General features: G+C 62.0%; 108 protein-coding genes and 3 tRNA genes (2 of these 111 only partly in view). 65 read left to right on the forward strand and 46 right to left on the reverse strand.

Annotated elements, in window-relative coordinates:
• Positions 1–1681, reverse strand: the 5' end (the start) of a protein-coding gene (locus AC5SSZ_RS02805; protein ID WP_495436795.1) for a hypothetical protein. Its footprint begins 3854 nt before the window's first position; only the first 1681 of its 5535 coding nucleotides appear in the window; its start codon is at positions 1679–1681; the stop codon falls past the left edge of the window.
• A 311-nt stretch (positions 1682–1992) separates the two neighbouring features.
• Here AC5SSZ_RS02805 and AC5SSZ_RS02810 point away from each other — a divergent pair, with 311 nt between their 5' ends.
• Positions 1993–2343 (forward strand): META domain-containing protein, encoded by a 351-nt coding sequence (locus AC5SSZ_RS02810; RefSeq protein ID WP_274835793.1) that lies wholly within the window; start codon positions 1993–1995, stop codon positions 2341–2343.
• Positions 2344–2378: 35 nt separating this feature from the next.
• Here the strand turns inward: AC5SSZ_RS02810 and AC5SSZ_RS02815 are convergent, their stop codons facing one another.
• The 7 genes from AC5SSZ_RS02815 to AC5SSZ_RS02845 form a co-directional block, all read right to left on the reverse strand.
• Positions 2379–3311 (reverse strand): AEC family transporter, encoded by a 933-nt coding sequence (locus AC5SSZ_RS02815; protein ID WP_274828195.1) that lies wholly within the window; start codon positions 3309–3311, stop codon positions 2379–2381.
• A gap of 41 nt (positions 3312–3352) precedes the next feature.
• Positions 3353–4150 carry an MBL fold metallo-hydrolase gene (locus AC5SSZ_RS02820; protein WP_065271017.1) on the reverse strand — a complete coding sequence of 266 codons (798 nt, stop codon included), beginning with the start codon at positions 4148–4150 and terminating at the stop codon, positions 3353–3355.
• Positions 4150–4962, reverse strand: coding sequence for a TatD family hydrolase (locus tag AC5SSZ_RS02825; RefSeq protein WP_495436798.1), 813 nt, complete (start codon positions 4960–4962; stop codon positions 4150–4152). Before AC5SSZ_RS02825 ends, AC5SSZ_RS02820 begins: the two co-directional genes overlap by 1 nt.
• Before the next feature lie 67 nt (positions 4963–5029).
• Positions 5030–6148: a DNA polymerase III subunit delta' gene (locus AC5SSZ_RS02830; RefSeq protein ID WP_065271015.1), complete on the reverse strand. Its 1119-nt coding sequence runs from the start codon at positions 6146–6148 to the stop codon at positions 5030–5032.
• On the reverse strand, positions 6145–6798 hold the full coding sequence (tmk, locus tag AC5SSZ_RS02835) for a dTMP kinase (protein WP_274828198.1): 654 nt from the start codon (positions 6796–6798) through the stop codon (positions 6145–6147). The genes AC5SSZ_RS02830 and tmk overlap by 4 nt, the downstream gene beginning before the upstream one ends.
• Positions 6795–7925 (reverse strand): D-alanyl-D-alanine carboxypeptidase family protein, encoded by a 1131-nt coding sequence (locus AC5SSZ_RS02840; protein WP_065273536.1) that lies wholly within the window; start codon positions 7923–7925, stop codon positions 6795–6797. Before AC5SSZ_RS02840 ends, tmk begins: the two co-directional genes overlap by 4 nt.
• Before the next feature lie 111 nt (positions 7926–8036).
• Entirely contained in the window at positions 8037–8954 is a 918-nt protein-coding gene (locus AC5SSZ_RS02845; RefSeq protein ID WP_369001345.1) for an SPOR domain-containing protein, read from the reverse strand.
• A gap of 248 nt (positions 8955–9202) precedes the next feature.
• Here AC5SSZ_RS02845 and AC5SSZ_RS02850 point away from each other — a divergent pair.
• From AC5SSZ_RS02850 to AC5SSZ_RS02860, 3 genes are all read left to right on the forward strand, one after another.
• Positions 9203–9292: transfer RNA gene (locus tag AC5SSZ_RS02850), tRNA-Ser, on the forward strand.
• Between the two features lie 143 nt (positions 9293–9435).
• A complete protein-coding gene (locus tag AC5SSZ_RS02855) occupies positions 9436–9933 on the forward strand; it encodes a GNAT family N-acetyltransferase (protein WP_274835832.1) in 498 nt (165 codons plus the stop codon).
• Positions 9934–10062: 129 nt separating this feature from the next.
• Positions 10063–10851, forward strand: a complete 789-nt coding sequence (locus AC5SSZ_RS02860; protein WP_065270973.1) for a lysozyme family protein — start codon at positions 10063–10065, stop codon at positions 10849–10851.
• Between the two features lie 29 nt (positions 10852–10880).
• Here the strand turns inward: AC5SSZ_RS02860 and AC5SSZ_RS02865 are convergent, their stop codons facing one another.
• From AC5SSZ_RS02865 to AC5SSZ_RS02885, 5 genes are all read right to left on the reverse strand, one after another.
• Positions 10881–11810 carry a hypothetical protein gene (locus AC5SSZ_RS02865; protein WP_495436802.1) on the reverse strand — a complete coding sequence of 310 codons (930 nt, stop codon included), beginning with the start codon at positions 11808–11810 and terminating at the stop codon, positions 10881–10883.
• Positions 11811–11826: 16 nt separating this feature from the next.
• Positions 11827–13140: a TRAP transporter large permease gene (locus AC5SSZ_RS02870; protein ID WP_065270971.1), complete on the reverse strand. Its 1314-nt coding sequence runs from the start codon at positions 13138–13140 to the stop codon at positions 11827–11829.
• Entirely contained in the window at positions 13137–13850 is a 714-nt protein-coding gene (locus tag AC5SSZ_RS02875) for a TRAP transporter small permease (protein WP_495436804.1), read from the reverse strand. The genes AC5SSZ_RS02870 and AC5SSZ_RS02875 overlap by 4 nt, the downstream gene beginning before the upstream one ends.
• A gap of 81 nt (positions 13851–13931) precedes the next feature.
• Positions 13932–14912, reverse strand: a complete 981-nt coding sequence (locus AC5SSZ_RS02880) for a TRAP transporter substrate-binding protein (protein WP_274835835.1) — start codon at positions 14910–14912, stop codon at positions 13932–13934.
• 54 nt (positions 14913–14966) lie between these two features.
• Positions 14967–16208 carry an NAD(P)/FAD-dependent oxidoreductase gene (locus AC5SSZ_RS02885; protein ID WP_495436806.1) on the reverse strand — a complete coding sequence of 414 codons (1242 nt, stop codon included), beginning with the start codon at positions 16206–16208 and terminating at the stop codon, positions 14967–14969.
• Positions 16209–16352: 144 nt separating this feature from the next.
• On the opposite strand from AC5SSZ_RS02885, the gene AC5SSZ_RS02890 reads away from it, so the two are divergent.
• Together AC5SSZ_RS02890 and AC5SSZ_RS02895 are read left to right on the forward strand one after the other, a co-directional pair.
• Positions 16353–17258, forward strand: coding sequence for a LysR family transcriptional regulator (locus AC5SSZ_RS02890; protein WP_495436808.1), 906 nt, complete (start codon positions 16353–16355; stop codon positions 17256–17258).
• A gap of 148 nt (positions 17259–17406) precedes the next feature.
• Positions 17407–18144, forward strand: coding sequence for an aspartate/glutamate racemase family protein (locus tag AC5SSZ_RS02895; protein WP_065270966.1), 738 nt, complete (start codon positions 17407–17409; stop codon positions 18142–18144).
• A 15-nt stretch (positions 18145–18159) separates the two neighbouring features.
• Here AC5SSZ_RS02895 and AC5SSZ_RS02900 read toward each other — a convergent pair whose 3' ends face one another.
• From AC5SSZ_RS02900 to AC5SSZ_RS02910, 3 genes are read right to left on the reverse strand one after another with little or no spacing between them, the layout of a single operon-like run.
• Positions 18160–19206 (reverse strand): ABC transporter substrate-binding protein, encoded by a 1047-nt coding sequence (locus AC5SSZ_RS02900; RefSeq protein WP_495436810.1) that lies wholly within the window; start codon positions 19204–19206, stop codon positions 18160–18162.
• The gene (locus AC5SSZ_RS02905) at positions 19176–20579 is read right to left on the reverse strand and encodes a sensor histidine kinase (RefSeq protein WP_495436812.1); all 1404 of its coding nucleotides are present in this window, start codon (positions 20577–20579) and stop codon (positions 19176–19178) included. Before AC5SSZ_RS02905 ends, AC5SSZ_RS02900 begins: the two co-directional genes overlap by 31 nt.
• A complete protein-coding gene (locus AC5SSZ_RS02910) occupies positions 20576–21241 on the reverse strand; it encodes a response regulator transcription factor (RefSeq protein WP_495436814.1) in 666 nt (221 codons plus the stop codon). Before AC5SSZ_RS02910 ends, AC5SSZ_RS02905 begins: the two co-directional genes overlap by 4 nt.
• Positions 21242–21348: 107 nt before the next feature.
• Between AC5SSZ_RS02910 and AC5SSZ_RS02915 the strand changes: the two genes are divergently transcribed.
• From AC5SSZ_RS02915 to arsB, 8 genes are all read left to right on the forward strand, one after another.
• Positions 21349–22329, forward strand: a complete 981-nt coding sequence (locus AC5SSZ_RS02915) for a Bug family tripartite tricarboxylate transporter substrate binding protein (protein ID WP_495436816.1) — start codon at positions 21349–21351, stop codon at positions 22327–22329.
• A gap of 95 nt (positions 22330–22424) precedes the next feature.
• A complete protein-coding gene (locus tag AC5SSZ_RS02920) occupies positions 22425–22919 on the forward strand; it encodes a tripartite tricarboxylate transporter TctB family protein (RefSeq protein WP_065270962.1) in 495 nt (164 codons plus the stop codon).
• A 1-nt stretch (position 22920) separates the two neighbouring features.
• Positions 22921–24438, forward strand: coding sequence for a tripartite tricarboxylate transporter permease (locus tag AC5SSZ_RS02925; protein WP_495436818.1), 1518 nt, complete (start codon positions 22921–22923; stop codon positions 24436–24438).
• A gap of 161 nt (positions 24439–24599) precedes the next feature.
• Positions 24600–25514, forward strand: a complete 915-nt coding sequence (locus tag AC5SSZ_RS02930) for an MBL fold metallo-hydrolase (protein WP_495436820.1) — start codon at positions 24600–24602, stop codon at positions 25512–25514.
• Between the two features lie 140 nt (positions 25515–25654).
• Positions 25655–26500, forward strand: a complete 846-nt coding sequence (locus AC5SSZ_RS02935) for an arsenate reductase/protein-tyrosine-phosphatase family protein (protein ID WP_495436822.1) — start codon at positions 25655–25657, stop codon at positions 26498–26500.
• A complete protein-coding gene (locus AC5SSZ_RS02940; protein WP_495436824.1) occupies positions 26497–27495 on the forward strand; it encodes an ArsJ-associated glyceraldehyde-3-phosphate dehydrogenase in 999 nt (332 codons plus the stop codon). Before AC5SSZ_RS02935 ends, AC5SSZ_RS02940 begins: the two co-directional genes overlap by 4 nt.
• Entirely contained in the window at positions 27492–28757 is a 1266-nt protein-coding gene (gene arsJ / locus AC5SSZ_RS02945) for an organoarsenical effux MFS transporter ArsJ (RefSeq protein ID WP_495436826.1), read from the forward strand. Before AC5SSZ_RS02940 ends, arsJ begins: the two co-directional genes overlap by 4 nt.
• Positions 28754–29770 carry an ACR3 family arsenite efflux transporter gene (arsB, locus tag AC5SSZ_RS02950; protein WP_495436828.1) on the forward strand — a complete coding sequence of 339 codons (1017 nt, stop codon included), beginning with the start codon at positions 28754–28756 and terminating at the stop codon, positions 29768–29770. Before arsJ ends, arsB begins: the two co-directional genes overlap by 4 nt.
• 18 nt (positions 29771–29788) lie before the next feature.
• Here arsB and AC5SSZ_RS02955 read toward each other — a convergent pair whose 3' ends face one another.
• The 10 genes from AC5SSZ_RS02955 to AC5SSZ_RS03000 form a co-directional block, all read right to left on the reverse strand.
• On the reverse strand, positions 29789–30646 hold the full coding sequence (locus AC5SSZ_RS02955; RefSeq protein WP_495436830.1) for a TauD/TfdA family dioxygenase: 858 nt from the start codon (positions 30644–30646) through the stop codon (positions 29789–29791).
• 31 nt (positions 30647–30677) lie between these two features.
• Entirely contained in the window at positions 30678–31469 is a 792-nt protein-coding gene (locus AC5SSZ_RS02960) for an SDR family NAD(P)-dependent oxidoreductase (RefSeq protein WP_495436831.1), read from the reverse strand.
• Positions 31466–32908: an AMP-binding protein gene (locus tag AC5SSZ_RS02965; protein ID WP_495436833.1), complete on the reverse strand. Its 1443-nt coding sequence runs from the start codon at positions 32906–32908 to the stop codon at positions 31466–31468. Before AC5SSZ_RS02965 ends, AC5SSZ_RS02960 begins: the two co-directional genes overlap by 4 nt.
• Positions 32908–33507, reverse strand: a complete 600-nt coding sequence (locus tag AC5SSZ_RS02970) for a thermostable hemolysin (protein ID WP_274828218.1) — start codon at positions 33505–33507, stop codon at positions 32908–32910. Before AC5SSZ_RS02970 ends, AC5SSZ_RS02965 begins: the two co-directional genes overlap by 1 nt.
• Before the next feature lie 111 nt (positions 33508–33618).
• The gene (locus tag AC5SSZ_RS02975) at positions 33619–34983 is read right to left on the reverse strand and encodes a sensor histidine kinase (protein ID WP_495436835.1); all 1365 of its coding nucleotides are present in this window, start codon (positions 34981–34983) and stop codon (positions 33619–33621) included.
• Entirely contained in the window at positions 34980–35657 is a 678-nt protein-coding gene (locus AC5SSZ_RS02980; protein ID WP_274832381.1) for a response regulator transcription factor, read from the reverse strand. Before AC5SSZ_RS02980 ends, AC5SSZ_RS02975 begins: the two co-directional genes overlap by 4 nt.
• A gap of 11 nt (positions 35658–35668) precedes the next feature.
• Positions 35669–36268 carry a DUF6134 family protein gene (locus AC5SSZ_RS02985; protein WP_368946924.1) on the reverse strand — a complete coding sequence of 200 codons (600 nt, stop codon included), beginning with the start codon at positions 36266–36268 and terminating at the stop codon, positions 35669–35671.
• A gap of 165 nt (positions 36269–36433) precedes the next feature.
• A complete protein-coding gene (locus AC5SSZ_RS02990; protein ID WP_065270949.1) occupies positions 36434–38164 on the reverse strand; it encodes an OFA family MFS transporter in 1731 nt (576 codons plus the stop codon).
• Between the two features lie 346 nt (positions 38165–38510).
• Complete coding sequence (locus AC5SSZ_RS02995) at positions 38511–39884, reverse strand: sigma-54-dependent transcriptional regulator (protein WP_495436838.1); 1374 nt, start codon at positions 39882–39884, stop codon at positions 38511–38513.
• A 140-nt stretch (positions 39885–40024) separates the two neighbouring features.
• Positions 40025–40945, reverse strand: a complete 921-nt coding sequence (locus AC5SSZ_RS03000) for a LysR family transcriptional regulator (protein WP_495436840.1) — start codon at positions 40943–40945, stop codon at positions 40025–40027.
• A gap of 149 nt (positions 40946–41094) precedes the next feature.
• Between AC5SSZ_RS03000 and AC5SSZ_RS03005 the strand changes: the two genes are divergently transcribed.
• From AC5SSZ_RS03005 to AC5SSZ_RS03090, 18 genes are all read left to right on the forward strand, one after another.
• The gene (locus AC5SSZ_RS03005) at positions 41095–42066 is read left to right on the forward strand and encodes a membrane dipeptidase (RefSeq protein ID WP_495436842.1); all 972 of its coding nucleotides are present in this window, start codon (positions 41095–41097) and stop codon (positions 42064–42066) included.
• Between the two features lie 120 nt (positions 42067–42186).
• The gene (locus AC5SSZ_RS03010; RefSeq protein ID WP_495438314.1) at positions 42187–43836 is read left to right on the forward strand and encodes a hypothetical protein; all 1650 of its coding nucleotides are present in this window, start codon (positions 42187–42189) and stop codon (positions 43834–43836) included.
• Positions 43833–44483 (forward strand): DUF3726 domain-containing protein, encoded by a 651-nt coding sequence (locus AC5SSZ_RS03015; protein ID WP_495436844.1) that lies wholly within the window; start codon positions 43833–43835, stop codon positions 44481–44483. Before AC5SSZ_RS03010 ends, AC5SSZ_RS03015 begins: the two co-directional genes overlap by 4 nt.
• Positions 44484–44535: 52 nt before the next feature.
• Positions 44536–45555: an Ldh family oxidoreductase gene (locus AC5SSZ_RS03020; protein ID WP_495436846.1), complete on the forward strand. Its 1020-nt coding sequence runs from the start codon at positions 44536–44538 to the stop codon at positions 45553–45555.
• Between the two features lie 378 nt (positions 45556–45933).
• A complete protein-coding gene (locus AC5SSZ_RS03025; RefSeq protein WP_065270943.1) occupies positions 45934–46521 on the forward strand; it encodes a heme NO-binding domain-containing protein in 588 nt (195 codons plus the stop codon).
• A complete protein-coding gene (locus AC5SSZ_RS03030) occupies positions 46518–47528 on the forward strand; it encodes a diguanylate cyclase domain-containing protein (RefSeq protein WP_495436849.1) in 1011 nt (336 codons plus the stop codon). Before AC5SSZ_RS03025 ends, AC5SSZ_RS03030 begins: the two co-directional genes overlap by 4 nt.
• Before the next feature lie 274 nt (positions 47529–47802).
• The gene (locus AC5SSZ_RS03035; RefSeq protein ID WP_495436851.1) at positions 47803–49869 is read left to right on the forward strand and encodes a molybdopterin-dependent oxidoreductase; all 2067 of its coding nucleotides are present in this window, start codon (positions 47803–47805) and stop codon (positions 49867–49869) included.
• Positions 49870–49910: 41 nt separating this feature from the next.
• Complete coding sequence (gene pdxR / locus AC5SSZ_RS03040) at positions 49911–51335, forward strand: MocR-like pyridoxine biosynthesis transcription factor PdxR (protein ID WP_495436853.1); 1425 nt, start codon at positions 49911–49913, stop codon at positions 51333–51335.
• A 191-nt stretch (positions 51336–51526) separates the two neighbouring features.
• On the forward strand, positions 51527–52291 hold the full coding sequence (locus tag AC5SSZ_RS03045) for an SDR family NAD(P)-dependent oxidoreductase (protein WP_495436855.1): 765 nt from the start codon (positions 51527–51529) through the stop codon (positions 52289–52291).
• Between the two features lie 12 nt (positions 52292–52303).
• Positions 52304–53071 carry a crotonase/enoyl-CoA hydratase family protein gene (locus AC5SSZ_RS03050; protein ID WP_274832390.1) on the forward strand — a complete coding sequence of 256 codons (768 nt, stop codon included), beginning with the start codon at positions 52304–52306 and terminating at the stop codon, positions 53069–53071.
• A 4-nt stretch (positions 53072–53075) separates the two neighbouring features.
• Positions 53076–53558 (forward strand): MarR family winged helix-turn-helix transcriptional regulator, encoded by a 483-nt coding sequence (locus tag AC5SSZ_RS03055; protein ID WP_065270938.1) that lies wholly within the window; start codon positions 53076–53078, stop codon positions 53556–53558.
• A 3-nt stretch (positions 53559–53561) separates the two neighbouring features.
• Positions 53562–55376, forward strand: a complete 1815-nt coding sequence (locus tag AC5SSZ_RS03060; RefSeq protein ID WP_495436858.1) for a feruloyl-CoA synthase — start codon at positions 53562–53564, stop codon at positions 55374–55376.
• A gap of 13 nt (positions 55377–55389) precedes the next feature.
• The gene (locus AC5SSZ_RS03065) at positions 55390–56262 is read left to right on the forward strand and encodes an amidohydrolase family protein (RefSeq protein ID WP_065270936.1); all 873 of its coding nucleotides are present in this window, start codon (positions 55390–55392) and stop codon (positions 56260–56262) included.
• 1 nt (position 56263) lies between these two features.
• Entirely contained in the window at positions 56264–56728 is a 465-nt protein-coding gene (locus tag AC5SSZ_RS03070; RefSeq protein WP_065270935.1) for a DUF3237 domain-containing protein, read from the forward strand.
• 3 nt (positions 56729–56731) lie between these two features.
• A complete protein-coding gene (locus AC5SSZ_RS03075) occupies positions 56732–58333 on the forward strand; it encodes an acyl-CoA dehydrogenase family protein (protein ID WP_495436861.1) in 1602 nt (533 codons plus the stop codon).
• Between the two features lie 163 nt (positions 58334–58496).
• On the forward strand, positions 58497–59444 hold the full coding sequence (locus AC5SSZ_RS03080; RefSeq protein ID WP_065270933.1) for a Bug family tripartite tricarboxylate transporter substrate binding protein: 948 nt from the start codon (positions 58497–58499) through the stop codon (positions 59442–59444).
• A 61-nt stretch (positions 59445–59505) separates the two neighbouring features.
• Entirely contained in the window at positions 59506–59931 is a 426-nt protein-coding gene (locus tag AC5SSZ_RS03085; RefSeq protein ID WP_274867332.1) for a tripartite tricarboxylate transporter TctB family protein, read from the forward strand.
• 12 nt (positions 59932–59943) lie between these two features.
• The gene (locus AC5SSZ_RS03090) at positions 59944–61443 is read left to right on the forward strand and encodes a tripartite tricarboxylate transporter permease (RefSeq protein WP_065270931.1); all 1500 of its coding nucleotides are present in this window, start codon (positions 59944–59946) and stop codon (positions 61441–61443) included.
• A gap of 247 nt (positions 61444–61690) precedes the next feature.
• Here AC5SSZ_RS03090 and AC5SSZ_RS03095 read toward each other — a convergent pair.
• A tRNA-Glu gene (locus tag AC5SSZ_RS03095) sits at positions 61691–61765 on the reverse strand.
• A 903-nt stretch (positions 61766–62668) separates the two neighbouring features.
• Here AC5SSZ_RS03095 and AC5SSZ_RS03100 point away from each other — a divergent pair.
• Entirely contained in the window at positions 62669–65539 is a 2871-nt protein-coding gene (locus tag AC5SSZ_RS03100; protein WP_495436864.1) for a calcium-binding protein, read from the forward strand.
• A 251-nt stretch (positions 65540–65790) separates the two neighbouring features.
• Here AC5SSZ_RS03100 and AC5SSZ_RS03105 read toward each other — a convergent pair.
• The 5 genes from AC5SSZ_RS03105 to AC5SSZ_RS03125 form a co-directional block, all read right to left on the reverse strand.
• Positions 65791–65865 (reverse strand) — tRNA-Glu (locus AC5SSZ_RS03105).
• Positions 65866–65963: 98 nt separating this feature from the next.
• Complete coding sequence (gene recJ / locus AC5SSZ_RS03110) at positions 65964–67709, reverse strand: single-stranded-DNA-specific exonuclease RecJ (RefSeq protein WP_495436866.1); 1746 nt, start codon at positions 67707–67709, stop codon at positions 65964–65966.
• 106 nt (positions 67710–67815) lie between these two features.
• The gene (glpX, locus tag AC5SSZ_RS03115) at positions 67816–68799 is read right to left on the reverse strand and encodes a class II fructose-bisphosphatase (RefSeq protein WP_495436868.1); all 984 of its coding nucleotides are present in this window, start codon (positions 68797–68799) and stop codon (positions 67816–67818) included.
• A gap of 155 nt (positions 68800–68954) precedes the next feature.
• Positions 68955–70241 carry a homoserine dehydrogenase gene (locus AC5SSZ_RS03120; RefSeq protein ID WP_065270927.1) on the reverse strand — a complete coding sequence of 429 codons (1287 nt, stop codon included), beginning with the start codon at positions 70239–70241 and terminating at the stop codon, positions 68955–68957.
• Between the two features lie 135 nt (positions 70242–70376).
• Complete coding sequence (locus AC5SSZ_RS03125) at positions 70377–70643, reverse strand: hypothetical protein (protein WP_495436870.1); 267 nt, start codon at positions 70641–70643, stop codon at positions 70377–70379.
• Between the two features lie 130 nt (positions 70644–70773).
• Here AC5SSZ_RS03125 and AC5SSZ_RS03130 point away from each other — a divergent pair, with 130 nt between their 5' ends.
• Positions 70774–71361: a TetR/AcrR family transcriptional regulator gene (locus AC5SSZ_RS03130; RefSeq protein ID WP_495436872.1), complete on the forward strand. Its 588-nt coding sequence runs from the start codon at positions 70774–70776 to the stop codon at positions 71359–71361.
• Positions 71362–71414: 53 nt separating this feature from the next.
• On the opposite strand, the gene AC5SSZ_RS03135 is transcribed toward AC5SSZ_RS03130, so the two are convergent.
• Positions 71415–72326 (reverse strand): pirin family protein, encoded by a 912-nt coding sequence (locus AC5SSZ_RS03135; RefSeq protein WP_065270924.1) that lies wholly within the window; start codon positions 72324–72326, stop codon positions 71415–71417.
• Positions 72327–72520: 194 nt separating this feature from the next.
• Between AC5SSZ_RS03135 and AC5SSZ_RS03140 the strand changes: the two genes are divergently transcribed.
• The gene (locus AC5SSZ_RS03140; RefSeq protein WP_065270923.1) at positions 72521–73012 is read left to right on the forward strand and encodes a hypothetical protein; all 492 of its coding nucleotides are present in this window, start codon (positions 72521–72523) and stop codon (positions 73010–73012) included.
• Between the two features lie 69 nt (positions 73013–73081).
• Here AC5SSZ_RS03140 and AC5SSZ_RS03145 read toward each other — a convergent pair whose 3' ends face one another.
• The 3 genes from AC5SSZ_RS03145 to AC5SSZ_RS03155 are packed head-to-tail and all read right to left on the reverse strand — an operon-like array spanning position 73082 to position 75870.
• Positions 73082–73678, reverse strand: coding sequence for a TadE/TadG family type IV pilus assembly protein (locus tag AC5SSZ_RS03145; RefSeq protein WP_274832402.1), 597 nt, complete (start codon positions 73676–73678; stop codon positions 73082–73084).
• Between the two features lie 3 nt (positions 73679–73681).
• Positions 73682–74206, reverse strand: a complete 525-nt coding sequence (locus AC5SSZ_RS03150) for a TadE/TadG family type IV pilus assembly protein (protein WP_237028419.1) — start codon at positions 74204–74206, stop codon at positions 73682–73684.
• 8 nt (positions 74207–74214) lie between these two features.
• Positions 74215–75870, reverse strand: coding sequence for a TadE/TadG family type IV pilus assembly protein (locus AC5SSZ_RS03155; RefSeq protein ID WP_495436875.1), 1656 nt, complete (start codon positions 75868–75870; stop codon positions 74215–74217).
• A gap of 339 nt (positions 75871–76209) precedes the next feature.
• On the opposite strand from AC5SSZ_RS03155, the gene AC5SSZ_RS03160 reads away from it, so the two are divergent.
• The 16 genes from AC5SSZ_RS03160 to ribD all read left to right on the forward strand — a co-directional run bounded on the left by AC5SSZ_RS03160 (position 76210) and on the right by ribD (position 92719).
• A protein-coding gene (locus tag AC5SSZ_RS03160) for an IS5 family transposase (protein WP_495436877.1) occupies positions 76210–76967 on the forward strand; the annotation gives its coding sequence in 2 pieces (ribosomal slippage) (positions 76210–76528 and positions 76528–76967; 759 coding nt in all).
• Positions 76968–77046: 79 nt separating this feature from the next.
• Positions 77047–78477, forward strand: a complete 1431-nt coding sequence (locus tag AC5SSZ_RS03165) for a Glu/Leu/Phe/Val family dehydrogenase (RefSeq protein WP_065270919.1) — start codon at positions 77047–77049, stop codon at positions 78475–78477.
• A 317-nt stretch (positions 78478–78794) separates the two neighbouring features.
• Positions 78795–80048 (forward strand): sarcosine oxidase subunit beta family protein, encoded by a 1254-nt coding sequence (locus AC5SSZ_RS03170; RefSeq protein ID WP_065270918.1) that lies wholly within the window; start codon positions 78795–78797, stop codon positions 80046–80048.
• 72 nt (positions 80049–80120) lie between these two features.
• Positions 80121–80390, forward strand: a complete 270-nt coding sequence (locus AC5SSZ_RS03175; protein WP_495436880.1) for a sarcosine oxidase subunit delta — start codon at positions 80121–80123, stop codon at positions 80388–80390.
• A gap of 2 nt (positions 80391–80392) precedes the next feature.
• On the forward strand, positions 80393–83338 hold the full coding sequence (locus AC5SSZ_RS03180) for a sarcosine oxidase subunit alpha family protein (RefSeq protein WP_495438315.1): 2946 nt from the start codon (positions 80393–80395) through the stop codon (positions 83336–83338).
• Positions 83331–83876: a sarcosine oxidase subunit gamma gene (locus AC5SSZ_RS03185; protein ID WP_495436882.1), complete on the forward strand. Its 546-nt coding sequence runs from the start codon at positions 83331–83333 to the stop codon at positions 83874–83876. The genes AC5SSZ_RS03180 and AC5SSZ_RS03185 overlap by 8 nt, the downstream gene beginning before the upstream one ends.
• 37 nt (positions 83877–83913) lie before the next feature.
• Positions 83914–84276, forward strand: coding sequence for a hypothetical protein (locus tag AC5SSZ_RS03190; RefSeq protein ID WP_370570835.1), 363 nt, complete (start codon positions 83914–83916; stop codon positions 84274–84276).
• A gap of 1 nt (position 84277) precedes the next feature.
• Positions 84278–86275, forward strand: coding sequence for a DNA primase (gene dnaG / locus AC5SSZ_RS03195; RefSeq protein WP_274836025.1), 1998 nt, complete (start codon positions 84278–84280; stop codon positions 86273–86275).
• A 132-nt stretch (positions 86276–86407) separates the two neighbouring features.
• Positions 86408–88402, forward strand: a complete 1995-nt coding sequence (rpoD, locus tag AC5SSZ_RS03200; protein ID WP_065270913.1) for an RNA polymerase sigma factor RpoD — start codon at positions 86408–86410, stop codon at positions 88400–88402.
• Between the two features lie 192 nt (positions 88403–88594).
• Positions 88595–88888: a hypothetical protein gene (locus tag AC5SSZ_RS03205; protein ID WP_065273528.1), complete on the forward strand. Its 294-nt coding sequence runs from the start codon at positions 88595–88597 to the stop codon at positions 88886–88888.
• Positions 88889–89047: 159 nt separating this feature from the next.
• Positions 89048–89455: a hypothetical protein gene (locus AC5SSZ_RS03210; protein WP_495436885.1), complete on the forward strand. Its 408-nt coding sequence runs from the start codon at positions 89048–89050 to the stop codon at positions 89453–89455.
• Positions 89456–89595: 140 nt separating this feature from the next.
• A complete protein-coding gene (locus tag AC5SSZ_RS03215; protein WP_274867319.1) occupies positions 89596–90015 on the forward strand; it encodes a hypothetical protein in 420 nt (139 codons plus the stop codon).
• Positions 90016–90103: 88 nt separating this feature from the next.
• Positions 90104–90541 (forward strand): hypothetical protein, encoded by a 438-nt coding sequence (locus tag AC5SSZ_RS03220; protein ID WP_274832411.1) that lies wholly within the window; start codon positions 90104–90106, stop codon positions 90539–90541.
• Positions 90542–90594: 53 nt separating this feature from the next.
• Positions 90595–91011, forward strand: coding sequence for a secondary thiamine-phosphate synthase enzyme YjbQ (locus AC5SSZ_RS03225; RefSeq protein WP_495436888.1), 417 nt, complete (start codon positions 90595–90597; stop codon positions 91009–91011).
• Positions 91012–91133: 122 nt separating this feature from the next.
• Positions 91134–91598 carry a transcriptional regulator NrdR gene (gene nrdR / locus AC5SSZ_RS03230; protein WP_065270909.1) on the forward strand — a complete coding sequence of 155 codons (465 nt, stop codon included), beginning with the start codon at positions 91134–91136 and terminating at the stop codon, positions 91596–91598.
• A 44-nt stretch (positions 91599–91642) separates the two neighbouring features.
• Positions 91643–92719, forward strand: a complete 1077-nt coding sequence (ribD, locus tag AC5SSZ_RS03235; protein WP_495438316.1) for a bifunctional diaminohydroxyphosphoribosylaminopyrimidine deaminase/5-amino-6-(5-phosphoribosylamino)uracil reductase RibD — start codon at positions 91643–91645, stop codon at positions 92717–92719.
• A 10-nt stretch (positions 92720–92729) separates the two neighbouring features.
• On the opposite strand, the gene AC5SSZ_RS03240 is transcribed toward ribD, so the two are convergent.
• The 3 genes from AC5SSZ_RS03240 to AC5SSZ_RS03250 all read right to left on the reverse strand — a co-directional run bounded on the left by AC5SSZ_RS03240 (position 92730) and on the right by AC5SSZ_RS03250 (position 97278).
• Complete coding sequence (locus tag AC5SSZ_RS03240; protein WP_495436890.1) at positions 92730–94745, reverse strand: capsule polysaccharide biogenesis protein; 2016 nt, start codon at positions 94743–94745, stop codon at positions 92730–92732.
• A 7-nt stretch (positions 94746–94752) separates the two neighbouring features.
• Entirely contained in the window at positions 94753–95886 is a 1134-nt protein-coding gene (locus AC5SSZ_RS03245; RefSeq protein WP_495436892.1) for a polysaccharide biosynthesis/export family protein, read from the reverse strand.
• 96 nt (positions 95887–95982) lie between these two features.
• Positions 95983–97278 carry a capsule polysaccharide biogenesis protein gene (locus tag AC5SSZ_RS03250; protein WP_495436894.1) on the reverse strand — a complete coding sequence of 432 codons (1296 nt, stop codon included), beginning with the start codon at positions 97276–97278 and terminating at the stop codon, positions 95983–95985.
• Positions 97279–97499: 221 nt separating this feature from the next.
• Here AC5SSZ_RS03250 and AC5SSZ_RS03255 point away from each other — a divergent pair, with 221 nt between their 5' ends.
• Together AC5SSZ_RS03255 and AC5SSZ_RS03260 are read left to right on the forward strand one after the other, a co-directional pair.
• The gene (locus tag AC5SSZ_RS03255) at positions 97500–98087 is read left to right on the forward strand and encodes a riboflavin synthase (protein WP_495436896.1); all 588 of its coding nucleotides are present in this window, start codon (positions 97500–97502) and stop codon (positions 98085–98087) included.
• Positions 98087–98686 (forward strand): hypothetical protein, encoded by a 600-nt coding sequence (locus tag AC5SSZ_RS03260; RefSeq protein WP_495436898.1) that lies wholly within the window; start codon positions 98087–98089, stop codon positions 98684–98686. Before AC5SSZ_RS03255 ends, AC5SSZ_RS03260 begins: the two co-directional genes overlap by 1 nt.
• A gap of 103 nt (positions 98687–98789) precedes the next feature.
• Here the strand turns inward: AC5SSZ_RS03260 and AC5SSZ_RS03265 are convergent, their stop codons facing one another.
• Positions 98790–99842 (reverse strand): proline racemase family protein, encoded by a 1053-nt coding sequence (locus AC5SSZ_RS03265; RefSeq protein ID WP_495436900.1) that lies wholly within the window; start codon positions 99840–99842, stop codon positions 98790–98792.
• 200 nt (positions 99843–100042) lie between these two features.
• Here AC5SSZ_RS03265 and ribB point away from each other — a divergent pair, with 200 nt between their 5' ends.
• The 5 genes from ribB to AC5SSZ_RS03290 all read left to right on the forward strand — a co-directional run bounded on the left by ribB (position 100043) and on the right by AC5SSZ_RS03290 (position 103132).
• On the forward strand, positions 100043–101170 hold the full coding sequence (gene ribB / locus AC5SSZ_RS03270) for a 3,4-dihydroxy-2-butanone-4-phosphate synthase (RefSeq protein WP_065270902.1): 1128 nt from the start codon (positions 100043–100045) through the stop codon (positions 101168–101170).
• A 1-nt stretch (position 101171) separates the two neighbouring features.
• Complete coding sequence (locus AC5SSZ_RS03275; protein WP_274832418.1) at positions 101172–101723, forward strand: 6,7-dimethyl-8-ribityllumazine synthase; 552 nt, start codon at positions 101172–101174, stop codon at positions 101721–101723.
• Positions 101720–102202, forward strand: coding sequence for a transcription antitermination factor NusB (gene nusB / locus AC5SSZ_RS03280; protein ID WP_065270900.1), 483 nt, complete (start codon positions 101720–101722; stop codon positions 102200–102202). Before AC5SSZ_RS03275 ends, nusB begins: the two co-directional genes overlap by 4 nt.
• A 200-nt stretch (positions 102203–102402) precedes the next feature.
• A complete protein-coding gene (locus tag AC5SSZ_RS03285; RefSeq protein WP_274828262.1) occupies positions 102403–102735 on the forward strand; it encodes a hypothetical protein in 333 nt (110 codons plus the stop codon).
• Between the two features lie 211 nt (positions 102736–102946).
• On the forward strand, positions 102947–103132 hold the full coding sequence (locus AC5SSZ_RS03290) for a CTP synthetase (RefSeq protein ID WP_495436903.1): 186 nt from the start codon (positions 102947–102949) through the stop codon (positions 103130–103132).
• Positions 103133–103145: 13 nt separating this feature from the next.
• On the opposite strand, the gene AC5SSZ_RS03295 is transcribed toward AC5SSZ_RS03290, so the two are convergent.
• Positions 103146–103283 (reverse strand): entericidin A/B family lipoprotein, encoded by a 138-nt coding sequence (locus tag AC5SSZ_RS03295; RefSeq protein WP_116560370.1) that lies wholly within the window; start codon positions 103281–103283, stop codon positions 103146–103148.
• A 191-nt stretch (positions 103284–103474) separates the two neighbouring features.
• Between AC5SSZ_RS03295 and AC5SSZ_RS03300 the strand changes: the two genes are divergently transcribed.
• From AC5SSZ_RS03300 to AC5SSZ_RS03320, 5 genes are all read left to right on the forward strand, one after another.
• Complete coding sequence (locus tag AC5SSZ_RS03300; RefSeq protein ID WP_065270897.1) at positions 103475–103789, forward strand: TraR/DksA family transcriptional regulator; 315 nt, start codon at positions 103475–103477, stop codon at positions 103787–103789.
• Between the two features lie 104 nt (positions 103790–103893).
• On the forward strand, positions 103894–104403 hold the full coding sequence (locus tag AC5SSZ_RS03305) for a PhnA domain-containing protein (RefSeq protein WP_495436906.1): 510 nt from the start codon (positions 103894–103896) through the stop codon (positions 104401–104403).
• A 104-nt stretch (positions 104404–104507) separates the two neighbouring features.
• Positions 104508–105161 (forward strand): protein-L-isoaspartate O-methyltransferase family protein, encoded by a 654-nt coding sequence (locus tag AC5SSZ_RS03310; RefSeq protein WP_274832422.1) that lies wholly within the window; start codon positions 104508–104510, stop codon positions 105159–105161.
• Positions 105162–105256: 95 nt separating this feature from the next.
• Positions 105257–106675, forward strand: coding sequence for a TolC family outer membrane protein (locus AC5SSZ_RS03315; RefSeq protein ID WP_065270894.1), 1419 nt, complete (start codon positions 105257–105259; stop codon positions 106673–106675).
• Between the two features lie 102 nt (positions 106676–106777).
• Entirely contained in the window at positions 106778–107857 is a 1080-nt protein-coding gene (locus tag AC5SSZ_RS03320) for a hypothetical protein (RefSeq protein ID WP_495436908.1), read from the forward strand.
• Between the two features lie 194 nt (positions 107858–108051).
• Here AC5SSZ_RS03320 and AC5SSZ_RS03325 read toward each other — a convergent pair whose 3' ends face one another.
• Entirely contained in the window at positions 108052–109515 is a 1464-nt protein-coding gene (locus AC5SSZ_RS03325) for a cobyric acid synthase (RefSeq protein ID WP_495436910.1), read from the reverse strand.
• A 235-nt stretch (positions 109516–109750) separates the two neighbouring features.
• Entirely contained in the window at positions 109751–110068 is a 318-nt protein-coding gene (locus AC5SSZ_RS03330; RefSeq protein WP_065270891.1) for a DUF6280 family protein, read from the reverse strand.
• A 218-nt stretch (positions 110069–110286) separates the two neighbouring features.
• On the opposite strand from AC5SSZ_RS03330, the gene efp reads away from it, so the two are divergent.
• A complete protein-coding gene (gene efp, locus AC5SSZ_RS03335; RefSeq protein ID WP_065270890.1) occupies positions 110287–110850 on the forward strand; it encodes an elongation factor P in 564 nt (187 codons plus the stop codon).
• A gap of 76 nt (positions 110851–110926) precedes the next feature.
• Here the strand turns inward: efp and AC5SSZ_RS03340 are convergent, their stop codons facing one another.
• Together AC5SSZ_RS03340 and ygfZ are read right to left on the reverse strand one after the other, a co-directional pair.
• Positions 110927–111460: an invasion associated locus B family protein gene (locus AC5SSZ_RS03340; RefSeq protein WP_495436913.1), complete on the reverse strand. Its 534-nt coding sequence runs from the start codon at positions 111458–111460 to the stop codon at positions 110927–110929.
• Positions 111461–111560: 100 nt separating this feature from the next.
• A complete protein-coding gene (gene ygfZ, locus AC5SSZ_RS03345; protein WP_495436915.1) occupies positions 111561–112301 on the reverse strand; it encodes a CAF17-like 4Fe-4S cluster assembly/insertion protein YgfZ in 741 nt (246 codons plus the stop codon).
• Between the two features lie 99 nt (positions 112302–112400).
• On the opposite strand from ygfZ, the gene AC5SSZ_RS03350 reads away from it, so the two are divergent.
• A complete protein-coding gene (locus tag AC5SSZ_RS03350) occupies positions 112401–113081 on the forward strand; it encodes a TIGR04283 family arsenosugar biosynthesis glycosyltransferase (RefSeq protein ID WP_495436917.1) in 681 nt (226 codons plus the stop codon).
• 12 nt (positions 113082–113093) lie between these two features.
• Here AC5SSZ_RS03350 and AC5SSZ_RS03355 read toward each other — a convergent pair whose 3' ends face one another.
• On the reverse strand, positions 113094–113120 hold the end of the coding sequence (locus AC5SSZ_RS03355) for an ABC transporter ATP-binding protein (RefSeq protein ID WP_495436919.1). It continues 1830 nt past the right edge of the window; only the last 27 of its 1857 coding nucleotides appear in the window; the start codon falls outside the window, past its right edge — the gene reads right to left on this strand; it ends in the stop codon at positions 113094–113096.

Genomic DNA, 113120 nt, shown 5'->3' on the forward strand with positions numbered 1-113120 from the left:
TCTTCGCGGCCTTGTCCTGCTGCGCCGCATCGTAAAGGCGTTCCATCTCGCGGGCGGCATCGTCGATCGCGGGATCGCCGACCGTTACCCCACGCGCAGCGTCGGCCAGCTCCTTGCGGTCGGGGTCCAGCGCCATGAAATGGGCAAAGTCATCGGCGAGCACCTCGGCCTTGGTGATCTCGGCCTCAGCAGCCGTGAGCGCCTCAGTCGCGGTTTTCAGATCGTGAGCCTTTGCCTTTGCGATGGCGTCCGTGCGGGTGTCGTTGATCGTGGCGATTTCGGGTGCGATTTCCGGGGCCCCGGCCTTTGGATGGCTGGTCAGGGGGACCATCCGCAGGTCAAAGATTGCCAGCGCCTTGCCAAAACCGGTCTTGGCTTCGGTGTCGGTGGCAACTGCCTTTTTCAGCCCGGCAAGGGCCTTTTCGCCAGCCTCCAGCTTGGCCGTGCTGCTGCTTTCGGGCTTGGCCTTGGCTTCGTTCGCCAGCGCCTCGACTTTCTCCAGGGCGGTCTTCCATTTGTCCGGGGTCTGGCTGACCGCCTCGGGCACGATGGTGTTATAGGTCTTCACCGGGCCGTCGCGCAGCTCTTTCAACCCGGCTTCGATACGGGCAATCTGGTCGGACAGGTCGGTATCATCCGTATCGCCAGCGGCTTCGCCTGAGGGCGGAGCGGATTGTTCGGGCGCTTTTTCCGGTGCGTCCGGGCGGGGGATCGTTGTCGTGTCGCCGCCTTCCGCCGCCTCGGCCCCTCCGCTTGGCGGGGCCGGTTCTTCCTGAGGTGCCTCGGCCGCGGCCTGACGGGCCTTGGAAATGGCCTGTGCCAGCGGACCGACCGCCTTAAGCGCGCCTTCGAAATCAGGCGGCGTGGCTTCCACCCTCGCGGTGATCTGAGCCCAGACCGCCTGAATTTTCTCGGATTGGGTTGTCTTGAAGGAGAGAACCTCGTCGATCAGCGGCTTCAGCTTGGCTTCTGCCTGCTGCCACTTTGCCTCAAGCAGGGTTTGCCGCTTGGCCCGCGCAGCGGCGTCCTGGGCCGCGGTCTTCATCTCCGCTGACAGCTTGGCCACATGCTCTAGCGCCGTGGCAAAGGCGCCGGTGTCCGCCTTGGCCTGCAACGCCTTCCAAAGCGTCTCGACCCGGGAAAGATCAATCCCGGCGATCTGACGCAGCTTTACGAGGTTGGCTTCGACCTTTTTCGCGGCTGCAGCCCATTTCTCCTCTGCCGGATCTGGCGTGCCCGAGGGCGCCGCGGGGCCGTCCGGTTCTGCCGTATCCGTCGCCGTCTCGCCGCTTGCGGCCTCTTTCGCAGCCGGGCCTTCTTCGTCCTCATCTTTCTCCGCTTCGACGACCTTTCCGTCTGGGTCCTGAATGATGATGCTGTATTTCAGCCCGACGACCATGAACATTTTCTTGGTCTTGCGGGCCATGCCCGGCGGGATCTTTCCTTCGACAATGAGGGTCAGTTCCTTGCCGTCCAGTTTCAGCCGTCCAAAGGTGAATTGCGGCGTCTCTCCATCGGATTTCGCCTGCTTGCCAAGCACCTTGGCGGCTTTGGTCTTGTGGGTGAGAAAGACCGAGTCTTCGATTTTCTTGCCAAAACACAAACCAAAGGCCAGCTCGCGTTTGCGGGCGATTGCCATCTGTTGTTTGATTTCTTTCGCGGCAGATCCATCAAGAGGCATTGGGCAGCTCCTGGACTGAAAAACTGTTTAAAAATAGCATACTACACACTTGCCTCTTTCAGGGTCGCACGCGGTTAACGTTTCGGCAAGAATTTTTTTCTTGTGAAACCGTACAGACTGCGCAGACTCTGGGGGCATATGCACCAAGGTGAGATTATGCCGATTTTCCCGATAACCGGCTCTGCCACATGAGGATTTCAGGTCCCTTTCTGGCCGTGATCCTGGCAGTCAGTGCCGGGGTTTGCGGTTGGAGTTTGGCGGGATTTTCTTATGCCTCGGAGCACGCCAATGCACCCAGTGGAGGGGTCCCCATGGTTTCACCCACGGCAGAGAGTTTCGATGGCGCCTGGATCGTGCAGCGGGTAAAGGACATCGATATTGCGGGCTTTGACGAAATGCGGTTCGATTTTGCCGAGGGCACGCTCTACGGCTCCAGCCCCTGCCGCAGCTTCACCACCACCTACGGGCCGGACCTGCAGAACCTCATGTTCACGCCGTTTGATATTGGCGGCGGGCTCTGTGATGAACAGACGATGATCGCAGAGCGCGAGTTCCTGCAGCAGCTGGGTCTGGTCAACCGGATGGAACTGGCCGAGGACGGGCAACTGGTCATGTACAACTTTGATGAGCCGCTGCTCTGGGCGGTGCGACTGCCCGGCTGAACCTGCGCGAGGCCCAGGCGGGCAGGGGAGGTGCCTCAGGTGAGGACCACGAGCCAGAACCACACCGTCAGTACAGAGGCCCCGGTTGCAATCAATACCGAGGAAGCGGCGACGCGCCGGGCGCGGCCATACATATTGGCAAAGATATAGGCGTTAAAGCCCGGCGCCATCGCAGCATTGAGAACACCGGAGCGGAACAGATCCTGTTTCAGGCCAAGAGTGCTGCCAAGGGACCAGACGATGGCCGGGTGCACCATCAGGGCGGTCACGCAGACAAATGCGATAGTGCGCAGATCGCCCTCGGGGCGGTATTGCACCAGTACGCCGCCAAGGGCGAACAGCGCCGCCGGGAGCGCGGCGCGGATCAGAAGCTGCAGGGCATCGTCAATTGCACCGGGGATGGTGAGGCCGATCAGGTTGGCGGCAAATCCCAGTGCAATCCCGAGGATCAGCACGTTGCGGAACATCGCAGTCAGCACCGAGCGTGCCATCTTCATGCTGCCGCTGCCGCGGTTCTTGACGATCTCCATCACGGTGATGCCGATGCCATAGCAAAAGGGCGAATGGAACGCGATGATCGCATAGTTGCCGGTCAGATTGTCGGGGCCAAAGGCGCGTTCGGTGATCGGCAGGCCCAGCAAGACCGAATTGGAGAACAGGCAGCAGAAGCCGATGGCCACGCAGTCTTCCCAGTCGCGTTTAAAGATCAGCCGCGCACCGAAGAGGCCGATCAGAAAACAGATCCCCGCCCCGGTGTAAAAGCTGACGAGCAATGTCGGGTCAAAACTGCTGGAGAGATCCAGATTGGCAATCGCCCGGAACAACAAGCAGGGGATGGCAAAGCTCTGGGTGAATTTCATCAGCCCTTCGATATGGCTGTGCGTGAAATACCCCTTCATCGTTGCGGCATAGCCCGCAGCGACCACCAGGAAAACGGGCAGAATGACGTCGATCAGGCTTTGCAGCATATAGTCGTAGTCCTAATGGGCGCTCGCCCGGTTGGGCGGCCCTAGATCGGACTGCGGATCACCATGCCATCATAGGCGGCAGAGATATGATCGGGGGTTTCTGCCTCGACCGTGGCATAATCCATATCGATATGCATGTTGGTCAGCACCGCGCGCCGGGGCTGCATCCGCTCGATCCACTCCAGCGCCTGCGTCATGTTGAAATGCGTGGGATGTGGGGTGCGGCGCAGGGCGTCCAGAACCCAGCAATCCATATCCTGCAGCTCGGGCAGGGCACTGTCGGGGATGTCGACCACGTCGGGAAGATAGACCAGCCCGCCCATCCGGAACCCCAGCGCGTCGATCGACCCATGCCCGACCTCGAAGGGGCGGAAGGGGATTTCTCCGCCAGGGCCATCGATAACAAAGGGGCCATTGATGCTTTGCAGATCCAGGATCGGCGGATAGGGCGATCCTTCGGGTTGCACAAAGGCATAGCCAAAGCGCGACAGCAGGGCATTTTGGGTATCGCCATCGGCGTAGACCGGGATCCGCTTGCGCATGTTGAAGACGATCATGCGCAGATCGTCGATACCATGCACGTGGTCCGCATGGGAATGAGTATAGACCACCGCGTCCAGCCGTCCGACCTCTGCATCCAGCAGCTGACTGCGCATATCCGGCGAAGTATCGATCAGCACCGTGGTGGTGCCATCCGGGCCGTCGCGCTCAACCAGCATGGAGCAGCGCCGCCGTCTGTTGCGTGGGTTCTCAGGGTCGCAATCACCCCAGTGGCCGCCAAGGCGCGGCACCCCGCCCGACGAGCCGCTGCCGAGGATGGTAAAGCGCAGTTCAGCCATCAGGCGGCCGCCTGATATTGCGCTGCTTTCCAGAACAGCCGGTCGAAATTCTCCTGCGTCTGGGCCGCGAAGTCAGCGTAGTCCATGCCAAAGGCCTCGGCGCCGACTTTGGCGGTCAGGGCAGAATAGGCCGGTTCATTGCGTTTGCCCCGGTGCGGCGGCGGTGCCAGATAGGGTGCGTCGGTTTCCACCAGAATGCGGTCGATGGGCGCGGCGGCAAAGATGTCGCGCAGCTCCTGGCTTTTGGGGAAGGCGGCAATCCCGGACATTGACAGGTAAAACCCGAGATCCAGCGCCGCCCGGCCAAGTTCCGCCGAGGAGGAGAAACAATGCATCACGCAGGAATAGCTGCCGTTTTTCATTTCTTCGGACAGGATGCGGGCCATGTCGTCATCCGCGGCGCGGGCGTGGATGATCAGCGGCAGGCCGGTTTCACGGGCGGCGGCAATGTGATTGCGCAGCGAGACCTGCTGAATCTCGGCGCTGTCCGCGGTGTAGTGATAGTCCAGCCCGGTTTCGCCAATGCCGACGAATTTGGGGTGTTTGGCCAGCGCCACCAGTTCATCCACGCTGACCAGCGGCTCATCAGCCGCGCTCATCGGGTGGGTGCCTGCGGCGTAAAACACCGGCGCGTGGGTTTCGGCGATGGCGCGCACCGAGGGTTCATTCTTCATCTTGGTGCAGATGGTGACCATCCGGGTGACCCCGGCTTCGGTGGCACGGGCGATCACCTGATCCAGCTCGCCAGCGAAATCCGGAAAATCCAGATGGCAGTGGCTGTCGGTGATCTGGGGAAGGGGTGTGCTGCTCATGCCTGTCTTTCGTCGTCTTGTGCGCCGCAGCCCCGGACCTGCCCAGACCAGCCCGGACGAGTCGGGATCAGCGCGACGCGGTTTCCTGCATCTTGAAAACCGTATCTAGGACTAGCGCGGCGGGGTCAAGGTTCACGGCCTGACCGTGGCGGGCGCGTGCCGTTGCTTCGGCAGAAAGGTCGGCCCATGCCCGGCCTTTGTGCGGATCAGGGGCGAGGCGCTGCAACATGGCGGTTTCACCGGGTGCGGCCTCTGGCTGGGGCGGCTGTCCGGTGGCGCCGGTACGGGCCAGCCGGGCCATGGCGACCTCGGTCAGGGTCAGCAGTAGCTCAAATTTTTCCGCGCCGCCACGCTGGGCCGCGGTTTCGGCCAGCGCCATGGCGCGCTGACGGTCCAGACGGGGCAGAGAATCGAGGATCTGTACAAGTTCGGCGTATGTCTTCAGCCCACCAAGGTTCAGAAGACGCAGCGCCGCGCCGACCGATCCGGCCGCCAGCGCCGCAAGATGATCGGCGTTCTCTGGCAGTTCGGCCCCGGATTGACTGAGGGCGGCCTGCATATCTTCTGCCGACAGGGGGCCAAGGCGCAGCGTGCGGCAGCGCGAGCGGATCGTCGGCAACAGGCGCGAGGGCTGATGCGAAATGAGGAACATGGTGGTCCGCGCGGGCGGCTCTTCCAGCATTTTCAAGAGGGCGTTGGCGGCGCTGGGGTTCATGTCGTCGGCGGCATCCACGATCACCACCCGGCGCCCGCCATCAGTGGCAGACAGGCCGAAAAACCGGTTCAGTGCACGGATATCATCTACAACGATCTGATCGCGCAGCTTGCCCTTGTCGTTATAGCTGCGGGTGATCGCGGCCAACCCCGGTTCGGCCAGGGCGTGGATCCGGTGCGATACCGGGTGATCCGGGGCGATGTCGAGCGTGGTCGCTGGCGGCGGCGCGCCGAACAGCCCATCCTCAGCAGGGGGTGTTGCGAGAAGAAAGCGCGCGATGCGCCAGGCCAACGTCGCCTTGCCAATGCCCTGCGGCCCGGTCAACAGCCAGCCGTGATGCAACCGGTCCGAGTTGAAGGCGGTAAGAAAATCCTGCTCTGCCTTGTTCTGGCCGAATATCTGCGGGGTTTCCCGCGGGTGTGGCGCGCCTGCGGCCTGATCTGCCCGCGGCAGCTCGTCCTGCGCGCTCATACCGGGTGTCCTTCGGGGGACAGGGCCGCCAGCGCCTGCGACAGAACGTCCTGCGCGACCGTATCGAGAGCACGGTCGCCGTCCAGAACGCGGAACCGGTCGGGGAATTCCTGCGCCAGTGCCAGAAACCCGGCGCGCATCTTTTCCTGCAAGGACAGGCCGAAATCCTCGAACCGTTCTTCAGTGCCCTGACGCCCCTTGGCGCGCGAAAGGCCGGTGGCCGGGTCCATGTCAATCAGGATGGTCAGATCCGGTTCACGGCCGATCATCAGGTCATGCAGCTGGTCCACCGTGGCGCGCAGATCGCCGCGCGACAGGCCCTGATACATGCGGGTGCTGTCGGCAAACCGATCGCAGATCACCACCTTGCCAGCGGCAAGCGCCGGTTCGATGGTGCGCTCCAGATGATCCCGGCGCGCGGCTGTGAATAACAGGATTTCGGTCTCCGCCGACCATTTGTCGGGATCGCCCTCCAGCACAAGCCGCCGGATCTCTTCGGCCCCGGGGGAGCCGCCGGGCTCGCGAGTTAGCACCACCTCGCGCCCTGCCGCCTGAAGCGTCTCGGCCAGCAGTCGACACTGGGTGGATTTGCCGGAACCGTCGATGCCTTCGAAGGTGATGAACAATCCGCGTTCGGGACCGGGTGTCACAGCGCGTCCTCGGGGCCGTTCAGAAAGCGTTTGATCAGAACCTGCGCGGCGGTCTTGACCCGCACCGGAAAGCCACCTGCGGGCACGTCATTCGCCGCCACCAGCGGCAAGCGCACCTCGGGCAACTCATCGGGTTGGAAGACCAGCTCGGCCAGTTTGTCGCCCTTGCGGACCGGCGCGTCGATGGGGCCGGTGTAGACCACCTCGGCGTTGATCTCACTGCCGGTCAGGGCGGGTACCAGGATTTCCAGATCTTCGGCTGGCACCAGGCCTACCGATCGTGCAGCGCCGCGCCATACTTCGGCTTCGGCGACAGGGGTGTCAGCTTTGGCGATGGTTTTCTTGGTAAATTGGCGAAACGACCAGTTAACGAGGGCCTCTGCCTCCTCTGCACGCGCCTTGGTGCTGGCCAGCCCCGTGATCACGAAGATCACCCGCCGGTCGCCCTGTTTGGCCGATCCAACAAGGCCATAGCCCGCCTCACTCGTGTGGCCGGTTTTCAGACCGTCGGCGCCAATGCCCAACGTCAGCAGCGGATTGCGGTTGCGAGTGTTCGACGGCGCGCGTCCATCAAATTCAAAGGTCTTTTCCGAAAACAGCGGGTAATACTGCGGGAAATCTTCGATCAGATGCTGAGCGAGAATACCCAGATCCTGCATCGACATGCGATGCCCGGCGGCGGGCCAACCGTTGGAATTGGCAAAGGTGGCATTGGCCATGCCCAGTTCGCGCGCGCGCTTGGTCATGTAACGGGCGAAACCGGCCTCGGTTCCGTCCGGGCTCAGTGCCTCGGCGATCACTGCGCAGGCGTCGTTGCCCGACAGCACGATGATGCCGCGCAGAAGATCCTCGACCCGGACACGGTCGGTTGTGTCCAGGAACATGGTGGAGCCGCCATAGCTCATCGCGTGTTCGCTGACCGGCAGCTGTTCATCCAGCGTCAGCCGCCCATCACGCAGGGCTTCAAAGGCCACATAAAGCGTCATCAGCTTGGACATGGAGGCCGGGGGCAAAGGCACCTCGGCATTCTTCGAAAGCAGAACCGTATCGGTGCTTTGATCTAGCACGAAGGCGGCGCGGGCCTTTGTATCAAAGGCCGAGGCCGGAACAGAGGCAATGCTCAGCATAAACCCGGCGCAGGCGGTCAGTTTCAGTGCGGATTTGACAAGATCGATCACCGGTGTGTCATCCTTGTTGGTCTGTGTGCAGGCGACGCGGGGCTGGGAGCGTCATGCAGGTCAATTGGTCACCGCGTAGGCATCCGAGAAGCCAGCCTGTTTGACGCTTTTCAGCAGCTGGCTGCGCTCGCTCTTGGTCTGTGCCGGTCCGACGACAACGCGCCAGAAGGGTTTGCCGTTGGAAGATTGCTCATAAACGATCGGGATCATGCCTGCATTGCGCATCTGACCTGCGGTGCGATTGGCGTTTGCCTCGACGCTGAAAATGCCGATCTGGATGTAAGGTTTTTCAAGCGGCGAAACGCGTGTTTTTGGCGTCGCGGGCGTGGGCTGTGGTTTTGCAGGTGCAGCCGCCGTGCTCGCGTCTGGAGCCGACGCATCAATGGCAGCAGCAGCCCCGGCGATCGGGTCCAGCGGTGCCTCTGCTACCGCATCGGGCGTCAGTGCCTCGCTCTGTGCCGTGGTATCTGCGGCATCCTCCGCCGGTTCTGCAGCGACCTCTTCCGGTGCTGTCTCGCGGCGCAGGGCGGTGACGTTCAGTTCGACCGGCGCGCCTGCCAGCATGCCCAGAGCCGCTGCCGCATCCGAGGAGGCCTGAATGCGCGGTCCGGGAATTTCACGCTCGCGGCGGAACAGGGCGCCGATTACGAATTTTCCATTGGCGCTGTTGCGGATGATGACCCGTTCCGGATCCTGCGCATCGGGGTGGGCCACCCAGACACCACCAAGGGAGGGACGCCCGTCCCAAAGCCCGGCCTCGGTCACCTGAAACACATCCGGCGATTCCACGTCGCGCTCCACCAGTTTGGTGCTGCTGGCGGATGTCGGCGCTGTGTCGGTCGCAGAGGCTTTGGGCTGCAGGAACGGCAGCCCGGCGCCGTCTTCACAGGCGGTCAGCATCAGCAGACATAAAGCAGACGCGCAGATCCGCGCGCCGGTTTTTCCGATTGGCGTGGCCCGAGTTCTGGCCTGTGTCATGGTTCTTCCCTTGCCTGTGCTCAAAGCGGCGATGCGCTGCTTGCCGGGTTCCCGGTCATCGTTTGATTTTGCAAATGATAGCCTGCGTCTTCTTGCATGAAAACCCTGTCCCCAAGCGGGCGGCACAAAAGCATGGCAATTGGCATTATTTCGCGTGCGTTTACATCGGGCGCAGCTCCTTGTTCGAAAAAGATGGCACGATTTTCCCTTGCACGATGTGCTGGCGCGGCCTAAACCGCCAGCTGACCGGGGAGGTGGCAGAGTGGTCGAATGCGGCGGTCTTGAAAACCGTTGAACGTGAGAGCGTTCCCAGGGTTCGAATCCCTGTCTCCCCGCCACCGATCGCATGTTGCGATCACCTCCGGTTCTTCCTTCGCAATATGCGCTGATCTTGTCCGTTGCTATGGCTGCTCCAAGGATGCGATGCTGCGGGCGCAGGGTCTGCGGCGACAACAGGTTGGAACAGCTCAGAGGAGACAAGATGGCCGAGCTTATCCGTCAGGCCGACCTTGAGGATGCCGAGGCGATTGCAAGGATCGCCAATGACATGATCCGGGATACGCTGATCACCTTTACCAACGACGAAAAGACCCCAGCTGCCCTGCGGGACGTCATCGGGGAACGCGGTCTGCGTTATCTGGTGGCCGAAATCGACGGGCAGGTGGTTGGATTTGCGACCTATGGCGCGTTTCGCGGCGGGCCGGGCTATCGGCACACGGCGGAACATTCGATACAGCTCGCTCCGGCTGCGCAGGGGCGTGGGCTGGGGCGGCGGCTGATGGCGCGGCTTGAGGATGTCGCCCGCGCCGACGGCATCCATGTGCTGGTGGCCGGTGTCAGTGGCGCCAATCCCGGCGGCATCGCTTTTCATGCTTCGCTTGGCTTTGCCGAGGTCGGCCGCATGCCGCAGGTCGGGCGCAAATGGGGGCAATGGCTGGATCTGGTGCTGATGCAGAAGGTCCTGTCAGAGGCGGACTAACCCGGGGCGGTGGCCTTTGCACGTCCGTTTTAGGGGCGGTTCGCGTATTTTCTCGAATGCAATTAAAGGAAATATCAATTCTGTCCGGTCAGGATGAGGGCTGCTTGTCGCTCGAAACAGAAGGTTTCCATGGCCCATCGCAACTCTGCCCTGGCGTTTACAGCCCTGTCGTTCTCTTTCCTGGCCACCGGTTTGGGGGCGAGCGAACAGTTCTCAATCGTCAGTGAACAGTTCTTTCAGAAGGGCGGGGGAGACAGGCGCCCGGTTCTGGCCATCCCTGCCAAGGCAGAGATCATTCCGCGCACGACCACAGAGGCACGGGCACAGCCCGATCTGGAGGCTGAGATGGAGGCGGTGCAGGCCAATCTGGCCAGCCTTTTCCGGGGCCGCAGCGGCACCAGCATGTTCCGGGATGTAACGCGCCGCAGCATTGTCGGTGGCGATGCGGCGCGCAGGCTGATGCAATTGATTGCCAGCGCCGAGGCAGGCAAGGCGCAATATGATGCGGTGCAATACGCGGCAACGATCCGTCCTTCGAAACTGCCGACGCATATGACCATCGGCGAAATTTACAAATGGATCGACGACACCCCTGGTCAGCAGCATGCCATCGGCCGCTATCAGTTCATTCCGGCCACCCTGAAACGGCTGGTGAAACATGTGGGGGCCAACCGCTCTGACCGGTTCTCTCCACAGCTTCAAGACCGGCTGGCGCAACAGCTTCTCGAAGAGGCCGGCTTCAGCGCGACCGTCGCAGGGGATATGAGCCGCCATGACTTTATGAACAATCTGGCCAAGATCTGGGCCGGACTGCCGACCTCCAGCGGGAAGTCCTACTATCACGGTCTGGCGGGCAATAAGGCAGTGCTGAGCTGGGCCAAGTTCGACAAGGAAATGGCGCAGCTATTCCCGGGCTGACAGCGGGCCATGTGTTACCCGGCCTTTTTTCAGGGTCGAGAGCGCGCATAGACGCGGTGCATCACGACAGCAGTCAGATACATCGGCACCTGATAACAGCCGAGAAAGATCAGCAGCGGATCGGTGGTGCTTGCGGGTAGAGCGATCAGAAACAGTGCAAAATTGCGGTTGCCCGCGACCACGGCATAGGGTGCGGCAACCGCTTCGTGGCCCCGGCGGCGCAGCACGGCATAGGTCAGCAGCTGCATGCCGAAATTGGCAGTCAGAGCGAAGGCCATCCATTTGGCGACCAAGAGGGGATCCTGTCGCAGCGCAGGCCCCAGCGCCGCCATCAATCCGACCACGATCACCGCAAGCGCCAGGGTCGTCATCCCGTCCAGCGCCTGCACCTGCTCCTGACGCAGATCGGGGCGGACGAGGTGGCGCAGGGCAAAAGCGGTAATGACCGTGAGAGCGATAGTGCCGATGAGCCGCAGTGTGGCCCAGAGGACAGCTTCCAGCCCGCCAAGATCGGGCACCAGCAGAAAGACCGGGATCACCGTCAGCGGCATCAGCGCCGTGCCCAGCACCAGAACGCGAAAGGCAGGCTCTGGCGCGTGCCCCAGCAGAAGGGTGATATTGGGGGCGCCGGTGACTGACGGGGCGCTCAGCATCAGAACCAGCGCAATTGCCGCGGGCGTTCCGGCGAGACCGGCGAGCCATAGGAGCAGCAGCGCCGCCAGAGGTAGCATCAGTTGCAGAACCAGAACCGCCCGCAGCGAGGACAGCCCTTCGGAAAGTCCGCCAAGGGCGGCGCGGGCACCGATGCGGAATGCGGTCAGGAACAACAGTCCCGCCACCATCTGCGGCAGCCAAGGGCGCAGGAGCCGAGCCAGATCCGGCAGGAAAAGCCCTGCCACAAGGCCCAGAACCAAAGCGGCCCGGCCGTGCCGGGCCACAAAGGCAAGCGCATTCAGCATGCCCTCAGCCCGCCCCTTAGCCGGACGGCGTGCTGCGGATGTTTTCCGGCAGCCAGGTGGCCAGCTCGGGCCAGGCGACAAGGATCACCACCATCACCAGCATCAGGCCGACCATGGGAATGGCAGTCTTCGAGATGTAGGAGATCTCGTGCCGGGTCATGCCTTGCAACACGAAAAGGTTGAAGCCGATGGGCGGTGTCACCTGCGCCATTTCCACCACTACGACGATGAAGATGCCGAACCAGATCACGTCGATCCCGGCCTGACGGATCATCGGCTCGACAATGGCCATGGTCAGCACGACTGAGGAAATACCATCAAGGAACATCCCCAGCACCACGTAGAACAGTGTCAATGCAATGATCAGCACCAGGGGCGACAGGTTCATCTGGTCGATCCAGCCAGCCAGTGCCCGCGGCAGTCCGGTGAACCCCATGGCCAGCGACAGGAAGGAGGCGCCCATCAGGATCAGTGCGATCATTGCCGAGGTGCGTGTCGCGCCCATCAGCGAGGCCGAGAAGGTGTTCCAGGTCAGCGAGCCCTGCGCCAATGCCAGCGTCATCGAACCAAGGACACCGACTGCGGCGGCTTCGGTCGCGGTGGCATAGCCCAGGTACATCGAGCCGATGACAACGGCGACCAGCAGCAGCACCGGGATCAGGAACCGGCTTTCGGCTAGCATCTGCCCAAGAGTCATTTTCGGCTCTTCCTGTGGGCGTTCGCCTTTGTAGAAAAAATGCCAACCGACGATATAGGCCATGAACAAACCGGCCAGCACCAGCCCCGGAAAGATCCCTGCCATGAACAGCTTGGTGATCGATTCATTGATCGACACGCCATAGACGATCAGCGTCAGCGAAGGCGGGATCATCAGGCCCAGCGTTGCCGCGCCCGCCAGCGTGCCGATGATCATGAACTCAGGGTACCCTCGCTTGCGCAGCTCGGGGATCGACATCTTGCCAACGGTGGTCAGCGTCGCGGCGGAGGAGCCCGAGACAGCCGCAAAGATGGTGCAGCCGGCGATATTGGTGTGCAGCAAGCCACCCGGCAGCCAGCGCATCCAGGGCGCCAGGCCGCGGAACATATCCTCGGACAGGCGGGTGCGATAAAGGATCTCGCCCATCCAGATGAACAGCGGCAGCGCCGTCAGCGTCCAGCTGGAGGCGCCGGTCCAGATCGTGGTGATCATCGCGTCGCCTGCGGGGCGGGTGGTGAACAACTCCATTCCCACCCAGGCGACGCCCATCAGCGCAAGGCCGATCCAGACCGAGCTGCCAAGCAGGGCAAACAGCACAAAGAGAAAGATGATTGTGGTGTAGATCTCGCTCATTCCACGGCCTCCGAGGTGATGCTGGACCGGCGGGTGATCAGCAGGCGACACAGGTAGTCCCACAAGGCGAGCGCCAGCAGGACGGTGCCGATGGACATGGGCAACTGCGGCAGCCACACCGGGGTATAAACCCATTCGGACCCGGTCTTGGCCCAAAGCTCCCCCCATTTGCTGGGGGCGGTCGCGAACATGGCGAAAAAGGACAAGAGCCATTCCGGCACGAAATCCTGCCCTTGCGTGCGGTCATTCAGCATCTTGGAAAAGATGTTGGTCTTGATCGCGTAGCGGGCGAAGTATGTCGCGGTGATGGCGGCGATCCACATCGCCACCGCATCGAGAACCAGACCGATCCGGGGGCTGATATTGAGGAAGATCGACACCCGGATATGGGCGCCGCGCGTCAATGCGTGGGCCAGCGCCAAAAAAGAGGTCGCGGCCATGGCATAGCCGGCGTATTCGGTGGAGCCGGGAAAGGTCAGGTTGCTCCAACGGGCGACCATCTGCGCCACGATCAGCAGCAGGATCAGCAGCATGAACCCCGCCGCCAGAACGCCGGAGCCGAGATACAGCTTATCTGTCACGCGTTGCACGGGACGCAAGATGCGCCCGGTGGGGCCGGGGGCCAGCAGGCAGGCCAGCGCCACAAGGGTTGGAATTACAAACAGCCACAGCCACAGCGGCAGGCCCAGAAACGGTTGCCAGTCGCGCAAGTCGACACCCCCAGAAAGTCAGAAAAGATTAGGCTCCGCCCGCACCAGGCAGGGCGGAGCCGTTGCGCCCGGGTGGGCGGATCAGTTGCCGTTATAGGCGTCGAGAATGGCCTTGCCGTCATCGCCGACCGAGGCCAGCCATTCTTCGGTCATCTTGGCGCCGATTGCCTTTAGCTCGCCCAGGAACTCGGGGCTGGCGTCGGTGACGGTCATGCCATTTTCGCTCAGCTGGTCGAAATACCAGTTGGCCAGTTCCTCGGACTTGGCGGCGCAGGCGGCACCGGTCTCATCGGCGGCCTTCTGAACGGCGGCTTGCATATCATCGCTAAGGCCTTCCCAGGCTTGCTTGTTGACGATGACATAGTTGCGCGGCAGCCAGGCGTTGACCTTGTAGTAATGGCTCAGATGCTCCCAGACCTTGCGGTCATAGCCGGTGGAGCCGGAGGAGATGAAGGCCTCGGCAACGCCGGTGGCCAGCGCCTGCGACAGTTCTGCCGCTTCGATCTGCACCGGGATCATGCCCAGCTCCTCGGCAAAGGTGGCGGTGGCGGTGTTATAGGAACGGAACTTCACGCCCTGAGTATCGGCCGAAGAGCCGACTTCCTTGTTAAAGTAGAAGCCCTGACCGGGCCAGGGGCAGGTGTAAAGCGCCACGAGGTTGAGATCGGACAGCTGGGCGTTCACCTTGTCCTTGGCGGCGGCCCACAGCTTTTCGTTGTCCGCGTATGTGGTGGCGACAAAGGGCAGGTTGTCCCAGCCCAGAAGCGGTGCCTCGTTGGCGTGGGCAGACATGAAGCGTTCGCCGATGGGGGCCTGCCCGGTCTGCACGGCGCGCTTGATCTCGCCGCCTTTGAACAGCGAGCCGCCCGGATGCACGGTGATGTCGATCTCACCGCCGGTATAGTCGCGGACCTTGTCGGCAAATACGACGCCCATTTCCGAATGGAAGTTGGTGGCGGCATAGGCCATGGGCATGTCCCATTTTTCCGCCGTGGCTGCCGCAGCCGACAGGGCCAGGGCAGAGACGGAATATGCAACGGTCTTTGTGAAATTAGCGATCATTGTGATCTCCCTGTTTTGGTTGGTCTTTTTTATGGTTCTTATGATTTTGGCGCCTCAGGCGAACCGGTCCGGTTCATAGGGGCGCAGGTCGATATTGCTGGGCTGGCCTGCGATCATATCGGCGACCATGCGGCCGGTCTTGGCGCCGCCGGTTAGACCCACGTGGTGATGGCCAAAGGCGGCATAGACGCCGGTGCTGCCGACCTCGCCGATCAGCGGCAGGCTGTCCGGGGGCGCGGGGCGATAGCCTAGCCATTCTTCCTCGCTCTCCGCGACCATCTGCGGAAAGCACTGCTTGACCTTGCGGCGTAGGAGCGCCAGCGGTGCCTTGGATTTTTCTTCGCTGAGGCCGCCGAACTCCACCACACCCGCGCAGCGTAGCCCCTGATCCATCGCGGTCGCAACGAATTTCCCCGAGGCCAGCATCATCGGATTGTTGGGGGTCTGGCTGGGCCCCTTGAAGACGATGTGATAGCCGCGCTCCGCCTCCAGCGGCACGTTGAGTCCCAGTTTCTGCATCAGTGGCTTGGACCAGACGCCGGTGGCCAGCACCGCCTCGCGGCATTCAAAGCGACCCTTGTCGGTGTCCACGGCGCTGATGCGCCCACCGGACAGGTCAAAATCCTTAACCTCGGCCTGTACGAAGCGTCCGCCCATCTCTTGCAGCAACTTCACCAGATCCTGAACATATTTGCCGGGGTTGAGGATAAAGCCGTGATTTTTCATCACCGCGAGCAACTTCATCTCGGGCGCAAGGATCGGTTCCCGTTCCTGTACTTCGGCGCCTTCGATCAACTCGGGCACGAACCCGGCCTCACGGCGCAGATCCCAGACGTATTTATCCGCGTCAAAGGCCGCGCGGTTTTCATAGGCAAAGCAATAGTCGCTTTCCTGCACCCATTTGGCCGCGGGGGTGCCACGGGTCAGGGCCTGATGCTGTTCGACGCTGTCGCCGATGACATGGGTCAGCCCCTTGGCGATGCGGCGGGTGTCGCCATCGTTGGCATGCGACAGGTATTTCACCAGCCAGGGCACCAGTTTCGGTGCGTAGGACCAGCGCATGAACAGCGGGAAATTGGGGTCCATCAGGTATTTCGGCCCCTTAGGCAGCAGCCCGGGCGTGGTGACTGGAACGATGGCGCAGCTGGCCAGAATGCAGCCGTTGCCATAGGACGCGCCCATGCCGGGTTCTCCCTTGTCGATGAGCGTTACCTCATGGCCCGCGCGGCGCAGCCAGATGGCGGTGGCGGCGCCGACAATGCCCGCGCCGATCACGATGGTCTGCGGCGCGCTCATGCGGGGGACCGTTCTGCGAAACTGTAGGTGGTCATGATTTCTGTCATCGTCTCTGCTGGTTTTGGCCAACCATGCATAGGGAATTGTATCATTTCAAATACTATTATCTGGCAGGGGTATCAGGAAAAATGATATGCCTGTGATATGAACCTCAGATTTCGTCAGATGCAGGCTTTTCATGCCGTCATGGAAACCGGGACGGTCACCGGGGCGGCGGCGACCCTTGGGATTTCGCAGCCGGGCATTTCCAATCTTTTGAGCCAGCTGGAGCGACAAACCGGGATCAAGCTGTTCGAACGGGTCAAGGGACGGCTGACGGCCACACCCGAGGCAACATTGCTGTTCCGGGAAATCGACACCGTGGTGCGGGGTTTCGACCATGTGACGCAGGCGGTGATCGATTTGCAGAACAAGCAGGTCGGACAACTGCAGGTCGCCTCGCAGCATTCGATGTCCTTTGGTTTCATGCCGCGGCTGATCGCCGAATTTGCCCGTGACCGGCCGGATCTGTCGATTTCCTTCCAGTCGCAATATTCGTCCAAGATACAGGAATGGGTGCTGTCGGGCCTGTTCGAGATCGGCATCTGCGAAATGCCGCTTCTGTATGATGCGCTGGATGTGCATCCGGTCACCGTGGAATGTCGCATCGCCATGCCGGAGGCCAGCCCGCTGGCCCGGCACGAGGTAATCACGCCCGAATTGCTGGAGGGCGAACCGTTTATCGTGATGGGGCCGGATCACATGACCCACCGCCGCACACGTGAAGCGTTTCTGCAGGCGGGGGTGCCGCTGCGGGCGCGGGTCCATGCGCATCTGTTCAAGAACCTGCTGAGTTTCGTCAAAGAAGGCATGGGCGTTGCCATCATTGATCCCTTTGTGCTGGATTTCGACCGGGACGGCGGCTTTGTCTCGCGCCAGTTTAAGCCCGCAATCCTGATGGAAATGGCCGTCATCACCTCAAGCGCACGACCGCTTTCCGCGATCGGTCAGGAATTTCTGGACCGGCTGAAAACCGCCCTGGTGCCCTATACCCGGGCCGTGTCAGATTGACCCCGCGCGGTCATACCTGCATCGAAGAGGCCACAAGGGGGCATTTCAACGACGCTTATCTATTGACTTGAGGGCCTGCTATCGCGTGAATTTATGATAATTTTACGATTTATGGCTGTTTGAGAACGCAAAGCGGGAGGGCACGGATATGGAGCGCGGTGGCAAGACGGTTTACGGAGCGACTGTTGGGATCCTGATGCTGGAAACGCAGTTTCCCCGGGTGCATGGCGATGTGGGAAATGCGCTGACCTGGGATTTTCCGGTGCAGTATCGTGTTGTCGAAGGCGCCAGTCCCGACCGGGTGGTGCGCAATGACCCATCTGACCTGGCCGAGCGCTTTATCGAGGCGGGGCATGACCTAATCCGCTCGGGCTGCGATGGTATTACCACCACTTGCGGTTTCCTGTCGCTGATACAGGAGGAGGTGAAATCGGCGCTTGGCGTGCCGGTGGCTACATCCTCATTGATGCAGGTGCCGATGGTGCAAAGCCTGCTGCCCGCCGGGAAACGCTGTGGCGTTCTGACGATCTCCGAAGAGGCACTGGGCCCGGAACATCTGGCCGCTGCGGGGGCGCCGCCGGACACGCCGGTGGTGGGAACCGATGGCGGGCGCTGCATGACCCGCGATTTTCTGGGGGACAAGCCGACAATCGACTTCGCGGCCTGTCGTCTCGACATGATCGATGCGGGTCTTGGCATGATGCAAAGCTATCCGGACGTTGGCGCCATCGTGCTGGAATGCACCAATATGGTTCCCTATGCGCGGGACCTGCGCAAGGTCACCGGGGTACCGGTTTATTCCATTTACAGTTTCATCAACTGGTTCCAGGCCGGGTTGCTGCCGCGGCATTTCCCGCTAGAGGTGGATGATCCGCGCTGGATGTGACGCGGCGCGCGCAGGCTATTTCTGACTGACGGCGCTGTGCCATTCGTTCAGGAACCGCGCCCGCTTCAGTCGATCCAGGAACACCAGCAGCCCCGGCCCCAGCTGGATCGGCCGAAGGGGAGCGCTGTGATCGCTGGCTTCGACCGGGTAGCGGTGAAACGGGTAGCCGGGATCGGGATCAGAACCCCAGGCTGCCTGCAACAAATGATCGACAAAGGCTCCGGCCAGATCCGGCTGCTGGGCATTTTCCAGGATCACGGCGGTGCGCAGCATCATGTTGGTGTAATCCTGCGGATCGATGATCACGATACTGTCTGTCAGGTCCGTGCGCGCCAGCGCGTAGCTGCCCAGCACATTATAGGCGATGGCGAGATCTCCGCGCGCGACATCGCGGATCATCTGCCCCGAACAGCAGTAAAGCCGCACCTCTAGCCCGCCAAAGATCTCCATCAGGCGCCAGTAAGAATCCGAGGTCCGCGCATCCTGGGTGGCAAACAGATAACCAAGGCCGCTGGTGGCGATGTCATAGGTGCCGAGACGGCCCCGGAAGCGATCGGGGTTCTGTCGAAGAAGGCGGATCAGATCCTGTCGGGTCCGGGGCAGCTCCAGCCCGTTAAAGGCGGCGCGCGACAACAGCAGGGACGCAGGCTCCTGCGAAAAGGCAAAGACATGATCACGCCAGTTCGCCCAGTCCGGCATGACGTCGGTCGCGGCAGACCTGTGGTGCCGGGTGTAGCCATCGTTGGCCAGTTTGGTCTGCAGGTCCATGGCAGAAGAGACGGCGATATCAAACCGCGCCTGCGGGCCCGAACCCGTGGTCACCACCTCCATCAAAACAGCGCTGCTGACGGTGGTGTATTCGATGGCGGTGCCCGGCCTGTCCGCAAGAAAACTCTCGACCAGCGGCGCCAGAACATCCATGTCCGTGGTGGACAATACCCGCAGCGCCGGGGCGTCCTCGGGGCCAAAACGGCGGAATTCCTCTACTTCAAAACTGGATGCGGGCAAGGCCAGCCCCAGGGCCGACACCATCAGCGCAAGGGAAAAGACAAGGAAACGCATGCTCCGGCTCCTGTATCTGAAGGGGCGATGATCAGCTTACCACCATGGGCTTCGGCAACTTCGCGGGCAATGGTCAGCCCGAGGCCGGAGCCGATTGTCCCAGCGGCATTGCTGCCGCGCACAAACCGTTCGGTCAGGGCGGCTGTGTCTGTGTCTTCGGGAAATCCACCTGCCTGATCTTGGACCGAGACGATGGCGTCCAGCGGTCCCTGCCGCACCGTGACCTCAACATTGGTTTCCGAAGGGGCGTATTTGATGGCGTTATCCAGAATATTGCGCACGGCGTTCTGGATCAGAATGGCATCGCCCCGGAGCGGCGCAACCCCGTCGCAGGCAAACTGCAGGTCGATATCCTTCAGATCCGCCACGGGCCGCAGCCGATCGACCAGGTCATGGGTCAGCGTATCAAGGGCCACCTCCTTGCGTTCCAGACTGTCGGTGCGGAAGGTCACCATGGCATGATCCAAAAGCTGCCCCGCCGCGCGGGAGCTTTCGTCGATGGCGCGGATCATCTCACGCAAGGAGGCCCGGTTTTCTGCCTTGTCCACTCGGCGCAGGGTGATTTCGGCCTGTGCCCGGACCGTGGCCAGCGGCGTGCGGACCCGGTGTGCGGCCTCGGCGATGAAGTCTTCGGATCGCGCGAGGGAGACCCTCAGGCGTTCAATGAACCGGTTCAGTGATTGCACCAGTGGCAACATTTCGCTGGGCACCGCATGGCGGACCGGGCGCAGATCCTTTGGGCCGCGGCGCGAGACAACGGCACTGAGCGCGTGCAGCGGCTGGATGCTGGATTGTGCGGCCCAGACACCAAGCAGGGCGGAAATCAGGAAAAAACCGCCGCCCATCAACATGGCCCAGCGGGTCAGCCGCCCCAGCTCGGCCGCCTGTCCTTCGCGGGTCTGAGCTACGGTGATGACCACATCGACCGGTCCGTTGTTCAGGGACAGGCGCCGGACCAGCGCCACCATGCGCAGGCTGCTGCCGCGGTAGCTTTCGGTATCAAAGGCGGGATCTCCCGGGGCAGGGCGCTGGGCGGTCTGCGGCAGGTCTTCGTATCCGGTCAGCAGCTGGCCATCCTGACGTACGCTGTAAAACACCCTGTCGTCGCTGACATTGCCCAGCATCGACAGCGCTGCATAGGGAATGTCGAGGGTGACCGCGTCGGACTGTACCCGCACCGAATCCATGATCGAGGTGGCCGAGGCGAGCAGGATACTGTCATGGGTGCGCTGGGAGACGTCGCGGGTGAAGATCAGCACAGTGAAGAACAGGATTGCAGCCAGAAAGGCCGCGCTCATCACCACCTGCAGGATCAAGCGGCGGCGCAAAGAACCGCTGGTGCGAACAGGTGCGGGGGGCGGCTGCAGGGTCATGCCAGCGACATCCGGTAACCCAGCCCACGGACGGTCACGATGGCGGCGCCGGATCCGGTAAGGCGCTTGCGCAGCCGGGCGACATAGACCTCGATGGCATTCTCCGAGACATCCTCGTCATAGGAAAACAGCCGGTCCACCAGTTTTGCCTTGGAGTGGATCCGGTCCGGGGCGCTCAGAAAGATCTCAAGCAGCCGCAGTTCCTTGTTGCGCAGTGGTACGGGGGCTCCGGCCACCACAAGCGTGCCTGCAAGCGGATCAAAAACCAGATTCGCGAATCGTTTCTGGTTGGAACTGTTGCCGCCCTGACGGCGCAGAACCGCGCGGCAGCGGGCTTCCAGCTCGGAAAAGTCGAAGGGTTTGGTGATGTAGTCATCGGCGCCAAGGTCCAGAACGCCGACCCGGTCCGAGACCTCTGATCGCGCGGTCAGCACGATCACGGGGGTGGTTCCCTCGCGCGCGCGATGGGCGGTCAGGAAATCCCGCCCATCTCCGTCGGGCAGGGTAATGTCCAATAAAATCAGATCGTAATCCGTAGTCGCGGAAAATGCCTCGGCGTCCTGGGTGCCGGGGGCGTGATCAACCACGTGACCATCCATCCGCAGCCGGTCGCAGACGGCGGTGGCCAGGCTCATGTTGTCCTCAACCAGCAGAAATCGCATCGGGTCGTCTTCCTTGGGGCGCGCGTGACAGGTCGGTGTCAGCTTTGCGTGTTCTTCATTCAGTCATGAGCGGCTTGGCCGCCACTTGTCAAATGGGAGGACAACACATGACATTTACCCTGACCCGACGGGCCCTGATGGCTGCGGCGACCGCGACCCTTGCCCTTGGCGCACCCGCGATGGCCGAAGACATGGCCGTCGACAGCATCCATTTCCTGATTCCCGGCGGCGCCGGCGGTGGCTGGGACGGCACCGCGCGCGGCACCGGCGAGGCGCTGACCAAGGCAGGTCTTGTGGGCACGGCATCGTTCGAGAACATGTCGGGTGGTGGCGGCGGCAAGGCCATCGGCTATCTGATCGAGAACGCCGACAGCAACCACGGCACCTTGATGGTGAACTCTACCCCCATCGTGATCCGTTCGCTGACCGGGGTCTTCCCGCATAACTTCCGCGACTTGACCATGGTTGCAGGCACCATCGGCGACTACGCAGCCATCGTGGTGGGCAAGGACAGCCCGATCAATTCCATGGCCGACCTGATCGCCGCCTACAAGGCAGACCCGCGCGGCACTGCCATCGGCGGCGGCTCGGTTCCGGGCGGAATGGATCATCTGGTCGCGGCCATGGTGATGAAGGCAGCGGGCGAGAACCCGACTGAGGTCAAATACATCCCCTATGACGCGGGCGGTATGGCCATGGCGGCGCTGCTGTCGGGCGAGATCAAGGCGCTTTCCACCGGGTTCTCCGAGGCCATCGATCTGGCCAACGCGGGCGAGGTGAAGATCATCGGTGTTACCGCAGATGACCGCGTACCGGCCTATGTCGATGCCATGACCATGAAGGAGCAGGGCATCGACGCGAGCTTTGTCAACTGGCGCGGTTTCTTCGGCGCCCCCGGCCTGCCGGAAGAGCGCAAAGCAGCCTATCAAGCAGCCATCGCGAAGATGTACGACACGCCCGAATGGGAAGAGGTGCGGGCTCGCAATGGCTGGGTCAACATCCACAACAGCGGCGAAGACTTTGAAAAGTTCCTCGAAGGTCAGGAAGAGGTCATCAAATCGCTGATGCAGGAACTCGGGTTCCTCTGATCCCGTGTCGCCCAACCGGCGTCGCCTCCGGGGCATCGAAAGATCTGCCCGGGAGGTGACGCCTTCCTTTATCCAAGATTTCCCCGGAGAAGAGCATGGCGCTTGACCGATGGATCGCGCTGGTCATCCTGCTGATCAGCCTCACCTATGGCTATGCGGCCTATTTCACCATGGACGCAGGCCTTCCCCCCTTCATGAAATTCAATGCCATCTGGCCCAGCACCTTTCCCAAGGTCCTGTCGGTGCTGGCGGCCATCTGCGCCCTGATCATTGTGTTGAGCCCGCAAAAGGGCGACAGCGGCCCCAAGGTTGGCGACATCGATCACCGACGGCTTGGCGATTATAAACTGGGGCAGGCGCTGGCGCTTCTGGCTCTGATGGTGGCCTATGCGCTCTTGCTGCGGCCCGCCGGGTTCCTGATCTCCACGGTGGGCTTCCTGACCCTTGGCGCGGTGATCCTGGGTGAGCGCAAGCTGCACGTCCTGCTGCCCATCGCGGCGCTTGCGGCGGGCGGCGTCTGGTATCTGGTGCAAGAGGTTCTGGGGATCTTCCTCAGCCCCTGGCCGATCTTCTTTGGCGTGGGAGGCTGATATGTTCGAAGGTATCATGATTGGCCTTTCCAGCGCCTTTTCCCTGACGAACCTGATGATGGTGATCGGCGGCTGTCTGATCGGCACATTCATCGGCATGCTGCCGGGGCTTGGTCCCATGAGCATCATCTCGATCATGATCCCGGTGGCGATCACCATCGGCGACCCTTCTGCGGCGCTGATCCTTCTGGCCGGGGTCTATTATGGCGCGATCTTTGGCGGCTCGACCTCGTCGATCCTGATCAATGCGCCGGGGGTTGCTTCGACCGTGGCGACTTCGTTTGACGGCTATCCGTTGGCGCGGCAGGGCAAGGCCGGCAAGGCGCTGACGGTGGCGGCGATCTCGTCCTTCTGCGGGGGCAGCATCGGCGCGGTGCTGTTGATGATCTTTGCGCCCGCGCTGGCAACCGTGGCGCTGCTGTTCCATTCCGCAGAGTATTTTGCGCTGATGGTGGTGGGGCTGTCGGCCATCGCGGCCTTTGCCGGAACCGGGCAGGTGGTGAAGGCGCTGCTGATGACGTTGTTGGGGCTGATCATGGCCACCGTGGGCGAGGGCGCGTTGTTCAACATGCCGCGTTTCACCATGGGGATCATGGATCTGCAGTCCGGCTTTGGCTTTATCACGCTTGCCATGGCGATGTTCGCCCTGCCGGAGGCGCTGTATCTGGTGCTGGATCCCAGCCGGTCCAAGACGGAGGGCGGCAGCAGCGAGATCAAGGAGCTGCGCATCACGCGGGACGAGGCGCGCGCGATTGCCCCGGTGATCGGTCGCCAATCGATCCAAGGGTTTTTGATCGGGGTATTGCCTGGGGCTGGGGCCACGATTGCGTCCTTCCTGGGCTATGCGGTGGAGCGCAACATTGCGCCCAAGGAGGAGCAGGAGCAATTCGGCAAAGGCTCGGTCAAAGGGCTGGCCGCGCCGGAAAGCGCCAATAACGCGGCCTGCACCGGATCCTTCGTGCCGCTGCTGACGCTGGGCATTCCCGGATCGGGCACTACGGCGATCCTCTTGGGCGCGCTGATTGCCCTTAACGTCTCTCCGGGGCCGCGGCTGATGATCGACGAGCCGCAGATCTTCTGGGCGGTGATCATCTCTATGTATGTGGGCAATCTGGTGCTGCTGGTGCTGAACCTGCCGCTGATCCCTTACATCGCCAAGGTTCTGGCAGTGCCGCGCAACTATCTGATCCCCTTCATCCTGTTCTTCACCCTGATGGGGGCCTACATCGGGCAGAACAATGCGACCGAATTGCTGATCCTTGTCGGGCTTGGCATCTGTGCCACTGTGCTGAGGTTCGCCGACTATCCGCTGGCGCCGTTGCTGATCGGCTTCATCCTTGGCTCGATGCTGGAAGACAACTTTGCCCGCGCGATGCAGCTCTATGATGGAATGGGGTTCCTGCTGGACCGGCCGATGACGCTGGCGCTGCTGGTGCTGGCGGGGCTTTTGGTGCTGTTGCCCAGCTTTCGCGCGCGCCGCGCGCGGCTGCGGCAGGCCGGTGTGTCTGACGGCGACTGAAGACTGGAGCTGAATTGGCACTAAACACTGGCCCGGGCGGATATCCCGGGCCAGTCTTGGTATCTGCGTCGGACTGTCTGCGTCGGATGGTCCTCTGTCTGACCGCTGCCCGCTCTGGCAGGGTCTTTCGGGAACGCGCGCAGATGCCGGGAGGGCTGCACATGAAATTACTTACCTCGACCCTTGTCCTAACGACGGCCTTGCCGCTGGCCGCCTTCGCGGATGTGCTGGAGGTGCAGAAGGTCACCGATGATGTCTGGGCGTTGGTCGGCCCGAAAAGCCAGCGCAACCCCGAGAACCTTGGCAACAATGCCACCTTTGGCGTGGTGGTGACCTCCGAAGGCGTGGTGCTGATGGATCCCGGTGGATCGTGGAAAGGCGCCGAGATGATTGACGCCACCATCGAACAGATCACCGACCAGCCGGTGACCTATGTGATCGACACCGGCGGGCAGGATCACCGCTGGCTGGGCAATGGTTACTGGCAGGCGCAGGGCGCAACCGTGATCGCATCCGAGGCTGCCGTGGCGGATCACAAGGACCGCCAATCCATGCAGATGACGATGCTCTCGCAGCTTTTGGGGGATGAACTGGCAGGCACCGAGCCGCGCTATGCCGATGTGACCTTTGACGCCGGTTATGATCTCACTGTCGGCGGTCTGACTTTCCAGATCACCCATCACGGGCAGGCCCATACGCCCGGCGACAGTTTTGTCTGGCTGGAAGATCGGGACGTGATGTTCACCGGCGATATCGTCTATGTGGAGCGGATCCTTGGCGTGGGGCCGCAGTCAAACGCTAAAAGCTGGATCGAGACCTTTGAGGCCATGGCGGCCCTTGCCCCGACCCATGTGGTCCCAGGCCACGGCCACGCCACCACGTTGGAACAGGCCCGCGCCGATACCTATGATTACCTCGTGAACCTGCGCTCCCAGATCGGTGCCCTGATCGAAGAGGGCGGCGACATCATGGACGCGCCCGGGATTGATCAGTCTGCTTTTGCCGGGCTTGAGCAATTCGACAGCCTGGCCGGGCGCAATGCGCAGACGGTCTATGAGGAGATGGAGTGGGAATAACCCCGCTTGCCGTTCTGTAACCTGTAGCCGCCTCCATCCCGGGGGCGGTTTTGTTTCGGCCTGTGTTGTCAGGCCTGTGTCATCAAGTCGTTACAAAATCTTCACTGGAACGCGCCCTATATTTCCAATATTCATGAAATATGGAAAAAGAAATTCCCTCCCGCCTGACCACGCTTGGCCATCCACAGCGACTGGCCATTTTCCGGCTGCTGATGCGGCGCTATCCGGACCGGATGCCCGCAGGTGAAATCGCCGGGGCGCTGGATCTGAAGGCCAGCACCCTTTCCACCTATCTGTCTGCGCTGATGCAGGCGGGGTTGGTGACGCAGGAACGGTCCGGGACCTCGCTGCTCTACACCGTCGATATGTCAGCGGTGCAACAGACCTTTGACTATCTGATGCTCGATTGTTGCCGTGGGCGTCCGGACCTTTGCCTGCCCGCCGCCACTTCCCCCCAAACAGGACACCCCGCCATGACCGCGCGCAAATACAACGTGCTATTCATTTGCACCGGAAATTCCGCCCGCTCGATCTTTGCCGAAAGCATCCTGCGCGATCGCGCGTCGGATCGCTTCAACGTCTACTCCGCCGGAACCCGCCCCCAGTCAGATCTGAATCCCTTCGCGGTGGAGGTACTGCAATCCAAGGGGCATGACACCGCGCATCTGCGGGCCAAGAACACGGCTGAGTTTACAGGTCCCGGTGCGCCGCAGATGGATTTCGTTTTTACCGTCTGCAATCAGGCCGCCAACGAGGAATGCCCGGCCTGGGACGGTCAGCCTATCAGTGGCCACTGGGGCATGCCGGACCCGGTCAAGGCCGAAGGCACCGATGCCGAAAAAAGCCTCGCCTTTCATCAGGCCTATGGCGCGCTGAAACGCCGGATCGAGGCCTTTACGGCGCTGCCCATCGAAACACTGGACCGCATCGCCCTGCAACACGCGGTGGATGATATCGCCAGCCAAGCACAGGAAGACACCCAATGACCACATATGCTGTGAACGGCCTTGGCCGGATCGGAAAACTTGCCCTGAAACCGCTGCTGGAGCAGGGCGCGCAAATCGCCTGGATTAACGACGCGGTGGGTGATCCGGAAATGCACGCACATCTTCTGGAGTTCGACACGGTGCATGGGCGCTGGGATGCGGAGTTTTCCCATGATGCAGACAGCGTGACGATCAATGACATGCGTCTTCCCTTCATCGGCACCTCCGATCTGTGCAAACTGCCGCTCGACGGCGTGGATGTGGTCATCGACTGCACCGGTGTGTTCAAGACAGAGGCCAAGCTTGCCCCCTATTTCGACGCGGGCGTGAAAAAGGTCGTGGTCTCCGCCCCGGTCAAGGATGGCGATACGGCCAATATCGTCTATGGCGTCAATGAGGGCACCTATGATCCGGCGCGCCACAGCATCGTGACGGCTGCCAGTTGCACCACCAATTGCCTGGCGCCTGTGGTCAAGGTGATCCACGAAAATCTGGGTATCCGGCACGGCTCCATCACCACCATCCACGATGTCACCAATACCCAGACGATCGTCGACCGCCCCGCCAAGGATCTGCGCCGGGCGCGCTCGGCACTGAATTCGCTGATCCCGACAACCACCGGCAGCGCCACAGCGATTACCCTGATCTACCCGGAGCTGACCGGGCGCCTGAATGGCCATGCGGTGCGGGTGCCGCTGCTGAATGCCTCGCTCACCGACTGCGTTTTCGAGGTGGAGCGCGAAACCACGGCGGAGGAAGTCAACGCCCTGTTCAAAGCTGCCGCCGAAGGGGAGCTGGAGGGCATCCTTGGCTATGAGACCCGCCCGCTGGTCTCGACCGATTACACCAATGATCAGCGCTCTTCGATCGTGGATGCGCCCTCGACCATGGTGATCAATGGCACCCAGGTGAAGGTCTATGCCTGGTATGACAATGAAATGGGCTACGCTTGGCGGCTTGTCGATGTGGCCCTGTTGGTCGGAGCCTCACTGTGAACCATCGCCCTGAGGGTCTGTCGGCCTATATCGCGGTGACGGCGGCCTATTGGGCCTTCATGCTCACCGATGGGGCGCTGCGGATGCTGGTCCTCTTGCATTTTCACACGCTGGGGTTTTCCCCTGTGCAGCTGGCCTATCTCTTTGTCCTTTATGAGATCGCCGGGATGGTGACGAACCTTTCGGCGGGCTGGATCGCGGCGCGGTTCGGGCTGGCGGCGACGCTTTATGCCGGGCTGGCGTTGCAGATCGCGGCGCTGGGCGCGCTGACGCAGCTTGATCCGGACTGGGCCATTGGTGCCTCGGTTGTCTTCGTGATGTGTGTGCAGGGGATTTCGGGCGTGGCCAAGGATCTGGCCAAGATGTCGTCGAAATCGGCCGTGAAGCTCTTGGCGCCCTCGGCAAACGGCGGATTGTTCCGTTGGGTGGCGGTGCTGACCGGATCGAAGAACGCGGTAAAGGGTCTGGGCTTTTTGCTGGGCGCGGCGCTGCTGGCGACGCTTGGGTTCAGCTGGTCCATCATTGCCATGGCCATGGTTCTGGCGCTGGTCTTTGCCGCCATCGTGATGCTGATGCCACCGGGACTACCGACCGGGCGCAAGGGCGCGAAGTTTTCCGAGGTGTTTTCGAAATCCGCCAATGTGAACTGGCTGTCGGCGGCGCGGGTGTTTCTGTTCGGCGCGCGCGATGTCTGGTTCGTGGTGGGCATCCCGATCTATTTTTACGCGGTGCTGTCGGATGGATCCGAGGCGGGCAACCGCGCGGCCTTCTTCATGATCGGCACATTCATGGCGGTGTGGATCATCCTCTATGGTGCGGTGCAGGCGGCTGCACCCTGGCTGCTCGGGGCTGCGAAACGCCCGGAAGCTGCGTTGATCCGCGCCGCGCGTAGCTGGGCGTTGGCACTGTTTACCGTGCCTGCGGCGCTGACCCTGGCGGTCTGGATGTCTCCGGCGCCGCAGCCTTGGATGACCGCTGTTCTGGTCCTTGGCCTTCTGGCCTTTGGGGCGCTGTTCGCGGTGAACTCTTCGCTACATTCCTACCTGATCCTCGCCTTCACCAAGGCTGAGCGGGTGACAATGGATGTCGGGTTCTACTACATGGCCAATGCGGGCGGTCGCCTGACTGGTACGCTTCTGTCCGGGCTGACCTATCAGGTTGGCGGGCTCGCGCTTGTTCTGGGGACGGCGGCCCTTATGGTGGCGCTGTCGGCGCTTGCCGCGGGCAAGCTGCACGTTGAAGGCGCGGAGGTCGCACCATGAGCATCTTTGAAAGATATCTGAGCGTCTGGGTCGCGCTGGCCATGGTGGCAGGCATCGTCATCGGCAATATCGCACCGGCGTTGGTGCAGATGATTGCGGCGGCGGAACTGGCGCGGGTCAATCTGGTGGTTGCCGTGCTGATCTGGGCGATGGTCTATCCGATGATGGTCGGCGTCGATCCGGCCGCGGTGAAGGATGCTTTCAAACAGCCGCGGGGCTTGGGCATCACGCTGATGGTCAACTGGTTGGTCAAACCCTTCACCATGGCGCTGTTGGGACTGTTGTTCTTCGAAGGCATCTTTGCCGATCTGGTATCGCCCGAGGATGCGCAGCAGTACATTGCCGGTCTGATCCTGCTGGGGGCGGCGCCCTGTACCGCGATGGTCTTCGTCTGGTCGCAGCTGACGCGCGGGGATGAGAATTACACCCTGCTGCAGGTGTCTCTGAATGATGTGGTGATGGTCTTTGCCTTTGCGCCCATCGTCGCCTTCCTGCTGGGCGTCACAGATATCGAGGTGCCCTGGGAAACGCTGGTTCTGTCGGTGATCCTCTTTGTGCTGCTACCGCTGTTGGCCGGGATCTGGACCCGGAAAAGGCTGGGCAGCGCAGCGCGGATTGAGGGCTTTCAGGCCCACGTCAAACCCTGGTCAGTGATCGGGTTGATCGCGACGGTGACGATCCTGTTCGGCCTGCAGGGGCAGGTGATCCTGGACCGGCCCGAGGTTATCGCCTTGATCGCGGTGCCCATTCTGATCCAGTCCTATGGGATCTTCGCACTAGCCTATGGTGCGGCCTTCGCGCTGAAGGTGCCGCATCGGATCGCCGCGCCTTGCGCGCTGATCGGGACCTCGAATTTCTTTGAGCTGGCCGTCGCGGTTGCGATCTCGCTGTTCGGGCTGAATTCCGGCGCCGCGCTGGCCACCGTGGTCGGTGTGCTGGTCGAGGTGCCGGTGATGCTGTCGCTGGTGGCTTTTGCCAACCGCACCCGCAGCCGGTTTCCCGGCAACGGGTGAGGTCGCATGGGACTATGATCAGACCCGGCCCATGCCGATGAACAGCTGGCGATCCTGATCCTTGATTGCCCGGCGCCCGTGCATGATGCGGGTATTGTCGAGCACGGCGATATCGCCGTCCTGCCAGTTGATCTCGGTGGTGCTGTCTTCGGCCAGTTCGCGCAGCTCCTCAATCTCTTCGGTGCTGACCAGGCTGCCGTCGGCCAGACGGTAGACGGGCGGCTCGTAATTGTGCGACGGGCCCAGAACCGCATTGGCAAAGCCTGCAGCGCCGGACAGGGCCGAAGGCCGCACCGGGTTCAGCGTGATATGATAGGTGAGCGAGCCATCCTCGTGCATGTCGAAATCCTGGTTCGGGATCGCTGCCTTGAATTGCAGGATATGCTCTTCGGTCACCTCTTCAGGCTCCGAGATCGCGGGGTGTTCATTGGCCAGGTAGCGTTTCCACAAAAGTTCCGGCAGCTTGCGCGAGACGGTCATCGGCTGGCTCCAGCGCGCGCGCTGCGCCTCCGACATGCTGGCCAGCACATCGCGCCCGTCGCAGATCGTGGTCTGCGAGCCTTCAAAGGCGGCCTTGGCGGAGTAGAAGGCAACGATATCGGGGCAGACTGGGGTGTTGCCGTTTTCGATATGCAGACCGATCGGGCCAAGCCCGGCATCCACCATCTGGGTGTTGCGCTCGGAAAATTCCCGTGCGGGGTCAAAGGTGATGGTGCTGCACAGCTCGGCTGTCAGGGCGCTGAAGGCGGCCATGTCGACGTCAAAGCCCCGCAGCAGCGCCCAGCCGTCGCGGCTCAAATGGTCGCGGACGGCGGCAATGGCGGGGGCGTCGATCTGGCTGCCGGTGCGCGCGGCGCGGATCACGGTATAGGTCATGTTTGGTCTTTCTACTTGAAATCAGAAGGGTCTAGGCGCGGCGCAGGCTGTCCAGGGCGGCGATGGTTTTCTCGGCGCGGGCCTGAGCCCCGACAGAGCGGTCGACCAGCTGCGGGAACAGCCGCTGGACTTTGACAAAGAACCGCTCTTTGCCGCGAGGAAAGCTTTCGCGTTTGCCTTTGCGGATTGCCTCCCAGGCTTCTGCAGCCACCCGTTCCGCGCTGTCGAGCGTCATGTCCAGCGGTTCGATCAGGGCGCCGAATTCGCTTTCGGCGGCGGTGCGGGCGGCGCGCGGGGCGATGTAGGTGACGCCAACGCCGCTGCCAGACAATTCGCGCCGCAGCGCGTCAGAAAAGCCCCGCAGTCCGAACTTCGTCGCCGAATAGGCCGCGAAATAGGGGTAGGCGATATCGCCGAAGACAGAGCCGATGTTTGCCACGCGTCCCTGACCTGCGCGTAGCGCGGGCAACAGATCCCGGGTCAGCGCGATCGGGGCCATCAGGTTGGTGTCGGTCATCGCCTGCAGCTGAGCGTCGCCAAGATCCGTCAGCCACCCGACGGTCAAGCAGCCGGCATTGTTGATCAGGATATCAAGCCGCCCACCGACCTGCACCACCAGCCTTGCGCGATCCTCAGCAAGGGTCACGTCTGCGGGCAGGATGGCGCTCTCAGGCAATCCTGCGAGCGTGGCGGTATCTTCCAGCTTGTGCCGATTGCGTCCGGTGATCAGCGGCACATGGCCAAGGCGTGCGGCCTCCATCGTCAGCGCCCGGCCGATGCCGGATCCCGCACCGGTGATGAGAACGGTCTTTTTCTGGGTCATGAGGCAAGGCTTTCGGCTGTCTGGGAAAGAGGCTGCGCCGGGCGGTCGTTGATAATCCGGGCGGCGACGGCGCGGTTCGGGGTGCCTGCCGCAAAGAGCAGGCCCGGCTCTGTCGGAGAGGTCATGATTACCGCCGCAGGCTGCGCATAGGGCGGGATCCCTTCCAGTGCGGCGGTGATGTCTGCGCCGCTGATCGGAGCCGCAGCGGCGACCACGAGAACCAGCGATCCGTCCTGGTGCAGGCCAAGGGCCGAGCTGACGACGCGGGGATCGGCGTTGATCCTTTGCTCGACCCACTCGGGTGAGATGTTGCGTCCGGCGCCGGTGACGATCAGCGCGTCCTTGCGCCCGTCGACGATCAGACGCCCGTTTTCGATGCGGCCTAGATCGCCGGTGTGCCAGCGGGCAGGGGGCGGATCGCCATTGAGATACCCGGTCATCACGGTGGGGCCTGCGACGGTGATCTCGTCGTCGATGATCTGAACGTCGAGCCCCTCCAGAATCTCTCCGACGGTGCCGATGGCATTGTGTCCGGGGCGGTTCATAGCCACCACGGCGCAGCATTCCGACAGACCGTAGCCTTCGTGCGCCGGGATGCCGACAGCCTCGGCGGCGTGCAACAGCGCGGGCGAACTGGCAGCGCCGCCGACGGCCACGAAGCGTAGTGAGTTGGGAGCCCGGCCGTCCTTGCTGCTGAGGTCTTGAACCCAGCGCCCCAGAAGCGCGGGCGCCAGCAGGCTGGTGGTGGGCCTTTCGCGGGCAAAGGCGGCGGTCAATGGTCCGATTTCGGCGCCGAACAGAGTGCGCGTGGCCTTGAAGTCAAACCGGGTTTCCGCGCCCGCCAGAATGGGCAGGAAGATCCCGCAGATCTGTTCCAGAAGCTGCGCCAAGGGCAGGATCGACAGGTGGCGATCGCTGTGCGTCGGGGCCACCACGGGCAGCAGTGCATTCAGCGAGGCCTGCAACTGGCTGCTTCCGATGACAACGCCCTTGGGGCGCCCGGACGAGCCGGAGGTGTAGATGATCCGCTCTGCCTTGGAGGCTGCCGAGGTCGGGGCTGGTAGTGCTGCGGCATCGGTGTGGCTGAGCGACAGGGGGATCTCCGGCAAAGCGCTTTGCCCGGCGGTTTCGGGTGCGGTGATCAGCGCGCCGATCCCGGCGTCCTTGATCACATGGGCAATCTGCTCGGGCGCAAAGAAAAACGGCAGCGGCACCTGCCGACGGCCGGTGAGGGTTAGCGCCAGATCGGCCACTACATAGGCGCAGCCGTCCGGAAGGGCGATGCCAACGGTACGCGGCGCACCGTCCAGCCGCGCCGCAAGCGCGGTGACTTCGGCGGCAAGATCGGCCCAGGTCAGGCTGTCGCCATCGCCGGAAAAGGCGACCGTTTGCGGGCGCTCTGCCGCGTGACGCCACAGGGCCTCGAATACCATGTCCATTATGCGGCACCTCCCTGAAGGCCCGGCAGCGATGCAGGCGCAGCGGTGCCGGGCGTCAACAACGCCAGATCCGTCTCGGTCTCGATAAAGGCGCAGACCCAGGGATCAGTGTCGTAATAGCTGCCCCAGTTGTCTGGGTCCGCCACGCGGTCCGCCGCAGCGGCGCAAAGGGGGATATAGCCCAACCCAGTGCGCGTCAGCAGGCGGCGCAGGGGCAGGGTGGCGGTGAAGACGCCGCAGACCACGCCCTGCTGCCGTCCCCAGTCGATCATGCGGTCGAGAAGGGGCAACACCGGAAAGGGCGACACCGAGGCCAGGGATGTCACCTCCATGATCTGGCTGGCGTGGATATCGCGTCCGGTGCGTTCCTTCAGAACCTCGCAGAAATCGCCATTCAGGTAGCAGTCCGAGAAAAAACCGTCCTGCGCCGTGCGGATCCCGGCCGCGCAGAGGATCTTACCCTCTGCGTTGGAGGCTGCAGCCAGAACCGGGGCAAAGCCTTTGACCTGCGCCGCATAGGTGGTGTCGTAAACGTCACGGATATGGGCCTCAGCGGCTTCACGGCCGGGAGAGGTCGGCGTCAAAAACTCAATTCGCATGGAGCGCCTCGCTTGGATTTCCTGTTGTCTAGGGAAATCGCCCGCCAGGCTTACAGCCCGCTTACAGGTTCGCAGAACCATGGGCGGAGCAGGTCAAGTATCTGTGATGTTTTATGGAAATTCGATGCTAAACCGGCTGCCACCGCCATCCCGGTCGGCAATGTCGACCCGGGCGCCATGGGCTTCGGCCACGGCCTTTACAATGGCCAGGCCAATTCCCGAGCCCTTGCCCCGGCCCGGCTCGGAGCCGCGGTTGAAGCGTTCGAACAGCGCCTCACGTTCCGTTTCCGGCACCCCGGGGCCGCGATCCAGAACCGCGATGCCGGGTGGATTTGCCATGACGCAGATTTCAACCTCGGTTCCGGCGGGCGAATAGATCAGCGCATTGCGCACGAGATTGTCCAGCGCGATGGCCAGAAGGCCCTCATTGCCGCGGATCCGGACGCCCTTGGCGCCGGTGACGGCCAGGCTTTTGCCCGCGCGGATGGCGTTCGGGGCCTGAGCGCAGGATATCTGCACCGCCAGATCGTCCAGAGCAATTTCCTGAAAGGTCGAGGGTTCCAGCGCATCGGCGCGGGCCAGATCGATCAGCTGTTCAAAGATCTGCTCTAGCTGTTTCAGATCCTGTTTGAGGCGTTGGCGGACCTCGGCGTCACCGATGGTATCGACGCTGGAGTGCAGCACCGCGAGAGGGGTGCGGACCTCATGCGCCACATTCGAGGAAAACTCGCGCTGCGACCGGTAGCCTTTTTCCAGCCGGGCAAAGGCGCTGTTAACGGCAGCGACGAGGGGCACGATCTCGGACGGCAATCCTTCGGGCGAAAGGCGCTGGTCCGGGGCGTCGGGGCCGATACTGCCGGCCTGCTGCATGACGCGATCCAGCGGCCGCAGGGAGAGCCGCGCCGCCAGCAGCGCCGATGACAGTACCAGCACCGCGCCAAGAACGATCCAGATGATCTGCTCTTCTACCTCGTGCCACATGGCATCAAGGATGCTGGTATCGGCGATGGGGGCATAGGCCGAGGCAAGGACGCAGATCTTCAGCCCTGCATTGATGCCGCACAGCGCCATGCCGCGCCGCTCTCCCGGCAGGTCAATCTCGGCTGCGGTGCCAAGCGGCAGCGGTGCAATCTGCGCCTTGATCTGCGGAGAGGTCTCACCGCCCGCGAGCAGCACCATTTCCGGGCCAAACACCGTATAGCGATAGGCGCCCTCGGCGCCGCGAAATCGGAGCGATTGCACCGGCAGGCCATAATTCTCCGCCTCCGGGTCGGCCTGAACCAGAACCTCGTTTGCTTCGCGCAGCAGCGTCTCTTCGAGGTTTTCTTCCAGATGTTCGAAAAACTCGGAGATCAGGATCGTGACGGACATTGCGATGGCAAGCAGCAGCGCCAGGACGATATTGACTGTCAGCTTGCGCTGCAGTGAGCCCGGTCCGCCAAGGGGGGCATGGGCAGACTGGGTGAGGGCCTTCATTGACCGTCGTCTTCCATCAGGTAGCCGATGCCCCGCAGCGTGTGGACGGTGCTTGCGGCGCCCAGATCCTGCAGTTTCTTGCGCAGCCGGTGAATCGCGACTTCGATGGCGTTCGGCGTTGGCGGCGCATCAAATCCGTAAAGCGCGTTCTCAATGCTGTCCTTGGACAGGATGCGCCCCTTGCGGCGCATGAAGACCTCCAGCAAATCCAACTCGCGACGGGAAAACCGGGCGGGCTGGCCAGCAATCTCAACGGAACGATCGTTGGTGTCAAAGCGTATGTTACCAAGGCTCAGCTTCAGCCCCAGCGCACCACCCGGGCGGCGCAGAACGGCGCGGATGCGGGCGATCAACTCGCTGCTGTCAAAGGGTTTGACCAGATAATCGTCAGAGCCGGCGTTGAGGCCTTTCACCCGTTCGTCCAGTGCATCACGGGCGGTGCAGATGATCACCGGCGTGTCGGCATTGGCTTGTTTGATCCCATCGAGCACAGACAGCCCGTCCATGTCCGGCAGGCCCAGATCGAGGATGATCGCGTCATAGGAATAACTGCGCGCGGAATGCACCGCATCCGCGCCAGTCGCCACCCAGTCGACGACGAAATCATTGCTTTCAAGGCTGGCACAGGTGTTTTGCGCCAACCTTTCGTTGTCTTCCACATAGAGAAGCCGCATGGGCTGCGATCCTATTTGCGCAGGTAGGTCACGGTTGACCCATCATCGGCCTTGAAGGAAACATGTGCAAGGTCTCCGTTCTGGTCATACCAGACATCGCGTTCGAGATCGCCTGAGATACGATAGTGATGGGCGCGCAGCTGGCCGCTGCGGGTGGGGACATTCTGAACGCCCAGATCGATCACCCGCACCGACATGACGGTACCGTCGATGGTGTTGAGTAACTGGCGGCGTTTCAGAATATCATCGTTCCACAGGCTTGCGGGCAGCAGGCCACGCCCCTTTTCGCTGATCTGATGCGCGTCGCCGTCATCATCGGTGGCCGAGCGGATCGAGGTCATCTTGCCATTTGCCCATGTCTCGACGCTGTTCTGCTTGAAGGCATAGGCATTGACGCGGATCAGCGGGATCTTGACGGCGATATCGGTGACGACCTGGACGGAGTATTTGGCGGCAGAGCCGGAGAAGCTGTAGCTGAGCTCTCCGATGTCCTTGCCCTTGCGAATGACGTCAAAGCGCAATGCGCCCTGGCTGGGTGGGGAAGACGCCAATACCGGCGTTGCCAGCCCGATGGCTGTAACCAGAACGGCGAGTTTCCTGAGGATCTGCATGACACGCTCCTTGCGATATTTGTACAGGGTTGGCGCCCGATATGGGTGGTGCCGCTTACGCGAACCTTACGGGCGTGACCGGCGCATGGGCCGTGCGTGGCGATAAATGCAAAAAAGGGAGCCTGCGCTTGCAGGCCCCCTTCGGGTTCTGGGATTTTTTTGGAGTTACTCGGCGGGCGAAGGTGCTGCGCCGGTTTCCGGGTGGTGGTGGTGCGAACCCACCGGCCGGATCAGAAGGTTGGCAAAGAAGGCCACTACCAGCAGACCGGCCATGCAATACATGGTCGTATTGTAAAGGCTCGGCGTCGGATCGACGATGCCCTGCGGCGCGATCTCCATCAGCTTGGCGATTGTCACCGTCTTCGCGGACACCAGAGCGTCCAGCTGCGACACCGGCGCGCCAAAGGCGGTTTCAAAGGCCTGCGCATCTACCTTGGCGGCAAGATCCGTAATCGCATTGTTCACCGACATCTGACGCAAGGACGTGATCGCAAGCGGACCCAGCACACCGGCGGTGGACCATGCGGTCAGCAACCGGCCGTGAATGCCGCCCACGTGCATGGTGCCGAACATATCCGCCAGATAGGCCGGGATAGTGGCAAAGCCGCCGCCATACATCGAGAAGATGATCATCGTCGCGACGTAGAAGCCGATCAGGTAGAACATCGACGGGTTTGCTGCGCCTGCGGTCGCAAAATAGGGGATCGACAGGTACAGGATCGTGCCAAGGATGAAGAAGGCGTGATAGGTGTTCTTGCGCCCGATGAAGTCAGAGGTCGAGGCCCAAAAGAAGCGGCCGACCATGTTGAAGACCGAAATCATCAGAACATAGGTCGAGGCAAAAGCCGCGGTCACGATCAGCGGCATGGTGGTGCCGTAGATTTCCGACATCATCGTCTTGGCGACGCCGATCACACCGATGCCAGCCGTCACGTTGAAGCACAGCATCACCCACAGCTGCCAGAACTGCGGTGTTTTCAGCGCCTGGTCGATATGGACGTGGTTCTTGGTGATCAGACCCGAAGCGGCCGGTTTCGGCTCCCAACCTTCAGGTTTCCAGCCCTCTGCCGGAACGCGATAGCTGAAGGAGGCGATGATCATCACAATGAAATAGACGATGCCAAGGGTCAGGAAGGTGGAGGATGCGCCGGTGTCGCCGGTGCCAACCACATAGACGCCAGCCTCGCCGCCGCCGGGCAGGGCTGCCGCCTGGGACGCCGATGCGATGACGACCTCAACCATGCCGTTTGCGGTCTGGGCAAATACTCGGCCGCCTTCGATCACGGTGTCGATGGCTTCGCGCGTGCCAAGGTATTCAGGTGCCTTGGCATAGATGGACAGCAGCCAGCCTTTGACCGGGGCCGCGATCATCGCGCCGCCACCAAAGCCCATGATCGCCATGCCGGTTGCCATGCCGCGACGGTCCGGGAACCAGCGCAGAAGGGTCGAAACCGGCGAGACATAGCCAAGACCCAGGCCGCAGCCGCCGAGGGCGCCGTAACCAAGGTAAACGAGCCACAGTTGATGGCTGGCGATCCCTGCCGAGCCGATGAGGAAACCGCCGCCCCAGCAGAAGGCAGCAACGGTGCCGACCATGCGCGGGCCAACTTTTTCCAGCCATTTGCCGGCAAAGGCAGCAGCCAGGCCGAGGAACACGATGGCGACCGAGAAGATCCAGACCACCGAGGTCAGGCTCCAGTCGTCAGCAGCGGGGCTGACAACGCCCAGCTGGCGCGTCAGAGCGGGGTTGAATACGGACCAGGCGTAGACCGAGCCGATGCACAAGTGGATGGCGATCGAGGCCGGGGGCACCAGCCAACGGTTGAAGCCGGGACCTGCGACGATGTTTTCCTTAAGCAGAAAGGAAAGCGGCCCCCGATTGGGTGCGGAACTCATATGGATTATCCTCCAAATTATTGACCGGCTGGCGTCTCTCTCCTCCCCGAGGTCGGCTGCCGAAGCTGGGCATGCGAGCGCATGCGACGTAGTAGTCTTCGGCTGTTGTGAAGGGGTGCGTCAATGTTTTGAATATAAAAAACAATAACTTACGCTGACGTTTTGTCGGAGCGCTATAGTCGCGACCCGGGATAATTTGGACATTTTGGAAATTGTTTCCCAGTCAGGGGGTAAAATTTGCGCCAGTTTGTCCGGTTGTTCAATTCGGTAAAAATATGCGTGATCAGGTGCCAGCAGCGGTGTCGGCAGAGGGCGCCAGAGCGCGAGGGGATGGACGATTCCCGGCTTACAACCCCCAGGAGGCGCATTTGCGGTCGATGGTCTTTCGCGACACGCCCAGCCTGCGGGCGGCTTCCGAGCGGTTGCCATCGACAGCCTCCAGCGCGCGCAGGATCTCGCGCCGCTCGATCTGATCCAGCGGTTCGATCTGGCCGCTGCCGTCCGCCGGGTGGGCCAGCGTTTCCAGGGGAAAGCTGCCAAAGATCAAAGAGCGCTCGATGAAGTTGCGCAGCTCCCGGATATTGCCCGGCCACTTGTGGCGCAGCAGGGCACTGCGGGTACGAGGATCGATCTGCAAGGGCGCGCGGGTCAGCTGCTCGGCGATCTCCTGCACGAACAACTCGGCCAGTTCCACCACATCGGTGCCGCGCTGGCTCAGCGGGGGCATCACCGCTTCGATCACATTGAGGCGAAAGAACAGATCCTCGCGGAAACGCCCGGCGGCGACTTCGTCCTTCAGCGATTTGCTGGTGGAGACGACAAAGCGCACATCCAGCTGGGTGCTGCGTTCGGTGCCAACAGGGCGGACCAAGCCATCCTCCAGCACCCGCAACAATGCCGCCTGCGCCGACGCGCTGAGACCTGCGATCTCGTCCAGGAACACGGTTCCGCCCTGCGCCGAGGGCAGCAGCCCCTCGCGTCCACCTTGCGCGCCGGGGAAGGCGCCGGGCGCATGGCCGAAGAGTTCGAATTCTATCATCTCTGCCGGAATGGAAGCGCAGTTGATCGGCACAAAGGGATGTGCCGCCCGGTCCGAGGCTGCGTGCAGGTGCCGCGCCGCGACTTCCTTGCCGGTGCCAGAGGCGCCGGTGATCAGAACCGGCGTGCTGACATCGCGGACCTGATCCAGCACCCGCCGCACATCGGCAATCGCGTCCGAGCTGCCGATCAGTTGGTTGCGCAACCTGCGCCCGGTGTCGGCGCTGTTCAGCTCGTGCAGCAAAAGGGCGTTCTCGCGCCGCAGCTGAGCCATCTGGATGCAGCGTTGTACCGCATTCAGCATTTGGTTCGAGCGGAAGGGCTTCAGAACAAAATCCGCGGCCCCGGCGCGCATTGCCTCGATCGCGGTTTCCAGATCCGCATAAGCGGTGATCATGATGGTATCGGTAAACCCGCCGGCGCTGCGCTGATGGGCCAGCCAGTCGATGCCCTTTTGACCGGGCATGATGTTGTCCAGGATCATCACATCGAAATGCCGCTGGGCCAGCAGCCCTCCGGCTTCTTCGGTCGTCGCTGCCTCGGCGACCTCTCGGCAGTGGGGCGCGAGCGTTTTGACCAGGAAGTTGCGCATGCCCGGTTCGTCATCCACCACCAGGATGCTGGCCTGCGCCAGCCGGTCGGTCAGTTCGTTTCCGCTCTGCGCTTCTGTTGCCTGTGCCACCGCAGGTCTACCCGTGTTCTGTTGTCTGAGTGCAATAGGGCATGCCCGCCAAACTCTGCCCGGTCAAGAAAAGCCACCATACAGGGTCATGAACTCTTCGCGAGCAGGGGGCGGTGAAAAAGCGGTGGAGGGGCAGGGGATCACGTCTGGAACGGGGCGGCCGTCAGCTGGATCTGCCGCTCCAGCTCGCGGGCCACCGGCAGCAGCGGGGCGTCGGCCTTGCGCAGCAGGTGAATGTGGCGCCGGGCCTCGGGATCGGCCAGCGGGCGAAAGACCAGACCAGAGGAACCGAGCAACAGCATGGTCATCTCAGGCAGGATGGTTATGCCCAGACCGGCGCGCACCATTGCCAGAAGAGAGGTCACATTGTGCCCCTGCAGCAGGGCCTCCCTGTGCAGGCTCTGCGCGACCTTGGTCCGGATCCCGGCGGACAGGGGATTGGCGATCAGGGACTGTTCGGCGATGTCGCGCCACGACACCGGCCCGCCGGGCGTTGCCAGCGGATGCCCGTCGGGACAGATCAGACCAAAGGCATCTGACATCAGGTTGCTGCAATGCAGGCCGGTATGCGTTGGCGGATCCAGCGCGGGCATCGCATCTGAATCCGGCAACCCTGCCGTGGCAATGCCGATATCGACCCGGTCCCGGCTCACCTCGCGGATGATGGCGCGGGATTCCATATCCCAGACCTCGATCTGGACACCGGGAAACCGCGCGATGAAACTGGAAATCGCCTGCGGCAGGATGCTGCCCGCCACCGAGGGCACCGCTGCCACGCGCACCCTGCCGGTTCTGGCGCTGGCAAAGCCTTCGATTGCGCGCACCGTGGTGTCGAATTGCTGCAACTCCCGGTCCGCCTGTTCCAGCACAAAGGCGCCAAGCGCAGTCAGCTTGTTCTTGCGTCCGGTCTCGAACAACGGCTCGCCCAGATGGTCCTCCAGCTGTTTCAGCGTCATCGAAACCGCTGATGGCGTGCGTCCCAACTGCTGTGCCGCCCCGGTCAGCGTGCCGGAATGGGCCACCGTGGCAAAGCATCGAAGCATCTCAATTTTCAGCGCCATTTTCAAAATTTCTGAAATGAGTTTGAGTTGTTTGAGTTTGTGTGAAAGCGGATGCCGAGTCCATAGTTTCATCCAAGGCAAATATCGGACCCGGAGAAACGCCATATGGACCAAACTGCACTGCGCCGTGTTGCATGGGGTCGGCCCTGATGCGGATCGACGCGCTGCAATATGCCAACTGGTCCGAAAAGATCTTTCGCCAGCTGCGCGAAGGTGGCGTTGATGCGGTGCATGTCACCATCGCCTATCACGAAGGATTTCGTGAAACGGTTCTGAACTTTGAGCAATGGAACCGCTGGTTCGAGCAATACCCGGATCTGATCCTCAAAGGCACGCAGGCGAGCGATATCGATCGGGCGCGGGACAGCGGGCGCACGGCCATCTTCTTTGGGTTTCAGAACCCGTCCCCGATTGAGGATGACATCGGGTTGGTCGAAATCCTGCACACGCTTGGCGCTCGGTTCATGCAGCTGACCTATAACAACCAGTCGCTGCTGGCGACGGGCTGTTACGAGGCCGAAGACAGCGGCATCACCCGCATGGGGCGGCAGGTGATCCGCGAGATGAACCGTGTCGGCATGGTGATCGACATGAGCCATTCTGCCGACCGTTCCACCATCGAAGCGGCAGATCTGTCGCAGCGTCCCATCGCCATCACACACGCCAACCCGCACGGCTGGATGCCCGCCTTGCGCAACAAGCGTGACGATGTAATCCGGGCGGTGACGCAGAACGGCGGTATGATTGGCTTTTCGCTCTACCCGCATCATCTGAAGGACAAATCCGACTGCACGCTGGACAGTTTCTGCAGCATGATCGCCCGCACCGCCGATAGGTTTGGAGTGGAGCATTTGGGGATCGGCTCGGACCTGTGTCAGGATCAGCCGGACAGCGTGGTGGAATGGATGCGCGTCGGGCGCTGGAGCAAGGAGATCGACTATGGCGAAGGTTCCGCTGACGCCGCCGGATTTCCGCCGATGCCGGATTGGTTCCGCGACAACCGCGATTTTGGCAATATCGAAACCGGCTTGCGCGCTGTTGGCATGAACGCGGGTGAGGTCGCCGCGATCATGGGCGGCAACTGGTACCGTTTTTTCAGCGAGGGGTTCGGCCCGGCATAGGTCATTTGCACCGGGTCAGAGGAAAACACGGGAAAATAAGGGTAAGCAAAGAAGGAGGGCAGCTTGGAAAGGGAAGCATCGGATCACCGACCCGCTGGGCTGCGTCCGCCTGAAACCGTGATGCGCCTTGCACGGCTGGGATCTTTCCATCAGTCGCGGCTGTCCTTCATGCGCATTCTGACCCGCCGGATGCAGGCCGAGGGCTGGCACTTTGACAGGCCGGTGTTCGAGATAGGCGACGACGGGACGGGACACGCGGTCTACAGCGCCCATGGCCCCGAACGCAGCTATTCGTTGGTGGCCTTTGCCCACGATCTGCCGCCGGAAAAACGCTCTGACCGGGTGATTGCCGAGGCCTGGGATGCGACCTTTGCCTTGTTCGATGGCGTCCCCGAGGCCGAAGATATCGCCCGCCTGTCGAAAAACGTGCCGCTGCAAGAAGCGGGCCGGGTGAGCGAGCGCGAGCTGTCGGTGTCGCGGGCGAACCGCTCGGTGCGCCTTTGGGAACACGTGGTCTCGGCGCTGGCGGCAGGCTGCCAGCCCGAACTGGCGCAGATCGAGGCGGTTGGCTACCTGATGCGGACCACGGCAGTCTATGGCTCGGGCAAACTGGGCGCTGCCGACCGCGAGATGATCGCGGACAGGCCGGAATGCGCGGCACCGTTTCAGGTCGAAATGCTGTCAGTGTATCTGACCCGGACCTTTGTTCGGGATCTGGTGCAGCACATGGCGGATGCCCGCGCCCGTACTCGCTCGGGTGGGGTTGCGGCGCGTCTGGATCCGGCGCTGGCCCGGCGTCTGGGCATCGGCAATTCCACCGGCCTTGGCATGGCGCCCTTTTTGCTGAACCACCCGGTCCTGTTCAACAACTGGATCACCGCACGGGAAACCGCGCTGGAGCGGGTGCGGAGCCTGCCGCAGGCCAGCCCGCAAGAGGTGGCCCGGTTTCGTGACCTTTTTGCCCGCGCCCGCCGTTCCGTGGCGCACTGGCAGACCGGGCACCCGGGGCAAGCGTGGAAACGCTCCGTGCTGATCTCGGATATCGACCATTTGGCCGGACATCTGGAGAGCGATGTTCTATCGGTCCCGCACCCCTGGGATGGTTTGTACCTCTGGGCCGAGCGATCTCTGTCCTGCGAAGGGCAGGAATGGTTGGTGTCGCTGATGCTGGAACCCTATGGCGCGCTGGTCGATGATCTGGCCACCGCCATGGCCTGTGGGGAGGGGGAAACCCGGCGGATTGCTGGCGCCATGACGCTGGGACGTTTGCGGCAGCTCGTGCAGCGCTCCCATGACTGGGCGCTGGCCATCGACTGGGATCTTCCCGAAACCACTGCCCGCGTCTGGTATGTTTCTGAGGAAAAACTGGAACCGCGCCTGGGTGAACGGGCCGAGGAGCCTATCGCCCCCTATGAGCAGCCTTTGGCCCCGGGGCGTGATGTGGCGGCGATGGGGCGCGCGATGGAAGGTTGGCCCGAGGAAACAAGCGTGGCGGAATTCCTGCTGCGCCACCCAGAGCACAGGCACGCGGTGCGGCGGGTGCAGATCGTTGCAGAGGCCACCTATGGTGAGATCCGGGACAATACGATTGCCTGCGATCTTCTGCCGATCGACATGCTGCGCTGCAAACTGTCCTTCTTTGGCGCGCTGCATTTTGATCCGCGGTCGGACCGCTGGGTGCGGATCTGCATGTTTGGCAATGCGCCTTATCCCGAAGAGCTGTCGGCGCGCGATGGAGATTTCTGGATCTATCCGGATCTGGACGCATGAACCTGTCGCTGAACGAGATCGAAGCCATGTGCAAACGCGCGGCGCGGGGCGCTGGGCTGCCCTGGGGGCTGGCGGAGGAAGCTGGCGCGGCGGCGCGTCTTCTGGCCGGGGTGGCTTTGCCCGGCCCGGAGCAGCTGGCCGCGCTGCTGGCGCGCAACGATCTGCGTCCCGTGGCCGCGCTTGCTCCGACGGCGATAGAAGGCGGACGCTGGCGCGCGGCCATGGGGCGGCTTTGCCCTCTGGTGTCGGGCAGTGCGCTGAGCGACCGGGCCGCCCAGCTTGAGACCGGTGCGGTTTTTGAGATGGAGGAGGTGGATTTTCCCTTGCTGCTCTTGCCCTTTGTGGCGGCGGCAGCGCAGCGGTTGGACCGGCCCGTAGCGCTTGATTGGCCGAATGTACGGCTGGTGACCGATGGTCGCCAGATCTGCGCGACCGGCACGCGGCAAGAGATGCTGCGCGACCATGTGCCCTGGCTGCGCTGCCACGCGGAGGCAACGTTGGGGTCTCCCCTTGCGCCAGTCAGGCGCGGGCAGGTCACAGATGACGTCTGGGCGCAGCTGTCCACCTTCGCCCATCGCACCTATGCCCCGGCGACTGAGGCCTCGCGCTTGCGCGGCGCAGGGGCCGGGTTGGCGGACAATGACTGATACGGAGATTGATACGGGATGAAGACGTGAAACGGACAGAAAGCGGAGACAGATGAGCGCGACAGAAACCCTCTCTCTGGCAGAGATCGAAGATCTGGCGCTCCGGGCGCTGATGGCGGCGGGGACCAGCCGTGAAAATGCCGCGCCTTTGGCCCGGGCTACGGCCATGACCGAAGCGGATGGGGTTGCCTCCCATGGTCTGGCCTATGTGCCGATCTACGCCGAGCATGTGACATGCGGCAAGGTGGACGGTCAGGCCCAGCCGCAGGTCTCCAGATCCCGGCCCGGCGTGGTGACTGTGGATGCAGCCACCGGGTTTGCCCATGCCGCGATCGATCTTGGGTTTGAACATCTGATCCCGATGGCGCGGGAGCAGGGGGTTGCGGTACTTGCGATCCGCAATTCCTACAATTGCGGCGTTTTGGGTTGCCACACGCAGCGCTTGGCGCAGGCGGGGCTGATGGGCATCGGCTTTACCAATGCGCCGGCTTCGATCGCGCCATCAGGTGGCGCTCAGCCGGTTCTGGGCACCAATCCCTTTTCTATCGCAGCGCCGGGCCCCGATGGGCAGGTCATGGTTCTGATCGACCAATCCGCCAGTGCCATCGCCAAAAGCGAGGTGATGAAACACGCCCGCGAAGGCAGACCGGTTCCCGAAGGCTGGGTGCTAGATGCGACGGGCAATCCGACCACGGACCCGGAGGCGGGACTGAAGGGCACCATGGTGCCTGCCGGGGGGTACAAGGGCGTTGGCGTAGCGCTGATGGTCGAGATGATGGCGGCAGCGATGACCGGGGCCCTTTTGGGCAGTGAGGCCAGCCCGTTTTCGGGGCCGGTAGGCGGGCCGCCCCGCACCGGACAGTTCTTCATTGCCATCGATCCGGGCGCGACCTCGGGTGGAGGTTATGCAGACCGCATGGGTGCGCTTGTGGCCTCGGTCCGGGCGCAGGAAGGCGCGCGCCTGCCGGGCGATGGGCGTGCCGCAGCACGGGCGCGGGCAGAACAGGCCGGGGTCGCGGTCAGCACGGCAACCCTTGCGCGGGTGCGGGCACTGCTGCCGCCCCGCGACTGATGCAGGAAAGGATGCAAGCAAGATGTCATCTGGCTTGACGGGTGCGGGTTGGCATCGCTAGGGTCCGCGCCGGAACTCTTTCAAGCAAATGATGTCGCGTCGGTGCCTGCTCTTGGCGCTAAGATATCAGGTGCCCGTGTCCTGTGAGCCTGGTGCGGATTATGCCGTTTCACCGGGAGTTTACCGGGCTGTGTGCGCACGACCACCTCCGGGGGCTTGTCCTGTCGGTAAGGGATACCTAGAGGCTGCGGTCTGTTTCGGGGGAGGCACGTGGATGTGCCCGGAACGTGGTGCTGTTTGGATGAATTTTGCCGATGTTGGGCGTTTTTTAACACACAGGGCCCAATAATGGGACACGGTAGGAAAAGGGGCCAAGATATGCATGGTCTGATCAACAGGGCGATCCAGGCTTTTGTGACCAGCACCTATGGCGCGGACCGCTGGTATGAAATCATGGATGTGGCTGGGCTTGGGTTTCGACAATTCGAGGCCATGCTGACCTATACGGATGACCAGTCGAACAAGATGCTGAGTGCCATGGAAACGGTGCTGGAGCGTCCGCTGCCTGAGATGCTTGAGGATATGGGGACCTTTCTGGTGTCCAACCCTCAGGTCGAAGCCCTGCGCCGCCTGCTGCGGTTCGGCGGGGTCAATTATGTTGAGTTTTTGCATTCTCTGGATGACCTTCCGGGGCGTGCCCGTCTTGCCGTATCCGATCTTTATCTGCCGGGCTTGGAGTTATTGGAACAGTCACCGGGTCATTTCGAACTGGTTTGCCAGCCGGGGCTGCCCGGCTATTCAAATGTCATGATGGGTGTTTTGCGGGCCATGGCCGACGATTACGGAGATCTCGTTATTCTGGATTCAAGCGGTGCGCAGGACGGGGCAGAGGTGATTTCCATCACCCTGGTGGAAAGAGAATTTGCCGAAGGGCGGGCCTTTGATCTGGGAGCGCATTCCCTATGATGACCAATGAACAGCTTGCCGTCATCGCGGATCAGATCTGCCCGATGTATGCGATCGTGGATGCCAAGGGGTATATCCAGCGCGTCGGCCCCACGCTCAGAAAGCTCCGACCCGATCTGAAATGGGAGGGGCGTCGGTTTTTCCGTGTCTTTGATCTGTCGCGCCCGCGCCGGGTTCGGTCCATGGCGGACCTGGTCAATACGGCCGGGTCCAAATTGCATTTGCATTTTCGGGACACGCCGCAAACCAGCCTGAAAGGCGTTCTCGTGCCTTTGCCACAGGGGCTGGGCGCGATCATCAACCTGTCCTTCGGGATCTCGGTTCTGGAAGCTGTGCGGGATTATGATCTGACCAGCGCGGATTTTTCTCCAACCGATCTCACCATCGAGATGCTTTATCTGGTTGAGGCCAAGTCCGCCGCGATGGAGGCCTCGCGCCAGCTGAACCTGCGTCTGCAAGGGGCCAAGATCGCGGCCGAGGAACAGGCCTTCACAGATACGCTGACGGGCCTCAAGAACCGCCGCGCCATGGATCACATTCTGGATCGGTTGATCAGCGGCGGCCGGGATTTTGCCCTGATGCATCTGGATCTCGATTACTTCAAACAGGTCAACGACACGCTGGGACACGCCGCCGGGGATGCGGTGTTGCAGCATGTGGCCCGTGTCATGGTAGAATGCACCCGCCAGTCCGATACGGTTGCGCGTGTTGGCGGCGATGAATTTGTCCTGATCTTCAATGACCTGCGCGATCTGCGCCAGATCGAAGGGCTGGCGAGACGGCTGATCTCCGAATTGGAGGTGCCGATTCCCTATGGCGGCAAGATGTGCAAGATTTCGGCGAGCGCGGGCACTACGCTTTCGGCTTGGCACAGCGGCACCTTTACCGCTGCGGAAATCCTGAATGAATCGGATGTCGCGCTTTATGCGGCCAAGGGATCTGGCCGGGCGCAGCATTGTTTCTATGAAAAGGGCATGGAAAAGGACGTTCTGGCCGTCGATCACTGACCTTCCCAGTTCCGCCGGGGCTGCCTGCCGACTGTTGCAATACCTCGTCCTGATCTCCCCGGGTTCCTGATCTTTCCAGGCCCTGATCGCCTCTGTCTGGCGCCCCTCAGCGGCGCCGGGCATGGGCATGCTGTTCAAGAAAGTGACCCCCACTGGTCCAGCCGAATTTGGGTGCCCTCCCAAATTGGACTGGTCATTTTTGCCACAATTGGAGCTTAACGCCCTCCCAGTTACCGGTGTATCCGCCCTTTGAGTGTTGTTTTCAGAGGCCGAGATGACCAATCAAGACCCGACCGCCTTTCGCCCAAGCGTTTGCCCGCTGGATTGCCCGGATACCTGTAGCCTCACCGTCAAGGTCGAGGGTGGCAGGATTTCCGAAGTCCGGGGGTCGACAGCGAACCCCTTCACCGCCGGGGTGATTTGCAACAAGGTGGCCCGCTGCTATCCGGATTTCGTGCATGGCGCGGCGCGCTTGCGGCACCCCTTGAAACGGACCGGCCCGAGGGGATCGGGGTCTTATGAGCGGATCACCTGGGAGGAGGCGCTGGACCTGATCCATGCAGGTTTCAATCAGGCAATCGAGGCGCATGGGCCGCAATCGGTTCTGCCGCTGAACTATGCCGGGCCACATGGTGAACTGGCCGGGGGATCCATGGACCGGCGGTTCTTCTACCGGATGGGGGCGACGCTGCTGGATCGCGGGCCGCTCTGTGGTGGTGTGCGCGGAGAGGCCTACGCCAGCCTCTTTGGCAGCGCGCCGGGCATGCCGCCGGAGCAGGCAGTGCAATCGGATCTGATCCTTGTCTGGGGCAACAACGTCACGGTCTCCAACCTGCATTTCATGCGCGTGATCAAAGAGGCCCGTAAATCCGGCGCGCGGGTGGTGGTGATTGATCCCAAGCGGATCAAGCTGGCCGAGCAATGCGATATGCACCTGCAACTGCGACCGGGAACCGATGTGGTTCTTGCGCTGGGACTGGCGGCCGAGTTGGAGCGGCGCGATGCGCTGGATATGGCCTTCATCGGCAAATGGACCCATGGGTTTGACTCCTATATGGAGGAGGCCCGCGCCTATACCCCGGATCGTGTCGCCGACATCTGCGGCCTCCCTGCGGAAGAGCTGCACCAATTGGTGGACTGGATCGTCGCGTCCCGCCGGATGGCTAGTTCCTTTGGCAACGGGATCGAGCGGACCCGGTCAGGTGGTGCCGGGCTGCGCGCGGCGATGGCTCTGAATGCGCTGACGGGCCATCACGGGCGCCCCGGTGCCGGGGTGGTCGCGAAATCCGGGGCCGCCGCGCCAAAGACCTCGTCCCGCCTGCAGGGGGATCACCTGATCCACCCCGGTACGCGCTGTTTCAATATCGTCGATGTGGCGGAAAAGATGCTGGACCGGAACCTTGATGTGCCGGTCGGGGCCGTGATGATCTACAACCACAACCCTGTTGCAACGCACCCCGATCAGGACCGGATGATCGAAGCCCTGATGCAAGAGGAGCTGTTCATCGCAGGCGCGGATGTGGTGATGACGGATTCCATGGCCTATTGCGATGTGATCCTGCCTGCCGCCAGCCATTTCGAATATGATGACATCTATGGCGCCTATGGGCAGAACTACATTCAACGGGCGGAACCGGTGATCGCGCCGGTGGGGGAAAGCCTGCCCAATACCGAGATCTTTCGCCGATTGGCCGCCCGGTTCGGCTATCAGGAACCCGAGTTCCGCGACAGTGACAAGGACCTGATGGATCAGGCCATGGACGCGTCGCATCCGGTTTTCGGGGGTAAGCCACCCAGCGAGATGCCCTGTGACCGGGCCATCGCGCTGACCGCAGGGGATGGCAGTCCGCTGGTGCTATGCCACTCGGTGATGCCGCAGACGCCGTCTGGGCGGATTGAGCTGTTCAGTCAGGAGCTTGAGGATCGGTTCGGATGCGGTGTGCCGCGCTATGACCCCGCCCCGCAGGATCTGCCGCTGGTGCTGGTCACCCCCAGTTCGGACAAGCGGACCAACGCGACCTTTGGCCATCATGCGCTGTCGGCGGGGGCAGAGGTGGTACAGGTGCATCCGCAGGATGCCGAGGCACGCGGGCTCAGCCATGGCGATCCCGTCACCGTCTGGAATGCCCGGGGCAAGGTGACCTTTACGCTGGAGGTGACAACTGCCACCCGGCCCGGCGTGGTCTACAGCCCCAAGGGCACCTGGCTTTCCAGCTCGCGCAGCGGCCGCACGGCGAATGCGCTGATTCCCTCGGCCCTGCGCACGGATATTGCCGGGGGCGCCTGCTATAACGAAACCTTCGTGGATCTGCGGTGTGGGTGGGATAGTAGACCGGACTGACGCAATGGGGCAATATTGGGCGGAATGTGGAGACCAATACCGTGCAGCAGGTACCCGGGCCGACCTTTTCCATTGACCGCAGTCTGTCTGTTCCCGTGTTCGAGCAGATCTGTACGGCGCTGCGGACGCGGATCGCGGCAGGAGAGATCCCGGAGGCCAGCCAGCTGCCGGCCACCCGCAGTTTCGCGGTAGAGCTGGGGGTGTCGCGTTCGACCGTGGTGGCGGCCTATGAGCAGCTGGAAGCCGAAGGCTACATCGCGGGAAAACGCGGTTCGGGGTTTACCGTCTGCGCCATGGGGCAGGTCGAACTGCAGCCGGTGCATCCTGCACCCCCGGAGCATGCAAAGGAGACGCCGCGTGCCCTGTTGCCCTTCAACAGTGGAGAGCCGGACATGCGGTTGTTCCCGCACCGGCAATGGGCGCGCTGCGTATCGCGGATATGCCGGGTGGCGCCGGAAACCATGCTGGATGGTGGCGCGGTCCGGGGCAACGCGGCGCTGCGCCGGGCCATTGCGGCCTATGTGGCAGAGTGGCGGGGGATCGAGGCAGGCGCCGAGCAAATCATTATCACTGCGGGGGCGACGGATGCGCTTGAGCTCTGCTTGCGCACCTTGGCACCACGCGGCAGCGCCATCGGGATCGAGGACCCGGGGTATCCGCCCCTCAACCGTATCGTGCAATCGCAGGGGTTGCGCTCGCACTACCTCCGTGTCGATGCTCTTGGCGCCTGTGTTCCCGAAAAGGATGCCGACCTGAAGGCGGTGGTGCTGACGCCATCGCATCAACATCCGCTGGGCGGGGCGATGGCGCCGGGGCGGCGTCTGGAATTTCTCAACTGGGCCAAACGGACCGGCGCCTGGATCATCGAGGATGATTATGACAGCGAGTTCCGATATGCGGGGCGCCCCATTCCGGCAATGGCGGGTTTCGATGGGCTGAACCGGACGATCTACCTTGGCAGTTTTTCCAAGACCTTCTCGAACGCGCTGCGGATCGGTTATGTGGTCGCGCCCGAGACGCTGATTACGCCGCTGCACGACAGTTTGCTGCGCTTTGGCACCCGGGCCAGCGGCATGCCGCAGCAGGCCCTGGCAGAGTTCATCGACAGCGGCGAGTTCTACCGCCATTTGCGCCGCGTGCGGCGTATCTATGGTGAGCGGCGCAAGCATTTGCTGGCGCGGCTGCAGCAGGAGTTTTCCGCCTATGGCAGCGCGCCGGACCACGGTGCGGGCATGCAACTAGTGTTTCATCTGAACGACGGCTGGCAAGATCACGAAGTCTGCAAGCGGGCGCGGGACGCCGGTCTGGGGTTGCGCCCGCTTTCGGGATTTGCCGCCGAGGTCACCGGGCTGAACGGGCTTGTTCTGGGCTGTTGCCACATGGAGATCCCCGAAATCGACAAGGCGCTGGCCCGCCTGGCGCAGGTTTTTGACGGCGAGGCCGAGCTGAAACAGGATCAAACCTGACGGCGGCGCCAGCTGCGCAGGAGTATGGATTCGTGCTGATAGACCCGAGGCGGTCCGCAAAACGTATTCAAAATTAGTGGTTTAAGTGTTTGTGAAAATTTTGTTGGCGCGAGATAGGTATTTCGTATAACGATTAAAAAGAAGGTATGCGGGATAACTATAATATCAGTTATCCAGTTCGGGGAGGAACTATGCAGATAGATGGACATGTGGCGCTGGTCACAGGTGGCGGCAGTGGCCTTGGTGCGGCGACGGCCCGGCATCTTGCCGTAAAAGGCGCGAAAGTCGCCATTCTGGATTTCGCTATCGAACGGGCAAAGGCGGTCGCGGATGAGATCGGCGGCATCGCCCTGCATGTAGATGTCAGTGATGAAGCCGCCGTCGGTGCAGCCCTCGACAGCATCGCAGAGCAGCTGGGCAGCGCTCCCCGTATCGCGGTGAGCTGCGCCGGGGTCGGTATGGCGGCGCGCATCGTTGGTCGTGGCGGCAAGCTGTCGTTCGATGTGTTTGAAAAGACGCTGCGGGTGAACCTTTTTGGCACCTATAATGTGATGAGCCATGCTGCTCGCCTGATGGCCGAGCTGGACCCGCTGGCGGATGGCGAGCGCGGGGTGATCATCAACACCGCTTCGGTTGCTTTCGAGGATGGCCAGCTGGGGCAGGCGGCCTATGCGGCTTCCAAGGGGGCGATTGCCTCCATGTGCCTGCCGGCCGCGCGCGAACTGGCGCAATCGGGCATCCGCGTCATGGCCATCGCGCCTGGCCTGTTCCAGACCCCGATGATGGAAGGGCTGCCGCCCGAGATTTCGGCGCAGATCACCGCCAATATTCCCTTTCCTGCCCGGCTGGGCGCGCCCGAGGAATACGCGCTTCTGGCCGAGCAGATCGTCACCAATCCATTTCTCAATGGAACAACCATCCGGCTGGATGGCGCTGTGCGCCTGCCGCCGCGCTGAAGGATCCCGCGCATGAGCGATCAGATACTCAAAATCGACATCAATGACAGCATCGCCACCCTGACGATGAACCGTCCGGACAAGCGTAACGCCATGTGCGAAGAGCTGCTGGAGGCGCTTGATGCTTTTTTCTCGGCGCCGCCCAAGGAGGTGCGTGTTGTCATCCTGACCGGCACTGCGGGACATTTCTGCTCGGGGCTGGACCTGTCGGAACATGTGCACCGCTCGGCCGAGGAAAACCTCTATCACTCGCGCCAGTGGCACCAGGTGATGGAGAAGATCCAGTTCGGCGGTCTGGCGGTTGTGTCCGCCATGTTCGGGGCGGTGATCGGTGGCGGGCTGGAGCTGGCAAGCTCGACCCATGTTCGCATCGCTGAACCTTCGACCATCTTCCAGCTGCCCGAAGGGCGGCGCGGCATCTTTGTGGGTGGCGGCGCCACCGCGCGGGTCGGGCGTCTTTTGGGCGCGGACCGGATGACCGAGATGATGCTGACGGGGCGCAAATACGATGCCGAAACCGGCGTGGCGCTTGGCCTTGCCCATTATGCGGTGGGCGAAGGTGAGGCGCTGGAGCTGGCGCAGACGCTGGCGGGCAAGATCGCCCGCAACGCGCCCTTGTCGAATTATCTGATGATCCAGTCGATTGCCCGCATCAACGACATGTCGCAGGCCGATGGTCTGTTCACGGAATCGCTGGCGGCGGCGCTGTCGCAGACCACGCCGGATGCCGAGGAAGGCTTGCGTGCTTTCCTTGAAAAACGTGCCCCTAAGTTCCGGTGATCCGATGAAAACCGTCATCAAAGAGCCTGAGCCTGAAATGGGCGTGTCTCACGTCAGCGATGAAACACTGCGCGCGTTTGTCGGCTATCACATGAAGCGGGCATTCAACGTCGTGCAGACCGATCTGGCCCGGACGCTGAAGCCTTTTGATCTGCGGATGCTGACCTACACGGCGCTGGTGCTGATCGTCGATAATCCGGGGTTGCGCCAGTCGCAGCTGGCGGATGCGATGGATGTGGAACGGCCCAATCTTGTCGTGATCATAGACGAGCTGGAACGGCGCGAGTTGATCGTGCGCGACCGGGTACCGACGGACCGGCGGGCCTATGCGCTGAAGGCGACGCTGGCTGGGCGCCAGCTCTGTGAAAAAGCGGTGGCCGCAGTGACCGCCCATGAACAACGCTTGCTGGAGAACATGGATGCAACGACCCGCGACACGGTGATCGCGGCGATGCAGTTGATCCAGAAAAGCCTGTCGAAAGGATAGACCATGAAACGGACGTCCAATTTCCTGCCACACGCCGTCACGCGCGAGGATCGCCCCGATGGCAGCCTGCTTTTGCGGTCTGAATACGATCTGGGGCCGGTGACAGAGCGGACTGGTGACTGGCTGCACCGCTGGGCCGAAGAGGCGCCCGAGCGGGTGTTCCTGGCCGAGCGCAGTGGCGCGGGCTGGCGCGAGGAAAGCTATGCGGCGACCCTGCAGCAGGTGCGCGCCATTGCGGCGGCGCTATTGGCGCGGGGCATGGGGGCGGACACGCCGATCCTGATCATGTCCGGAAATGGCGTCGATCACGGGCTGTTGTCGCTGGCCGCGCAATACGCCGGTGTGCCGACCGTACCGGTGGCCGAGCAGTATTCGCTGATCCACGGCGCCCATGGCCGCCTGCGCCACGCCATCGAACTGGTGCGGCCAAAGATGGCCTATGTTGTCGATGCCGATCAGTACGGCGAGGCACTGAAACTGGATGCCCTTGAGGGTGTTGAGATCGTTGCGACCCGCACCGGCGGCACCGATGTCACGGCCTTTGCGGACCTTCTGAAAGGCGATGCGGGCGTCGATGTGGACGCGGGATTTGCCAAGGTGACGCCCGATACCGTCGCCAAGATCCTGATGACCAGCGGGTCGACCTCGAACCCCAAGGGGGTGCTGACCACGCAGCGGATGATGTGCGTCAATCAGACCCAACTCGCCGACAGCCTGCCGTTCCTGCGCGCGCGCCCGCCGCGCATCGTGGATTGGCTGCCGTGGAACCACGTCTTTGGCGGCTCGCATAACTTCAACATGATGCTGGCCAATGGCGGCAGTTTTTACATCGACGATGGCAAGCCGGTGAAGGGCTTGTTTGATCGCACAGTCGAGAACCTGTCGATGGTAACCGGCAGCCTTGTGTTCAATGTGCCCATGGGCTTTGCCATGCTGCTGGAGGCACTGGAAAATGACGCGGGGCTTCGTCAGCGTTTCTTTGAAGAGCTGGACATGATCTTTTACGCCGGCGCCTCACTGCCGCAGGAGGTCTGGTCGGGTTTCGAGACCATGGCGATGGAGATCAAGGGCGAGGTGCCGTTGATGACCTCTTCCTGGGGGCTGACAGAGACTGCGCCCGCGACGATGATCCAGCAGGAGCCGACGGAAAGCTCGGGCGTGGTGGGTGTGCCGATGACCGGTGTGACCCTGAAACTGATCCCGGATGACGACATGCGCTGCGAAGTGCGGGTCAAGGGACCGAACGTGATGCCCGGTTATTTCGAAGACCCGCAAAAGACCGCAGAGGCCTTTGACGAGGAGGGCTATTTCATCACCGGCGATGCCATGGTGTTCGTGGACAAGGACGACATCAACAAGGGCATGCGCTTTGACGGGCGGATTTCCGAGGACTTCAAACTGCTGACCGGCACCTGGGTGCGGGCGGCGGGCCTCAGGATCGAAATGCTCTCGACCCTTGCACCGCTGGCCGCCGATCTGGTGGTGACCGGGCAGGACAAGAACGAGATCGGCGTGATGATCTTCCCCAACCGCGAGGCGATCGAGGCAGCAGGCTTCACGCTGGAGGAAGACGGCGGCGCGCTGGTCTGTCCGCAGCTTCTGTCCGACATTCATCACCGGCTGAACGAGCGCGCAGGTCGCATTTCCGGCTCCTCCACCCGGGTGGTGCGCGCCATTGTGCTGGCCGAGCCGCCCTCGCTCACCGATGCTGAGATCACCGCCAAGGGCAACCTCAACTTCCGCAAGGTGCTGACGCGCCGCGCAGATCTGCTGGAGCGGCTTTATGACGACGCTGCCAGCGGCATTGCGAAACTCTGATAGGAACACAACGATGGTAGATTTTTCCAAGGTCCGCGCGATCGATTTCCACACCCACGCCGAAGAGCCCTGCGGCTGCCATGCCGATGACGGCTATGATGAACTGCAGGCAACCATGGCCAGCTATTTCGGCGCGCCTTGGCAGCATCCGCCCACCGTGCCGCAGACGGCTGCGCACTACCGCGAGCAGAATATCGCCGCGGTGATCTTCCCGGTCGATGCCGAACGTGAAACTGGCTATCGGCGCTACAAGAACGAAGAGGTCGCTGAACTGGCGGCCGAGAACGACGACGTTCTGATCCCCTTCGCCAGCATCGACCCGCACAAGGGCAAGATGGGCGCCCGCGAAGCGCGCCGCCTGATCAAGGATTTTGGCATCAAGGGCTTCAAGTTCCACCCGACCATGCAGGGCTTCTATGCCAATGACCGTATGGCCTATGACCTGTATGAAGCGATTGCCGAAGAAGGCGGTATCGCCCTGTTCCACACCGGTCAGACCGGCGTCGGCAGCGGTATGCGCGGTGGCAACGGTATGCGGCTGAAGTATTCCAACCCGATGTATATGGATGACGTGGCGGTGGACTTCCCGGATATGAAGATCATCCTCGCGCATCCGTCCTTCCCCTGGCAGGAAGAGGCGCTGTCGGTGGCTCAGCACAAGCCCAACGTCTATATTGACCTCTCCGGCTGGTCGCCCAAGTATTTCCCCGAGATCCTGGTGAAATACTGCAATTCGATTCTGAAGAAGAAGGTGCTGTTCGGATCCGACTGGCCGATGATCACGCCGGAACGCTGGCTGTCTGATTTCGAGAAAATTGCTATTAAGGACCACCTGCGCGAAGACATCATCAAGGGCAACGCCATGCGTCTGCTTGGGGTCGACTGAGATGGAGATCCCCGCACCAAAGCTGCGCCATGCCTTCCGCCTGCGGGTGGAACTGGGTGCCCCGATTGAAATGGGGCAGGGACGCGCGGGTGTGCGGCGGATCATACAGATCATCGGGGGCAAGGCGCTTGGCCCCGATCTGACCGGCGAGGTGCTGAACCTCGGGGCCGACTGGCAGACCATCTACAGCGATGGCGCCGCCCATCTTGATACGCGCTATGCGGTGAAAACCGAAGACGGCGCGGTGATCGAGATCGTCAACGTCGGCAGCCGTCACGGCCCGCCTGATGTGATTGCGCGGCTGGCCAAGGGCGAGGATGTGGACCCCACCAGCTATTACATGCGCACCGCCGCGCGGCTGGAGACCGGCGATGACCGCTATGCTTGGGTCAATCACATGCTCTTTGTCTGCTCCGGTATCCGCCGGGCCTCTGCCGTTGAAATCGACTATTATGCAGTGGAATAACCAATGAAGCCTTTTGCCGCCCCTGTTGAGGACATTCTGTTCACGCTGAACCATGTGGTGGGCACAGCGGATCTGCCGGATTGGGATGCGGAATTCGCGTCAGAGATTGCCGGGCATTTCGCGGCCTTTGCCGAAGGTGAGATCGCACCGCTGGATGAACCCGGTGATCTTGAGGGCTGCACGCTGACGGATGGCCGCGTCGCGATGCCCGCTGGCTTCAAGGATCTATACCGATCTTACGCTGAACAGGGCTGGCCGGGCCTCACCATCCCCGAGGAATTCGGTGGCCAGGGCATGGGCGCGATGATGCTGGCGATCACATCCGAGATTTTCTCAGGCGCCAATCATTCCATGCAGATGGTCACCGGGCTGGTTCCGGGGGCTGCGCGCACTCTGACGCGGTTCGGCACGGCGGATCAGCAGGCCCGCTACCTGCCGTCGCTGGCCTCGGGTGAGACGCTGGCGACCATGTGCCTGACAGAACCCGGAGCGGGATCGGACCTCTCGCGCGTGCGCTGCCGGGCCAACGACGATGGGGATGGCTGGCACATCACCGGTGAGAAGATCTTCATCTCCGGCGGCGACCAGGACATGAGCGACAAGGTTCTGCATCTGGTGCTGGCGCGAACCTCGGACAACGGGATCAAAGGGCTCTCTCTGTTCCTGTGTCCCTGCACCCGCGCCGATGGCAGTCGCAACGCTGTCACCGTCACCCGGATTGAGGAAAAGATGGGCCTGCATGCCTCCCCCACCTGCCAGTTGGCCTTTGATGGCGCCGAGGCCGAACTGATTGGCACCGAGGGGCAGGGGCTGATGGCGATGTTCACGATGATGAACCACGCCCGCTCTGATGTTGCGCTGCAAGGCGTGGCCCATGCGGCGCGTGCTTATGATGTGGCGGCCTCCTATGCGGCAGAGCGCCAGCAGGGACGCGGCGCGGATGGACAGCCGGTGACGCTGGATGGACACGCGGATGTGCGCCGGATGCTGGATGAGATCGACGCCGGTGCGCTGGGCGCCCGCGCGATTGCCCATCTGGCCTTTGTCACCATGGAGAAGGGCGACAATCCCGATCTGGTGGAATTCCTGACCCCCTTGGCCAAGGTCAGCGGCACCGAAGCCGGTATCCGCGGCGCCGAACTGGGTGTGCAGGTGCTGGGCGGCTATGGGTATCTGCGCGAATATCGGTTGGAGCAGACCTATCGCGATGCCCGCATCACCGCGATCTATGAAGGGGCTAACGGCATTCACGAACGCATGCTGGCGACACGTCTGCTGGGTACACCCCCGGCGGAGGCCTTCGCGGCCTTCATGGCGGCAGAGGGCAACGAGGCAGAGGCCGTTGCTGCTGCCTTGGAAGGCTGGAACCTTGCGCGAAAACAGTTGCTGGACAACCCTGACCCAACCGCCTTTGCGCATGAATTCTATCTGCTGACCCGCGATACGCTTTTGACGGCGCTGTGGAGCCGGGTTCTGCGGGCCGCATCGGCCCATTCGGATCCGCAGCGGCTGACGCGGATCGCCACGCGCCAGCTGGAAGTGATTGCCGCAATGCGTCCGGCGCGGCTGGCGTTGCTGGGAGTTGCGCAAACCGCCGGGGCATAACCATCCGGCGCAGGTGAGGAGATCTGCGCCGTCTGGCCGAGGAAATTCACTGTTGATCAAGGGGAGAGATAAATAGTTTACTGGTTAAGTAACTTTCCAGGAGGAGACCCGTCGCGCCTGTTTGTGGGTGACGGAGGAAAGACAACAAAGTGGAGGAAATCACATGACACTTAAATCCCGGATTCTGGCGCTGGGCGCCGCCGCGATGATGACGCTTGCCGCGCCGCTGGCCGCAGAGGGCTGGAAACCCGATGGAGCGCTGACCATTCAGGTCGGTTTTGGTGCTGGTGGATCGACAGACACCATGGGCCGCGTATTGGCCAGCGTTATGGAGAAGAACACCGGCTGGGACATCGTGGTCGAGAACAAGCCTGGCGGCGGCGGAGTTGCCATGTTCACCGGCCTGTCGCAGCGCCCCCCGCAGGGCAAGGTCGTTGGCATGGGGGTCAGCATCCCCGTTCTGGTCCAGCTGGTTCAGCGCGGCGATCAGCTGCCGTTTGATGTCGACAGCTTTGATTACCTTGGCACCGTTGCCAAGGCAGAGCTTGCGCTGGTGGCCAGCGCCGATGCGCCCTTTGACGATCTGGAGGGCCTGATCGCCTATTCCAAGGAGCAGGGACAACTGGCGGTTGCTACCATGGCGCCACCGCAGGTTCTGATGATGAAGGCAACGACCAAGACCACCGGGGCGGATTTCAACCTGGTGACCGCCGATGGTGGCGCCGAGGTGATGAAGCTGATCCTGGGCGGTCAGGTGCTTGCGGGTTTCGGATCGGGAGAGCAGTTTCCCTATCTTGAATCCGGCGACATGAAGGTGATCGCGGGCGCCAACCAGTCGCGCTTGAGCTATGCGCCGGAGGTCAAGACCTTCGTGGAATCCGGCATCAACGCCTATGTCGATCCGGTGTTCTATCTGGCGACCACAAAAGGCACCGATCCTGCCGCGGTCGAGGCCATCGCGGCCGCGATCGATGAAGCGGTTGCCTCTCCCGAAATGGCTGAAATCGTGCAGAACGCGGTCAAGGGCGCGCCGATCAACATGGGGCCCGAGGGCACCCATAAGATGATGACCGACGGTCTGGCAAACGCAGCCGTGTTGTTCGCGAAATAAAACCGCAAACCGCTCTGCGCGTGTTCGCGCGCAGGGCGGTTTCAGAACTTGGGAGAGTTCCATGGGTTTGTCTGCCGACCGTGCTTCGGGCGCGTTCTTTCTTGTGCTTGGTCTTGTGCTCTATTTCCTGGTCATCCCCTCCTATGTGGAGCGGGTCGAAGGGGGAAATCTGTCACCGGATACGATGCCCAATCTGATTTCCATTGTGATCGCCGTTAGTGGCGCGTTCCTGATGCTGAAACCGACCGGTCACCGCACCCAAAGACCGCATGTCTTTGCGATTACAGGCGCCTATGTGGCGGTTCTGGCAGGTGGGATCTATGCGATGTCCGTGTTCGGTTTTGAATATGTCGCCCCGCCGCTGGCGTTTGCGATCATGTGGATGATCGGGGAACGCCGCCCGGCCTGGCTGGCGGCGGGCGTCATCGTCATGCCCGCGCTGATCTGGTTCCTGGTGACCTACGCGCTTGGCCGCGCCTTGCCCTGAGGGAGTGTGACCATGGTGGATTTTTCAACAATACTGGCCGGATTTGGCGATGCCTTTTCCCTGATCAACTTGCTGTTCGTCATCTGCGGCGTGATCCTGGGGCAATTCGTCGGCGCGGTGCCCGGCATCGGCCCGATCATGGCCATGGCGATTGCTATTCCCTTTACCTTTGCGCTGGATCCGCTGGTGGCGATTTCCTTTCTGGTGGGGGTCAACAAGGGCGGACTGGTTGGCGGCGCGGTGCCTGCGGTTCTGATGAATACCCCCGGCACCCCCGATGCCGCGGCAACCGCGATGGACGGCTACCCGCTCGCCAAGAAGGGTAAGCCCCTCAAGGCCACCAAGATGGCGCTGTTTTCCTCGGTGACAGGCGATACCTTCAGCGACATCGTATTGATTACCGTGTCGGCGCCGCTGGCGGTTCTGGCCCTGCGCATGGGCCCGATTGAGATCGCCGCACTGATGATCTTTGCCTTTTCCGTTCTGGCCGGGTTGATCGGCAATTCCCTTACCAAGGGTATCATCGCAGCGGCGCTGGGATTGCTGGTGGCTTCGGTCGGGACCGATCCGGAGCATTACACACCTAGGCTCATCTTTGGCTATTGGGATCTGTTCGACGGGTTGCCCCTGCCATCAGTTGCGATTGGCATGCTCGCCATTTCGGAAATCCTGCGCCGCATGTCCGATGCCCATGGCAGCGTCCGTTCCGCCATCATCATGGAGGATACCGGCAACCCGGACGACCGTCGGGTGACCTGGGCGGAATACTGGTCCTGTCGCTATACCATGCTGCGCGGTGCCACCATCGGAACCATTTTCGGCGCCTTACCGGGGATCGGTTCGACCGCTGCCGCCTTCATGTCCTATGCCTTCACCAAGGCCCGCTCAAAAGATCCGCAAAGCTTTGGCAAGGGCAACCTGCATGGCATCGCCGCAGCCGAATCCGCCAATTCTGCGGTTGTCGGCTCTAACCTGATCCCGCTGTTGACGCTGGGCATTCCGGGCAGTGTTAGCGCGGCGCTGATCATCAGTGCCTTCATGATCCACGGCATGCAGCCCGGCCCCTTGCTGTTCGAAAATCAGGGGCGGCTTGTCTACGGGCTGTTCGGGGCCATGATCATGGCGAATTTCATCAACCTGTGGATCGGGCAGGTCGGGCTGCGGCTTTGGGTCAAAGTGGTGTCGGCGCCGGAGTCCATCATCTTTTCCTCGGCGGTTCTGTTGTGTTTTGTCGGGGTGTCGATGGCAACCAACGGATTGTTCGGCGTTGCGATCATGCTGATCTTCGCGGTGATCGGGTACCTGATGTCCAGTTTCGGCTATCCGCTGGTGATCTTCATCATCGCGTTCTTTCTGGGACCAAGATTCGAGAAATCCATCGCACAATCGCTTGCGCTGACGAACGGGGATCTGACCCAGGTTCTGAAAAGCCCGGTTGCCGTCGCTTTGCTGCTTTTGTCGGTGGTGTCTTTCGTGTGGTTCCTGGCCCGCAGCCGGGAGGCCGAGCTGTGACTATCTGAGCTCGGCCGAAGGTCAGAGCAGCATGAACAGAGGGAATTGCCCAAGAGGGCGGTTCCCTTTTGCTCTTCGAGAGGGAGGCCTACGGCGGTTTGAACGGATGAAGCCTGATCAGGGCAGCCGATAGGGTAGGGATTAAAGGGCTGGACCCGGGCGGCGCTGCGGCTGGATTTTACTGGCTCGAACCGCGCAACAGGACCGCAAACCGCATGCCAGGCTAAGATAGCAGTATGGGAGGAAGTGGCAGCCCGTAGGGGAATCGAACCCCTCTTTCCAGGTTGAAAACCTGGCGTCCTAACCGATAGACGAACGGGCCACTCTGTGCGTGAGGCGCTATGTACTCAGTCAGGTGAGTGGGCGCAAGAGTGATTTTTGCTCATTTGGGAAGAAATATTCGAGGCGGGTGTTCCGGGTGGTTTCATGGGCAGTTCGCGTCCCCCCAAAAGCGGCGTCAGAAGGCCTGCGCTGCAATTCGGTCAAAGGTTTTCTCCACATTGATATGTCGTGGGCCAGCCTCTTCTTTGCATATCACTCCCCGATTTTTCGCAACGCTTTATGGTTGTCTTGGTTCCGGCTGTGAAAACTGGCCTAAATATCGTTTGAAAGCGGTGCGGGCTAGGCGCTGAGCGTTTTCGGCGCATCGTGCGCGGCCTCTGGGCTTGTGAAGAGAGGCGGGAAGGGTAGGGCAGGCCGCAGTCAGGAGAATCAAGTTTTCGGAAAATCAACATTCTGCTGCGCTGAACCTTCTGCGAAAAACGCAATTTCCGGGCGGGGTTACGTCCGGGTGTGGTCCTTTTTCTCGTAATAACATGGGCTGTCGGCAAAAAATCGCCTGTCGCCACCGGTCTTGAAAACGATTGGAGGCTCACTATGAGATTTCATACTTTATGTACGTTTTTGTAAAATAAATTCAATTATTTGCATTCATCTTTTGCGGTACGCGTCAGGCGGCGTGCAGCGGGCTTAATATGGGGCGGGGAGCCTCGTCCTCAGTCTTTTTTGCGTCTTTTGATCAAGATCAAAAGACTTTTGATCTGCGGTTTGTAAACATCAAGACATCCGCATGTGAAGGCGCGCGAACACATGATGCCGAGCCGGTCTTTTGCGGGCGGAAGATTTTGAAACTTTGAAGCGTATTGCCGGGGGACCCATCATGGCAGATCAAGTGCTCAACCAAACACCCACGTATACAGTGACACACACCTTCAGCACAAATGATGTGACTGGTACCTTCGGTGGGCTGACACAGGGCGATGTCCAAGACGGCGATCCTGCCGTTGTGGATTTTTCCGCCGAACCGGTGATCACCAAAGAGGGCGTCGCGCTGTATCCGGTAAACAGCGAATTTGGCTATAACGTCATTGATTTTGACCAAGCGATTGAAAAAGACTTTTTCGACGATCCGGAATACGAAGAAGGCTTCGTTGGCGATCTGTCCGGTGAGGGCGGAGAGCATCTGGGGCTGGTGGTTTCGAACGCCCCCACCGATGTTTTTCAGACCCCGGCAGTTCACGGCACCTGGCTGGCTGGCCTTGGTGGCAACACGGTCAAAGCCTCGACCGAACACTATGTGGTGATGCAGCAGGTGCTGTCGGATCAGCGTTTCCCCGGTGATCCGGATGCAGAGTACCAGCTGGACGATAATCTGTGGATTGTTGGCGGCGAATACGACGGTCAATATGTGGCGGACGTGCTGCCTCAGGTCGGCGATGTAAACGGCGACGGTGTTCTGGATCTGAAGGATGTGCTGGAGCCCAATGAAGCCACCATTCAGGAAAACATCGCGGTCGGTAACGACTATTCGGTGACGCTGAAGGATGACGGCAAGCTGCTTTATCGTTGGGGCAATACTATCAAGAAGCCGAACGATGTGCGCATCGAGGCCGAGTTGCCTTTGCCGGACGAATGGTCGACCCCGGATGCCGACAATGATGATCTGATCCCGCTGTTCCAGATCACCCAGGCCGAGCTGGTCACCCGTCACACGATCACCAACAACCCGAACGACCAGATCCGCCCCGAGGATTTCGAGAACGAATCCGCCATTGGCCAGCTGCCCACCTATGAAATCCTTGAGGATGGCAAATGGGTTACCACCGATGACTACTATGGCGGTGATGGCACCCTGTATCCGGCAGGCACCGTTCTGAAAGATCCGGCGCTGGCTGCGGCGGCGCAAGGCTCGACCCTGGATCAGATCGGCGCCATGTCGGAAGATCTGGAAGAGGGCTATACCAACGCCTGGTACACCACCATGGATCGCGAGCCTTTTGAGGCGGTGCTGAATGAAGATGGCACCGAGTACATCGTCGGGCCGCGCTGGCGCTTGCAGCCGGATAAATACGGTCAGGATCTGCCCAGCGTCGTCATTCCGACCGACCCGAGCTTGGAGCCGCCGACCACCAACGATCAGGTGAAATACGAAGTCGGCGAAGACACCCAGACCGTGATCAACCTTCTGGACTGGGAATTCCCCGTATCGCCGCTGGCGATCAGTGCTGGCTGGCAGAACAACGCGGGTTCGGTGTCGATCAACGGTCTCAACATGACCAACAATTTCGACGTGGCCTTCTACGTCAAAGGCGACATTAAGCCTGCAACGCTTTATGACACCCAGCTGGTCATGAGCTATGAAGAAGTCACCATCAACGGCAAGGGTGTAGGTGTTTCCGGTTCCGCCGGGGACGACACTCTGGTCGGCCAGGGCGGCAACACCATGACCGGCGATGACGGCGATGACCTGTTCGTTCTTTCCTATGGTGTCACCAACGACTATTCGAAGATCGTCAGCAGCACTGTCACCGACTTCCAGCAGGGAGAGGATGTTCTGGGACTGATCGATCTCAGCGTCACCGACGTCAACTTCAAGGATGTGGTATCGCAAAGCGTCGAAGGTGACGGTTTGCACGTCAGCCTCGGCGATTACGAGATCGCAACGCTGAGCGGCGTCACCTCCGAGCTGGAATTGGAAGATTTCCTGCTGATCAACCGCAGCAGCGATACAGCCGTGACCGGAACGAACGATGATGATTACATTGTTGGCGATGATTTCGATAACGTTCTGGTCGGTTTGGCTGGTGACGACACAATCTTGGGTCTTGGTGGTGATGATGAACTCATCGGCAACCGTGGCGCGGATTCGCTTGACGGCGGTGCAGGTGACGATCTGTTTGACAGTGGCACTGGTGCGGATGTTCTGATCGGCGGCACTGGCACGGATACGGCAACCTATGCGACTTCAATCAGAGGTGTGACCGTCAATCTTGAGAACGGAACTGGTGTGGGCGGTAAGGCGGATGGTGACACCCTGACCGGAATCGAAAACGTTATCGGGTCCAATGCTGCGGATACGCTGATCGGTTCAGACGACGAGGGCAATACTCTGAACGGCCGCAGCGGAGACGACCTGCTTGAAGGCGGCGGCGGCTGGGACCTGCTGATCGGCGGTGACGGCGCAGATACGCTGGACGGCGGTAACGGCACTGACCGCGCTTACTATGTGGACTCTGCCGAAGCTGTAACTGTGGATCTCGAGGCGGGAACCGGTATCGGTGGTGAAGCGGAAGGTGATGTTCTGATGAACGTCGAAGCCGTGACCGGCTCGCTGTTCGATGACCGGCTGATCGGGGACGCGGAGGATAACAATCTGATTGGCCGACTGGGTTCGGATGTGCTGATCGGCAACGATGGTGCCGATGATCTGGTAGGTCGTCTGGGTGAGGATACTCTGCGGGGCGGTGCTGGAAGCGACACCCTCGACGGTGGCCGGGCGAACGATCGTCTTGGCGGTGGCGCAGGGGACGATTTGCTGAAAGGCGGCGGCGGAGACGACGTTCTGCACGGTGGTCTGGGTGCCGATACCATCTACGGTGAGGCCGGTGATGACACCTTCCTGTTCAACCGGGGCAGCGATGTGCTTGACGGTGGTTTGGGCGATGACCGGGCTGAGTTCGATGGGGTCGAAGCTGACTTTACCGTTGTGGACAACGGCTCTGGCTCCTGGGAAGTTACCGATAACGCCACTGGCCATGTCGATACGCTGACCAGCATCGAGACCCTGGTCTTTGACGATGTGCTGATCCTGGCGTGAGCCTGAACAGATAGAGATTGGAAGCGGCCGTGGACCTTTGGGTCTGCGGCCGCTTCTCTTTTCGGAGTGCCTGAATTGGCCACCGGGGCCGACATCCTCACGGCGCAGAGATCGTCAGGGGCTGAAGGGGCCCTGCCTTGGCTTTGTGAAAGGCATTACTACGCACATGCGGATCTGAACGCAGTTGGGCGCAAATCAGTGAATGCCACGACAAACTAGGCGGTAAATTTTGCTATTCAGGAAGGGAAAAGTGGCAGCCCGTAGGGGAATCGAACCCCTCTTTCCAGGTTGAAAACCTGGCGTCCTAACCGATAGACGAACGGGCCACTCTGTGTGTGAGCGGTGTTTAGATATTCCCGTCAGTTGCCGCAAGCGAAAAAACGGGGTTTCAGCGAAAATATTTCCCTGTCGGAAAAAGCGCCCTTCAGGACGCTGGCGCGGCGTCCTCCAGGCGCAATTGCGGGCTTTGACGGCCGCCCCAGGTGTTGATCTCCAGCCGTCCGGCAAAGTGGAATCGGGCGCCGCCATGATCCAGCAGCCGGGGGCCAAGGTCGGTGTCGAAGGCGCCGAAACAAATGGCGTCAATGCCGCTGCTCAGCCCGTCGCTCAGCGACAGTTTCAGATGCGATTCGCCTACCCGTTTGGCAAAACGGACCTCAAGATCGGGAAAGGCATAGCGCGGGGCAGGGGCACCGGCGCCAAAGGGGCCGGCCTGCTCGATCTGCTCGATCAGGTTGATCGAGGCAGCACCGGGCATCAGCATGCCGTCGAGTTTCACATCGGCAGGGCCAAGGTCCCCGGCGCCTTGTTTCGCCAGCAGATCGCCCAGCCGTGCCATGGCCTCTTCCAGTTTGTCGCGCGCGACGGTCAGACCGGCGGCCATCTTGTGCCCGCCGCCCTTGATCAGCTGGCCTTCGCTGGCTAGCCGCTGGATGGCGGCGCCCAGATCGATGCCGCTGACCGACCGGCCCGACCCCTTGCCCTCGTCTCCGTCCAGACCGATGACCACCGCCGGACGGCCTGCGGCTTCTTTCAGGCGCGAGGCGACGATGCCGACAACACCCGGGTGCCAGCCTTCGCCTGCGGCCCAGACCAGCGGTGCGTCCAGCCCGCGCGCCTCCGCCTGCTCAAGTGCGGCGGCTCGTACGGCGTTCTCGATGTCGCGGCGTTCGGTATTGAGCTGGTCAAGGCGTTCGGCCAGCGCTGCGGCCTCGTGCGGGTTGTCGCTGGCCAGAAGACGCGCGCCCAGATCCGCCTTGCCGATGCGCCCGCCGGCATTGACCCGCGGTCCCAGCAGAAAGCCCAGGTGATAGGTGGAGGGCGCCGAATCCATGCGGCTGACATCGGCCAGCGCCACCAGGCCCACGCGTTTGCGCGCGGCCATGACCTTGAGCCCCTGACGCACCAGCGCCCGGTTGGCACCGATCAGCGGCGCCACATCCGCGACGGTGGCAAGTGCCACAAGATCCAGAAGGGCCATCAGGTCCGGCCCGGTGCCAAGCCCCTTTTCCCGGGCCTGCCGTCGCACCTCGACCAGCATCAGAAACACCACGCCTGCAGCGCAGAAATAGCCCAGATCCCCGTCTTCATCCTGCCGGTTCGGGTTCACCACCGCCACGCAGTCGGGCAGGGTTTCGCCGCCTAGGTGGTGGTCCAGCACGATCACATCGGCGCCCTTGGCCGCTGCGATCGGTCCATGGGACAGCGTGCCACAATCGACGCAGACGATCAGATTGTGATCGCGCGCCAAGGCGGACATGGCGGCGTCGTTGGGGCCGTAACCCTCGTCGATACGGTCAGGGATATAGAGTGTTGCATCCTGCCCCATGGCCCGCAGCCAGACCAAGAGAAGCGCCGCAGAGCTGCCACCGTCGACATCGTAATCGGCAAAGATGGCGATGCGCTGGCGTTGCTCGACCGCCTCCAGGAACCGGGCGGCGGCTGTTTCCATGTCCTTCATGCGCCGGGGATCGGGCAGTAGATCCTTCAACGCGGGGGTCAGAAAACCGGTTGCCTCATGGGCGGGAACGCCGCGCCGGGCGAGGACCTGACAGACGGCGGCGGGCAGGCCTGTTTGCTGAGCCATGGCCTCGGCTGCGCGTTCCAGATCGATGCCCGGCCCCAGCCAGCGCCGTCCGGTGAGTGACTGTTCAACCCCTAGAAAGCTCACGCATCTCTCCCATGCAGGAAGGCCGGGCCCTGCGGACCCGGCCCTTTGAAAGTTTAATCCGACCGAGCCGTCGCGCCGCTGCGCTCGGGCCTGACAGTTGGCTGGATCAGCCCTGTGCCTCAACCGGGGTGCGGTAGGACATGCGGCGGACCGAACCGGTTTTCGACCGCATCAGCAGGGTGGTGGTTTCCAGCCAGCCCGGCTCGCGCTTGATGCGCGGCAGCAGCGAGCCGCCGGTAACGCCTGTGGCGGCAAAGATCACATCCTGGGTGACCATCTCGTCACGGGTGTAGACGCGGTCCAGGTCGGTGATGCCAGCTTTGGCGGCGCGACCCTTTTCGTCATCGTTGCGGAACAGCAGGCGACCAAAGATCTGACCACCCATGCATTTCAGCGCCGCAGCGGCCAGAACACCCTCGGGGGCGCCGCCTTGGCCCATGTACATATCGATGCCGGTCACTTCGGATTCGGCGCAATGCATGACACCGGCCACGTCACCATCGGTGATCAGGCGGATCGAGGCGCCGGTTTCGCGCACTTCGGCGATCATCGCTTCGTGGCGGGGGCGCTCCAGAATGCAGACGGTGATGTCCGACGGCGCGCAGCCTTTGGCCTTGGCCAGCGCCTCGACCCGTTCACGCGGCGACATATCCAGCGAAACGACGCCTTCGGGGTAGCCCGGGCCGACGGCCAGCTTGTCCATGTAGGTGTCGGGCGCGTGCAGCATCGAGCCGCGCGGACCCATGGCGATCACGGTCAGTGCGTTGGGCATGTCCTTGGCGGTCAGGGTGGTGCCTTCAAGCGGGTCCAAGGCAATGTCCACGCCAGGACCATCGCCGGTGCCGACCTCTTCGCCGATGAACAGCATCGGAGCCTCGTCCCGTTCCCCTTCGCCGATAACGACGACGCCTGCGATGTCCAGGAGGTTCAGCTGTTCACGCATGGCGTTCACGGCGGCCTGGTCGGCAGCTTTTTCGTCGCCGCGCCCGATCAGCGAGGCAGAGGCCAGTGCGGCCTGTTCGGCGACCCGGGCCAGGCCCAGAGACAGCATGCGGTCGTGAAAGGGGGCGTCAGAGCTGGTCGAGGTCATACTCAATAATCCTGTGTCAATCCGTATGGGTTGCTTGTCGATACCCCGCGCAGGGCGCTGCGGGCAAGGGATGATCGCGCGGATTGCACCAGTTCCGTGGCCATTCCGCGCGGTATTTCATGGTTCTGCCTTCTGGATGAGGGCAGGGCGTCGCCTCAGAGTTCTTCGATACGCAGGGCCACAGGCGCGCCATCGACGACGCCAGTGGCTGCCAGACCGGCAAGGGCATCGTCCAACATGGCGCTGGTGCATTTGTGGGTCACGATCAGAACCGGGGCGATTGTTTCGGAATGGCCGTACTGGCGCATCCGGTCGATAGATACGCCAGCATCGCCAAGCGCCGCGGCAACCTTGGCCAGAGCACCGGGTTTGTCCTGAAGCGCCATGCGCAGATAATAGGGCGCGGGCAGGCCGGACATGGCCGAGGGTGCCTCCTGCAGGGTGGCGGCAGGCTGACCAAAGGTAGCAATGCGCAGACCCCGCGCGATATCGCAGATATCGCCGAGCACGGCGCTGGCGGTCGGACCTTCGCCGGCACCGGGGCCGCGCAGTACGATCTGATCGACGGCATCGCCTTCGATCACCACCATGTTGGTGCCACCTTCCAGCTGTCCCAGCGGCGAATTCGCGGGCACCAGGCAGGGGGCCATGCGCTGTTCCAGCCCGCGGGCAGAGGTCTGCGCGACGCCCAGAAGCTTGATCCTAAAGCCCATGTCGGCGGCGTGGCGGATGTCTTCGATTGCGATCCGCTGGATGCCTTCCAGTTGCACATCGTCAAAGGCCGGTTTGGTGCCAAAGGCAATCGCGGCCAGCAGGGCGAGTTTATGTCCGGCGTCGATGCCACCCACGTCCAGCGTCGGGTCAGCTTCGAGATAGCCCAGATCGTCGGCTTCCTTGAAGACCGTTTCATAGGGCAAGCCAGAATGCTCCATGCGGGTCAGGATGTAGTTGCAGGTACCGTTCATCACGCCCATGACGCGGGTGATTTCGTTGCCGGCAAGGCCCTCGGTCAGGGATTTGATCACCGGGATACCGCCTGCGACGGCGGCTTCGAAACGGATCACGCGGCCTGCGGCCTCGGCCTGTTCGGCCAGAGCCTGACCGTGGATCGCCAGCAGCGCCTTGTTTGCGGTGACAACGTCCTTGCCAGCGGCCAGTGCCGCCTCGGTCGCCTCTTTGGCAGCGCCTTCGTGGCCGCCCATCAGTTCGACAAAAACGTCGATATCGTCGCGTTTTGCCAACGCCACGGGATCGGTTTCCCAGGCATAGGAGGACAGCGAAACGCCGCGATCCTTGGTCGCGTCACGGGCTGATACAGCGGTGATCACAACAGGGCGGCCTGTGCGCGCCTCCAGCAGTTCGGCCTGGCGGCGGATGATTCTTACCACGCCGACGCCGACCGTGCCCAAACCTGCAATCCCAAGGCGAAGCGGCTCTGTCATAGCTGGAGATCCTTTGTCACATAATCTTTGCCCCGCCTTAGCGGGTTCGGCGCAGCGGCGCAACGGCGCCGGACCGAGTGGCGCCGGAAAGCGGTCTCAGAAAATGGAAAGGGTGGCGTCAGAGGCGCAAATGGCTCAGTTCTGGGCTTTCCTGAGCTCTTCTGCCCGGGCCTGCAGGCGCGCGGTGCGGGCCGCCATCTCCTGCTCCAGATCGCTGCTTTGCTCTTCGGGGACCTGCAGAGGGGCAACCATCTGGTCTACGGGCAGGAGCGGCGGATAACTGGCCGAGCGCATGTCCGGCGACAGTCTGTCCTCGATTTCCGGCACCCGGGTACAGGCCGCAACCGCGATGGCTGCAGACAGCAGGCCGAGAAGGGAGATATGGGTAAGGCGCAGAGGCATCATCGGTTCACGGAGAGTTGAAGCATCAGGCGGGTCCTTCTCGCTTACGCGCGCCTCCTTGATGCACAATTGCAGACAAGGGCACAAGCGGGGCTTTTATCTGAACAAATGTTCAGTTAGCTTTGAACGCATGGCACGTACTCAAGGCTCACACTCCGATATCACCGGCCCGCGCATTCAGGCGGCGGCGCTGCGGCTGTTTGCACAGCATGGCTACGCTGCCGTGTCGATGCGCCAGATCGCGGCAGAGGTCGGGGTGCAGGCCGGGGCGCTATATAACTATACGCCGGACAAGCAAAGCCTGCTGTTCAGCCTGATGCAGCGCCACATGAGTGAGTTGATGGAGGCTTGGCAGGCGGATCCAGCGGTGGAGGACGCGCTGGGGGAGTTGGAACGTTTCGTGCGCTTTCACATTCGCTTCCATATGGAGCGGCCAGACGCGGTCTTCATCGCCTACATGGAGCTGCGCAACCTGTCAGATCAGAACTTCGCCGTCATCGAAACCATGCGCCGCAACTATGAGGACGCGCTAGAGGCGGTGCTGAAGCAAGGCGTGGAGGAGGGTGTGTTCCGGATCCCTGACACCAAGATCGCAACGCTGGCGGTGATCGCGATGCTAAATGGTGTCATGACCTGGTATCGCACCGGCGGCCGCCTGTCGTTGCAGGAGGTCGAGACGATCTACTGGGACATGGTGCGCAAGGCCGTCGCGGCCTGATCCGCCGGTTTGGCCTGCCCCCGGATGGATCGGAGGCAGGGTAGGGGCCGGGCTTAGTGCGCCGGTTTGATGAAGGTGCCGTTGTTCAGATCGCGGAAGGCCTGACGCAGCTCGGCCTGGGTATTCATCACGATCGGGCCATGCCAGGCCACCGGCTCTTCGATCGGCGCGCCTGAAATCAGCAGGAAGCGCAGACCTTCGGGACCGGCCTGAACGGTGATCTCTTCGCCAGTGCCAAAACGCACCAGCGTGCGGTCGCCAGACATGTCGCGAATGTGCAGTTCTTCGCCTGCGACTTCTTTTTCCAGCAGAACACCCTGTGGGCGGGATGCATCCACAAAGGCGCCTTGACCTTCGAAGATATAGGCAAAGGCGCGGCGGTAGGTGTCGATCTTGAAGGTCTTCTTGACCCCGGCAGGCACAAAGATATCGAGATACTGCGGGTCTGCGGCGATGCCATCCACCGGGCCGGTCTTGCCCCAGAACTCTCCCACGATGACTTTGACGCGGGTGCCGTCATCGTCGATGATCTCGGGGATCTCCTTGCCTTCGACATCCTGATAGCGCGGATCGGTCATCTTTTGGCTGGAGGGCAGGTTGCCCCACAATTGGAAGCCGTGCATCTGGCCGTTGATGTTTCCCTTGGGCATCTCCTGGTGCAGGATGCCGGATCCCGCGGTCATCCATTGCACGTCACCGGCGCCCAGCGTGCCGGTGTTGCCCAGCGAGTCGCCGTGCTCCACGGTGCCGGAGAGCACATAAGTGATGGTCTCGATACCGCGGTGGGGGTGCCAGGGAAAGCCGCGCATATAGTCCTGCGGGTGTTCGTTGCGGAAGTCATCGAACAGCAGGAACGGATCCAGTTCGCTGGGGTCATGAAATCCAAAGGCCCTGTGCAGCTTTACACCGGCGCCTTCCATGGTCGGCATGGCGTTGCGGGTCTCGACAATCGGTCTGATGGACATTTGGAGTCTCCTGGCCTTTTCGCTTTGATGTACAGATAGAGGGGTTTGGGCTGCCCGCAAATCACGATGGTGGGAGAGGCACTGTGCGCAAATGCGCAATACCGGCCCGCCGAGGGTCGCATTGCATCGCAGGGCTGTTCGCCTGCGCCATTTCAGGCTATGCCGCGCTAGAGCACAGTGCAGGAGACAGGCGCATGAATGACGAGGTGGTGGCAAAGATCGAGGCATCCGGTCCCCGGCGTGTCATGGGAGTAGGGATGCTGGCTTCGGTGGGGATTATCCTGATCTACGTGGCCTTTTCCACGCCGCCCTCGGCAGCATGGTTGGTGTTTCTTCTGGTGGTTGGCTGCGCCGCCCTGTGGCTGGCGGTGCGCATGTGGCAGGCGACGGCCTATCGGATCGAGCTCACTGAAGAGGTGTTGCGCTGCACGGACGGGACCGAGATTGCACGGGTTGCGGATATCGAAACCATCGATCGCGGTTTCTTTGCCTTCAAGCCTTCGAACGGGTTTCTGATGCGCCGGAAAACCCCGGGTTCCCGCGCCTGGATGCCAGGCCTCTGGTGGCGCATGGGGCGCCGGATCGGAATTGGTGGGGTGACGCCGGGCTCGCAAAGCAAGGCTATGTCGGAAATCCTGGCGGCCATGATCGCCCGGCGCGATATGGGTGCTGACCTCGAAGGTTGAGCGCGCTGACACAGAGCGCGCGTTCTCTTCTGTTGTTATCTGATTAAACCGTTCCGGCCAGAGGCGGGTTCAGAGGCCCATCGAATTGTCGTTATGGCTGTTGCCGTTGGCCTTGTCTTCGACAAAGACGACCTGCGGCGCAAAACGCGGGCGGGTGAAGACGAAATTGTTGATGTCCATCGTCGGAATGCCGATGCGGAAGGCCGGTTCCACTGTGTTGTTGGTTTCCACCAGGATCACGCGCTCCTGATCGGGCATCGACGGCAGATCGTCCTTAACCAGATGGATGGTGGCATCGGTCCATTCCTCGTAGCCACCACCGCGCACTTTGGACCAGTCCACGTAATAGCTTTGGTCTGCTTCATCCCAGCGCACGACAGATACCCGCATTCCAAGCGAGCTGTCACCGCGGATCAGCAGCCCGGCCATGGCGTACATACTGTCCAGATAGGTGTCGTTGATATAATTGGTCTCGCGCGAGATCAGGTCTGAGATCGTGTAGGCCGCCTTCAGGTTCATGCTTTCCTGCCGGAAGGCATCAAAGAAGGTGTAAAAGGCCGCAAAGGTTCCCAGAAGAAGCGGCGCATAAAGCGCGAATTCAACCGAGACCGAGCCTTCGCTGTCGCGACAGAAGGATTTCAGGCGGTGACGCAGGGCTTTGAACATGGCTTACCTCGGTTCCTGAACGAAGGCTGACGCGGCAAAAAGGCTGACACGGCCGTCCGCATCCTTGCCCAGATCTCCGCCCAGCCCCCAATCGGAGAAAATCGGACGGAATTTCATGCAGGCGCGGATCAGCATCAGCTCGTTTGACTGCCCGTTTGTGAATGTGCGCACTGGCTGCACGTCTTCGATGCGGCTGACACAGTCGGGTTCGGGGTTGATGCCGGTCCAGTTAAAGGGATCCTGGCTGACCATCTCCAGACGCAGGGAGGTGGCACAATTCTCGATGAAACCTGACAGGTCGCATACACGGTCGCGGATTGCGTCATGTTGCGCCGGTTCGCCCGTTGAAAGGCGCAGCTCGCGTACCGTCTGATCCAGTGCCCGCTCCAGCTGCGACTGGCGGATATTGACCAGACCCAGCTCAACGGTGGACATCAGGATCATCAGGAAGGCCGGGATGATGATGGCGAATTCCAGCGTGGCGCTGCCGTCGTCCTGACGGCGGAAACGCGTAAGGGCGGTATGCATGTGGCGGATCATTGGGTCAGCCTCAGCTGGCGGATGGAGGTGGCGATCGAGGCAAAGGCCTCGGAGATTTCCAGCCCGTCCACATCAAAGAAATGTGCGGGCGAGCTGGCGCAGTCTTCCAGCACGCGAGTCCCGTTGCGCGGTGCTTCGAAGCCAACGGTGTAGATCATCACGCCCTTGTCCCGGGTGCGGTCGCAGATATTCTTGGTGTGCTGGTCTTTGGCTACGCGATTGTGGAAATACGTTCCGGCATTGTACCAGTCTGCCCAGGCGCTGGAACTGAACTCGTAGTTGTAGCGCGCGTTCCATGCGAGCGAGGCCCGCGCGAAAAGCTCATGGTACTTCAGCTGCACGGCTGTACCGGGCTCCGCCTCATCTCTGCAGTTGTAGGGATTGCCGTAGTAGTAATCGCATACAGTGTGGGTGCCATTGCCGTAGGGATGGTCGTACCAGTCGTTCTTGTGCGGCCAGTAGTAATTTTTCGTGCCATTGGAGTGGTAGACGGAGTAGCGCCCAGTTTCAGCGTTGTACCAGACATCTGACATGGTGCTGCGGCGCGAAGGGTTCATCATGTATTGGTTGGTGTTCTCGCCATCGGACATCAGAATGATGATCTTCAGCGTGTCGCCGTTGTTGTACTCGGTCGGGCGGTTCAAAAACTGCGCTTCGATCTCGCCATCGTCAATCAGTGCGTTGACCACCGGCCGCGCGGTCGGATCGAGCAGGGCAGAGCCCCATTTCATACCGATATCGATCGAGGTATTGCCCCAGGCTGTCAGCCCGTCGATGTAGTTGTGCAGGGTGGTCGGATCGTTGGTGAAGGGCAGGATGGCCGATCCGTCACGTGTCGGGCAGACCGGGCGGGCGATCATGTTCTCAGAATAGGTGAACGGGTCGAAATGCGCTGTGCGCTCCAACCGCTCGGCCGGGTCCAGCGTTGTCTTGGCGTATTGATCGTAGACGAAGTTCACGCAGTGCGAGTAGTTCCATTCGCTCGCCGGAAGGTCATCGAAGCCTGCGTTGTACTTGCTCAGAAGCGCTTCGCCCGCGTTGACTTGGGTGGCATAGGGAATGATCGAGATCGACAGGTTGTCGGTGTTGGTGTTCTGGGTGATCTGATCGATGAAACTATGCGCGGCGGACTTGAGGTTGATCAGCCGCCGGTTCGAGTTCATCGAGCCGGAGATATCCAGCACCATGGAAATCTCTACGCTGCCGATGGTCTCTTCGGCGCGCGAATTGGCGTACATCGGCATGTCGCCGCCGCCAGAGAACTTCAGCAGGTGGGCGTTGAAGGTCGTGTTGATCGTGCTTTCGACACTCTTGTAGCCGAGCCCCTGAGAGACCTCAGGCGGTTGATAGTATTCTTCCATTCCGGCTTTGCTCAGGTAATCCTGCACCACCACTTCGGGGGCCAGTGGCTGGTCCAGATCGGCAGCCGCCAGCACCGCGCGGTCAAGCGTGTACTGCAGAACCGTCCGGTCGCGCTCCATCCGCATCAGGTCGATGCCGATGCCGCCAACGGCCAGCATGGCCAGAAAGAAGAAAATGGTCGGCGCGGCCATGGCACCGCTGTCATCCCGTGCAAAGGCGCGCATCCGGGCCATCTGCCGGGTCAGGACGTCCTTACTGATATCTTTTGCGGCTCTGCGACGCACACTCATATTACACATCCCCTATGCCCGTTCTGTTTCGGACGACGGTCTTCGGATTTTGGTGGCTGGCGTTTATGATTGCTTGGGGAAGATGGCGGAAATGGGGCACGACAGGGGTAAAACCTTAACAATTGTTACCATCCGCTTAATCAATGCTAGGTGAGGGGCGGTAGATTGTTTCGGTTTGGGAAAAAGTGCCGGTTAGACCAAAGAGCGAATCGCTGACCAAAAGTTGCGAAGATGATTCTTTTGGATGGGAATGGTCAAAAAGGTCGCATGCCTTAGGGTCAGGATGCATTGATTTTCCTGTAGAGGTCTGATTCACGGCTCCCAAAACGGAGCGGTGATATGAGCGATCTTTACTGGCTGAGCGATGCGCAGATGGCGAAGTTGGAGCCTTTCTTTCCCAAATCCCACGGCAAGCCGCGTGTTGACGATAGGCGCGTGTTGAGTGGCATTATATTCATCAATCGCAATGGGTTACGGTGGCGGGATGCCCCAGCGGCCTATGGACCTCACAAGACCCTTTACAGCCGTTGGAAGCGGTGGAGCGAGAAAGGCATCTTTGCTCGGATGCTCCTGGAACTGGCTGATCAGGGCAGCAAGACCGACACGCTGATGATCGACGCAACCCATCTCAAGACGCACCGCACGGCCTCCAGCCTAGGGCTGAAAAAGGGGGGCGTGGCCGCCTGATCGGACGCACGAAGGGCGGGATGAACTCGAAACTGCATGCCGTCACCGACGCGGCAGGCCGCCCGCTGCGGATGTTTCTGACGGCGGGCCAGCGGAGCGATTACATCGGCGCGCGGGCGCTTCTGGATGCTCTGCCGCCCGCCAAACATCTGCTGGCAGATCGTGGCTATGATGCCGATTGGTATCGTGAAGCCCTTGAAGACAAAGGGATAACTCCCTGCATCCCATCGCGAAAGAACCGCAAGGTCCCGATCCCCCACGATGAGGCCCGCTACCGCAAACGCCACAAGATCGAGAACAGCTTCGCGCGGCTCAAGGATTGGCGAAGGGTCGCGACCCGCTACGACAGATGCCCGAAGGTCTTCCTGTCCGCATGTGCCTTGGCCGCTGTGGTCATGTTCTGGTTATGAATCCTGACCCTAAACATCCGTGCATAGAGTTGCCTTAAGTTTCATCACGAGTCGCGCAATAAAGCACGGAGAAGCGAGCATGAGCAGCCAGAACGAACCCAGTTTCCGCGAGAGCGTCGATTTGATGTTCAACCGGGCGGTCTCCATTATGGACCTGCCGCCGGGGCTTGAGGAAAAGATCCGGGTTTGCAACGCGACCTACACGGTGCGGTTTGGCGTGCGCCTGCGCGGCAAAATCCATACCTTCACCGGCTATCGCTCGGTGCATTCCGAACATATGGAGCCGGTCAAGGGCGGTATCCGCTATGCCATGGGCGTCAATCAGGACGAGGTCGAGGCACTGGCGGCGCTGATGACCTATAAATGCGCCCTGGTCGAAGCGCCCTTTGGCGGCTCCAAGGGCGGTCTGTGCATCGATCCGCGCGAATACGAAGAGCACGAGCTGGAGCTGATCACCCGCCGTTTTGCCTATGAGTTGGCGAAACGCGATCTGATCCACCCCAGCCAGAACGTTCCGGCGCCCGACATGGGCACCGGTGAACGCGAAATGGCCTGGATTGCCGACCAGTATGCGCGCATGAACACCACTGATATCAACTCTCGTGCCTGCGTCACCGGCAAGCCCCTCAATGCTGGCGGGATCGCTGGCAGGGTCGAGGCAACGGGGCGCGGCGTGCAATACGCCCTGCGGGAGTTCTTCCGCCACCCCGAGGATATTGCCAAGGCGGGCCTGTCGGGCACCCTCGATGGCAAGCGCGTCATTGTGCAGGGTCTTGGCAACGTGGGCTATCACGCCGCCAAGTTCCTGAGCGAGGAAGATGGTGCCCTCATTACCGGGATCATCGAACGCGACGGTGCCCTGCACCGCGAAGAGGGGCTGGACGTGGAGGCCGTGCGCAACTGGATCGTCAAACATGGCGGCATCTCCGGGTATCCCGACGCCACCCATACCGCCGATGGTGCCGCGCTTTTGGAGCAGGACTGCGACATCCTGATCCCGGCGGCGCTGGAAGGTGTCATCAACATGTCCAACGCCGCCCGCATCAAGGCGCCGCTGATCATTGAGGCCGCCAATGGCCCGGTCACCGCCGGCGCGGATGAGGTGCTGCGCGACAAGGGGACGGTGATCATTCCCGACATGTACGCCAACGCGGGCGGCGTGACGGTCTCTTACTTTGAATGGGTCAAGAACCTCAGCCACATCCGCTTTGGCCGTATGCAGCGCCGTCAGGAAGAGGCGCGCCACCAACTGGTGGTGGACCAGATGGAGAGCCTGAGCGAGGCGCTGGGCAAGACTTGGTCGCCAAGCCCGGATTTCAAACAGAGGTATCTGCGCGGTGCCGATGAGCTGGAGCTGGTGCGTTCCGGCCTCGATGATACCATGCGTATCGCCTATCAGTCGATGCGCGAGGTCTGGCATGACCGCGACGACGTGATGGACCTGCGCACTGCCGCTTATCTGGTCTCGATCGAAAAAGTCGCAGCCAGCTACCGCGCCAAGGGGCTGTAAGGGGTATTTCTCGCAAACAGCTGATCGCAATCTTGCGGCGGGCCCTGTGCCCGCCGTTTCTGTGTGTGGAGGGCTTACTGATGCGGCCACGGCAGTGTGGGAATTTGCACCTTGGTCCAGTTGCGTCACGATCTGTCGTATTGAGGACTAGACAGACCTGCCCAGAAAGGGTGCATTGCGGCCAGTGCGATGCGCGGTTCCGGGGCTTTCTGTCGAAAAAGGGGTAGGAGCCGCCCGGTAAAATCGCTAGCACTACGATAGAGCCTGCGGCGCCATACATGCGCAGCGAGGGCGGGACTGAAAGGTGGAGGTCACAGATGCGGTTTTCGGGTTGGCGGGTGCTGAAGGAAGGGCTGACCGGCAACAAGGGCTGGCGTCCGCATTGGCGCGATCCCGAGCCCAAGCGCGAATATGATGTGATCATCATCGGCGGCGGTGGCCACGGTCTGGCGACGGCTTACTATCTGGCCGCTGAGCACGGTATTACCAATGTCGCGGTGCTGGAGCGTGGTTATATCGGCGGTGGCAACGTAGGGCGCAACACCACCATCGTGCGCGCCAACTACTACCTTCCGGGCAACTCCGAATTCTACTCTCACTCCCTGCGCCTGTGGGAAAGCCTGGAGCAGGAGCTGAACTATAACGCGATGATGTCGCAGCGCGGGATCATCAACCTGTTTCACAACGACGGCCAGCGCGATGCCATCGTTCGGCGGGGCAACTCCATCGTCAATCAGGGGGACGATGCGGAACTTCTGGACCGCGAAGGCGTGCGCCGCATGGCGCCTTTTCTCAACTTCGACAACAACCGCTTTCCGATCATGGGCGGTCTGCTGCAGCGCCGGGCCGGCACTGCGCGCCACGATGCGGTGGCCTGGGGCTTTGCCCGTGGCGCCGACATGCGCGGGGTCGATCTGATCCAGAACTGCGAAGTCACCGGTATCGACGTTGAAAACGGACGCGTCACGGGGGTGCAGACCGCGCGCGGGCCGATCCGGGCCAAGAAGGTCGCGATGGCTGCCGCCGGGCGCTCCGGTCAGGTGGCGGCAATGGCGGGGCTGACCCTGCCGATCGAAAGCCACGTCTTGCAGGCCTTCGTTTCCGAAGGGGTGAAGCCGATCATCGACAACGTCATCACCTTTGCCGAGGGGCATCTGTATATCAGCCAGTCCGACAAGGGCGGGCTGGTCTTTGGCAGCTATCTTGATTTCTACAGCTCTTATGCGGCGCGGGGGAACCTGCCGATGGTGGAGCACACCATGGAAACCTGCATGGCCATGGTGCCTGCGGTGGGCAAGGCACGGCTCTTGCGCAGCTGGGGCGGCATCATGGATATGACGCCGGACGGATCGCCCATCATCGACCATTCGCCCATAGACGGGCTCTATCTCAATTGCGGCTGGTGCTACGGCGGCTTCAAGGCTACGCCGGGCTCCGGCAATGTCTACGCGCATCTTATTGCCACCGACCGCCCGCATGGCGCGGCAACCCGGTTCAAACTGGATCGTTTCCGCACCGGCGTCGGACTCATGGATGAGGAGGGGACCGGTGCTCAGCATAACCTGCATTGACCCCGCGACGCGCCGAACGGCGGCAAGAGAGATGAACGGAACACGGATCAGAACCACGGGAGTGCGGCAGTCATGAGGATCACCTGCCCGAATTGCGGAGAGCGGGACCGCCGCGAATTCTACTATCGCGGTGCGGCGCTGGAGCAGCCCGCAGCGGATGCGGATCTAGACGTCTGGCACCAGCACGTGAACCTGCGGGAAAACCCGGCAGGCCCGCTGGAAGAGCTTTGGTATCACGAAATGGGCTGCGGCGCCTGGTTGAAGGTGCTGCGCGATACCGCAAGCCATGAGATCCTTGAGGTGACACTGGCCTCGGACGCGGGTCTGGGAGGTGCGGCATGAGCATGAGATTGCCCGGCAAGGGGCTGGTTGAAGGCGCAAAGCCGGTCACCTTCTCCTTCAACGGTCGCCACATGATGGGGCTCGAAGGTGACACGCTGGCCTCGGCCTTGCTGGCCAATGGCGTGCATCTGGTGGGTCGGTCGTTCAAATACCACCGCCCGCGTGGCATCCTCACCGCTGGCAGCGAAGAACCGAACGCGCTGGTCACCGTTGGCAGCGGCGAATTCGCCGATCCCAATGTGCGTGCCACCACGCAGGAATTGTTCGAAGGGCTGAGCGCCAGCAGTCAGAATTGCTGGCCTTCGGTCGAGACCGACCTGATGGCGGTCAATGATCTGGCGGCGCCGTTCCTGGGGGCGGGGTTCTACTACAAGACCTTCATGTGGCCGGCGGCCTTCTGGGAAAAGCTTTATGAGCCGATGATCCGCCGCGCGGCGGGGCTTGGCGCGCTCAGCGGCGCGGCCGATCCGGATTGCTATGAGAAAGCCTATGCCTTCTGCGATCTTCTGGTGATCGGATCGGGACCGGCGGGTCTGATGGCGGCGCTGACCGCGGGGCGTGCGGGCGCTGATGTGATCCTGGCCGAAGAGGACAGCCGCATGGGCGGACGTCTTTTGACGGAACAGGAAGACATCGACGGCAAGCCTGCCCACCTTTGGGCCGAGGAGGCTTTGAAAGAACTGTCGGAGATGGACAATGTGCGCCTGATGCCGCGCACCGCCGTGACCGGCGCCTATGACCAGGGCACCTATGGCGCGCTGGAGCGGGTTTCTCATCACATGCCGCGCCGTCATTCGCTGAAGGAATGCCATCTGCCGCGGGAATGTTTCTGGCGTATTGCTGCCAAACACGCGGTACTGGCGGCCGGCGCGATCGAGCGTCCGGTTGCCTTCCGCAACAACGACCGCCCCGGCATCATGACCGCCAGCGCGGTGCGGGCATATCTCAACCGCTGGGGCGTTGCCCCGGGGGAGCGGGTTACCATATTTGCCAATAACGACGATGCGCACCGCACCGCCCGTGATCTGGCGCAGGCAGGCGTGCATGTCGCGGCGCTGATCGACAGCCGCCACGATGCGCCGGGAAGTGATCTCTTCCCGGTAATGAAGGGCGCGCAGGTCTGCGACGCAGGCGGGCGCAAGCGGCTGGAAAACATCACCGTGCGTTCTGTCGCTGGTGAGGAAAAGATCCAGACAGATTGCCTCGCCATGTCGGGCGGCTGGAACCCGTCGGTGCATCTGACCTGCCATCTGAATGCCCGCCCGGTCTGGCGCCGCGATATCGCCGCCTTTGTGCCGCGCGAGGGCAGCGTGCCGGGTCTGGTGACAGCGGGGGCCTGCAATGGCGAGTTCTCCACTGCCGGTGCCCTGCGCGAAGGCGCTGTAGCGGCAAGTGCTGCGCTTGGGGCGCTGGGCCTCAAGGTGGTCTCTGCGGATCTGCCGCAGGCAGAGGATGATCCCTATCGCATCACCCCATTGTGGGCGGTGCCGGGCAAGGGGCGCGCCTGGCTCGATTTTCAGAACGACGTTACCGTCAAGGATGTGAAACAGGCCGCCGGGGAGAACTTCCGCTCGGTCGAGCATATGAAACGCTACACCACCCAAGGTATGGCGACGGATCAGGGTAAGAACTCGAACGTGGCGGCGCTGGCGGTGCTGGCTGATGCCACCGGGCGCAGCATCCCGGAAACCGGCACCACCACCTTCCGCCCGCCTTTCGTGCCGGTCAGCATCGGCGCCATGGGTGCGGGGGCCGAGGGGCAGGGCTTCAAGCCGCAGCGCCACCTGACCTCGCATCAGGCAAGCGAGGAACGCGGCGCGCAGCAGCTGGAGGTCGGCCTGTGGTACCGGGCCGCTTATTTCCCGAAACACGGGGAGACCAACTGGCGCCAGTCCTGCGACCGCGAAGTCACCTATGTGCGCAATCATGTGGGCATCTGCGATGTGTCGACCCTGGGCAAGATCGACATTCAGGGCCCCGACGCGGGCAAGCTGTTGGATTTCGTCTATACCAACATGTTCTCGACCCTGAAGGTCGGGCGCACCCGCTATGGCTTGATGCTGCGCGAAGACGGATTTGTCATGGACGATGGTACCACCGCGCGTCTGGGCGAAGAGCATTTTGTGATGACCACCACCACCTCTGGTGCCGGCCAGGTGATGGCGCATCTGGAATATGTGATGCAGGTCCTGCGCCCCGACTGGGATGTGCGCATCGCCTCGGTCACCGAACAATGGGCGCAGTTCGCCGTCGCCGGTCCCAAGGCACGGGCGCTGCTGAATGGTCTTCTCGACAGTGAGATTGACAGCGAAAGCTGGCCCTTCATGGCCTGTGGTGAGGTCTCGGTGATGGGCGTCGCGGGGCGGCTGTTCCGCATCTCCTTCAGCGGCGAGGAAGCCTATGAACTGGCGGTTCCGGCCCGCTATGGCGATGCGCTGTTCCGCGAGTTGGTCTCGCGTGCCGAGGCCGCAGGTGGCGGCGCCTACGGCATGGAGGCGCTGAATGTCCTCAGGATCGAAAAGGGCTTTATTACCCACGCGGAAATCAACGGCACTGTGACGGCCTTTGACCTTGGTCTGCAGGGCATGATGTCGAAAAAGAAGGATTTCTTTGGAAAGCCCATGTCCCAGCGCGAAGGGTTGATGGCAGAGGATCGTATGCAGATGGTCGGCCTCAAGCCCGTCGGCGCGGTCAAGCAGTTGACCGCTGGGGCGCATCTGTTCAATCCCGAGGACCCGGTCGAGCGGGTGCACGATCAGGGCTATGTCACCTCGGCCGGGTTCTCGCCCACGCTGGGGCATTCCATTGCACTGGCCTTCCTGACGAAGGGAGCGAAACGGATCGGCGATACCGTGCGTCTGGTCGATCACATGCGTGGCATCGACACCCTGTGCGAAGTGGTTGAACCGCAATTCTATGACTCGGAAGGAGAGCGTGCCCGTGGCTGAACTGACTGCAAAAAGCCCCTGTGACGGTCTGCTGCCGGTCACCGTTGGCGCCCTGAAGCTGAGCGAAGAGGATCTGGGCCATCTGACCACCATCGCGGTGTTCAACGGTAAGGATCAGGCATTGGCTGCGGCGCTTGAGGCCGCCCATGGCATGAAACTCCCGGCGCCGGGGCGCAGCACCGGCAAGGCGGGCAGCCGCGCAATCTGGTTTGGCCGGAACATGGTTTTGCTGACGGGGCCCGCGCCGGATGCATCGCTGGCGAGCCATGCGGCGCTGACGGATCAGAGCGATGCCTGGGCCGTGGTGCGGCTGGAAGGGGCAGGGGCCGAAGACGTCCTGGCCCGGCTGTGCCCCATCGATCTGCGCGCGCAGAGCTTTAAGCGCGGCCACACGGCGCGCACCGAATTGCGTCACATGATGGCCTCGGTCACGCGCATTGGCGCGGACAGTTTCCAGATCATGGTGTTCCGCTCGCTTGCGGCGACGCTGGTGCACGATCTGAAAACAGCCATGGAAGCCGTCGCCGCGCGGGGGTAGTCTTCCGGGATCACCAACTGATTCCCGGAGCGTATCTATGATCCGCATTCTTCCCGTCGCGACCCCTGTCGCAGCCATTGTGGCTGCCCTCCTTTCTGCGCCCGCATATGCAGATGAAAACAAAGAGGAAAGCTGCAAATATCAAGGGCAGGTGATGGCCGCCGTGCAGCAGGCGCGGATGGACCGGGTGCGGCAGGAAAAGGTGGAACAGACGATTCTGGCGGACAATCCCGACTGGCCGGAACAGTATTCCAAGGCGATCCCGCAGCTGACCGCGCATGTGTACTCATTGAAGCGCCGTGATCTGCGCAAGGTGGACCTCGGCGCCACCTTTGAAGAGCAGTGCCTGGAAAACTGGGATCAGATTCAGGCGATGAAAAAACAGCTGCAATCGAACTGACATGTCTCTGCCGCCCGGTTTTCTGGATGAATTGCGTACCCGGACCAGCCTGACCGCTGTCGTCGGGCGCAAGGTCATGTGGGATCAGCGCAAATCCAACATGGGCAAGGGCGACATGTGGGCGCCCTGTCCGTTTCATCACGAAAAATCCGCCAGTTTCCACGTCGATGATCGCAAGGGCTTTTACTATTGCTTTGGCTGTCAGGCCAAAGGTGATGCGCTGAAATTCGTGCAGGAAACCGAAAATGTCGGCTTCATGGAGGCGGTCGAGATTCTCGCGGGGGAGGCGGGCATGGAGATGCCCCGGCGCGACCCGCAGGCGCAGCAGAAACAGGACCGCCGCAGCCAGCTGGCCGAGGTGATGGAACAGGCGGTGCAATTCTTCCGCCTGCAACTGAACACCCAGGGCGGCACCGCCGCGCGCGCCTATCTGGCGGGACGTGGCCTGACCGGTGAGGCGCTGGAGCGCTGGCAGATCGGCTTTGCCCCCGACGGTTGGCAGGGGCTTTGGGATCATCTGCGCGGCAAAAGCGTGCCCGAGGACCTGATCATGGCGGCTGGGCTTGCCAAGCCCTCAAGCAAGGGCGGCAAACCCTATGACACCTTCCGCAACCGGATCATGTTCCCGATCCGCGATGCGCGGGGACGGGCGATTGCATTTGGCGGGCGGGCGATGGACCCTAACGACAACGCCAAATACCTGAACTCTCCCGAGACCGAGCTCTTTGACAAGGGGCGCAGCCTGTACAATCACGGTCCGGCCCGCGCCGCCGCTGGGCGGGACACGCCACTGATCGTGGCCGAAGGCTATATGGATGTGATCGCTTTGTCAGAAGGCGGCTTTGCTTCCTGCGTGGCGCCGCTGGGCACGGCGATTACCGAAAATCAGCTGCAGATGCTGTGGCGGATGTCGGATGAGCCGGTGATCGCCCTTGATGGCGACAAGGCGGGAATCCGGGCGGCCATGCGGCTGATTGATCTGGCGCTGCCGCGTCTCGAGGCCGGGAAATCCCTGCGTTTTGCGATCATGCCAGAGGGCAAGGATCCCGACGACATGATCCGCAGCGAAGGCCCCGCCGCGGTGCAGGCCGTGCTGGATCAGGCGATGCCGATGGTGAAACTGCTGTGGCAGCGCGAAACCGAAGGGCGTGTGTTCGACAGCCCCGAACGCAAGGCGGCGCTGGACAAGGCGCTGCGCGAAAAGATCCGCCTGATCCGAGATCCCTCCATCCGCCAGCACTATGGCGAGGATATCAAGGAGCTGCGCTGGCAGCTGTTCCGCGGCAACCGTCCGCAGCGCAGCGAAGGGTTTTCCCCGACGGGCAGCAGCCCCAAGGGCGGACGCGGTTTTCGCGACGGAGCGCGACCGCCCTGGCGCGGACCGGGAGCGGTTCTGACCCCACTAGCCAGCACCCGCAGCTCGCTGCTGGCGGGATCGGACGAGGCAGGCCTAGCGCGCGCACGTGAGGCCGTCATTCTGGCCACCGTGATCACCACCCCCGCGGTGGTCCATGAGTTCGAAACCAATCTGGAGCGGATGCTGTGCACCGATCCGGATCTGGCGGCCCTGCGCGACATGGTCCTGCGCTATGGAATCGACGCACCGGAGCGGCTGAAAGAAGAAATCGAATACAGCCTAGGCCCGCACGCTCTTGAAAATCTCTTTGCCCTTCGCCATGTGGCAATTATCCCCTGCCTGCGCAAACCCGGCGATGCTGAGGCTGCCCGGCTGACTCTGGCCGAAGAGTTCCCGAAACTCGAAGCCCTGCGCGGGCTGGACGCGGAACTGGCCGAGGCGGAGGAGGACCTGAGCGGACTTGCGGACGAGGCTTTGACCTGGCGGTTGAAGCAGGCCGCCGAGGCGCGGAACAGGGCCGTGCGAAGTGAAAATGAAGACAGGGCACAATATGACGTTGGCGAGAACGGCGCCCGTCTGGATCGCGAGGAACGCGATGCATTTGGCGCCCTTCTGGACCGAATCGGCTTTTCCGAGAAATGACACACCTTTGGACAAAAGGGTGTTTTCCTAAGGAAGAGCGAAAGAAAATTGGGTAAACGGGGTGACGAATCAGAAGTTCGCGCTAATGATTCGCGATACCCGAATCGCCCCAGCCTCTTAGAGGAGCATTGAATGGCCGCCAAAGACACCGACGACCGCAAACCTGACGATCAGGAAGCCGAAATCTCTCTGGACATGAGCCAGGCCCAGGTCAAGAAGATGATCGCGGAGGCCCGCGAGAAGGGGTACATCACCTACGATCAGCTCAATCAGGTCCTGCCGCCGGATCAGGTCAGCTCGGAACAGATCGAGGACGTGATGTCGATGCTCTCCGAAATGGGCATCAATATCATCGAGGACGAAGAGGCCGAAGAGGAAGAGCAGAACAAAGGCTCGACCGAACTGGTGACGACCGAATCCAACCGCGAAGTCGCGGTGGCCGGGGCGGCTGCGGAAAAACTGGACCGCACCGACGACCCGGTCCGCATGTATCTGCGTGAAATGGGCTCTGTCGAACTGCTGAGCCGCGAAGGCGAGATCGCCATCGCCAAGCGGATCGAAGCCGGCCGGAATACGATGATCCTGGGCCTTTGCGAAAGCCCGCTGACCTTCCAGGCGATCACCATCTGGCACGACGAACTCCTGTCCGAAGACATTCTGCTGCGCGACGTCATCGATCTTGAGGCCACCTTTGGCAACCAGATGGACGAAGAGGGCGAAGTTGCCGAACCGGTGGTGAACACCGGTGCGGTGTCCGATGCCGCCAAACCCGCCAAGGAAGACAAGGGGCCCGAACTCGACGCCGACGGCAATCCGATTGCCAGCGATGACGACGATGACGAGGACGAACAGGCCAATATGTCCCTGGCTGCGATGGAGGCCGCACTCAAGGATCGCGTGCTGACCACGCTGGAGCAGATCTCCTCGGATTACGCTCAGCTGAGCGAAATGCAGGACAGCCGGATTTCGGCCACTCTGAATGAGGACGGATCGTTCAGCGCGCAGGACGAAAAGACCTACCAACAGCTGCGGTCCGAGATCGTGGAACTGGTGAATGGTCTGCACCTGCACAACAACCGTATCGAAGCCCTGATCGACCAGCTTTACGGCATCAACCGCCGCGTGATGCAGATCGATAGCGCCATGGTGAAGCTGGCTGACCAGGCCCGTATTAACCGTCGCGAATTCGTTGAGGAATACCGTGGCCGCGAGCTGGATCCGAACTGGCTGGCGGATATGTCCGCGAAACCGGGGCGGGGCTGGCAGATGTTCATCGAACGCTCCACCGACAAGGTGGAAGAGTTGCGCGCTGACATGGCGCAGGTCGGCCAGTATGTCGGTCTCGATATCAGCGAATTCCGCCGCATTGTGCAGCAGGTGCAGAAGGGTGAAAAAGAGGCGCGTCAGGCCAAGAAGGAAATGGTCGAGGCGAACCTGCGTCTCGTGATCTCCATCGCGAAGAAGTACACCAACCGCGGCCTGCAGTTCCTCGACCTCATTCAGGAAGGCAACATCGGCCTGATGAAGGCGGTGGACAAGTTCGAATACCGCCGCGGTTACAAGTTCTCGACCTACGCCACATGGTGGATCCGTCAGGCGATCACGCGCAGTATCGCGGATCAGGCGCGCACCATCCGTATCCCTGTGCATATGATCGAGACGATCAACAAGCTGGTCCGCACCGGCCGTCAGATGCTGCACGAGATCGGCCGCGAGCCGACGCCGGAAGAACTGGCCGAAAAACTGCAGATGCCGCTTGAGAAGGTCCGCAAGGTGATGAAGATCGCCAAGGAGCCGATCTCTCTAGAGACGCCCATCGGCGACGAGGAAGACAGCCAGCTGGGCGATTTCATCGAGGACAAGAATGCCGTGCTGCCGCTCGACAGCGCCATTCAGGAAAACCTCAAGGAAACCACCACCCGGGTTCTGGCCTCGCTCACCCCGCGCGAGGAACGCGTTCTGCGGATGCGTTTTGGCATCGGCATGAACACCGACCACACGCTCGAAGAGGTCGGTCAGCAGTTCAGCGTGACCCGCGAACGGATCCGTCAGATCGAAGCGAAAGCGCTGCGGAAGCTCAAACATCCCAGCCGCAGCCGCAAGCTGCGCAGCTTCCTCGACCAGTGATCAAAAAGGCGCCCCTCACGGCGCCTTTTTCTTTCTTCCGAAAGGCGTTGAATGCCCTTCCCGTGCAGGCATCTCGCGGGAAGGGCGACGGGCCTGCGCACGTCGTTAACCATCTCTTTACCCTGATCCTTGCCCTTGGTGGGGGAGCTGCGTAAACTTTTGGTTAAGGAACTTTGCATTTCGGGGGAAATGATGTCTGCAAACCGGGGAACCACCGCCGCTCTGAGTGAACTTGAGGAAAAGCTGCTGCATCTCAAGAACCTGACCGAGGCCAACCAGTTCATGCTGGAGGTTCTGAAGGATCAGGGCGAACGCTTGCAGGAAATCGACGGCGATACCGCGCGCAGCATGCTGCGGGAGCAGGCACGAAGCCGGTTCAGCCCGACCAAGGGAAAGACACCGAAACCCGAAGTTCTGGCCATTCTGGAACAGACACTCGGCACACAGCAAAGCGCGCAGATCATTCCCTTTCCCAAACGCAACTGATCCCGGCCCGGCTGGGGAACTGGATGTGCAGGCGGCCGCGTACCTGCTGCGGAATTCAAGCTAAAGCAGCTCTTTGCTGATCTTCTCTAAGTGAGGGCGCCGCCCCTTGGTTCTGCCTACGGGGATCCCTATGTTTGAGAAAACAACGGATTTCCTGCCATGAAGAATTTTCTATCCAGCCTCGGGTGCGCCCTTTTTCTCCTGTCTCCCTCCGTGGGGCAGGCCTTCACGCTTGCCAATGGGGTGCAGGTGAATGCCGTGAGTGACACGGTGTTCGAAGTCGTTCCGCGCAGTTCTGGCACTGTTGAGGAATTCTGGTGCGGGGCCTCCGAATATGCTCGTCGTGTGCTTGGCGCGGATTGGCGCGACCCGATTTATGTCCTGCGTGGGCGCGGTGAAAGCGTCACCACAGGTAAGAGGTCTGCCGTGCAATTCACCCTTTCGGCTGATCAGGTCGCCGGGCTGGGCGCGGATCGCGGTTGGTTCTCCTTTGGCATCCGTCCCGGCGACTCCATGTCGGTCCAGCAGGCCAGAACCTATTGCAACCAGCGTCCGATCCGTCCCTGATACACAGGCCGGTGGGCGCGCCACGTTCGAAGCGACAGATACACGAGAGCGTGATAGCCCCGGGGCTGGCGCGAAGCGGGGCTGGCCCTAGGATCATACCGTGTCAGGAATAGAACTTGACGGTATTGGAGGGTGTCGCAATGGCGCGAAGATTTTCATTTGCAGTGGTCGTCTTTTCGGCCTCGGCGGCTCTTGGCCTTGCCGGGGCGGCCGACGCCTTTACCAGCCGCAAGTCGGCGCGGGTCAACCCGGTATCGGAGCAGGTGTTCGAGGTCGTTCCGATCGCAGGCGGGACCGGATTGGACTATTGGTGTGGCGCTGGGGACTATGCCGTGCGTGCGCTTGGCGCGCCGATGTCGGCAATGGTTTATGTGTCCCGCGCCATGGGACCTAGCGACACGACCAACCGCCGCTCTGCGGTGCAGTTCACGCTCGATGCGAATATGCTGGCGGGAGCGGAGCCTATCACTAATCCGCCGATCAACCGCCTGAACGTCGGCGATGCGATGCAGGTGCGCGCAGCCCTGTCATTCTGTCACCAATTGCCGACGGGTTTCTGACCCGCAGACGGGCGCTGGCGAACCGGCAGAGGTCGCCGAACAGCGGGCCTGTGCTATACTTCTGGTGACGCAACAGGGGAGTAGACCGATGAAACCGATGTTCTGGCCTGCCTTGGCATTTGCGGCGGTCTTTGCGGTGCAGCCTGTTACCGCGCAATCCGTCTCGGTGCAGGCCTGGTGGTCTTGGAACCGCCACGAAGTGCTGCCTGTCGAAGAGGGGGTCTGGGAAGTGGTGAGCCGGGTCGGCACCTCGGCGCAGGATTACTGGTGTGGGATCGGGGATTTTGCCATATCACAGCTGCGAACCAGCGCCACCCAGCGGATCTATGTCTGGGAGGGCGTCGGCCCTTCGGTCAACCGCCCCGGCAGAAAGTCGGTGAAATTCGCGCTGACCCCGCCGCCGGGAGCGAGTACGGAAAAAGGGTATTCCCTGTCAGTGAAAAAGCCGGGCTACAACCTGAACGCCGCCACCGCCCGCAACTATTGCTATGACCGGTTCGACGATCCTTTCTTCCGGCGCCCCTGATCACTTCATAGGGGCACTTGTGAAGCAGCGCGTCCTGCGGCAATGCTGTCCTCATGCAAACCGAATTTCAGATCGAAACGGCTGGGCAGGGCCTTTACGAATTCACCCGCGATATTCAGTCCTGGGTTGGGTCCTGCGGTGTGCGGCAGGGGTTGCTGACGTTGTTCGTGCGGCACACTTCCTGCTCCCTGCTGATACAGGAAAACGCCGACCCCGAGGTGCAGACGGATCTTCGGGCCTATTTTGCCCGACTGGTGCCGCCCAGCACGGACCCGTCGATGTCATATCTGCGCCATACCTACGAAGGCCCCGATGATATGCCCGCCCATATCAAGGCAGCAATGATGCCGGTCAGCCTGTCGATCCCGGTCACGGATGGCGCGGCTGTTCTGGGCACCTGGCAGGGGATCTACCTGTTTGAACACCGCGACGCGCCGCACCGGCGCAAGGTTGCGGCGCATCTTGCGTGAACTGCTTGATCTAGCGGTGTGATTTCGCCTCTACCCAAACTGTTGAGGCTGTCCTATAGTTGTGGATAACTGCGCCGGGTCAGGCGCAATCTACAGGCATTGATCATGAAGGGGACTGGCTGATGCGCTGCCCGTTTTGCGGAAATATCGATACTCAGGTCAAGGATTCGCGCCCGGCAGAGGATCACGTGTCGATCCGTCGCCGCCGCTTCTGCCCGGCCTGTGGCGGGCGTTTCACCACCTACGAACGGGTGCAGCTGCGCGATCTGGTGGTGGTCAAGACCAACGGCAAACGCGAAGACTTCGACCGGGACAAGCTGGAGCGCTCAATCCGCATTTCGATGCAGAAGCGCCCGATCGACCCCGAGCGTATCGATCAGATGATCTCGGGCATTGTCCGCCGCCTTGAAAGCATGGGCGAGACGGATATTCAGTCCAAGAAGATCGGCGAGATCGTCATGGAGGCTTTGGCCCGGATCGACACCGTCGCCTATGTGCGCTTTGCCAGCGTCTACAAGAATTTCCAGGCCGCCGATGATTTCGAGGACTTCGTCCACGAATTGCGCCCGCACCCCCCGGAAGAGTGATCACCCCGATGAGCCGTTATGACATTGCCGTGGATGAACGGTTCATGGCGCTGGCCCTTTCCCTGGGGCGGCGTGGGCATGGCAATTGCTGGCCCAACCCGGCGGTGGGCTGCGTCATCGTCAAGGATGGCCGCATCGTCGGGCGGGGCTGGACCCAACCGGGCGGCCGCCCGCACGCGGAGCCGCAGGCGCTTGCGCAGGCAGGCGCGGCGGCGCGGGGCGCCACCGTCTATGTGACTCTTGAACCCTGTTCGCATCATGGAGCGACACCGCCCTGTGCGCAGGCGCTGATCGACGCCGGGGTGGCGCGTGTGGTCGCGGCCATCGGCGACAGCGATCCGCGGGTTTCGGGGCAGGGGTTTGAAATGCTGCGTTATGCCGGGGTGGAGGTCACCACCGGGGTTCTCGCAGAACAGGCCGCCCGCGATCACGCTGGTTTCTTCCTGAAGACCGAACAGGGGCGGCCCTTCGTTACCCTGAAACTGGCCAGCAGTTTCGACGGGCGGATTGCCACCGGATCGGGGCAGAGCAAATGGATCACCGGCCCCGAAGCACGCCGCGCAGTGCATGCGATGCGTGCCTGTCATGATGCGGTCATGGTCGGCGCTGGGACCGTGCGGGCGGATGATCCGTCGCTGACCGTGCGCGATCTGGGCATCGACAAACAGCCGGTGCGGGTGATTGCCTCCCGCCATCTGGATCTGCCGCTGATGAGCCAGCTGGCCCGCACTGCGCAAGAGGTGCCGGTCTGGCTGTGCCACGGGCAGGGCGCCGATATCGAGCGGCTGCGCGCCTGGGAAGGGCTGGGCGCCCGGTTGCTGCCCTGTGCCAGCCACGGGGTGCAGCTCTCGGCGGTGGATATCCTGCAGCAGCTTGGTCAGGCGGGTCTGACCCGCGTGTTCTGCGAAGGCGGCAGCGCGCTGGCGGCCTCATTGCTGGCCTTTGATCTGGTGGATGAGCTGATCGGCTTTACCGCCGGGATCGGCATCGGCGCCGAGGGGCTGCCCTCGATTGGCGCGCTTGGCCTTGGGCGGCTGGACGAGGCGCCCCGTTTTGAACTGGCTGAGGTGCGCCCGCTGGGCGGCGATATCCTGCACCGCTGGCGCCGGTCGCTGAGCTAGGGTTTACAGCTCACCGCCACAGGTGGGCGTAGGTTGCAAACAGGCCCTGTAGTTTTGACAGGCTGCGGTTGCCAAGGCCGGGCGATGGTTGCTCGCCCTTGATCAGGCGCTCAACCACGACCTCGACAGGGCAGGGTAGCCCTGTTACCGGGTCGTGATAGCGGGGATAATCAATCAGTACCGCATGGGCTAACCCCACGAGACCGGGCCGGGCCTTGCGCCAGGCGGGTGCGGAAATGATGTCCCGGGTCAGCCCCCAGCCGGCATAGAAGGGGGATCCGACCACGGTCACCTTGACGCCCCTCAGCAGTGCCTCGAACCCCAAGAGCGAGGTCATGGTCCAGACCTCCTGCACGTGATCCAGAAGCGCCATCGGATCGGCATTATGCGCCACGACATCGGCCAGATCCTCGGGCACGATCTGCCCCTTGCGCAGACCTGCTTCGACATCTGGGTGGGGCTTGTAGATGATCACCGCCTTGGGATTGGCGGCGCGCACAGCGCGCAAGAGATCCAGATTGCTGCGTATCTTGCCCGCCCCCGCCAGGATCGAGGCATCGTCTTCGACTTGACCGGGTACGAGGATCCGGTGCCCGTCGGGCAGGTCCGGAATGTCGCCGCCGAGATTGTATTTCGACAGGCTGTTCTGCGTCAGGCTCTTGATCAGTCGCTCGGCGCGGCGGGCCTCGGCATCGTTCAGGTCCTCACGCTGGGCGATCAGATCATCCAGATCCGAGGGCTGGCGCGGATCGTAATAGATGCCCTGACGGTCCAGAACCAGCGACATCGGCGGCACCAGTTCGGCGCCAAGACCGCGCGAGCGCAGGAAGCCGTCCTCTAGATGAAAAGCCCCGGCGTGGGATTTGTCTGCTTTGGAGGCCCAGACCATCCAGTTGCGCCCGCTCTTGCGTGCCTTTTCGGGATCCTCGGTGAACAGCATTTTCTTTTCACTGCCGAAAAAGCCCTGCAGTGGCCGCCGTTTCCACATCCGCATGCCGGAGGCGGCCCAGCCGACGCGATCCTGACGCCAGGCGCGCACGCGGGCCTCCAGCGCGTCGATCACGGTCTCCAGCTCACACAGCTGGTCGCGGAAGGGGTCGTACCAGGTGGGGTACAGGATCATTGCCGCGGAAAACAGTTGTGCGCGGGTCAGGCGGCGATTGCGGCGCGGCGGCGGCATCTCGTCCTGCGTCAGGCCCCATCCGGCATAGAAGGGCTGGCCAAAGACGCGCGGTTTGTGGCCTGCCAGAATGGCCTCAAACCCCAGTTGCGAGGAGACGGTATAGACCGCGACCGCACCCTCCAGCAGCGGCCAGGGCGACACGGGACGCGTTAGCAGTTCTATCCGATCATTGGCATCTTCCGGGCCGAAATAACCAGGCCGGTATCCGGCGCGGGTTTCCGGATGGGTCTTGATCAGAATACGGGCGCCAGGGTTTTCCTCTTGCGCGAAAACCAGCATTTCACGAAACCGCGCTGCATCCGCCCCCGAGGCGGTGACCGAGGCATCGCCGCGCGCCTGATCCACCACCAGCACATAGCCGGGATCGGGGACCGGCGCTTCGGCAGCGTAGGCGTTGTACTTGCTGAGGTGGGCATCCATCAGTCGCCCGATGGCATCGCGGGCGCGGCGCATCATGCTGCTGTCATCCAAAGGATGCGTTGCCAGCAGCTGCTCCAGATCAGAAGGGGTGCTGGCATCAAAATGCACGCCCGAGTGGTCCAGCAGCAGCCCCAGAGGCGGCTCCCCCGCGCGCCCCGGATAGACCGAGCGCAGAAATGCGTCTTCGACCCGCAGCAGGGCAGAACCATATTTGTGAGCGATAGCCTTTCCACGATGGGCAGTGGGGGAATTACCCCAGATCCCCACCAGATCCCCATCGCGTGGCAGCCCCAGCCGGATGTCATAACCGGCAAGGGACAGGATCCGACGCAATCGGGATTGGGTCAGGAAACCGCCGTTGTAAACAAAAAGCCGGGATCTGTCGTTCCCGGCTTTCGTTATGCCTGTCGGCGTGTGTTGCATTGCGGTGTTACCCGTCAGCGATGGAGGCGGCGCTCGACAGCGATCCAAGCGGCGAGACCAGCAGCGAAATCGTCTTGGTCCACTGGGTATAGGGCGCCTCGGTGACATAGAGCGTGTCATCATCGCGGATCACGAAATCGCGGGCAATGAACAGCCCGTTCGGCTGCGTTAGATTCAGCACATAGACCATCCGCTGGGCACCGATTAGGTCGTCGCGGCCTAGTACCTGATTGGCGATCTCGGCCGGTTCGTTGCGCAGGATGAACACCCCGGTCGGGTCCGAGGCGGTGGAAATCAGACCGCCAACCTGGGCGATGGCTTCAAGCCCCGACAGGTCCTGGCTTTCAAAGGGAACGCGGGCCTGGGCGCTGGTGGCGCCAAGCGCGGTAAAAGAACGGGTGTCCTCTTCGACAAGGATCTTGTCACCGCCGCGAAGGGCGATGTCGAGTTCGGGATGATCATAGAGGTCCTGGAACCAGATCTTGCCTTGCTGCTTCCCGCGGATCACGGTGACCTGGGCGATTTCGGGCTGGATCGTCACACCGCCGGCCTGGGCCAGCATGGTGGCCAATGTGCGGGTGGGACGCTCGATGGGATAAATCCCCTGTCCGCCCACGGCGCCGGTCAGGCTGACCGTGGCGCCATCGCCGGCCAGACGGCGGACCTGCACCTGCGGATCCGGGGTCTGGTCTTCAAGCTTCTTGGTGATCTCTTCCCGCAGTTGCTCCGGGGTGTTGCCCGACGCCCTGAGGCGACCGGCATAGGGCACGAAGATATACCCGGCGCCATCGACCTGCACTTCTTCAAGCGCGGTCGCGTTCGAGGTTTCGGCGGCCAGAAGGCCATCATCGACGTTTTCCCAGATGGTCAGTCCCAGGACGTCGCCGGGCCGGATGATGTCAGAGGTCAGTCGGCCGGCCGAGGTAAAATCGGATGAAAAGCCAAGCGCGGGCACCACAGCGGTTGCCCGCGCCACCCGGTCATTCACGGAAACGATAAAGGCATCGCCCTCTTTCTGCACCGAACCGGCAAAGATCTGGCGTTTGTTCGGGCCAACCTTGGGCAAGCCACAGGACGCCGCAAGCGATACTGCGGCGAGAATCGCGATAGGGCGCGCCCAGCGAAATGGGACGTTTGTCACTGCTCGGTCTCCTCGACCTGTTATTGTTTTGCCTCAATTTTTTCAGACAGGATAGCGGAGCAGGGAACGGAAATCCAGTCTTGCGGTCTGTGCGGCTCAGTTCACGATACGCAACTGTTGCCGAGGAGCCGCTGTGCCACGCCTCAGCGCATCATAGGGATCGTCCGGCGCCAGCATCATGTCCACCACCTGACGCAGCAATTGCCGCCGTCCTTTGCGAGAGTAGTAGCCCCCCGGCAATTGCGATGTTTCGAGGAGGAAGCGACGGTAATCCTTATAGGCGCGGTTGTCGGGGCGGGCCGGGATGGCAAAGAACTCCCCCAGGCTCTGGGTCGAGACGAACTCGGCCTTGTCATAGACCGCGCGGCCAAAGACCTTGAGCGGTATGCCACGCCACAGGACCTGCTGTCCGGCGGTCGAATTGACGGTAATGGCAGTGCGCGCCTCGTTCAGCAGCTGCGCCAGCTTGCCACCGCGAACGTAGTGAATGCGGTCCTTGATGCCGTGCTCCCGCGCCAGCCTGCGCACCACGCTGCGCAGCGGCACACGGCCATCCTCCAGCGGGTGCGCCTTGATCACCAGGTGGTGGTGGCGCGGCGCGCTTTCGGCGAAACCGGTGATCACCTCGGCCAGGAAATCGGCCATGCTTTCAAACGGGGAATGCATTTGGAACGAGCTATCATGCTCCAGCTGCAAGAGCGCCAGATGATAGGGGAAACCACCGCTGCGGATGCGCCACGTGGCCAGCCGCCGGTCCAGCGCCTGCGCAGGCATTAGCAAGAGCCGTTGCAGGTAAAGCTGGAATTCACGCGCCACCGGTAGTGATCGGTGTGGGCGGAAGTTCCGGTAACGCCGGTTCCGAAACATGACGAACCAGTGATAGAGCGCCCCGTAAAAGATATGCTGCCGCATATCCCCCCAGTGGGATGGGGGCAGTGGCGCCTCCATATCCGACAGGGCCAGCGCCTGCTGCATATCCGGAACTGACATCTCCATCAGGCGCGAATTGCCGTTGGAGCCACCCCGTTCATAGGTTACCCAATAGGGGCGCATGTAACCTTCTTCAAAGACATGCACGCAGAGGCCCCGCTGTTTTGCGGCCTTGATCGCCTCGGCGTGGATCGGGCGAGTGTCACCGTACAGCACGATATCGGTGATCTGATGCTGGTCGCAGATCCCCGCAAAGGTCGCGGGCCAGTCCTGCGGCGTGCCCTGATAGGGAATGTAGCTGGCCCTGTGGCGCCAGAAGGCGCTGTCCCCGGCGTTGAAGCCGACCCGCCATACCGAACAACCTGCCGCGCGCAGCATCGCGCCAAGGCGGTTGAAGAACGGCCCATGCGGCCCCTGCAGAAACAGGAAGCGACGATGCGGATCTGTGTCAGGCTCGGACATGCGATTTCTCGGGTTTCCGGGAATGTACCATCTCCCGGTTAACGAATGACTGGGGCGAAACTAAGGCTGAGGCGGCGGGCGTGCAAACGGGTTCGGTGTCAAGTCACTGCGTGTAAGGCCTGCGGGGACTTGTGAAGCCAGGGTGCAGGCGCTACCTCTTGGCCAACACGGAATGGAGGACGGGCCCTGACCCGTTCAGGCGACTGGCAAGGAGCAGCCCCATGTTCACAGGTATCATCACCGACGTCGGCACCATCAAGGCGCTGGAACAAGAGGGCGATCTTCGCGCGCGCATCAGCACCGGCTATGACACGGCAGGGATCGACCTTGGCGCCTCCATCGCCTCGGATGGGGTATGCCTGACGGTAATCGAGCTGGGACCGGATTGGTACGATGTCCAGATCTCTGCAGAAACGGTGTCCAAGACCAACATCGGCGCCTGGGCCGTGGGTAAACGCGTCAACCTTGAGCGCGCCCTGAAGGTCGGGGATGAACTCGGCGGCCATATCGTATCGGGCCATGTCGATGGCGTGGCCGAGGTGGTCGATATCACGGATGAGGGCGACAGCACCCGGGTGACCCTACGTGCGCCCAAGGATCTGGCGCGTTTCATCGCCCCCAAGGGCTCGGTGGCGCTCAACGGGACGTCGCTGACGGTCAACGATGTTTCGGATTGCGATTTCGGCATCAACTTCATCCCCCATACCAAAGAGGTGACCACCTGGGGGGATGTGAAGCTGGGCGACAAGGTCAATCTGGAAATCGACACGCTGGCGCGTTACGTGGCGCGGCTGGCGGAGGCTGGGTGATGGCCGGGCTGGCATCCGGCGCGGCACCCGCCGGGATCGGCCACAACAACGGCCCCAGCATGGAGCAGGGCCGGGCCTGGCGTGTGCATGCCTGGCGCAGCGCTCAGAAAAAGCTGATGCCGAACACGATCCCGAAACTGGTTCTGCAGATGCGCATCAAACGCGCCGCAGAACTGGGTATGGATTACACGACCTACGCCCGCGTGCGGCAGACCTCGGGGCAGGACATCACGGGGCTGCTGTTCTCCTCCAACGCGCTGCGCATCATTGCCTATGGCGCTCATATGCCTGAGCGTGAGCGGCATGCGCTGGAGGCGGTGCAGAACGCCAGCAAACTGGCGCTAGTGCACCGGCCCAATACGCCCGAGGCGGTGCTCGCCGCGCACCCGGTTCTGAAAGATGCGGGTGCGGCGCCGCGGTTCAGTGAAAGCTGGTCCGAGATGCGCGTGCGGGTCCAGGACCTGATGCGTCGCCAGGGATTGCCCGGCGCCTCGGTGGTGGTGATCGGGGATGCGCCGCTGGAAAGCGAATGGAGCACCGCCGCGCGCGCAGCTGCCTATCTCTCTGCCAGCGAGTATTTCGCGCATCAGTCCGCCTGAGCCGCCCATCCTGCGAACCGCAGAGAGGCTCCCGCCCCCTGAGCCAGCATCGAAGATGCAAGCCCGAGGCGTTGGGCCAGGCGCGCCGCTGCCGCGGCGCGCATCACCACATATCGCCGACGGTATAGCCCGCAGGAAAAGGATCGCTGGGATCCAGCGTGTAGCTGGACAATCCATAGATCCAGCCTTGCCCGGACAGGGTTGGTACGATGGCGGGGTAGGGGCCGACTTTGGTTTCTTCGACAATACGTCCGGTGAAGGTGGTGCCAAGCGGCCCGGCGTTGACGTAGTCCTGTCCCGGCGCAAGCAGGCCCCGTGCATGTAGAACCGCCATCTTGGCACAGGTGCCAGTGCCGCAGGGGGAGCGGTCCAGAATGCCGCTGGCATCCTGCGGGCGCGCCGGGTCAAAGGCACCGGTCGACAGCGTGATGGCGCCACGCCCATGGGTGTCTTTGGCAATGGGCGCCCCCCAGAGGTTGGTGATTGTTGGGCCGGTGATTGCGGGGTTCTCCGGGTGGATGACGGGCAGCTGCTCGGCCGTGGCGTGGCGGATGGCCTCGCTCACCCGGGTGATGTCCTTGCCGTTGTCTGCTGAAAGATCGACGCCCAGCCGGTCCGCATTGGCCAGCACGAAGAACATGCCGCCCCAGGCCACATCGACGCTGACGGTGCCCAGGCCTGTGACCTCGACCTCGGCATCCAGATGCATGGCAAAGGCGGGCACGTTTCGAAAACTGACGCGCGTGACCTTGCCGTTCTTGCAGTCGGCCCGCACCCGGATCAGCCCGGCGGGTGCTTCCAGCACCAGCTCGGTTACGGGTTCGACCATGGGCAGGATCCCGGCCTCCAACAGTACCGTCACCACGCAGATGGTGTTGGACCCGGACATGGGCGGATATTCGGTCTGCTCGAATATGATAAACCCCGCATCGGCCTCTGGGTGGCCGGGCGGTACGAGGACATTGCCGCATAGCCCCGGATTGCCGCGCGGCTCGCGCAGCATCATAAGGCGGATCTCGTCGTGGTTTGCTTCCATGTCCTGCATTTTCTCGAACACGCTGCCGCCTTTCAGCAGGGGCATGCCACCGGTGATGACGCGACCCGGCTCTCCTTCGGCGTGGGCCTCATAGGTTTGCAGGATACGAGAGGTGCGCATGGGCTTGGCTTTCGCTGATGTCTGATTTCGCAGATGTCTGATACGATGAAGCTAGCAGCCTTCTGCGCATCTGCAAACGTGGCGTCCCAAATTTCAAGAGAGCCATGTGGGCTGGCCTTTGCGGCGCGGCTGCGCTATTTCGCTGGCAACGCGGCAGCGCCATTCGAGGGCCTGCGACACGGATCATGAAAGGCCATGACATGAGCTTTGAAACACCGGGGCCGGTCGAGGCCCGCCTGCGCGACGCAATCAGCCCGATTGAAGAGATCATCGAAGAAGCCCGACAGGGCCGCATGTTCATCCTTGTGGATCACGAGGACCGCGAAAACGAAGGCGATCTGGTGATCCCGGCGCAATTCGCGGATGCCGATGCCATCAACTTCATGGCGACACACGGGCGCGGGCTGATCTGCCTGCCGATGACGGCGGACCGGATCGACAGCCTCGGGCTGCCGATGATGGCGGTCAACAACTCCTCGCGCCACGAGACCGCCTTTACCGTCTCCATCGAGGCGCGCGAAGGTGTATCGACCGGCATTTCCGCTGCCGACCGGGCACTGACCGTGGCGACTGCGATCAACGAGCAGAATTCGATGGCGGAAATCGCAACGCCGGGCCATGTCTTCCCGCTGCGCGCCAAACGCGGCGGCGTTCTGGTCCGTGCGGGCCATACCGAGGCGGCCGTGGATATTTCCCGCCTTGCCGGGCTGCATCCTTCGGGCGTGATCTGTGAGATCATGAAGGAAGACGGCACCATGGCGCGGTTGCCGGATCTGGTGGATTTCGCGGCTGAGCATGGCCAGAAGATCGGCACCATCAGCGATCTGATCGCCTATCGCGCCCGCAACGACAATCTGGTCACGGAAACCTCACGGGAGATCGTGAATTCGGAATTCGGCGGCGAATGGGACATGCGCCTGTTCACCGATCAGACCCACGGCGTTGAACACGTGGTGATGATCAAGGGTGACATCACCACGCCCGAGCCTGTTCTGGCCCGCACCCACGCCCTGCACGAGGCGACCGACATTCTGGGCCTCGGCCCCAAATCCGCCCGCCAGCTGCCCCGCGCGATGGAGATCATCGCTGCCGAGGGGCGCGGGGTGGTGACCCTGTTCCGTCAGCCGCGCAACGCGCTTTATGCCTATGAGGATGACGGGTCGCGCACTGTGACCATCAAACAGACCGGGATCGGCGCGCAGATCCTGTCGAACCTCGGCCTGAAGGACCTGATCCTGCTGACCGATTCCCCCTCGACCAAATATGTGGGCCTTGATGCCTATGGGCTGTCCATCGTCGGCAGCCGCCCCATCCTGAAGGAAGACTGATATGGCCGGACACGAAAGCCACTACATCCTGCCGCGCCCCAGCTTTGACAAACCGGTCAAGCTGCTGATCGTGGTTGCGCCTTACTACAAGGACATCGCCGACAATATGGTCGCAGGCGCCAAGGCCGAGATCGAGGCCGCTGGCGGCACCTGGGATCTGGTCGAAGTGCCCGGCGCGCTGGAGGTTCCTACGGCGATCTCTATTGCCGATCGCACCTCGAACTTTGACGGCTACGTGGCACTGGGCTGCGTGATCCGCGGCGAGACCACCCACTATGATACGGTCTGCAACGACAGCAGCCGCGCGATCCAGCTGATGGGCCTGCAGGGCCTGTGCATCGGCAACGGCATCCTGACCGTAGAGAACCGCGCCCAGGCCGAGGTGCGCGCCGATCCCGCCGATCAGAATAAGGGCGGCGGCGCTGCGGCTGCGGCCTTGCATCTGATCGCACTGACGCGTAAGTGGAGCGCCCAGAGCAAGGGAGTCGGCTTTAAGGCCCCTTCCGAGGCCATCCAGCTGGCTGGCACAGACAACGGACCCACCACGGCATGACCAACCCAGACAGCGCCCCGAAGGGCAACGGCAAGACTCAGATGAAATCGGCGGCCCGGCTTTTTGCCGTGCAGGCGCTGTTCCAGATGGAGCACAGCAGCCAGACCTACGACAAGGTGATCGTCGAATTCGAGGATCACCGTTTCGGCGCTGTCTATGAAGGTGATGAATATGCCGAGGGTGACCCCAAGTTGTTTCGCCAGCTGGTCGAAGGCGCCGTCAATCATCAGGCCAAGATCGACCAGATGACCGACCGCGCGCTGGTTGCGAAATGGCCGATTGCCCGGATCGACCCGACCCTGCGGGCGCTGTTCCGCGCTGCAGGCTCCGAACTAGTTGAGACGAAGACCCCGCCCAAGGTGGTGATCAACGAATTCGTCGATGTGGCGCGCGCGTTTTTCCCCGAAGGCAAAGAGCCGAAATTCGTTAACGCGGTTCTGGATCACATGGCCCGCGAAGCGCGCCCCGAAGCGTTCTGAACCTTCTTTTCAGGTGACCTTTGCAATCAGGCGCACCCCGGTGCGCCTGTTTTTGTTTTTACAGGGGGGGATCGATATTCGTTCCGATCGCGGAGGAGATGCAGGACAAATTCCGCCGATCGCATGTATTTTCCGCTTTATTCTCTGGACCGCCTGCCGCCGGGTGCTAACATCAAGAAGCAGCCTATGGAGGGAATCTCATGCCAAAGCTCATTCAACTCTATATCCGCAACGTTGCGCTGGGGTTCGGAATCGCTGCGGTCTTCGTCGGGCTGCTGCTCTGGTTCAACGTAATGAACCTTTGGGGGCTGGTCAGCACGTCTGATGTCGGGCTTCTGGCGATCGGCATTCTTTGGTTCATGAACGGGATTGTCTTTGCCGGGGTGCAATTCGCCTGGGCGGTGATGTCACTGGCCCGCGATGATGACGCAGGGCCGCGCCGGGGAACTCCGGTGGTGAACCATTTTGAACCGATCCGGGTAAAAGCCGTGGCGCCGCGCCCGCAGGATCGCCGGAAACAGCCGCGCGACTGACCTCTGGCCCAATTCACACCATTTTGAATATAGACTGAGGTGGGCAATCGTGAGGTTGTCCGCCTTGAAGTTGTGAGGGGCCTGCCATTCAGGTGCGCGCAGCGCCGAAGCTGACCCAGATCAAGGCGATTACCAGCAAATTCTGAAACATGATGGCATGGGTCCGGTTCACCGACAGGACCCCGATTCATCTATTCGGAAAGGCCATCACATGTATCGTCTTGCTTTCATCCTGCATCTATTTATCGGCTCCACCCTTGCAGGCAGCGCCGTGGTAGCGGCCTTGGCCACGGGGCAGGACAGCCTTCAGCCCATCCTGGTCGCGGCAGCGCTTGGCTTTATCGCGGCCTTTCCGGTGACGTGGCTGGTCGCGCGCAAGCTTTACAACCTGCGCTGACCTGCGCCCAGCCTTACAGTTTCTTCTGAATGTCGTCGGCCGCCTGCTCAAGGGCGGTTCCGGCTTTGTTAATGTCGCGGCCCGCACCTTTTGCGGTTTCGCAGGCAGCAAGGCTCAGCAGGCTCAGGGCAATCAGGACATGTTTGATCATGGTGTACTCCATCGTTCTTTGCGTGTTGTCTAGCATCGCCTGAGGAGAGCAGCCAGAGGCGGAAAGTCGCTGCTCATTGAGCTGCGCGGTTCGACAGCTTTGTTGATGGAGGTCAATGTTCTCTAATAGGTGTTCGGGGATAAGCGCGTGGCAACATGTACCGAACACGACCTATCGGGAGGATTAGACGAATGGCATTTGAGATCCGTAAAGAGGCGCTTGAGGCGCGGCGCAAGGCCCTGACAGGGCATCTGGTCGAGGTGGAGCACACGCTGGACGCGCCCATGCCCAAGGATTGGGAGGACCGATCGTCCGAGCGGCAGGGCGACGAGGTGCTGGAAAGCCTTGGCAAGGCTGAACTGGATGAGCTGCGCCAGATCGATGCGGCACTGGCGCGTATCGAAAGCGGTGACTATGGTTTCTGCCAGATCTGCGGTGATGCCATTTCGGCTGAACGGCTGGACCTGCTTCCTGCGACACCGTTTTGCAAGAAATGCGCTAAATAGGACTGGTGACCGGGGCATAGGCGCGCGGGGCGTCGGGCGGCGCTTTCCTTTGGCGCGCGCCGGGTCTAAAGCGATCATAGCTTTTCTGACACGGAGATACCCTTATGCCCTGCGCCCTCTGTTCCGCCGACGCGCCCCTGTCCTTTGTTGAGGTTCCGGGAGGGCCGGACGGCGCCGGGGTTGAGATCTGTGCCACCTGTGCAGAGCAGATCGCCGGAGATCTTGATCCCAACCACTGGCGCTGCCTGTCATCATCGATGTGGTCGGAAGAGCCTGCCGTGCAGGTGCTGGCGGCGCGTCTTCTGGCACGTCTTTCCGATCAGGACTGGGCCCGCGATCTGGCCGAGCAGCTGTGGCTGGACGATGAAACCCGCGCCTGGGCCGACAATGTTCCGGCGGCCAGCGCCCATGTGGACAGCAACGGCGCACCTCTGGCGCAAGGTGATAACGTTGTCTTGATCAAGGACCTTCCGGTCAAAGGGGGCGGGTTCACCGCCAAACGCGGTACGGCGGTGCGCGGTATTTCCCTGGTTCAGGACAACCCCGAACACATCGAAGGGCGGGTCGAGGGTCAGCGGATCGTCATGCTCACAAAATTCGTGAAGAAGAAGTAGATGCCGCATGGCATCAGCCCAGCAATTTCCCAAAGCCACCGTTGCCGCGCCTTCCGCGATGTGGCACAAGCAATATCAACAGACTGAACAGACGAGTTTAGCACATGACTGACTTCGCCGAACGTCGCCGCATGATGGTCGACACCCAGGTCCGCCCCTCGGATGTGACGAAATACCCGATTATCGAAGCGATGCTCGCGGTACCTCGCGAAAGCTTTGTGCCTGATGCACAACGTGAAGCCGCCTATGCGGATCAGAACATCGATCTTGGCGACAGCCGCGTCCTGCTGGAGCCGCGCACCCTGGCCAAGATTCTGGATGCACTGGATATCCAGAATGATGAGCTGGTGCTCGATGTGGCTTGCGGGCTGGGCTATTCCACGGCTGTGGCTGCCCGCGTTGCCCAGATGGTGATCGGCGTCGAACAGGACGAGGACATGGGCCGCGACGCTCAGGATCAACTGGCCGAGGCCGGAGCTGACAATGCCATCGTGCACGTTGGTGCGTTGGCCGAAGGCGCAGCGGAACATGGTCCCTATGATGTGATCATGATCCAGGGTGGTGTCGAAGATGTTCCTTCGGCGCTGCTCGAACAGCTGCGCGATGGTGGCCGGATCGCTGCGGTCTTCATGACCGGCGCGCTGGGAGAGGTGAAGATCGGCCATAAGACAGGCGGCCAGGTTTCCTGGCGTTTTGCATTCAACGCGGGCGCCCCGGTACTGCCGGGCTTTGAAAAGGTTCGCGAATTCGCACTATAACCCGCCGGGGCAGAATATTCCCGCGTCCCGGGCAGGGGGTGCGGGGTGAGGCAAACCAACCGCGGCTGGCGGCGCGGCAAACGATAAGGCAACCGATGCGAAAGAAATTCTCGGTCCGTTTTTTGAAAACGTTTGTATATGTCGGCGCAGTTGCAGCGGCGCTGGCCGCGCCAAAATCCGCGGTGGCGGACAACCTGTCGGACGCCATGATAGGCGCCTACAAAACCAGCGGATTGCTGGAGCAAAACAGGGCGCTGCTGCGCGCCACGGATGAAAGCGTCGCTGTTGCGGTGGCGCGTTTGCGCCCGATCGTCGATTTTGCGATGACCGCAAGCCACCGCTACAGCCGGGGCATCTCCACCTTCGGGTTTCGCGACCACGATACCAATGGGCTTGATGTCGGTGTCTCGATGGAATGGCTGCTTTATGACGGCGGCGCCTCGCGGCTGGGTCAGCTGGCGGCGCAGGAAACGGTTCTGGCCACCCGTCAAAGCCTGCTGGATATCGAGCAGCAAGTTCTGTTTTCCGCCGTTCAGGCCTATGTGAACGTGCTGTTGCAGCAGGACACCGTGCGCCTGCGGGGCAACAACCTGCGTCTTCTGCGCGAAGAACTGCGCGCCGCTCAGGACCGGTTCGAGGTCGGCGAAGTGACCCGCACCGATGTCGCCCTCGCCGAAAGCCGTGTGGCAGCCGCGCAGGCCAGCCTCACCGAAAGCCAGGGCGATCTGTTGGAGGCCAAGGCGACCTATATCGAGGTGGTCGGCAACCCGATCAACGTAGTTGCAGGCCAACCGCCGCTGCCGCAGCGGGTTGCCTCCTTGCAGGCCGCTGAAAGCGTTGCGATGCGCAATCATCCCAGCCTTCTGGCGCGTCAGCATTCGGTGAAGGCAGCGCAGCATACTGCGGCCAGCACTGAAAAGAACCTTGGCCCTAGCGTGCGCCTGCGCGCCGATGCAGGCCATACCTATGATCTGAACGGCAACGGCGATTCGGACACCTCAGGTGTCAGCCTGACCCTGTCCCAGCGGCTTTACGCGGGCGGCGGGCTTGCCGCGGCGCGGCGGGCGGATATTGCCCGGCTGGATGCCGAAAGGGGCGCGCTGATCTCCACCCAAAGATCCGTGACCCAATCGGTGGCGGCGGCCTATGTGTCGCTTGAAGCAGCGCGGGCCAGCCTTGTGTCTTCGGTCGAGCGGGTGCGGGCGGCGCAGGTCGCATTCGAAGGGATCCGCGAAGAGGCCACGCTGGGCGCGCGCACGACACTGGATGTGCTGCAGGCCGAGCAGGAGCTTCTGGGCGCGCAGACCGCGCGGGTGCAGGCGCGGGCCAATCAGGCGCTGGCGGCCTATCAGTTGTTGCAAGCGCAGGGCCTGCTCACAGCCGAGCATCTGGGGCTCGCCGTCGAGATCTATGATCCGACCCTGTATTATAATCTGGTCAAGGACGCTCCGGCCCATATCAGCAAGCGTAGCAAGGATCTGGACCGGGTCCTGAAGGCTCTGGGCCGCGACTGACGCGCGTTCTGGCGCCGGAAACCACCGGGAACAACTGAAAATTTACCCTAATTGTTGTGTGGCCGCCGTTCGGCGGCTACAGTTGTGTCACTGGCTAAAGTGGTGCTGATTATTATGTCCGAACCTGTGACACAGGCAGAAATCGAAGATGTCCTGTCCTCTATCCGTCGTCTCGTGAGCGAAGACGACAGAAAAGGGGCTGCCCGGGTCACCGGGGCTGCGGAGCCTGCGTCACCGGAGCCAGCCGAACCACGGTCCGAGAAGGCGGCGACGCGACTTGTGCTGACTCCTGCGCTACGGGTGTCAGAGGCCAAGCCAGAGGCGGCCGACCCTATCGATACAGCATATGCGCGGGAGGTACCCCCTGAGGTTACCGACAGCAGCGCCAGTTCGATCCCCGCGGTGGAAGTCGATACAGACCCCGCCTCGGTGGTCTTTGATGAGACAGCCGCAGGGGCGGCAGGGCAGGCCGTTGAACCGGCAGAAGAAACACCGGCAGAGGAAGCCCAGAGCATTTCCGATGAGGATGCCACTGATGCGGAGGAAGATGCGCCCTGGAAAGATCCCTGGGCCACCCTCTATCAAGCGGCGGGCGTAACCGGAGTTGAAGGCTTTCAGGATGCTTCTGATGAGGTAGAGGCGGAGTCTGAAGCCTCCCTGTCCGATGCAATGCTGGAAGAGACTGACCCAGCTGACCGGGTGTTCGCCGTTGTGCAGAAAATTACTGAGCTAGAAGCCAAGGTTGCGCGCTCCGAAGAGCAATGGGAGCCAGACGGTAGGTCCAGCGATCCCTATGCAGGTACCAATGTCGAAACGCTGCAGTGGCAGGATCATCACGACGAGGATCTGTCTTCTGAGGAAGCAGCTGATGCGCATGAAGAGGTGGTGTCCTGGCCTGACAGCGATATCTCTTCGGGTGCAGGCGACGATGCCGAGACTGCGGTGGAAGCAGAAACTGAGGATCCAGCGCGCGGCATTGCCGAAGAGGCCATCACAGCCGAGACGCTGGACGCGCTGACCGAAGAGGACAGCTATCTGGACGAAGACAGCCTGCGCGAGTTGGTGGCCGAGATTGTTCGCGAAGAATTGCAGGGCGCGCTTGGTGAGCGCATCACCCGCAACGTCCGTAAACTGGTGCGCCGGGAAATCCACCGGGCGCTGGCAGCACAAGACCTGCTCTGACCTCCTGCGCTACGGCATTAGGTGGCATTGGTTGCCTCCTGAGTTATGGTCATGTTCTGTGTAAGCGGCGCCCCTGCCGAACATCAGGGCAGAGCGCTCCCGCCCGGATCGGGCATTTTTCAATTCCCCTCTCCCGTTGGGCCGGGCGCCGCGCTGCGCACGGCGCGGTCGCGCTCTGGCACGGGGCGCTGCGCCTATGTGCGCCGACTGACGGGCTGCGACAGCTCGAGCAGTTGATTGAGGTCCATGTAGCGCTCCAGATGCGCTGCAAGATCATCCAGAGCCGCATCGACACCATCCTCGTAGGAAGTCCGGCTTTCATGCCCCAGATTGGCCAGAAAGGCAGCGCGGAAGGCATCGGAGCTGAACAGCCCATGCAAGTATGATCCTCGCACGCGTCCATCCGGTGACGCCGCGCCCTCGGCCCGGTCTTCGACGCTGAGCCAGGCGCGGTCTGTATCGGGGCCACTGGTGCGCCCCATGTGGATCTCGTAGCCGGAGACCGGCAGGTTACCGTCCCGCGTGGTGGCCTTGGTCAGGGTCACGCGCTTGTCGCCCACCATGGTCGTATGCACGTCCAGCAGGCCAAGCCCGGCCACCTTGCCGGGGCGGCCGTCGACCCCCTTCGGATCATCAATGGTCTGGCCGAGCATCTGATAGCCGCCACAAAGACCCAGAACATGACCACCGCGCCGGTGGTGTGCAAGGATGTCGATGTCCCAGCCTTGGGCGCGCAGAAAGGTGAGATCGCCAATCGTGGATTTGCTGCCGGGGATCAGCACCAGATCTGCATCGCCGGGCAGGGCACGCCCGGGGGGCACGATCTCTACCGTCACATCAGGTTCGGCGGCCAGCGGATCCAGATCATCGAAATTCGCCATCCGCTCCAGCTGTGGCACCACCACCTTGCAGGCCCCACCCGCGCGGGAGGCGATGTCCATCATATCCTCGGCTGGCAGTTTCCAGGCGTCCCAGAACCAGGGGACAACGCCCAGCGAAGGCCAGCCGGTGCGGGCCACGATATCGTCGCGCCCGCCGTCAAACAGGCTGAGATCGCCGCGGAACCGGTTCACGGCAAAGCCGACGATGCGTTCCAGATCCGCAGGCTCCAGCACCGCCTGGGTACCGACGATCTGCGCGATGACGCCGCCGCGGTGAATGTCACCCACCAGCACCACCGGCACCTCTGCCGCGCAGGCAAAGCCCATGTTGGCGATGTCGCGCGGGCGCAGGTTGGTTTCCGCCGGAGAACCGGCCCCTTCGATCAGCACCAGATCGGCGTCAGCTGCCAGGCGGTAATAGCTGTCGAGTACAGCCTCGAGCAGCCCCGATTTATCGCGCATGAAGGATCCGGCGCCCTGGGTTCCGCGCCGTTTTCCCTGAACGATAATCTGAGCGCCGGTATCGGTTTCGGGCTTCAGCAGCACCGGGTTCATATCCGTATGCGGCGCGCGCATGGCAGCGCGGGCCTGCAGGGCTTGCGCGCGGCCGATTTCGCCACCTTCGGGGGTGACAGCCGCGTTGTTCGACATGTTCTGCGGTTTGAACGGCGCCACCCGCAGGCCGCGCCGCGTATAGGCGCGCGCCAGCCCCGCAACCAGAAGCGATTTTCCGACATTGCTGCCGGTGCCTTGGATCATCAGTGCCCGTACCGTCATGCGCCTGCCTTGCTGCTCACTCTTGTTCGCGCAGACAGTTGCAATGCGGGCGGGCGCAGGTCAACGGCAATCGAAAGCATGGCCTGATCGGATGGTGGGGCAGGGGCCTGCGGAAGCTGTGCGGCGATATTGGGGGGCAGGAGGTGCACGGAAGTCACCGGCGACAAAAGCGAGGCTACAAAAGAAAAACGCGCCCCCCAGGACGCGCTTTTCTGTGTCTCAATGGCAGCTTAGATCAGGCAGCTTCGGCCTGTGCAGCATTGCGGCGCTCGCTTTCTTCACGCGACAGTGCGACCGAAGTCCGCACGCCACGACCGACGAATTCCATCAGCCCTTCGACCACGCGCTCGTTCGGGTCGATCCCGGCGCAGGAAAGGACTTCACGGCCATCGCGAGAGCGCGCCCACCGCGCGATCTGCTCGGGGCCGTTCCCGTATTTCTTGTCGTCAGCGATGGCGTCGTCCAATGCGGCCAGCACCACGGCGGCAAAAAGTTTGCGTGCGCGGTTGCCTTGCTCGTTATTGTAAGCGGTGCCGTCAACGAAATCTCGCATCCCGTTTCCTTTGTTGTTCTTGCTATTGCAATTTCGGCGTGGCGCTCCTTATGACGGAACTATGACGATTCGGATAGCCCGTAGATGCATAGCTTTCATGCGATTTGTGCATAGCTTGCGGGGGGGTGCCCACGAGATATCGTTGTCTTGCCAGCCGAGTCCACGCCAGATATAGGGGCAGTTAAGAGTTCATCAACCACCCGAGAGGGATTTTTCCGATGCCCAAGATCAACGGTAACGAAATCCGCCCTGGCAATGTTCTGGAGCACAACGACGGTCTGTGGGCCGCTGTGAAGGTCGATCACGTCAAACCCGGCAAGGGCGGCGCCTTTGCTCAGGTCGAACTGCGCAACCTGCGTAACGGCTCCAAGCTGAACGAGCGGTTCCGCAGCGCGGACAAGGTCGAACGTGTGCGCCTTGAGCAGAAAGACCAGCAATTCCTGTATGAAAACGACGGCATGCTCGTGTTCATGGACACCGAGACTTATGAGCAGATCGAACTGCCCGCCGATCTGCTGGGTGATCGTCGCCCGTTCCTGCAGGATGGCATGACCATCGTTGTCGAGTTCTATGAGTCCGAAGCTCTGAACGCCACCGTGCCGCAGAAGGTCACCTGCAAGATCGTCGAAACCGAGCCGGTTGTAAAAGGCCAGACGGCTGCGAATTCCTTCAAGCCCGCGATCCTTGATAACGGTGTCAAAGTCATGGTGCCGCCCTTCGTCGGTCAGGACGAGATGATCGTGGTGAACACCGAAACCATGGAATACTCCGAGCGCGCCTGATCCGGCCTGCTGCATCGACGCAATAATGCCCCGCGCAGTCCTGCGCGGGGTTTTCTTTTGCATAACGGCTTTGCGTTCAGTCGAGCGACAGGCTGAAGCCGCAGATATCCATCATCTTGCCATAGGCCGCCGTGAACCCGGCGAGAGAGGCGCGTAAGATGGTGCGTCCGCCCGCCTCGATCACCATGCTGCTGCCCTTTTTCATGGCCTTCAGGACCGGCCGGTTGTTGGGCAGGTTGATCGCGGCCTCGGCGTGCGCAAGACCTTCATTCGTGAGCGTGACGAAGGCGGCGCCGGAAAAGATGGTGCCGGTGTCGACGCGGAACTGGATGACCTGACCGTCCTGCATCTGCGTGGTGTAATGGCGCGGCGCGGTTTCGCTGATCACCGGGTAGGGGTAGAAATCCGGCGGGCCGACATCGCCGTCCGACACCTCAAGGCGCAGCACCGGGTCGCCATCGCCGCCGGTCGAGGCCTCACAGGTGCGGCGCAGGTCTTCGCCAGTGTCGATCTGCTCGCTCCAGACGCGCCAGTCCTTGTATTCCCAGTAATCGGCTGCACCTGCCTGCAAGGGCAGGCTGGTCAGGGCCAGCAGAAAAATCGCGCGCATGTGATAAATTCCCTCAGTGATACCGTCGCCGCCATAACATGCCGACGTCTGAGTATCTAAACCCAACAGGTTAAATGAGGCTTGCGTGCTATAAGGCCGCCTATTCGGACCAGGAGAGCCGGGCCTCGCCCGCCTGCAAGTCTTTGTCCCTGGCCCGGTCATAGCGCAGATAGGCAATCGCCTTGCCGCCACTTTGCGTGAACAGGGTGCCTGCGGCCTTGTCTCCGGCGGTGATATCGGTGCCCACGGGGGCCGTGCCTTCGATTTCCACGATCTGCAGCCCCTTACGCAGCTCGGTCTTGTGTTTCATCCGGGCGGTCACCTCTTGGCCGACATAGCAGCCCTTGCGGAAATCGACCCCGTTCAGCGCCTCGAACCCGGCCTCAAGGATATAGCTGTCCGGCGTCAGTTCGACGCCGCTTTCGGGTATGCAATGGGCGATGCGCAGCGCATCCCAGTCGCTGCCGTCATCGCCGCCCTCGGCGCCATAAAGGCGCCAGCCCATATCCGGGTGGCGCGGATCGGCAAAGGCGCCTTTGGGGGCGGGGCCGGTGCCTCGGCGCACCTGCAGATCTGTGACCTCGATCTGAACATCTGCACGCAGGCGGTACATCGACAGGCGTTTCATCAGCCCTTCGGCCAGATCCGCGTCGACATCCAGCAGAACGTCCGCGCCGTCAGGGGCCAGAAAGAAATCGGCCAAGTATTTGCCCTGCGGCGTCAGCATTGCGGCATAGACCAGCACGTTCTGGTCCAGTTTTGCGACATCGTTGGTGACCAGCCCCTGTAGGAAGTCACGGGTGTCGGGGCCGGACAGGCGAAGAATTGTGCGGGCACTCATGTCTGTTCTCCAGTTGATGGGGGCGGATCAGCAGATCACCATGTTCTTGTTTCAGCAAGTGATATAGAAATCACAGCCGAGTTGAACAGGAAACTGCCCATGCCCGCTCCGATCAGTATCGTGATCCCGACACTCAATTCCGAGGCGGAACTGCCCGGCTGCCTTGAGGCGCTGATGGAGGGGTTGGCCTCAGGACTGATCCGGGAGTTGGTGATCTCGGATGGCGGATCGCAGGATCACACGGCCACCATTGCCGAAGAGGTCGGTGCCGAACTGCTGAGCGGCGCGCCGTCGCGGGGCGGACAGCTGCGCCGGGGCTGCGAAGCGGCACAAGGCGACTGGCTGCTGATCCTGCACGCCGATACCCGACTGTCCGCGGGCTGGAGCGATGCGGTGTCCCGCCATCTGGAGCAGGGCGAAGGCAGGCCGGGGTATTTCCGCCTGGCGTTCCGGGCCCGGGGGCTGCGCCCGGCGCTAGTGGCGGGCTGGGCGAACCTGCGGGCGCGCCTGTTTGGTCTGCCCTACGGCGATCAGGGCTTGCTTGTGCGCCGCAGCGATTATGAGGCAATGGGCGGCTACCCCGATCAGCCATTGATGGAGGATGTTGCCCTGTCGCTGCGTCTGAAGGGGCTTGTCGAGATCCCGGTTCAGGCGCAGACCTCGGCCGCGCGATACGAGCGCGACGGCTGGCTGCGGCGTGGCGTCCGCAATCTCTGGACGCTCACGCGCTATGCCCTTGGCGTCAGCCCAGAGCGGCTGGCGCGGGCCTATCGCAAATAACCCTCTGCTTCTTTACCGGAAGACCCGGCGCCAGACACG

The sequence above is a fragment of the Phaeobacter sp. CC-HEC084 genome (genome assembly GCF_059429255.1).

Coding starts and splice junctions, on each gene's coding strand:
- AC5SSZ_RS03125 (WP_495436870.1), bottom strand. CDS start 70,643: ATGCCTCTGCGCCTTACCCATATCTCCCTTCTCGGCCTGCTGTCTGCA.
- AC5SSZ_RS03145 (WP_274832402.1), bottom strand. CDS start 73,678: ATGTTCAAAGCCCTGCGTCACCGCCTGAAATCCTTCTGTCGCGACAGC.
- AC5SSZ_RS03130 (WP_495436872.1), top strand. CDS start 70,774: ATGGCACGTACTCAAGGCTCACACTCCGATATCACCGGCCCGCGCATT.
- AC5SSZ_RS02905 (WP_495436812.1), bottom strand. CDS start 20,579: ATGACCCTGCAGCCGCCCCCCGCACCTGTTCGCACCAGCGGTTCTTTG.
- AC5SSZ_RS03260 (WP_495436898.1), top strand. CDS start 98,087: ATGGCCGGGCTGGCATCCGGCGCGGCACCCGCCGGGATCGGCCACAAC.
- AC5SSZ_RS03070 (WP_065270935.1), top strand. CDS start 56,264: ATGGAGATCCCCGCACCAAAGCTGCGCCATGCCTTCCGCCTGCGGGTG.
- AC5SSZ_RS03240 (WP_495436890.1), bottom strand. CDS start 94,745: ATGCAACACACGCCGACAGGCATAACGAAAGCCGGGAACGACAGATCC.
- AC5SSZ_RS03210 (WP_495436885.1), top strand. CDS start 89,048: ATGAAGAATTTTCTATCCAGCCTCGGGTGCGCCCTTTTTCTCCTGTCT.
- AC5SSZ_RS02965 (WP_495436833.1), bottom strand. CDS start 32,908: ATGGACATGGTATTCGAGGCCCTGTGGCGTCACGCGGCAGAGCGCCCG.
- AC5SSZ_RS03005 (WP_495436842.1), top strand. CDS start 41,095: ATGCGGATCGACGCGCTGCAATATGCCAACTGGTCCGAAAAGATCTTT.
- AC5SSZ_RS03215 (WP_274867319.1), top strand. CDS start 89,596: ATGGCGCGAAGATTTTCATTTGCAGTGGTCGTCTTTTCGGCCTCGGCG.
- AC5SSZ_RS03190 (WP_370570835.1), top strand. CDS start 83,914: ATGATCCGCATTCTTCCCGTCGCGACCCCTGTCGCAGCCATTGTGGCT.
- AC5SSZ_RS03035 (WP_495436851.1), top strand. CDS start 47,803: ATGACCAATCAAGACCCGACCGCCTTTCGCCCAAGCGTTTGCCCGCTG.
- AC5SSZ_RS03015 (WP_495436844.1), top strand. CDS start 43,833: ATGAACCTGTCGCTGAACGAGATCGAAGCCATGTGCAAACGCGCGGCG.
- AC5SSZ_RS03060 (WP_495436858.1), top strand. CDS start 53,562: ATGAAACGGACGTCCAATTTCCTGCCACACGCCGTCACGCGCGAGGAT.
- AC5SSZ_RS03175 (WP_495436880.1), top strand. CDS start 80,121: ATGAGGATCACCTGCCCGAATTGCGGAGAGCGGGACCGCCGCGAATTC.
- AC5SSZ_RS03315 (WP_065270894.1), top strand. CDS start 105,257: ATGCGAAAGAAATTCTCGGTCCGTTTTTTGAAAACGTTTGTATATGTC.
- AC5SSZ_RS03340 (WP_495436913.1), bottom strand. CDS start 111,460: ATGCGCGCGATTTTTCTGCTGGCCCTGACCAGCCTGCCCTTGCAGGCA.
- AC5SSZ_RS02980 (WP_274832381.1), bottom strand. CDS start 35,657: ATGCGGCTTCTCTATGTGGAAGACAACGAAAGGTTGGCGCAAAACACC.
- AC5SSZ_RS02990 (WP_065270949.1), bottom strand. CDS start 38,164: ATGAGTTCCGCACCCAATCGGGGGCCGCTTTCCTTTCTGCTTAAGGAA.
- glpX (WP_495436868.1), bottom strand. CDS start 68,799: ATGACCTCGACCAGCTCTGACGCCCCCTTTCACGACCGCATGCTGTCT.
- AC5SSZ_RS02825 (WP_495436798.1), bottom strand. CDS start 4,962: ATGAGCAGCACACCCCTTCCCCAGATCACCGACAGCCACTGCCATCTG.
- AC5SSZ_RS03140 (WP_065270923.1), top strand. CDS start 72,521: ATGAATGACGAGGTGGTGGCAAAGATCGAGGCATCCGGTCCCCGGCGT.
- AC5SSZ_RS03285 (WP_274828262.1), top strand. CDS start 102,403: ATGCCAAAGCTCATTCAACTCTATATCCGCAACGTTGCGCTGGGGTTC.
- AC5SSZ_RS02935 (WP_495436822.1), top strand. CDS start 25,655: ATGGAAAAAGAAATTCCCTCCCGCCTGACCACGCTTGGCCATCCACAG.
- AC5SSZ_RS02830 (WP_065271015.1), bottom strand. CDS start 6,148: ATGAGCGCGCAGGACGAGCTGCCGCGGGCAGATCAGGCCGCAGGCGCG.
- AC5SSZ_RS03220 (WP_274832411.1), top strand. CDS start 90,104: ATGAAACCGATGTTCTGGCCTGCCTTGGCATTTGCGGCGGTCTTTGCG.
- AC5SSZ_RS02885 (WP_495436806.1), bottom strand. CDS start 16,208: ATGAGCGCGCCGCAGACCATCGTGATCGGCGCGGGCATTGTCGGCGCC.
- AC5SSZ_RS03075 (WP_495436861.1), top strand. CDS start 56,732: ATGAAGCCTTTTGCCGCCCCTGTTGAGGACATTCTGTTCACGCTGAAC.
- AC5SSZ_RS02900 (WP_495436810.1), bottom strand. CDS start 19,206: ATGCGTTTCCTTGTCTTTTCCCTTGCGCTGATGGTGTCGGCCCTGGGG.
- AC5SSZ_RS03055 (WP_065270938.1), top strand. CDS start 53,076: ATGAAAACCGTCATCAAAGAGCCTGAGCCTGAAATGGGCGTGTCTCAC.
- AC5SSZ_RS03255 (WP_495436896.1), top strand. CDS start 97,500: ATGTTCACAGGTATCATCACCGACGTCGGCACCATCAAGGCGCTGGAA.
- AC5SSZ_RS02985 (WP_368946924.1), bottom strand. CDS start 36,268: ATGCAGATCCTCAGGAAACTCGCCGTTCTGGTTACAGCCATCGGGCTG.
- AC5SSZ_RS03065 (WP_065270936.1), top strand. CDS start 55,390: ATGGTAGATTTTTCCAAGGTCCGCGCGATCGATTTCCACACCCACGCC.
- AC5SSZ_RS03010 (WP_495438314.1), top strand. CDS start 42,187: ATGCGCCTTGCACGGCTGGGATCTTTCCATCAGTCGCGGCTGTCCTTC.
- AC5SSZ_RS02890 (WP_495436808.1), top strand. CDS start 16,353: ATGAACCTCAGATTTCGTCAGATGCAGGCTTTTCATGCCGTCATGGAA.
- AC5SSZ_RS02810 (WP_274835793.1), top strand. CDS start 1,993: ATGGTTTCACCCACGGCAGAGAGTTTCGATGGCGCCTGGATCGTGCAG.
- AC5SSZ_RS03045 (WP_495436855.1), top strand. CDS start 51,527: ATGCAGATAGATGGACATGTGGCGCTGGTCACAGGTGGCGGCAGTGGC.
- AC5SSZ_RS03310 (WP_274832422.1), top strand. CDS start 104,508: ATGACTGACTTCGCCGAACGTCGCCGCATGATGGTCGACACCCAGGTC.
- AC5SSZ_RS03325 (WP_495436910.1), bottom strand. CDS start 109,515: ATGACGGTACGGGCACTGATGATCCAAGGCACCGGCAGCAATGTCGGA.
- AC5SSZ_RS02860 (WP_065270973.1), top strand. CDS start 10,063: ATGGCCCATCGCAACTCTGCCCTGGCGTTTACAGCCCTGTCGTTCTCT.
- AC5SSZ_RS03205 (WP_065273528.1), top strand. CDS start 88,595: ATGTCTGCAAACCGGGGAACCACCGCCGCTCTGAGTGAACTTGAGGAA.
- AC5SSZ_RS02960 (WP_495436831.1), bottom strand. CDS start 31,469: ATGACCCAGAAAAAGACCGTTCTCATCACCGGTGCGGGATCCGGCATC.
- dnaG (WP_274836025.1), top strand. CDS start 84,278: ATGTCTCTGCCGCCCGGTTTTCTGGATGAATTGCGTACCCGGACCAGC.
- arsB (WP_495436828.1), top strand. CDS start 28,754: ATGAGCATCTTTGAAAGATATCTGAGCGTCTGGGTCGCGCTGGCCATG.
- rpoD (WP_065270913.1), top strand. CDS start 86,408: ATGGCCGCCAAAGACACCGACGACCGCAAACCTGACGATCAGGAAGCC.
- AC5SSZ_RS03225 (WP_495436888.1), top strand. CDS start 90,595: ATGCAAACCGAATTTCAGATCGAAACGGCTGGGCAGGGCCTTTACGAA.
- AC5SSZ_RS03330 (WP_065270891.1), bottom strand. CDS start 110,068: ATGCGAGATTTCGTTGACGGCACCGCTTACAATAACGAGCAAGGCAAC.
- AC5SSZ_RS03020 (WP_495436846.1), top strand. CDS start 44,536: ATGAGCGCGACAGAAACCCTCTCTCTGGCAGAGATCGAAGATCTGGCG.
- AC5SSZ_RS02840 (WP_065273536.1), bottom strand. CDS start 7,925: ATGCTGAGCATTGCCTCTGTTCCGGCCTCGGCCTTTGATACAAAGGCC.
- AC5SSZ_RS02910 (WP_495436814.1), bottom strand. CDS start 21,241: ATGCGATTTCTGCTGGTTGAGGACAACATGAGCCTGGCCACCGCCGTC.
- AC5SSZ_RS02855 (WP_274835832.1), top strand. CDS start 9,436: ATGGCCGAGCTTATCCGTCAGGCCGACCTTGAGGATGCCGAGGCGATT.
- AC5SSZ_RS03295 (WP_116560370.1), bottom strand. CDS start 103,283: ATGATCAAACATGTCCTGATTGCCCTGAGCCTGCTGAGCCTTGCTGCC.
- AC5SSZ_RS02930 (WP_495436820.1), top strand. CDS start 24,600: ATGAAATTACTTACCTCGACCCTTGTCCTAACGACGGCCTTGCCGCTG.
- AC5SSZ_RS03170 (WP_065270918.1), top strand. CDS start 78,795: ATGCGGTTTTCGGGTTGGCGGGTGCTGAAGGAAGGGCTGACCGGCAAC.
- AC5SSZ_RS02845 (WP_369001345.1), bottom strand. CDS start 8,954: ATGACACAGGCCAGAACTCGGGCCACGCCAATCGGAAAAACCGGCGCG.
- AC5SSZ_RS03350 (WP_495436917.1), top strand. CDS start 112,401: ATGCCCGCTCCGATCAGTATCGTGATCCCGACACTCAATTCCGAGGCG.
- AC5SSZ_RS03135 (WP_065270924.1), bottom strand. CDS start 72,326: ATGTCCATCAGACCGATTGTCGAGACCCGCAACGCCATGCCGACCATG.
- AC5SSZ_RS03290 (WP_495436903.1), top strand. CDS start 102,947: ATGTATCGTCTTGCTTTCATCCTGCATCTATTTATCGGCTCCACCCTT.
- ribD (WP_495438316.1), top strand. CDS start 91,643: ATGGCGCTGGCCCTTTCCCTGGGGCGGCGTGGGCATGGCAATTGCTGG.
- AC5SSZ_RS02895 (WP_065270966.1), top strand. CDS start 17,407: ATGGAGCGCGGTGGCAAGACGGTTTACGGAGCGACTGTTGGGATCCTG.
- AC5SSZ_RS02915 (WP_495436816.1), top strand. CDS start 21,349: ATGACATTTACCCTGACCCGACGGGCCCTGATGGCTGCGGCGACCGCG.
- nusB (WP_065270900.1), top strand. CDS start 101,720: ATGACCAACCCAGACAGCGCCCCGAAGGGCAACGGCAAGACTCAGATG.
- ygfZ (WP_495436915.1), bottom strand. CDS start 112,301: ATGAGTGCCCGCACAATTCTTCGCCTGTCCGGCCCCGACACCCGTGAC.
- AC5SSZ_RS03305 (WP_495436906.1), top strand. CDS start 103,894: ATGCCCTGCGCCCTCTGTTCCGCCGACGCGCCCCTGTCCTTTGTTGAG.
- AC5SSZ_RS03155 (WP_495436875.1), bottom strand. CDS start 75,870: ATGAGTGTGCGTCGCAGAGCCGCAAAAGATATCAGTAAGGACGTCCTG.
- AC5SSZ_RS02975 (WP_495436835.1), bottom strand. CDS start 34,983: ATGAAGGCCCTCACCCAGTCTGCCCATGCCCCCCTTGGCGGACCGGGC.
- AC5SSZ_RS02880 (WP_274835835.1), bottom strand. CDS start 14,912: ATGATCGCTAATTTCACAAAGACCGTTGCATATTCCGTCTCTGCCCTG.
- AC5SSZ_RS03120 (WP_065270927.1), bottom strand. CDS start 70,241: ATGACAGAGCCGCTTCGCCTTGGGATTGCAGGTTTGGGCACGGTCGGC.
- AC5SSZ_RS03165 (WP_065270919.1), top strand. CDS start 77,047: ATGAGCAGCCAGAACGAACCCAGTTTCCGCGAGAGCGTCGATTTGATG.
- efp (WP_065270890.1), top strand. CDS start 110,287: ATGCCCAAGATCAACGGTAACGAAATCCGCCCTGGCAATGTTCTGGAG.
- AC5SSZ_RS03090 (WP_065270931.1), top strand. CDS start 59,944: ATGGTGGATTTTTCAACAATACTGGCCGGATTTGGCGATGCCTTTTCC.
- AC5SSZ_RS02865 (WP_495436802.1), bottom strand. CDS start 11,810: ATGCTGAATGCGCTTGCCTTTGTGGCCCGGCACGGCCGGGCCGCTTTG.
- AC5SSZ_RS03025 (WP_065270943.1), top strand. CDS start 45,934: ATGCATGGTCTGATCAACAGGGCGATCCAGGCTTTTGTGACCAGCACC.
- AC5SSZ_RS02925 (WP_495436818.1), top strand. CDS start 22,921: ATGTTCGAAGGTATCATGATTGGCCTTTCCAGCGCCTTTTCCCTGACG.
- AC5SSZ_RS03300 (WP_065270897.1), top strand. CDS start 103,475: ATGGCATTTGAGATCCGTAAAGAGGCGCTTGAGGCGCGGCGCAAGGCC.
- AC5SSZ_RS03180 (WP_495438315.1), top strand. CDS start 80,393: ATGAGATTGCCCGGCAAGGGGCTGGTTGAAGGCGCAAAGCCGGTCACC.
- AC5SSZ_RS03000 (WP_495436840.1), bottom strand. CDS start 40,945: ATGGCGCTGAAAATTGAGATGCTTCGATGCTTTGCCACGGTGGCCCAT.
- nrdR (WP_065270909.1), top strand. CDS start 91,134: ATGCGCTGCCCGTTTTGCGGAAATATCGATACTCAGGTCAAGGATTCG.
- AC5SSZ_RS02955 (WP_495436830.1), bottom strand. CDS start 30,646: ATGACCTATACCGTGATCCGCGCCGCGCGCACCGGCAGCCAGATCGAC.
- AC5SSZ_RS03250 (WP_495436894.1), bottom strand. CDS start 97,278: ATGTCCGAGCCTGACACAGATCCGCATCGTCGCTTCCTGTTTCTGCAG.
- ribB (WP_065270902.1), top strand. CDS start 100,043: ATGAGCTTTGAAACACCGGGGCCGGTCGAGGCCCGCCTGCGCGACGCA.
- AC5SSZ_RS02815 (WP_274828195.1), bottom strand. CDS start 3,311: ATGCTGCAAAGCCTGATCGACGTCATTCTGCCCGTTTTCCTGGTGGTC.
- AC5SSZ_RS03030 (WP_495436849.1), top strand. CDS start 46,518: ATGATGACCAATGAACAGCTTGCCGTCATCGCGGATCAGATCTGCCCG.
- AC5SSZ_RS02820 (WP_065271017.1), bottom strand. CDS start 4,150: ATGGCTGAACTGCGCTTTACCATCCTCGGCAGCGGCTCGTCGGGCGGG.
- AC5SSZ_RS02940 (WP_495436824.1), top strand. CDS start 26,497: ATGACCACATATGCTGTGAACGGCCTTGGCCGGATCGGAAAACTTGCC.
- AC5SSZ_RS03150 (WP_237028419.1), bottom strand. CDS start 74,206: ATGCATACCGCCCTTACGCGTTTCCGCCGTCAGGACGACGGCAGCGCC.
- AC5SSZ_RS03080 (WP_065270933.1), top strand. CDS start 58,497: ATGACACTTAAATCCCGGATTCTGGCGCTGGGCGCCGCCGCGATGATG.
- AC5SSZ_RS03050 (WP_274832390.1), top strand. CDS start 52,304: ATGAGCGATCAGATACTCAAAATCGACATCAATGACAGCATCGCCACC.
- AC5SSZ_RS02870 (WP_065270971.1), bottom strand. CDS start 13,140: ATGAGCGAGATCTACACCACAATCATCTTTCTCTTTGTGCTGTTTGCC.
- AC5SSZ_RS03265 (WP_495436900.1), bottom strand. CDS start 99,842: ATGCGCACCTCTCGTATCCTGCAAACCTATGAGGCCCACGCCGAAGGA.
- AC5SSZ_RS03085 (WP_274867332.1), top strand. CDS start 59,506: ATGGGTTTGTCTGCCGACCGTGCTTCGGGCGCGTTCTTTCTTGTGCTT.
- AC5SSZ_RS02970 (WP_274828218.1), bottom strand. CDS start 33,507: ATGCGAATTGAGTTTTTGACGCCGACCTCTCCCGGCCGTGAAGCCGCT.
- AC5SSZ_RS03275 (WP_274832418.1), top strand. CDS start 101,172: ATGGCCGGACACGAAAGCCACTACATCCTGCCGCGCCCCAGCTTTGAC.
- AC5SSZ_RS02920 (WP_065270962.1), top strand. CDS start 22,425: ATGGCGCTTGACCGATGGATCGCGCTGGTCATCCTGCTGATCAGCCTC.